The sequence below is a fragment of the Brevundimonas pishanensis genome, from assembly GCF_022750635.1.
Taxonomy (GTDB): Bacteria; Pseudomonadota; Alphaproteobacteria; order Caulobacterales; family Caulobacteraceae; genus Brevundimonas; species Brevundimonas pishanensis.
The window spans coordinates 1-115343 of record NZ_JAJKBG010000007.1; the positions used below are offsets into that span (position 1 = coordinate 1).

The window sequence follows — 115343 nt, forward strand, 5'->3', positions numbered from 1 at the left end:
GACCTCAGGAGACTAACCTAATTCGCTCGAATGGAAGCCGTTTTTACACAGCCTCAGTCGGTAGGTGACGGCACAGGTGAAGCGATTGAGTTGCGGACCGCATCACCCCATATTCTTGGTCTGGCCTGCCTATGATCCTCAGGCCACGTCTGGAGCGAAGAATTGCGTATCGAAGTGAACGGGCAGGGGCGTGACACGTCTGCCGCCACCATTCTGGGCCTCATCGAAGAGCTGTCGCTGGACCCGCGCAAGGTTGCGGTCGAGCGCAATCTGGAGATCGTACCGCGTTCGCTGCATGCCACCACCGAGCTGGCCGACGGCGACAAGATCGAGCTGGTCCAGTTCGTCGGCGGCGGCTGAGCCAGATCAAATCCCGTATCGCGGCTTTAATGCGGGACGGGTTGCGGCTAACTGTTCCTCATGACCGAATCCGCACCTCGCACCGATAGCTGGACCGTCGCTGGTCGCACCTTCAACTCCCGCCTGATCGTGGGCACGGGCAAATACCGTGACTATGAGCAGAACGCCGCCGCTGTGGTGGCCTCGGGCGCGGAAATGGTGACGGTGGCCGTGCGCCGCGTGAACCTGACGGACCCAGGCCAGCCGGTCCTGACCGACTATATCGATCCCAAGAAATACACCTATCTGCCCAACACGGCGGGCTGCTTTACCGCAGAAGATGCTATGCGCACCCTGCGTCTGGCCCGCGAGGCCGGTGGCTGGACGTTGGTGAAGCTGGAAGTCCTGTCGGAACAGAAGCACCTGTATCCGGACATGGAAGAGACCCTGCGGGCGCTGAAGCTGCTGACCGCCGAAGGCTTCGAGGTCATGGTCTATTGCACCGACGACCCCGTCTATGCCCGCAAGCTGGAAGATGCAGGCGCAGTCGCCATCATGCCGCTGGGCGCGCCGATTGGCTCGGGGCTGGGTATCCAGAACCCCATCAACATCCGCATGATCGTGGAGCAGTCCAAGGTCCCGGTGCTGGTGGATGCTGGTGTGGGCACGGCTTCGGATGCGGCGGTGGCGATGGAGCTGGGCTGCGACGGCGTGCTGATGAACACCGCCATCGCCGAAGCCCGCGATCCGGTTTTGATGGCCAGCGCCATGAAGCACGCGGTCATTGCGGGGCGCGAATCTTACCTCGCTGGCCGGATGAAGAAGCGCATGTTCGCCGATCCGTCCTCGCCGCTGGCGGGCCTGATCTAAGGCAAGAAAAAGGGCCGGAGAGCAGATCGCTTTCCGGCCCTTCTTGTATCTGGGATCGGCTTATTTGACCGCTTCGATCATCTTCTCGACCTCGGCGGGGTCGATGCTGGCGCTGGTCTTGCCGTTGACGAAGAAGGTCGGCGTGCCGCGCAGGCGCAAGGTTGCGCCGATGGTGTGAATGTCCGCGATCTGGCGAACAGCCTCCGGCGAGGTCATGAACTGGTTGGCCTTGGCCATTTCCACGCCAGCCTGTTTCAGGATGTCGTTCACGGCGTCTTCGTCCAGAGCGCGCTCGGCCATCAGGGCATCGTGGACGGCCAGATATTTGCCTTGATCATGCGCCGCCAGCGCTGCGCGGGCGGCATAGTTGGACGTGACCGTCGAGCCATTGTCGAGAATCGGCCATTCCTTGAAGATGAAGCGCACCTCGGGGTGGCGGTCCATCATGGCGCGGTACGGTGCGGCCACGGCCTTACAGCCAGGGCAGCGATAGTCGAAGAACTGGATCACCGTGACCTTGGCGTCTGCCGGACCGAACATGGGATCGCGGGTATCGGCTTCCAGCAGGCGAGGATTGGCGGCGACGGCCTGATCAATCGACGAGGTTGCGCTCTGGTCTTCCAGCGACTGTCGCGCTTCCAGCATCTCATCGAGAATCTGCGGGTTCTGCAAAAGGTAGCCGCGCACATCTGCGCGCGGTCCAACGCCCAGATAAGGTAGACCGGCCAAGACCAGAGCTGCCGCCGAAATGGCGACAGCCGCCCCCGCCAATAGCGAAGAAGGTGCACCGGACGACGAGCGGTGTTTACCGTTCTGTTCGGGCACGGCGGTGTTGTTTGCGGGCGGAGGCATGTCGGTCATAAAGTCTGGTACTCGTCTGGGACGGGAGTGTTAGTTGGTGCCGGGCGGCTGGACCTGCTGGCCGCGACGCTGCTGGTTACGGCGCTCGGCGGCGGCAATGTCGTCTTCAGACGCGCCGGACGCCAGAACGATGTCGGTCGCACGGCGCCATTCGATGCTGTTGCGGTCCAGCATATCGCGGGCGCGCAGGGCGAACTCGTTGGCCTGACGCGGTTGGCGTAGCGCGAACCAGTATTCTGCCGAGGCCAGACGGGCTTCACCCTCTTTGCCCTGATTGGCATAGGCCTGACTGAGCAGACGCCAAGCCATCGAGTTATCGTCCTCGCGGGCGAGGGCGAACTTCAGCTCTGTCTCCGCCTTGGCAGTGTTCTCGGGCGTACCGCTTTCAAGCAGGGCGTGGGCGAGGTTGATGCGGAGAAGTGGCGCTTCAGGCAGTAGCTGTACGGCGCGCGAATGGGCTTCAAGCGCCTCGGCCGGACGGCCTTCTTCGAAGATGATCTGGCCCTTCAACTCCCACAGATAGGCGTTCTCCGGCTGCTCGGCCAACAGCGCGTCTACAGCCTCCAAGGCCTTGTGGGTCTGGCCGTCGCGATACCAGGCGATGGCGCGAGCATAGCGGGCAGGGAACGAGGTATCCGAGGTAGGATATTCAAGCAGCGTCGTGTTCGGGTGCTGCATAAATCCGCGAATCTTGGCGATCACCAGCGCGTGCTGGGCAATACGCTCCTCGCTGTCACGCTTATCGTAGTTGGACGCGCGCTCAACCGGACCGCGCAAAGCACTGATGCGCTGGGATGACAGCGGGTGGCTGCGGAAATAGGGGAAGCGGCGGGCGTCGGAGAAAACTTCCTGCGAGCGGAAGTTCTCGAAGAACTCGACCAGACCGCGACCGGATTCGCCTGCACGCTCCAGTGCGCGTGCACCGGTGATGTCGGCTTCGCCTTCCTGCGACTGCATGTAACGCAGCGCGCCCAGTGTGCCGAAATACTGGCTTGATGCGATCAGCGCCGCGCCTGCATCGGGTGCACCAGCAAGTGCAGCCAGAGCGCCCAGCGCCATGGTCATGATCATCGGCTGCATGCCCGCATTCTGGGCACCGTCGCGCAGGGTGTGACGATTTTTGATGTGACCGGCTTCGTGCGCAATCACGCCCAGAAGCTGGTTCGGATTCTTGGTTTCAAGAATAAGGCCGGTGTTCAGGCCCATAACCCGCCCGCGTGTAGCCCACGCATTCAGGCTGTCATCGTTGACGAGCAGGATTTCGACTTCGTCAGGGTCCAACCCCATGGCCGTGATCGTCGGCGCGGACCATTGGTGAATGATCCCTTCGATCTCTGTATCGCGGATCAGACTTTGTGCGGATGCGGGGAGGGCGGCGGCCATCAGCGCAGCCGCCGCCGTCCCTGCTACCAGCAGACGGGGAAGAACAGTGGAAAACCGGATCATGGTGAACTCCAGAGCAACGGCCTCCCTACTGTCTTCACGTCAAATCATGGCCGATCAACGGCGCCACCAGCCGCGCTTCGGCTTTTCAGGCGGAGCGACGATCTGGTTTGGATCGTTGGCGATAATGTCTCCGACTGCAAGCGGAGCCTCCTCCACCGCGTCAACAAGGACGGGAGCGGGGGCCTCGACCACAGCCGGAGCGACCTCGGCAACAGGAGCCGCAACAGGTTCCGGACGCACTTCTTCGTGGCGGACTTCCTCGATAGCCTGTTCGACAGCAAAGGCCTGAGCGGGCGTCACGTCCAGTTTGGCCGGTACGGCCTCTTCGGCGTCACGGGCGCGCTCGGTTGCCTTCTCGACGATCCGGTCATCGGGGATGACAGCGACGAACGGCGGCTGGTCGTCCGATGAAGCCTCGACCGGGGCGGCGTCTTCCAGAGCCGGTTCGGCGCTTCGGGTCTTGCGACGGACGCGGCGGCGTTTCGGTGCTTCGTCGATCGTAGCTTCGACAGCGACAGTCTCTGCCGGAGCCGCAGCTTCCGCTTGATCATCCGCTTCGATCACAGTTGCGATCGGCAGATCGGGGTTACCTTCGACCGGCAGGCCTTCGTTGCTGGCGCGATCCTCGGCCTTGATGTCCGAAGGCGTTTCTTCCTGATCGCGGTTGCGACCACGGCCACGACCACGACGACGGCGCGAACGACGGCCTTCGCCCTCGATCTTCACTTCGTCCAGCGAGGCGACTTCGTTCTCGACACCTTCGACGGCTACCGCTTCTGCAACCGGACGCGGGGCGCGTTCCGGACGCTCGGGGCGTTCCGGGTTCAGCGGGTCGAACCAGACGTAAGGGTCATTGAGCGACGGCGTGCGGCCGCGCACCCAGGTGTAGACGTCGCGATCACCTTCTTCACGCGAACGACGACCGCCTCGGCGGCCACGGCGACGACGGCCGCCACGGCCTTCTTCGTCTTCGTCGTCGGTCGGGGCAGCGGCTTCGACTTCTTCTTCACGGCGACCACCACGGCGGCGGCGACGGCGGCGGCCACCACGGCCATCCTCGTCACGTTCGGCGCGTTCAGCGTCTTCACCATCTTCGTCGCTGTCGTCGTCCGAAGCGTCAGAGGCGACGTCGTCATCGTCCTCTTCTTCCTCTTCGTCGAAGATGGCGTGATCGTCGATGCCGTCATCCAGAACCGACAGGTCGAACTGGTCCTGCGGAGCGGTGAACTCTTCGTTGGTCTCGGTACGCTCGATATGGTGCTCACCTTGAGCCAGCGAGTCGTCGATCTGAACGATGACCTTGAGGCCACGCATCTGTTCCAGACGCTGCAGATAGTCGCGCTTGTGGTTCAGGATGTAGATGGCCACAGCGGTCGAGACGCGCAGGGTAATGCAACCGGCACCATTACGGCCCGCTTCGATCTCTACGGCACGCAGGGTGGTCAGCGAAGCGGACTCTGCCGACCGCACGCGGCCGGTGCCCTGGCAGCAGGAGCAAGCCTCGGTCGCGCCTTCGATGACGCCGAGGCGGCGACGCTGGCGGCTGATTTCCATCAAGCCGAAGGGCGAGATGCGACCCATTTGGATGCGGGCGCGATCTTGAGCCAGTGCGTCCTTCAAAACCTTTTCGACAGCGCGGTTGTTCTTCGATTCATCCATGTCGATGAAGTCGATGACAACCAGACCGGCCAAGTCGCGCAGACGCAGTTGGCGGGCGGCTTCGACGGCGGCTTCGATGTTGGTTTTGACGGCGGTTTGCTCGACGTTCCGCTCTTTGGTCGAGCGACCCGAGTTCACGTCGATGGCCACCAGAGCTTCGGTCTGGTTGATCACCAGATAGCCGCCCGACTTCAGCGGAACGACCGGCTGGTGAATCTGAGTCAGCACTTCCTCGATGCCGTTCGAGGCGAACAGCGGGCGGGTGCCTTGGTACAGATGAATCTTTTTGGCCTGCGATGGCATCAGCACGCGCATGAAGTCGCGCGCCTGCAGGAAGCCTTCGATGCCTTCGACCTGAATGCCGTCGAAGTCCTTGTCGTACATGTCGCGCACGGCGCGACGGACTAGGTTCTCTTCTTCGTAGATGACAGCCGGTGCGGTCGATTTCAGCGTCGTCTCGCGGATGGTCGACCACAGACGCAACAGATATTCATAGTCGCGCTTGATCTCGGCACGGGTGCGCTTTGCGCCCGCCGTGCGGATGATCAGGCCCATGCCTTCCGGCACCTTCAGCGCGGCAGCGGCAGCTTTGAGGCGGCGACGGTCCGAGGTGTTGGTGATTTTGCGGCTGATGCCGCCACCCTTGCCGGTGTTCGGCATGAGCACGCAGTAACGACCGGCCAGCGACAGCCAGGTGGTCAGGGCAGCACCCTTGGCACCGCGCTCGTCTTTCACGACCTGGATCAGCAGGACCTGACGGCGCTTGATGACGTCTTGAATCTTGTAGCGACGCATCAGGCGGCGCTTCAGACGTTCCTCGTCGGCCAGACGGCCTTCGGAATCGCCTTCGTCGTCGCGGTCCAGATCTTCGTCTTCATCCTCGTCGCCCGCTTCGGCCATGATGGCTTCGCGGTCGGCGACCGGGATTTGATAATAGTCAGGGTGAATCTCGTTGAAGGCGAGGAAACCGTGACGGTTGCCACCATACTCAACGAAAGCCGCCTGAAGGCTCGGCTCTACGCGCGTAACCTTGGCTAGATAGATATTGCCGCGGAGTTGACGACGACCGCGGGATTCGAAATCGAATTCCTCAACTTGACGGCCGTCCACGATTGCGACGCGCGTTTCTTCCGCGTGCGCCGCATCGATCAGCATAGTCTTGGACATGTAGTGTCTCTCTCAGGCGCGCCAGCCCGTGCCCCGCGAGGTTCCTCGCATGGATGAACCCCGTCAGCAGGGGAGCGGCTCGCCAAATGTGGATGGGGCCACGCGCACACATCGTCGCCTCGCGGATCGCGAGGTCGGCATTCGATTGCCGGACGGTGACGCAGGCGTATTGGCCCATGGGTTCTGTCGGTCCGGGGTCTGGTCGCGCCAACATTAAAGAGGCTGCGGTCCAAACCCGCTTGATCCTAGGGCAGGGAGCTGTTGCCAACCCACCGTCGGAATAGGGTGAAATAAACTAGCAGCCGCGAGGAGGGCGTGCCCGACGCCGCACAGGGGCGTAGGCGCGATCGGTCGCGGTCCATGAACAATAGGCGCCATTCTGACAAAATGCAAAAACATTGCGCGAAAGGATATCTTTACGAAATCCTTAACAGTCAGAGGCTAGCTAGAAACCCTAGAATAAGAAGGAGTCCGTCTGGGCGATGCGCGTTCTGTGGCGTGAGGGTCTTACGCGTTGGGGGCTGCGAGAGTGGTCACTGACCGCATTAGCGGTCGTGGTCATGCTTTCGGCAGTGCTGATGGCTGGCCTCGGACTTGCGCGTGGATCGGACATACAGATCAAGTCGGTTCGCTTTGGCGGCGATGCGCAACGCACGCGCGTCGTTATCGACCTGTCGCGTGAAACCCGCGGGCGCGTACTTCTGGACGGCACGACCGGTCGTGTCAGCGTGGCTCTGGCAGATATCGACCCCGGTCGCGGTCTGTCGGGCAATGGCTCGGGACTGGTTAGCGCCTATCAGCTTGAAAATGGTGCAGGCGGTACGCGCGTCAATCTGGATCTGGCACGTGGAGCGACCATCGAGCGCCGCTTCCTGCTGCCGCCGGGTGATGGTGTTGCCAACTATCGCTATGTGATTGACCTCAAGGCGACGGGCGCTGCCGAGGCTCCGGTGATGGCCTCGCGCCGCCCGCAGCCGCGTGCCGAAAAGCCGCTCATTGTAATCGATGCCGGTCACGGTGGCCGCGACCCTGGTGCACGCGGCGACGACGTTTGGGAGAAGACGGTCACGCTGGCGGCTGCCCGCGAGTTGAAGACAGCGCTTGAGCGCACCGGTCGCTACCGTGTGCGCCTGACCCGCGATGCCGATGTCTATGTCGTGCACAGCCGCCGCGTGCAGATTGCGCGTGATGCTGGCGCGGACCTGTTTATTTCCCTGCACGCCGACGCAGGAACCGATCCGGCTTTGCGCGGTGCATCGGTCTATACCTTGTCGGAGCAGGGCGCTGGCCGCGCTGTTCGCGAGTTCACGGCAAACGACGACTGGCAGCGCAATCTGCGTCTGCCAGGGCGTGATGCTTCGGTTGACCGTATCCTGCTCGACATGACCCAGCGCGCGACCCAAAACCGTTCGGCGCAGTTCGCCCGCGTGCTGCTGACCCATCTCGAAGCTGACAGCCACCCGATGCTGCGCCAAAGCCACCGCGCTGCGGGATTGGCCGTTCTGCTGGCTCCGGATGTGCCGGCCGTGTTGCTGGAGATGGGTTTCATCACCAATCCGGAAGACGGCCGTGTCCTTACCGACGAGCGTTCGCGTCGTCGTCTGATGCGCACGGTGGCCGAGGGTATCGACCGCTATTTCCGTGAACCCTCCGCTCAGGTCCGCGTCGCCGGAACGGGCGGGCAGGGCTAAGGCCCTTGCAGATAAACAAAGGCCCCCGTGCGAACGGGGGCCTTTTTCGTATCCGGTCCGGACCGTTTAGCGCTCGCGGTTGAAGGCGGGCTTGGGCTTGGAGAACTCGTTCATGACGTCGGCCAGATCGATGAACTCGTCGGCTTGGCGGCGTAGATCGTCGCTGATTTGCGGCGGCTGGCTCTTGGTGGTGGACACGACCGTTACGCGCACGCCCTTGGCCTGTACGGCCTGAACTAAGCGTTTGAAGTCACCGTCGCCCGAGAAGAGAACAACTTCGTCGAGGTGAGGGGCAAGCTCGAGCATGTCGACGGCGATCTCGACGTCCATATTGCCCTTGGTGCGGGTGTGGCCCTGTGCATCGGTAAAGCGGCGTACCGGCTTGGTCATGACGGTAAAGCCGTTGTAGTCCAGCCAGTCCACAAGGGGGCGAACCGGTGAGAACTCTTCGCCTTCCACGATGGCAGTATAGTAATAAGAGCGGATCAGGCGGCCATCACGGCCGAAGAACTCCGACAGCTTGCGAAAATCGAGATCAACGTTAAGCGAGCGCGCCGCCGAATAGAGGTTGGCACCGTCGATAAAAAGCGCAATGCGGTTGGGGGACGTCATCAATATAGATCCTGATAAAAAGGCATTTTGGTTTGAGTGCGCAAAATCCACCCCTGTCGGGTGAAATCGATCTTGCAGATGCAGTCATCGTCGCACTGGGCGCGAATGACAAGGGGCAGTTTGCCACGTGCCAGCAAGGCTTGGAGCGCGCGCTGGAGCAGTTGGAAGCCAGCGGATGCCGTATCATCGCCCGCTCGGACTGGTGGGAATCCGCCGCCTGGCCCAACCCCAGTGATCCGCCCTTTATCAATGGCGTGATCGTTATCGAAACCGAACACAGCCCAAAGGCGCTGATGGCTCTCCTTTCGCGAATCGAGGACCGACTAGGGCGGGTGCGTTCGGTCCGGAACGCTCCGCGCACTTTGGATCTGGATTTGATTGCCTATGGTCGGGTGACCGACGACCTGGACGGCCTGTATCTGCCGCATCCCAGGGCGGAAGAGCGCCTGTTTGTCATGGGGCCCCTTGCGCAGATCGCCCCGCACTGGCGGCATCCGCTCAGCCACAAGACGGCTCAAGCGCTTGCGGCCAGCGCGACCGTCGGGCGGGATGCAAAGCCGGTGATTTAAGACGAAAGCCGCGAATATCTCGCTGTTTTCCTGCCGAAAGCGGGTCGGTTGCCGTTGCACAACTGGCCTCGCTTCTATATTTTGTGTGGTTCTCCCTGTCGCCCGAGGAATTTCATGGCCCGCGTCACTGTCGAAGATTGCATCGAAAAGGTGCCGAACCGCTTTGGTCTGGTTCTGCTGGCTGGTCACCGTGCGCGTAACATCGCCAACGGTGCTGCGCTGACCATCGACCGCGACAATGACAAGAACCCTGTCGTTGCCCTGCGCGAACTGGCTGACGAAACCGTCAAGCCGGACGAACTGTACGAAAACATCATCACCACCCTGCAGCGCGTCGACGAACGCACTGAGGCCGAGGATGAAGCCGAAGTCGTGGCGCTGCTGGCCGAGCCGCAGCACATGAACATGGCTGAAGCCGAACTGATCCGTGCGCTGCAAAGCGACCGTGACGGTGGCCAGGAGGAACGCTACTGACGGCACAGCCTGTCACTGGCGTCACTATTATTCCGGCGCGTCCTTCGGCGGAAACGCCGTCGGCTGAGCCTACCGAGAAATCGGTTTCAACGGCGTCGTCCCCATCAGGGGCGGCGCCGTTGGCGTCTGCGGCATCTGGTCCCGGTGGCCGCCGCACCCCTGTGATGCGTCAGTTTGAGTTGATCGACGCCGTAAAGGCCTATGATCCAACTGCCGATGAGGCCTTGCTCAACAAGGCCTATGTTTATGCGATGAAGATGCACGGCTCGCAGTTGCGGGCCTCTGGCGATCCGTATTTCGCGCACCCGATCCAGGTGGCCGGTATTCTGACCGACTACAAATTGGATACGGCGACCATCGTGACGGCGCTGCTGCATGATGTGGTGGAGGACACCTCTGCCACGCGTGACGACATCGCCGCCATGTTCGGCGAAGAGATTGCTGTGCTGGTAGAGGGCGTGACCAAGCTGTCGCGTCTGGAGCTTCAGGCCGAGCATACGCGTCAGGCCGAGAACCTCCGCAAATTCATCCTCGCCATTTCGCGCGACGTGCGGGTGCTGCTGGTCAAGCTGGCGGACCGCCTGCACAACATGCGCACGCTCCAGTACGTAAAGCCTGAAAAGCGCGAGCGCATCAGCCGCGAAACGTTGGAAGTCTATGCGCCGCTTGGCCGCTCGATCGGTATCCACTCGATCGCGTCGGAGCTGGAAGAGCTGGCGTTCACGCACCTGAACTCCACAGCCCGCACGGCCATCGAGCGTCGCCTCGAAGCTTTGAAGCTGGAGCATGGCAGCGCCATCCAGACTGTCTCGAAAGAGATTGTGCGCGTCCTCGAAGAGCAGGACCTGTCCGCCTTCGTCAAAGGTCGCGAGAAGACCCCGTATTCGATCTGGCGCAAGCTGCAGCGCAAGACGGTGGGCTTCTCGTCGCTGTCCGACATCTATGGCTTCCGAGTGATCGTGGAGACAGAGGACGACTGTTATCGCGCACTGGGGATCATCCACCGCGCGTGGCCCATGGTGCCGGACCGCTTCAAGGACTTCATCTCGACGCCCAAGTCGAACAACTATCGCTCGTTGCATACGACCGTCGTTGGCCCCGGTGGCCTGAAGGTTGAAATGCAGATCCGCACCGAGGCGATGGACCGTGTCGCCGAAGACGGCGTGGCTGCGCACTGGCGCTATAAAAATGAATCCTACGGCTTCGACCGTGAAGCTATGGAAGCCGATGGTGGCCGTGACCCGCTGCTGAACCTGCGCCATCTGGTGCAGGTGATCGAGCACGGGGAGGGCGGCGAAGACTGGGTCGAGCACGCCAAGCTCGAGATGTATCTCGATCAGGTGTTCGTCTTTACGCCCAAGGGTACGCTGATCAGCCTGCCGCGCGGCGGTATGGCGCTGGACTTCGCCTATGCAGTGCATACCGAGGTCGGCGATACCGCCGTCGGTGTGAAGATCAATGGTGAACTCAAGCCTATGCGCACGGCCCTGCAAAACGGGGACGTCGTAGAGATCATTCGCGGCTCCAAGGCCGAGGTGCCGACCGACTGGCGCAGCCTGACCGTGACGGGCCGCGCCCGTTCGGCCATCCGTCGCCATATCCGCACCTCCGAGCGCGAAGAGTTCATCAAGCTGGGCCGAGCGTCGCTGGAGCAAACTCTGGCCCATGCGGGCAAGTCGCTTAAGGACGTGACGCTCAAGTCGGCGCTAGAAACCCTCACGGTCGCCAGCGAGGACGACCTGTTCGACGCCGTCGGACGCGGGCGTATTCCGGTGACACGTGTCGCGGAAATCCTGTTCCCCGCCCTGAAGGACCAACTGCAGTCCCATGGTCAGCGCAAGAGGATCGAGGCGTCCTCGGCCCGTCTGTTTGTGCGCGGCTCGGGCCTGACGCCGGGGGTCAGTATCCACTTTGGTGAGTGCTGCTGTCCGGTTCCGGGTGACCGCATTGTCGGCATCCATGAACCCGACGTTGGCCTGACGGTCCACACCATCGACTGCCAATCGCTGGCGGACTACGCCGACGACGACAGCGTATGGCGCGACATGCAGTGGACACCGCAAGCGGAACGCGAAGGCATCGGTGCCGTCCGGTTGGCGGCAACCATGCGCAATGCACCGGGCGTTCTTGGGCAGGTGGCCACGATCATCGGCGAGGCAGGGGGCAATATCCTCAACCTGTCGCTGGCCCACCGACAGTATGACTTCTTCGACGTCACGCTGGACGTAGAAGTGAAGGACGCCCGCCACGCGACCATGATTCTGGCTGCATTGAGAGCCAACCCGTCGGTAGATACGGTTGACCGCGTTCGCGGCTGATCAGGCCAGAGGACCAAATCATGGATGACGAACAGCGCCGCGCGGCCAATGCTGCCCAACTGGCATCACCGTCCTATCGCATGGCGGCGATGGACCCTGATTTCCTGTTGGGCGATTCAATGCGCGGCGTGCGTTTCCAGATGGAATACGCCAAGGCCGAGGAAGCCCTGAAGGCATGGGGCGTCCGCTCGACCATTGTGGTGTTTGGGAGCGCGCGGGTGGCTGTCGCGCATCGATGGTACGAAGGCGCGCGGGCCTTTGGCCGTCTGGCGTCTGAGCGCGGAGGTGCCATCCGTAATACAGTCGGACAGCCTCGTGATAACGTCATCGCCACGGGCGGCGGCCCCGGCATTATGGAAGCGGCCAACCGCGGGGCGGCCGAGGCGGGCGCACCCTCCATCGGCTTTAACATCACCCTGCCGCACGAGCAGGTTCCAAACCCCTACAGCACGCCCGAACTGACCTTCCGGTTCCATTACTTCGCCATGCGCAAGATGCATCTGGCCATGCGGGCCAATGCGCTGGTGGTGTTCCCGGGCGGGTTCGGGACTTTGGACGAACTGTTTGAAATCCTGACGCTTCGTCAGACGGGTAAGGCACCGCCTATACCGATCGTACTGTTTGACGAAGGTTATTGGCGCAGCATCATCAACTTCGAGGCGCTCGCCGAGCACGGAATGATCAAGCCTGACGATATGGGTTTATTCTCGTTCGCTGACGATGCCCAGACAGTCTGGGACAAGCTGCTGGAAGGTGGCCTGGCTCCCGGCGAGAATATAGATTGATCCCTTGGCCCTTGAGGGGCAGGGCCGGCAAGGCTAAGGACCGCGTTCATGAACACTGAAGACGTCCTCAACGAGTTCCGCGAAGCCGGCGCCCTGCGCGAAGGCCATTTTGTTCTTTCCTCGGGTCTGCACAGCCCCGTTTTCCTCCAGAAGAACCTCGTGTTCATGGACGGCGAACGCTGCGAGCGTCTGTGCAAGGCACTGGCCGAAAAGATCGTTGCCACGGTTGGGCCTGTTGACGCGGCGATCTCGCCTGCGGTCGGCGGCATTATTCCTGGCTATGAAACCGCCAAACACTTGAAAGTCCGCTCGATGTACGTCGAGCGCGTGGACGGCGAGTTCAAGCTGCGTCGCGGCTTCTCGGTAGAGCCGGGCGAGAAGGTCGTCATGGTCGAGGACATCGTCACGACGGGCCTGTCGTCGCGTGAATGTATCGAAGCCATCAAGAAGGCGGGAGGCGACGTGATCGCTGCGGCCTGCGTCGTTGACCGCTCGGGCGGCAAGGCAGACGTTGGTGTGCCGTTGATTGCCTTGGCTACGCTCGACGTTCCGGCCTATCCTGCGGACGCGCTGCCGCCGGAACTGGCGGCATTGCCAGTTGAAGATCCGGGCAGCCGTCGTCTGTCCAAGTAAGGAAGTACCCGATGACCCGTCACGTTCGCCTTGGCGTCAATATCGACCACGTCGCCACGGTTCGTAACGCGCGTGGCGGGGCACATCCCGATCCCGCGCGAGCGGCCGAACAGGCGCTCGCGGCGGGGGCTGACGGAATTACTGCGCACCTGCGCGAAGACCGTCGCCACATCACCGATGCCGACATCGATGTGTTGAGCGCGCTTTGCCGGCGTGCCAACCGTCCGTTGAACCTCGAAATGGCCGTGACGGACGAGATGCTGGCTATCGCTCTGCGTCACAAGCCGCACGCGGCCTGTCTGGTGCCGGAACGCCGCGAAGAAGTGACAACCGAGGGCGGCCTTGCTGTTGCGGGCCACGAGGCGCGTATCCAGCCGGTCGTAAAGGCGCTGGCCGATGCGGGTATCCGCGTTTCCCTGTTTATCGAACCGTCCGAAGAACAGGTTGCTTCGGCCGCGGCCGTCGGTGCTCAGGTGGTCGAGTTCCATACCGGCCGATATTGCCACCTGTCCGGAGCGGACCGCGCGGTGGAGTTTGATCGGTTGAAGGCGGCTGCTACTCAGGCCCATGGGCTGGGGCTGGAAGTCCACGCCGGCCACGGATTGGACTATGCGACGGCCGCGACCATTCTGGATATTCCCGAGATTGTCGAACTGAACATCGGCCATTTCCTGATCGGGGAGGCGGTGTTTGTGGGATTGGACGCTGCGATCCGCCGCATGCGTGCCGCTATGGATGCGGCTCTGCTGGGGAACGGCGCGTGATTATCGGCATCGGCTCCGATCTGTGCGACATCCGCCGGATCGAGGAGACGCTGGAGCGGTTTGGCGACCGTTTCAAGAAGCGGTGCTTTACACCGATCGAGATCGCCCGTTCGGACCGCAAGCCTGATCCATCGTGGAGCTATGCAAAGCGTTTTGCCGCAAAGGAAGCCTGCGCTAAGGCGCTGGGGACGGGCATAAGGTCCGACGTTTACTGGCGCGACATGGGGGTGGTGAACCTGCCGTCCGGTAAGCCGACGCTTCAGTTGACGGGCAATGCCGCCGAGCATTTGCAGCGCCTCACGCCCCAAGGCCACACGGCGCACATCCATCTGACGATGACCGATGAATACCCGTATTCTCAAGCATTCGTAATCATCGAAGCCTTGCCCGCCGCCTGATCAGAGATTAGGCGGATATAAACCTCGCACGGTGCGGGGATTCGAGCAGACCATGAGCGACGACACCAAGGCTGAGTTTGGTGAAGCGGACGCGGCATTCGATACGCCAGCCCGCCAACCCGTTTGGAGTGACGAAGGAGATGCCCCTTTCGATCTGGGGGATGATCCGGAAGCCCTTGAAAGCGAAAAGCCGATAACTGCGCCGCGGCGCCGAAAGAAGGCCAAACCTGTGACCGAGAAAAAGTCCGCGGCGAACGAGACCGTCGAAATCATCAAGACGATTGTCTTCGCTCTGTTGATTGCACTGGTCGTTCGCGTCCTGTTGTTCCAGCCCTTCACCATTCCGTCGGCCTCGATGGAGCCGAACCTGTACGAGGGCGACTATATCGTCGTGTCCAAGTGGTCTTACGGCTATTCCAAGCATTCGATCCCGTTCAGCCCGCCGCTGTTTGAGGGTCGTGTCTTTGGCAAGGCTCCGGCGCGTGGCGACATCGCCGTGTTCAAGCTGCCGCGTGACACCAAGGTTGACTACATCAAGCGCGTGATCGGCCTTCCGGGTGACAAGGTGCAGATGCGTGGCGGCAAGCTGTTCATCAATGACCAGCCTGTTGACGACGTCGTGGTCACCCAGGCCGAGATGAACGACCTGTTCGGCACCCGTTCGCTGGCCAAGGTCCGCGAAACCATTCCAGGCGGCAAGACCTTCATGACGCAGGACTTCGGTCCAAACTTCGAACTGGACAATACGCCCGTCTTCGAAGTCCCGACCGGCCACTACTTCATGATGGGTGACAACCGCGACAACTCGATCGACAGCCGCGTTGAAATGTCGATGGGCGTTGGCATGGTTCCGGAAGAGAACCTCGTCGGTAAGGCGCAGGTTATTCTGGTGTCGTGGTCGCCGGGTGCGAGCCTGTTCAATCCGGTCAGCTGGTTCTCCAAGCTGCGTCCGAGCCGCTTCTTCCAAAAGTTGAGCTAATGGCCCCCAACATCAACCAGAGGGCTGTCGCGATTCAAAAGCTGATGGCCAATCTGGGCTATGAGTTTTCCAACCGCGACCTGCTGGAGCGGGCGTTGACCCATTCCAGCGTCAGCGACGGCTCCTTCTCGGGGCCGGGCGATAACGAACGCCTCGAGTTCCTCGGTGACCGCGTGCTGGGTCTGCTGGTCGCGGACATGCTGGTGCGCGACTTCCCCGAGGCCGATGAGGGTAAGCTTTCCGCGCGCCTGCATTCGCTGGTCGACAAGAGCGCCTGCGCCCGTGTCGGCGAAGCGCTGGGTATCGGTCCTGCTCTTCGACTTTCCGCCGGTGAAACCAAGACCGGTGGCCGCAGAAAGGCCGGAGTTATAGCCGATGCTGTAGAGGCTATTCTGGCGGCTGTTTATCGCGACGGCGGTCTGGATGCCGCCCGGGGCGTTTTCGAACGCGCATGGGCGAAGGAACTGGCTTCCCCGCCGGAACCGGCAATCGTGAACCCCAAGTCGGCGCTTCAGGAATGGGCGCAAGGACAGGGTCGCCCCTTGCCAACCTATACCATTAAGGAGCGTAGTGGCTCCGACCATGCCCCGACCTTCAAGGTCGAGGTTGTCGTTCAGGGCTATGAACCGGCTCTGGCGACAGGACATTCAAGACAGGAAGCCGAGAAGGCCGCTGCTGTCGCACTTATGAAACGTGAAGGCGTAATTTGACCGAGACTGAAAACACCCCCGTCCAGACCGAACAGCAGCGCGCAGGCTTTGCCGCCATCATTGGCGCGCCCAATGCTGGCAAGTCCACGCTGGTAAACCGGCTGACGGGATCCAAGGTTTCGATCGTTACCCAGAAGGTTCAAACAACGCGCTTCCCCGTGCGCGGCATTGCCATGCACGACGCTGCCCAGATCGTTCTGGTCGACACCCCCGGCGTGTTCAACCCGCGCCGCCGCCTCGACCGCGCCATGGTCGCATCGGCGTGGGCCGGTGCCGAAGACGCTGATGTCGTGGTTCACCTTGTTGACGCTCAGGCACACCTTGGTGCCCAAAGCCGTGACGGCACGCCGGCAGACCGCAAGTCGGCCGAAGACACCGAAACGATCATCAAGAATCTGAACAAGATGGGCCAGAAGGTTATTCTGGCGCTGAACAAAATCGACGGAATGCGTCGCGACACCCTGCTGGCGCTGTCGCACAAGCTTTTCGAAACGGGTGCCTATTCGGAGGTCTTCATGATCTCGGCGGAATCGGGCGACGGCGTGGACGACCTGAAAGCTCGTCTCGCGTCCGCCATGCCGCAAGGCCCGTGGCTATACCCTGAAGATCAGGCTGCGGACGTTCCTGCCCGCGTTCTGGCCGCAGAAATTACCCGCGAGAAGGTCTATCTGCGCGTCCACGAAGAGCTCCCGTATTCGGCAGCTGTCGAGACGACCAGCTTTGAAGATCGTCCTGACGGTTCGGCCCGCATCGAGCAGACCATCTATGTTGAACGTGAAAGCCAGCGCCCGATCGTTTTGGGCAAGGGCGGCCAGACCCTGAAATGGATCGGCCAGAAGTCGCGCGAAGAACTGGAAGTGCTGTTCGATCGCAAAATCCACCTGTTCGTGACGGTCAAGGTTGATCCGAAATGGCAGGACACCAAGGCCATGTACTCGCAGTTCGGCCTCGAATTCGACGTTTAAGAGTTCAGTGTTTCAAGTTCCCCAAAAGGCAAGCCGTCGGCCCTGGTTGCTGATCGGTATTGCTACGGCGGCACTGCTGGGCGGGGGTATCACTCTCGCCCGGTTGCACGCCGACAAGACCCCAGAGGCGACGCACGTTTCGGCGGATGCCAACCCGCTTCTGGAGCGGCCCGAACTCGCCGTCGTCAAGCAACTGCCACAGTTGAAAGAGCGGCTCGACCGTATGGCCGCGAACAAGCAGTTCACAGGCGCGGTTCTGGTGGCCGAGGGCAACAAGGTACTGTTCCGTCAGACCTATGGCATGGCCAATTACGAGCAGAAGACACCGTTTGAACTGGATACGCGATTCCGTCTGGCTTCTGTATCGAAACAGTTCACCGGCGTTGCCATTCTGAAGCTTCAGGATGAGGGCAAGCTGTCGGTCAATGATCCCGTGTGCAACTGGATCCAGCCGTGCCCACCCCGCTGGGCCGATGTGCGTATCCACCACCTCATCAGCCACACCTCGGGCATTCCCGATCTGATGGCACAGGCCAATTGGGGAACTGTGCGGGTCACGCCGCATACGCCCGAACAGCTTCTGGCCAATGCCGCGCGCTACGGGCTCCAGTTCCAGCCGGGCGAGAAGGTTCGCTACAACAACGTCGGCTTCAACCTGGCGGCCTATATTGTCTCGCGCGCCAGCGGGATGTCCTTCGAGGATTATATCGAGCGCGAGTTCTTTGCCCCGTTGGGAATGAAGGACACCGGCTCTGATGTCCATGCCAACACGCCCAACCTGGCGATGGGCTACGGCCTGTTTCCGCAGGGCCTGACCCCGCAACCTCTGGCCAACGTCAGTGTGGTTCAGGGGGCAGGGGCCCTATATTCGACCATGGACGACCTGTTGATGTGGAACCTCGCGCTCCACAACGGTCTGATCCTCAAGCCTGAGTCCTATGCCGATCTGATCCGCGACCACTCGCCCGCCGATACGCCGAGCGAACGCGGGCGTCCGCATCGAGCCTATGGCTATGGCATCTTTATGAACTCGCTAGGCGAGCGCGTTTCGCCTTCATTCAGCGAGCCCCAGATTTACCACACGGGCTCGTGGTCGGGTTTCCGCAATCTTGTCACCTATGAGCCGACGCGCAAGATCACGGTGGTCGTTCTCTCGAACAACTACCACCTGCGTGATCAGGTGCTGTTGATCAGCCAGCAGGGGATGGCCGAAGCGCTGGGCAAGCCGTTTCCGACGGCGCTTTCCCGCTAAAACAACAAAGGCCGGATGGGCGAACCATCCGGCCTTTTTATCATCGTGAGGGTGGGGGACTTCCTCAGGCGGGCAGCATGCTGCCGGTCTCGATGAAACGTTGGTGCCACGACAGGGCTTCAGTCAGCATGTGCGGCGATTGCAGGCCGTAAGACGACGTCAGGGCGCGATCGTAATAGTCCTGCAACATGTCGCGATACATTGGGTGGGCGCAGTTGTTGATGATCACCTTGGCGCGCTGCTTCGGCGATAGTCCGCGCAGATCGGCCAGACCCTGCTCGGTCACGATGACCTGCACGTCCTGCGTGATGTGGTCGACGTTGGACGCCATGGGCACGATGGCCGAGATCTTGCCACCCTTGGCCGTCGACGGGGTGACGAAGCACGAGATGTAGGCGTTGCGGGCAAAGTCGCCCGAGCCACCGATGCCGTTCTGGATGCGCGAACCCATAACCTGCGTCGAGTTGACGTTGCCATAGATGTCGGCCTCGATCAGGCCATTCATTGCAATACAGCCCAGACGGCGGATCAGTTCAGGGTGGTTCGAGATTTCCTGCGGACGCAGGATGATGCGCCCACGGAACTGCTCCATGCGGCTGTTGAGGTCCGCAGCGGCTTCCGGCGACAGGGAGAATGCAGTCGCCGAGGCAACCGTCAGCTTGCCCGAGTCCAGCATGTCCAGCATGCCGTCTTGCAGCACTTCGGTATAGGCGGCCATACGCTCGAACGGGCCGTCGTTGAGGCCTGCCAGCACTGCATTGGCGACGTTACCCACGCCCGACTGCAACGGCAGCAGCGAAGCGGGTAGGCGGCCTTGCTTCACTTCGTTCTTCAGGAACTCGATCAGGTGGCCGGCGATGGCGCGGGCGTTGTCGTCTGGTGCGGCGAACGGCAGGTTGCGGTCCGGTGCGTCGGTCTCGACGATGGCCTTGATCTTGGCGGGGTCGACTTTGAAGGTCGGCTGACCAATCAATTGGTCGGCTTTGACCAGCGGGATCGGCACGCGGTTTGGCGGCAGGGCCGTCCCGTAATAGATGTCGTGCATGCCTTCGAGCGCCGGGTTCTGCCAGCGGTTGACCTCGAGGATGATGTTTTCGGCGCGGTCCAGCCACGTCTTGTTGTTGCCGACCGACGAGGACGGGACCAGATCGCCGTCTTCGGTGATGCCAGCCACCTCGACCAGAGCGGTGTCCAGGGGGCCAAGGAAACCCTGCCATGCAACCGGAGCCACCTGCGACAAGTGCATGTCCAGGTATTCCATCTTGCCCGAGTTGATCTTCTCGCGGGCAATCGGGTCGGAATTATACGGCAGGCGGAATTCGATACCGTCGGCAGCAGCCAGTTCGCCGTCCAGTTCAGGGCCGGTCGATGCGCCGGTCCAGACGCTGATGCGCATCGGATCGCCGGCTTCGCGCAGTTCTGTCATACGGGTAGCGAGCGCGGAGGGAACAGCCTTGGGATAGCCCGAACCGGTGAAACCGCTCATGCCAACATTGGCACCGTTGGGGATAAGCGCTGCGGCGTCCTCGGCGGACATAACCTTGGATTTCAGCGCCTGATTACGGATGACAGACATACTCGACCCTATAGATGCGCCCCCGTTAACTCAGAGCGCTGTGTATGGCTTAAAGGTGGCAAGTGCCGGATTCCAATGCGCCTTTGGTCGTAACCGCAGAGCCATGCTCGGTGACCTTCGGCAAATAAGCATCCAGTTTCCGTCTTGGTCATGAAGGTGTAGTGTCCAAACCATGAACATTCTCGCCTTGCTCATGATCGCTGCGGCTTTGCAATCCCCGTCCGACGGACCCGATATTGCTGGCGCGGACGCTTTGCTGGATCGCTTCCATCAGGCGGCCTCGCGGGCTGATGGCGAAACCTATTTCGGCTTGTTCACGCCGACGGGCCGCTTTGTCGGCACCGACGAGAGCGAGCAATGGAACGTTGAGGAGTTTCGCGCCTATGCCGAGCCTTACTTCTCTCAAGGACGCGGCTGGACCTATATGCCACAGACGCGCGAAGTACGTTTGGCACCTGTGGCATGCCAATGCGTGGCGACGTTTGATGAAGTGCTCAGCAACGACAGCTATGGTCTGGTGCGGGGCTCAGGCACGCTGATCCGGGGCGAGGATGGCTGGAAGATCGAGCATTATGTGCTCAGCTTCATCGTTCCCAATGACAAGGCGCGTGAAGTCGTCGCCGTTATAAAAGCCAAATAAGTTGGAATTTCAGGACGAAGCCTTTGTGCTGTCGGCACGCGCCCACGGCGATACCGGCATGGTGGTCGAACTGCTGACCGAACAGCATGGTCGTCGCGCTGCCTATGTGGCGGGCGGCGCGTCGCGCCGGATCAAGCCGTTTTTGCAACCGGGGGCCAAGGTCTTGGCCGAGTTCCGGTCGCGCACGTCGGACCAGTTGGGATCGGCCCGGCTGGAACCGATGGGCGAGGGGCCTGCCTCCCTGTTTGATGATCCGGTGGCCCTGACCGGACTGAGTGCCGCCGCCGCCGTCGCGGGCGGAGCCTTGCCGGAGCGCGAGCCTTTTCCGGGGGCCTTCTATGCGTTCGACGCCTTGATGTCGGCTTTCGGGATTGCCGACATCTGGCCGGCAATTTTCGTGCGCTATGAAATGGGGCTGCTGGAGTCGCTGGGATTCGGTTTGGACCTCAGCCGTTGCGCCTCAACGGGCGACACTGATGATCTGGTCTGGGTCAGCCCGCGCACGGGCCGTGCTGTCAGTCGCAAGGCAGGCGAGCCCTATGCCAATAAATTATTGACCCTGCCGCCGTTCCTGTTGGGGGCGCAGGCGGGACTGGACGACGGTGACGTGCGCGACGGTTTGACCCTGACGGGGCATTTCCTTGAGCAGTACGTCTTTCATCCGATGAATAAGCCGCTTCCTCCGGCGCGGTTCTGGATGATCGACAAGCTGGAAGCGGCCCAGAGGCTTTAGTCCATGCTGGCGCGATCCGTGCGCCAGTCGAACAGGCTCTCCAGCACCTGAATGGCCTTGCCGCGCGGGCTTTCCAGCCTGGGATCACGGTGCAGGACCAGACGCGCATCGTCGGCGGCGGCCAACAACAGGTGGCGGTGCTTGATCGGGTCGGTAAAACGATAGGCGGGGAAGCCGCTCTGCTTCAGGCCCAGCGGATCACCACCGCCACGCAGTCGGAAGTCCTCTTCGGCGATCAGGAAGCCGTCCTCGCTGTTGCGCAGGATTTCCAGACGCTTGGTGGCTATCTCACCGAGTTCGCCGTTCTCGCCCGCGCCGTAGAGCAGGATGCACGAAGACGCCTTGGCCCCGCGCCCGACGCGGCCGCGAAGCTGGTGTAGTTGCGCCAGACCGAAGCGGTCTGCGTGTTCGATCACCATGATGGACGCATTGGGTACATCCACGCCGACCTCGACCACGGTCGTCGCCACCAGAACCGGCAGTTCGCCCGCGGCGAAGCGGTTCATAACCGCCTCGCGCTCGGCACCGTTCATCTGTCCGTGCGCCAAACCGACCTCGGTGCCGAGGAATTTGCGCAGGGCTTCGGCGCGGTCTTCGGCGGCGGCAAGGTCGATAGCCTCGGACTCGGCCACCAGAGGGCAGATCCAATAGGCCTGCGCGCCTGCCTCCACAGCCGCTTTCAGCCGCTGGGCCACTTCCTTGATGCGGGCCAGCGGCACGACGGCGGTCGTGACGGGCGTGCGGCCCGGTGGCTTTTCGTTCAAGCGGCTGACGTCCAGTTCGCCGTACTGCGTCAGTTCCAGCGTGCGCGGGATGGGCGTGGCCGACATGGACAGCAGGTGGACGCCCTTGCGGCCCTTGTCCTGAAGCTGCTGGCGTTGGCGGACGCCAAAGCGGTGCTGTTCGTCGATGACGGCCAGAGCGAGGTTGTCGAACTCCACCGCATCCTGAAACAGGGCGTGGGTGCCGATGGCGACCTGAACCTCGCCCGCAGCAATGGCGGCGGCCTTTTTGCGTTTGACGGCAGGCGTGTCGCGTCCGGTCAGCAGGATGGACGTGATGCCCGCCTCGGCCAGCATGGGACCGAGCTTTTCATAGTGCTGGCGCGCGAGGATTTCGGTCGGGGCCATCAGGGCCGACTGGAAGCCGCTGGAGGCCGCATCGGCCAGAACCACGGCGGCCACAGCGGTCTTGCCCGAGCCCACATCGCCTTGCAGCAGGCGGGCCATTTGCTCGCCGGACTTCAGGTCGTGGCGGATTTCCTCGATGGCGCGGGCCTGTGCGCCCGTCAGTTTAAAGGGCAGGGCGTCCAGCAGGCGGTGCGAGGCCTCGCCCGCGCGGATGACCGGCGCAGGCGTCGCCTGACGCGTGGCCTTGCGACGCGCCAGCGCCATCTGGTGCGCCAGCAGTTCGTCATAGGCCAGACGCTGACGGGCAGGGGCATCGGGCAGCAGGTCGGCTTCGTTCTGGGGCCCATGAACGGTTTGCAGCGCCGTTTGCCAATCCGGCCATTTGCGCTGTTTGATCCACGCCTCGTCCTGCCATTCCTCCAGCGCGGGGGCCAAGGCGACCGAGGCCATGCACAGCTTGCGAAGCTGGCGCGAGGTCAGGCCTTGCGTCGCCGGATAGGTCGGCTCGGCGACAGGAATTTCGTCGGCCTTTTCAGGCGGCAGGATGTAGTCGGGGTGCGAAATCTGCACCTCGTTGTTGAACCGCTCTACCTTGCCGGTGACGATCCTCTGCGAGCCCGCGGGGGCCAGCCCCTCGATATGGCGCGGCGATCCTGCAAACCAGATCAGATGCACAAAGCCCGTACCATCAAAGGCACGGACCTTGATCGGGGCACCGTGGCGGTGCGGCATGATCAGCTTTTCAATGGTGACATTGAAAATGCCGATCTCGCCCTCGACCGCGTCGGCAGCCGTGGCGCGGCGGCGCTGGATCACGCCGTTGGGCGGATAGAAGGCGAGGTCGCGCACGGTCGGCCCTGCCAGTTTCTGGATCAGGGGTGCCATACGCGGGCCCACGCCCTTCAGGGTCGTGACGTCCGCAAACAGGGGGAAGAGAATCTCTGGCCGCATCACAATCACCATAGCCTGACCAAGAGAACTGGCGAAGCGGTCTCGGGAAGGCTATCTGACAGGCCAACCTTTTAGTTCGCGTCATTGGCAAGGATAAAGCGTGTCTGATCTGACCTTCCGCCCCGAGAGTGAAAAGCACGAGACGGACCGCAATGTGCGTCTGGGCCGGATCGCTTACCGCGCATGGCGCCGTGGCTTCCGTGAAGCCGACATGGTGCTGGGCCCGTTTGCGGACCAGATTGCCCCGACGCTGGACGATGCCGAACTGGCGATCTTCGAGGACCTGCTCGATGTCGAGGACCAGTATCTGTACGGCTGGATCATCGAACGCGATCCAACTCCGCCCGAGCATCAAGGTCCGGTGATGGACAAGATCCGCGCCTTCATGCGCGCCCACGTTTCGGCTGAAGTGTTCAAGGGTATCGGTTAATGGTGAAGGCCGGACTGGAGCGTATCGACGCCACCCTCGGTGGTGCGCCCGAGGGGCTGGATGCCCTGATCGTTGCCGAGAAAATAAAGGCGGCGGGTGGTGCGGCCCTGATGGTCGCTCGCGATTTCCAACGGTCCGGCAATTTTATTCAAGCCTTCAACTTCTACGCAAAAGATATTGAAGTCCTTGAATATCCTTCGTGGGACTGTCTGCCTTATGACCGTCTAAGCCCGACGGCTTCGATCTCGGCCCAGCGGATGGCGACCCTGACGCGGCTGGCCACCCGCGACCCGAATGATCCGACGCCCCTGCTGGTGGTGGCGACGGTCGCGGCGGCGGCGCAGCGGGTGCCGCCGCGCCATGCGGTGACCGTTGGCGGCTTTGACGCCAAGGTGGGGCAGGACCTCGATACCGGCGCGCTGGAAGCCTATGTAACGGCGAACGGCTACCGTCGCGCTTCTACGGTTCACGAGCGCGGCGAGTATGCGATCCGTGGCGGGGTGGTGGATGTCTTTCCCCCCGGTTTCGACGAGCCGGTCCGTCTAGACATGTTCGGCACCGAGTTGGAGTCGATCCGCGCCTTCGATCCCGAGACCCAACGCACCACGCGCCAGTTGAAGTCGATTTCGCTGTGGCCCGTGTCGGAAATCCTGATCGACCGCGACACCATTTCGCGTTTCCGCACAGGCTATCTGAACCTGTTCGGCGCACCGGGCGACGAGCCGATGTATGCCGCCGTCAGCGAGGGCGCGCGGCGTCAGGGAGTCGAGCATTGGTTGCCGCTGTTCTACGACCACCTCGACACGCTTTTCGAGTACTTCCCCGACGACGCTCCCGTTTTTCTTGATCATCTGGCAGAGGAAGCACGTGTAGAGCGCTGGAATCTAACGGAAGATGCCTATGAGGCGCGACGCGAGGCGGCCAAGTCCAAGGGCGGGCAAGCCTATCGTTCGGTGGCTCCGCAGCTTCTGTATCTTGATGCCGAGGCGTGGAATGGCGCACTGGCGGGCCGTGCGGTCCGACGCCTGAACCCGCTGTCCACCGGATCGGGCGAGGATGCCGGTGGGCGGCTGGGGCGCAGCTTCTCGGCGGAACGTGCGCAAGACAGCGTGAACCTGTTCGCGGCCGTGGCCAAACACGCCGAAACCATGATGGGCGAGGGCAAGCGCGTTCTGTTCGCCTCGTGGTCGGAAGGCTCGGCGGAACGTCTGGCGGCCATGCTGGGCGACCACGGCCTGTCGCACGTGCTTCAGGTGCGCGACTGGGACGATGTGCTGGCGGCCCCCGAGGGCATCTATCTGCGGGCCGTGCTGCCGATTGAGCACGGGTTTGTCACCGACACGCTGGCGGTTGTTTCCGAAAGCGACATTCTGGGCGATCGTCTGGCGCGGCCCAAGCGCAAGCGCCGTGCGTCCAACTTCCTCGCCGAGGCGTCCGCGCTAACGGCGGGCGATCTGGTGGTTCACCTTGATCACGGTATCGGTCGTTATGAGGGACTGCGGACCCTGAGCATTCAAGACGCGCCGCACGACTGTCTTGAACTCTTGTATGCGGGTGAGAGCAAACTTTATCTACCCGTTGAAAACATTGACCTTCTGACCCGCTACGGCACCGACGCCGAGGGCGTGCAGCTGGACCGTCTTGGCGGTGCCGGTTGGCAGGCGCGCAAGGCGAAGGCGAAAGAGCGTCTGAAGGCCATGGCCGAGGGGCTGATTGCTCTGGCGGCCAAACGCGCGCTCAAGGTGGGTGATGCGATCACCCCGCCTTCTGGCCTGTTCGACGAGTTCTGTGCCCGCTTCCCCTATGAGGAAACCGACGACCAGTTGAACGCCATCGGCGATGTGCTCGAGGACCTCGGCAAGGGTACGCCGATGGACCGCCTGATCTGTGGCGACGTCGGCTTTGGCAAGACCGAGGTGGCGTTGCGGGCGGCTTTCGTTGTGGCCATGAGCGGCCAGCAGGTGGCGATTGTTTGCCCGACGACCCTTTTGGCCCGTCAGCACTTCAAGACCTTCTCCGAGCGTTTTGCGGGCTGGCCCGTCACGGTGCGCCATCTGTCGCGCATGGTCACGGCTAAACAGGCGAATGAAACGCGCGCCGGCCTGAAAGACGGCACGGTCGAGATCGTGGTTGGTACCCACGCTGTGCTGGCCGAGCAGGTCGGGTTCAAGAACCTTGGCCTCGTGATTGTGGACGAAGAGCAGCACTTCGGCGTCAAGCATAAGGAGAAGCTGAAGTCCCTGCGGGCCGATGTTCACTTGCTGACGCTGACGGCGACACCGATCCCGCGCACCCTGCAAATGGCGCTGTCGGGCATCCGCGAGATGTCCATCATCGCCACCCCGCCGGTCGACCGTCTTGCTGTGCGAACCTATGTGACGCCGTGGGATCCTGTGCTGATCCGCGAAGCCCTGCTGCGCGAGAAATATCGCGGCGGTCAGGCCTATTACGTCGCGCCGCGCCTGAAGGACCTGCCGGACATCGAGAAATTCCTGCGTGAGCAGGTGCCCGAGATCAAATTCGTGGTTGGCCACGGCCAGATGAGCCCGACCCAGTTGGAGGAGGTGATGAGCGCCTTCTACGACGGGGAGTATGACGTGCTGGTTTCGACCACCATCGTCGAGAGCGGTATAGATATTCCGACGGCCAACACTCTGGTCGTACACCGTGCGGACATGTTCGGTCTGGCGCAGCTGCATCAAATTCGTGGTCGCATCGGCCGCTCGAAAGCCCGCGCCTTTGCGTATCTGACGACTGATCCAAAGAAGCCGTTGAGCCTGTCGTCGGAGCGCCGTCTGCAGGTGCTGCAATCGTTGGACAATCTGGGAGCCGGCTTCCAGTTGGCCAGCCACGATCTGGATCAGCGGGGCGGCGGCAATCTGCTGGGCGACGAACAGTCGGGTCACATCCGCGAAGTGGGTGTCGAGCTGTATCAGCAGATGCTGGAAGATGCCGTGGCCGAACTGCGAGAAGCGGGTGAACAGGTCGCCGACCGTGGCTGGTCTCCGTCTATCAACGTCGGTGCTTCTGTCCTGATTCCAGAGACTTACATTCCGGACCTGAACTTGCGTCTGAGCCTGTATCGTCGTCTATCGGACGCCGAGCGGATGGAAGATCGTGAGGCGATGGCCGCCGAACTGATCGACCGCTTCGGTCCGTTGCCGGAAGAGGCGCAGCAACTTCTTCGTATCGTGGGGATCAAGGCCAACTGCCGTCAGGCTTGCATCGAGAAGATCGATGTCGGGCCCAAGGGGGCGGTTTTGACGCTGCGCAACAACGTCTTCCCGAACCCTATGGGCTTGGTCGGACTGATCCAGAAGAACCACCTGACGTGGAAGATCAGGCCCGATCAGAAGATCGTTGTGAAGGGCGAATGGCCGACGGCGGAAGATCGCCTGAAGGTCGCCGAGCGCATCACTACCGATCTGGCGCGGGTAGCCAGCGCGGGCTGATCGATAGCCCGCGCCACTCCATCAACCTTTGCGCATGTCTCGGACCATGGCGCTGAATAGATCGACGTAGTCGTCGGTCCAGGGCTTCACCCCGCCTGGGGTCCATTCGGACCAGCGACCGTCCTTCTTGAAGGCGTCGAGGGCCTCTGGAGTGCGGGCGATGATCAGCGCTTCGGTTGTCGCGTCGATCATGTCGTGTCCTTCCCGAGGGCGACTGTAGCCTTGATGCAGGTAGGACATGCCAGCTGCCTCGGCAGCGGCCATGGCGGGGCGGGTGATGTCCAAATGGCGGTTGGACAAGTGCAGCACCAGCACCCCGTCCTGCGTCAGCATGTCGGCATATCCCGAGATGGCTTCCTTGGTCAGGAGGTGTGTGGGGATTGCGTCGGACGAGAAGGCGTCGATCAGCAGATAGTCAAAGCTATGGGCGGGCTCTTTCTTCAGCGTCAGTCGCGCGTCGCCATAGACCGTCCTGACGTCGTTCGTCGCGCAGTTCTTGAAATAGGAGAAGTAGCGCGGGTCGCGGGAGATGCGGTCCACCATGGGATCGATCTCGAAATAGGTGAAGGTGTCGGTCGGGCGCATATAGCTAAGCATGGTGCCCGTACCCTGACCGACGAGGCCCACGTTCAGGGCAGGCTTGGCGGACTGTCTAATGGTTATCGACTGACCCAGCGGGGTTGTACGCGCATAGTAAAGCGTTGGAATACATCTGCCATCGGGATGCTGGATCTGCGCACCGTGCAGGGTGGTGCCGTGCATCATGGTGTGGACGTTACCGCCGAGGTCCCTCTCGAACGACGTTGCCACTCGAAGGATGCCGAAGAAGCTCCGGTCGGTAACCAGAGACTCCTTGCCGCCGCTGACAAGGAAGCTGGCCATCAAGCCCACCGTCATTAGGGCAAGGAACGGCAGCACCCGGTTGCGCACAAGGAACGCACATATGCCGGAGATCAGCAGGGCGATAACCATGGCGCGGCGAAGGCCGGTCTGCCCCAGCGTGGTCACCAGATCGGGCAGGAAGCGCAGCAGATGGAAGCTGATGGGCAGCAGGACAGCCACGACGAGACTGGTGAAGAACATGGCCGTGTCGCGTCGGGTATAAGGTGACGGATCGTTGCTGCGGGCAAGCAACGCCAGCAGCAAGATGATCGGATATTCCAACACGGTCTTGAAGATGACGGGGGCCAACAGGGCCGTGAAAGCGCCCCCGACCACGCCGCCGATGGACATCAGCAGATAGAACTCTGTCAGACGGTCCGGCGCAGGACGGCGAGCCGCCATCTGCTGGTGGCACATCAGTGTGGTGAAGAAGAAGGCCCCCAGATGCAGGCAGAACTGGAACAGCCAGTCTGTGCCTGACAGCTTCAGGGTAATAACAATCGCGATGATCATCGCCGCCTGCACCAAAAGCGTGACGGGCAGGGGGATCAGCGGCCTGTTCTGAAAGGCGATGACGAACGTCAGCAGATAGAGCGCCAGCGGTATGACCCACAGGAACGGCGCGGACGCCACGTCCGTCGTGATGTGGGTGGTGACGCCCAGCATCAGACTGGACGGTGCCGCTGCCAGCGCGATCAACACCAGCTTGCGGCTCCACGGGATGGATTCACTACGCGGAGCGACAGTCGCGCTTTCGCCTGCGCTGTTTCTGGCTCCCCACATGCGGGCCAACAGCAGCAGGATCAGCGCGACGAATATGCCGTATCCAATGCCCCATGTGATGCGTTGGCTGGACAGAGGGGCCAGCGGCTCGATCAGCACCGGATAGGATAGAAGGGCGAGGAAGCTGCCCAGATTGGAGGCCGCATACAGCACATAAGGGTTCTGCCCGCCCGGCTTTCCGGCCTGAACCTTGGCGAACCACGCCTGCAGCAGCGGAGCCGTCGCTGACAGTATGGCAAAGGGGGCACCGATAGAAATAACCAGCGTACCCAACAGCCACAGCACCGGCGCAGATGGATCGGGATCCCCCCACAGGCCACGCACCTGCAAGGGCAGGAATAGTGCCGCGACCAAAAGCAGGCCGATATGCACAAGAGCCTGCATCCTCAAGGTAGGGATGCGCTGTAGAAGGTGAGCGTAGAGATAGCCTGCCAGCAGCGCTGTCTGGAAGAACACCATCGCGGTGTTCCAGACCGCAGGCGAGCCGCCGAGCAATGGTAGGACCATCTTGGTCACCATCGGCTGGACGACAAAAACCAGACTGGCCGAGGTAAAGATGGCGACGGCAAAAAGCGCCGGTGTTAAAAACTGAATCGACTGACTTTTACGCTTACCGGATTCCAGGCTGCTGTCGGTCACTGTGCGTCCCCTTGAATACCCGGCGGGGCATTCATCCCGGCGCTAAGTTTAATGCTTCAAAAAAGGTGATAGCAATGTTTTCCGAAACGGTTGTGGATTTGGCGCAGGCAGTTCTGACCAAGTCGGGAGACGCAGGCGTCATGGTCGCCACGGCTGAAAGCTGCACCGGCGGTCTGGTGGCGGCTGCGCTGACAGAGATCGCAGGGTCTTCCAGTGTGGTGGACCGGGGCTTTGTCACCTATTCCAATCGCGCAAAAATGCAGATGCTGGGCGTTCCCGAGCAGGCGCTGGCCGACCACGGAGCAGTCTCCGAAGAGACGGCCCGCGCCATGGCTTCCGGTGCTGTCGAGCATTCCGACGCTTCGGTGGCTGTCGCGATCACTGGTATTGCGGGTCCCGGCGGCGGGTCGGTCGAGAAGCCCGTGGGGCTGGTGCATTTTGCGGCTGCCCGCGCGGACGGTCGTGTTCTGCACATCGAGCGCCAGTTCGGCGATCTGGGCCGCGAGAAGGTACGCGAAGCGGCCTTGGTTCAGGCTCTTGAACTGCTGTCACAAGCTCTGAACGCCTGATGGCTCCGGTCGTTATCGACGCACGGGGTCACAAATGTCCCGTGCCCAGCCTGAAGCTGCGCAAGGCCATGGAGCATGCGCCCGCTGGGCAGGTGATGGAACTGCTGGCGACCGACCCAATGGCGCGTATCGACGTGCCTTTCCTGATGCAGGAAACGGGCGGGCGGGTGATCGATATTTTAGAAGAAGAAGGCGTGCTTCGTCTTACGATCGAGACTGGCGGCGGGCGTCCAGATTGATCACGCGGCCGTCGTCAGGCTCGGCCTCGGCTACTTCGGGCTCAGGCCGGAATGCCAGTTCCAGCTCGGTGGCCAATGCACCGCCGTAGAAGATCGCGTTGACGTTCCACGACAGCCAGATCAGCAGGACGACTACGGCACCCACAGAGCCATAGGTCGCGCCCAGATGGACGATCTGCTCCACATAGATGGCGCACAGCCACGAGAACAGGCCGGACATCGCCGTTGCAACCAGACCGCCGATGATGGCTGCGGGCCACATAACGGGGGTGCGGTGGCTCATGGCATAGCGGTACAGCATCGTCAGGCCCAGCCACAGGCCGGCAGCCGTCCAGAGGCTGTCGAAGGGCATCATCATACGGCTGACCGGTTCGGTCGCGTAGGCATGCTCGATCAGACGCCAGGTCACGATGGTGCCCGACACAACCGTGAACAGGAAGAATGCGGCCAGCGCGACGAGGAAAGCCAGCATGTTGAACTTGAAAAAGCCGTGCGGCTCCTTCTCGTCGTGGATCAGGTTAAGGCCGGCCAACAGTGCCTTGAAACCACGGTGCGCGGCATAACCACCGATGGCCAGAGCAATCGCGCTTTGAGTGGAAACCGCGCGGAATGATCCGGCGGACAGACGTTCGACTTCTGCCAAGAACAGCGTCCGCGCGGCTGCAGGAACCGTTTCGGCCATCGCGGCCACTTGTTCGCTGACATTCCCGATGGACAGCACGGCCTTGTAGAAGCCGATCAGGATGGCGATAGCCGGAAACATTGCCAGCAGGGCAAAGAACGTCACACCGCCTGTATAGAGCATTACGTCACGGCCCCACGCACGGCCAAAGGCACGCGCGCACAGTCTTGCGATAGCGAACAGCGAGAACTGGCTGATCAGCTTGGCAATACCGTTGGTGCGAGAGGAAACCTGCGCGGAGGACGTCGCGATGTCGTTATGCAGCATCAGGCCGATTTAAAGACTTTCGCTCGTGAGGGAAAGATAGCCGTCCGTAGACCTCCATTTTATAGCCCAGCTTAGCCATATTTTAGTCTAAGGTCGCGTATCGGGACGGGACAGGGCTGGCGCTTAGCGACTCGCCGAAACCCATCGCAGTTGGATCGTTACGTATGCAGGCCGCTAAACTCACCGATATCTCTGTACGAGTTATGCTGGTGGCATCACGGCTTGCGCGTTTCGCTCCATTGCAGGCAGGACTGGACGAATCGGGTTGCAACACCTTGTGGGTTGCAGACATCGAACAGGCCGTCATGGCTCTGGAGACCTATCCCTTCGATGTCGCGGTGGTTGATCTGGATGATCCGGCCATTGTTGTAGGGATCGACAGAATCCGCAGCGTCATGCCTGACCGCCATTTGCCAGTTATGGGCGTCGGGCAGGCCGAGATTCACGGCATAGACCTGAGAATGAGCGAGATGCCGCATCCGACGCAGGCGCTGGTTCGCCTTGAGCACCTGATGCGCGCGGCGGTTGCCGAAGAAGAGTTCCTGCTGCGGTGCCAGACGTTTGCCGAGCACGATGCGACTTTGCGTCGTGTCGAGGACGACCACCAGCCTGTGACGGTCCTGGCAATCGGTGCTCCCGACGAGCGTTTCCTCGCCTTAAGCAACAGCCTTAATGCGGCGGGTGTCGAGGTTGTGGCCGCACCCACGCCCTATACGGCTTTTGATTATCTGCACGAACGGTCATTCGATGCGGCGCTGCTGTGGGGTGGAGAGAACCGGTCGGTGGCCATGTCTATCGCCTCGGGCATGAAGCGAAACACGCGCCTGTATCATATCCCGCTGGTGCTTTATCTGAAGCCCGGCGACGATGTGAACCTGAACGACCTTTATCTGCGTGGCTTTGCAGATGTGGTGGAGACCCATGTGGGCGAAGCCGACACGGCCGAGCGGGTCATGGCGATGGCGCACAACTATCGCCGCCGTGTCTCCATCCGCCGCGCGCTGGATAGTGTGCGGGTGTCCCATCTGACGGACGGGGTGACGGGGCTGTTTCTGGCAGAGCCGTTCGCCTCGCATTTGCGCCGGGTTTATGCCGCCAGCGTAAAGCGCCGCCGTAGCTTGTCGCTATGCGTATTGCGTGTTGCCAAGTCCGATGCGCTTTCAGCCATTAACCGTGGAGGTTGGGTCGATCGGGCCTTGCCGCAGGTGGGGGCTATGATCTCGCGTTTGGTGAGGGTGGAGGACACCGCAGCCTCGCTGTCGCCGGACAGCTTCGCGATTATGATGCCGGCGACGTCTGCACGCGCGGCGCGGGCTGCCGCAGAACGGATCGCGGCTGTGATCGCCTGCACGGCCTTCGAGGCCGGTGAAGATCGCTCGCCGTTTGTCTTTGATTTCGATATCGGCGTGGCTGAAATTACCGAGGGCGAAGGCCCGATCCAGCTGCTGGAACGGGCCGTTGCGGATTCCAAGCGATCGGACGCTGCGGCTTAAGCCGGCATTTCGATAGAGCAGACGGCTTGGGCGGCCAGACCTTCATTTCGGCCCGTAAAACCGAGGCCTTCGGTGGTGGTGGCCTTTACGCTGACGGCACCCAGATCCAGACCCAGAATGTCGGCAATCCGCTGACGCATGGCGGCGCGGTGGGGTTTGATCTTGGGGCGCTCCGCGATCAGCGTCACGTCCACGTTGATGATCACGCCGCCCTTGGCCTTGGCCAGTTCATAGGCGTGGGCGAGGAAGGCATCGGACGATGCGCCTTTCCAGCGGTCGTCCGTCGGCGGGAAGTGGTCGCCGATGTCGCCCTCGGCGATAGCGCCCAGAATGGCGTCGGTCAGGGCGTGCAGACCGGCGTCGGCGTCCGAGTGACCCAGCAGAGTGTGAGTGTGGGGGACTTGGACACCGCATAGCCATGTGCCCGAGCCATCGCCCTCGACCCAGCGGTGAACGTCATAGCCCATGCCCACGCGGGTCACGCGGCGGGAGGTGTCAGGGATCAGGCGTTCAGCCATGGCGAAGTCCTCGGGGTAGGTCAGTTTGAATAGGTCGGCCTCTCCGGCCACCAGACGTACGCGGCCACCGTGGGCGGCAACGACAGAAGACTCATCGGTTGGTGTGTCGGGGCCGGTCCATGCGGCATAGGCGGCGCGGATGGTGGAGGGGCGGAAGGCTTGGGGCGTCTGCGCGCGATAAAGGTTCTCGCGGTCCACGACTTCGCCCATCAGCTTGTCCGCATCTCCGCGACGAAGGCTGTCGGCGACGGGCAGGGCAGGCAATGCGCCCTCGGCGTCGGACAGGGCGTCCAGCAGGGCGTGAATGGTGTGGGCCTTCAGGAAAGGGCGGGCGGCGTCGTGGATCATCACGGGGCGATCATCGTCGAGCGCAGCAAGGCCTGCCTGGACGGAATCAGCACGCGTGGCTCCGCCCGTCACCGACACCCAACCGGACAAGCCATCCAGCGCCTCGCGGGCGCGATCCTCGGCACCGTCGGCCAGCACGATCACCAGCGGTGATGCGCCTGCATCCAGCAGGGCCTCTGCCGACCAGCGGATGAGCGGCTTGCCGCCGACAGTGCGCCATTGCTTGTCCCCGCCTGCGCGAGAACCCGATCCGGCGGCGACGATAATCGCAGAGAAGGTCATGGATCGCCTTCTAAGCGCCAGTTTCATGGTTGACGAGGGGGCATTGTTTCGGCGCTAAGGGCGGCATGAGTTCAGGATTGCAAATCGGGGACGTTCAAATCCCCGGAAAAGTGCTGATGGCACCGATGACGGGGATCACCGATCTGCCGTTTCGTGTGCTCGCCTCGCGCTTGGGTGCCAGCTATGTGGCGACCGAAATGGTGGCCGCCGCAGAGCTAGCCCGTGCACGCCCCGATGTGGTGCGTCGTGCTGCCGTGGGTGGTGGTCTGCCGCTTACGGTGATCCAACTGGTGGGGGGCGATCCGGAGAAGATGGCCCACGGTGCCAAGATGGCCGAGCAGGCTGGTGCCGACATCATCGACCTGAACTTTGGTTGTCCGGCCAAGGAAGTGACGGGCGCGGCCTGTGGCTCGGCCCTAATGCGCACGCCCGATCTGGCCTGTCGTTTGATGGAGGCGGCGGTCAATGCCGTCAGCCGTCCGGTGACGGTGAAGATGCGACTGGGCTGGGACGAGAACAGTTTGAACGCCGCTGTTCTCGCCAAGAAGGCCGAGGAAATCGGCGTGAAGGCCGTGACGGTTCACGGTCGCACCCGCAAGCAGTTCTACACCGGTGTCGCCGACTGGGATGCGATCGCCGAGGTCAAGCAGGCCGTCTCCATTCCGGTGGTTGTCAATGGCGACATCATCACCGCCGAACAGGCACGCGAGGCTCTGGATAAATCCGGTGCCGATGCCCTGATGCTGGGACGGGGTGTCTATGGGCGCCCATGGCTGGCGTCGCATCTTGAACGCGCTCTTCAAGATGGCACCCAACTGGCCGAACCTGACCGCGAAGAACGATTCGCCATCGTCATCGAACACATGCGGTCGTCAGCCGAGTTCTACAAACTCCCGCTAGGCCTCAAGATGTTCCGCAAGCATCTGGGTTGGTACATCGAGCAGGCACCGTGGCCGGAAGACCCGCAAGAACGCCGTCAGGCCAAGGCCCGGCTGTGCCGTCTAGACAGTCTGGAGGAGGTCGAAGCCGCACTTCGCGCGCTTTGGCTCGGCTAACTGGCACAATAACGCAACTATGCTGTTGAACATTTGCCACAGTTAGTCGAAGCTGGAACCTGATGACCCAACCGCGTGTGGAACAGGACGAGACTCCGTCGACAGGGCACCCCTTCAAGGGGCGGTTCTGGATGGATCGTCCTCGCGCGGTTTTCGGTGTCGGCTACGCGGTGGCCTTTATCGTTACGGCCTTGGCGATCTGGATCGTGGCTGTGGCTCCGGGCGCGGCGGGCGAGGGGCGTGCCACCGCGGCGCGTATCATCCTTTATGCATTGCTGGCCAACCTTGCCTTGATCGGGATTTTGGCCGCGGGCGTGGGGCGTCAGGTCTTTGCACTGTTCAAGGAACGTCACGAAGCGGGCGCGCGACTGCACCTGCGCTTTGTGATGCTGTTCTCGTTTGTGTCGGTGGTTCCAGCGGTTCTGATCGCGCTGGTGTTCGGCGTGCTGGTCAACCGCGGCGTGGACCAGTGGTTTAGTGACAACGTCAGTTCCTCGGTCGAGAACGGCGCCCTGATCGGTCGCGCCTATGTGGCCGATGTCGGTGCGGGCCTGGAACGCGATCTGGAGACGATGTCGACAGAGCTGGGCGGGGTCCGTTCGGTGTTCGACAACCGTATTCAGTTCAGCCGTGCACTGGCCCAGATCGGCGACTTCTTCGGCTATCCCGCACTCTATATTCTCAACGATAAGGGCGAGGTTTTGGCCAGCGGTGAACAGCCGGATGCGCCCCCCTATGTCGCGCCGCCTCAGGATGCCTTTGCAACGCTGGCTATCGGCGAGCAGGTTCCGGCCGCGGTCACCGAAAATCCCGATACGATCCGCGTCCTTTATCCGCTGCCTGACTATGGCAACGCCTATCTTTATGTGGTGCGCCCTCTGGCTCCCGGCCTGATCGAGCGCATGCGGACGGGCGAGGAATCCATTCTGGCGTATCGTCAGGCGGACGAGAGCCGCGCCCAGATACAGGCGACATTCGCACTGGCCTATCTGGAAACGGCGCTGCTCATTCTGGTCGGTGCGGTGTGGTTGGCTATGTCTGCGGCAAACGCGATCTCGCGCCCGATCGGTCGACTGATCGACGCCGCCGAGCGTGTTTCGGGGGGGGATCTGGAGGCGCGTGTCGATGCGTCCGACGCGCCCGCAGAAATGGTCGTGCTGTCCGAAGCGTTCAACCGCATGACACACGACATCCAGAGCCAGCAGGTCGCCCTGCGTTCGGCCAGTGTCGAGGCACAAACCCGTTCGCGCTTTATCGAAACGGTGCTGTCGGGCGTGAGCGCGGGTGTGATCGGTCTGGACCGATATGGCCGCATCTCGGCCATCAACGATAGTGCGCGCGAGCTGTTGGCCATCACGCTCGATGACGTGCAGGGCCAGCGTCTGGGCGAGGTTTCGCCAGAACTGAGCGAGCTGTCCGAGCGGGGCGAGGCCCATATCGAAGAAGACATCGACGTCACCCGCGACGGCGAGACGCGGCGCCTGCGGGTGCGCATCGAAGGCGGACAGGGCGGCGAGATGGTCCTGACGTTCGACGACATCACCCGTCTGGTCACGGCCCAGCGTAATGCAGCTTGGCGTGACGTAGCCCGCCGCATCGCGCACGAGATCAAGAACCCGCTGACCCCGATCCAGCTTTCGGCAGAGCGTTTGCGTCGCCGCTACCGCGCCAAGGTCGAGGACGACGTCGAGGTGTTCGACCGCTGCACCGAGACCATCATCCGTCAGGTTGGTGATATCGGCCGCATGGTGGACGAGTTCTCGTCCTTCGCTCGTATGCCGGCGCCGCGCTTCACCGAGGAACGCGCTGACGAAATGCTGCGCGAGGCGGTGTTTGCCCAGCGCGTTGCGGCGGCGGATATCGGCGTGGACCTGTTCGAGCCGGTGCCCGAGATTATTCTGGACTGCGATGGCCGGATGGTGCGTCAGGCCCTGATCAATATTCTAAAGAATGCTGGCGAGGCCGTTTCGGCCCGCAAGGCGACGGGTGTCGAGACGGCGGTACCGGGTATCGGTGCGCGTCTTGACGTTTCTTCCGGCTATGCCCGATTCATCATCGAGGATGACGGGATCGGCTTGCCGGAGAAGGATCGTGACCGTTTGACCGAGCCCTATGTGACCACCCGTGAAAAGGGGACGGGTCTGGGCTTGGCCATTGTGAAACGTATCTGTGAAGACCACGGCGGGGAACTGCGACTGGGCGATGCAGAGGGCCTTTCGGGCGCTCGCGTCACCATGGTTTTTCCCCTTCGTCAGAACATGAAAGCTGCCCAACGGCCATCTTCGGGTGGTAAGGGAAGTGACATCGAGCGAGAGGCCCCATGAAGAATAACGGCGCCGACATTCTTGTCGTTGATGATGAGAGCGACATCCGCGAACTGGTTTCCGGTCTGCTGGAGGACGAGGGTCACCACGTCCGTACCGCGTCCAATGCCGAAGAGGCACTGGCGGCGGTCAAGGCACGTAAACCCTCGCTGGCTGTGCTGGATATCTGGATGCAGGGCGGAGGCATGGATGGCCTCGAACTGCTGGACGTCATCAAGGGCCTTGATGAAGACCTGCCGGTTGTCATGATCTCGGGTCACGGCAACATCGAAACTGCCGTCAGCGCGTTGAAGCGCGGTGCCTATGACTTTATCGAGAAGCCGTTCAAGTCGGACCGTCTGGTCGTCGTCGTTGATCGTGCGCTTGAAGCCGCTTCGCTGAAGCGCGAGAACCGCCGTCTGCGGGCGCAGGCCATGACCCCGTCGGGCCTGATCGGGAAGTCGGTTGCGGCCCAGAACCTGCGCAACACCATTGCCAAGGTCGCTCCGGCCAATAGCCGCGTTCTGATTTCCGGCCCGCCGGGGTCGGGCAAGGAGTTGGTCGCGCGCCAAATTCACGACAATAGCCCCCGCGCCAAGGGTGAGTTTGTAGTCATCTCGGCTGCGGGCATGACGCCGGAACGCCTCGATCTGGAACTGTTCGGTGAAGAAGGCAGCGACGGCCGTCCCGCCAAGATCGGCGTGTTCGAGCGGGCCCATAATGGCACCCTCTATCTGGACGACGTGGCCGACATGCCGCGCGAGAGCCAGAGCCGCGTCCTTCGTGTTCTGGTCGATCAACGCTTCCGCCGCGTCGGTGGTGATCAGGACGTCCAAGTCGACGTGCGGGTCATCACCTCGACGGCCAAGGATCTGAAGGTCGAGATCGCAGAGGGGCGTTTCCGCGAAGACCTGTTCCACCGTCTCAACGTGGTGCCTATCCGCGTCCCGCCGCTGTCGGAACGTCGCGAGGATATCGCCGAGTTGGTAGAGTATTTCGTGGACACCCTGTCGTCCTCGCAGGGCCTACCGCGCCGTCAACTGGGCGAGGATGCGATTGCCGTGCTTCAGGTGCATCCGTGGCCGGGCAATGTGCGTCAGCTTCGCAATAACATCGAACGTCTGCTGATCCTTGCGACGGGTGATCCTGCCGAGCCGATCAGCGCCGACATGCTTCCGCAGGAAGTGGCGTCGAACAATTCCAGCAGCTTTGGCAATGAGCGCATCATTGCGCTGCCGCTGCGCGAAGCCCGCGAAGTGTTCGAGCGTGACTACCTGGCGGCTCAAATCATGCGCTTTGGCGGCAATATCTCGCGCACCGCGGCCTTCATCGGTATGGAACGCTCTGCACTACACAGAAAACTGAAATCGCTGGGCGTTTCGCCGTCTCGCGGTGGTGATGATCAAGAAGGAGAGGGCGCCTGATGTCGAGGGTCGCCTACGTAAACGGGACATACCGTCCGCATTCGCAAGCCGTTGTCCACATCGAGGACCGTGGCTTCCAGTTTGCCGATGGCGTCTATGAAGTCTGGTCGGTGTTCGACGGCAAGCTGGCCGACTACGAAGGCCACATGGAACGTCTGGGCCGCAGCCTAACGGAGCTGCGCATCGAAATTCCGATGACCTCGCAAGCTCTGGGCGTCGTTCTGCGCGAGACCATCCGTCGTAACCGCGTGCGTAACGGTATCGTCTATCTCCAGATCACCCGCGGCACCGCGCCGCGCGACCATGCCTTCCCGAAGGGTGTGGCTCCGAGCGTGATCGTGACGTCCAAGTCGATCAATCTTCCGGCGGGCGAGGAAAAGGCGGCCAAGGGCGCAGCGGGCATCACTCATCCGGACATCCGCTGGGGCCGTTGCGATATCAAGACGGTCGGCCTTCTGCCGAACGCCTTGGCCAAACAAGCTGCCCGCGAAAAGGGTGCCTATGAGGCTATCCTGTTCGACGAGATGGGTATGGTCACCGAGGGCTCCTCGACCAATGCGTGGATCGTGGACGAGAACGGCAAGCTGCGCACCCGCGACACCCAGGCCAACATCCTGCGCGGCATTACCCGGGCCGCCATCATGAAGTTGGTGAAGGAAGAAGGCATCGAACTGGACGAACGCCCGTTTAGCGTCGAGGAAGCCAAGAAAGCCAAGGAACTGTTCGTGACTGCGGCGTCCAGCTTCGTGATGCCACTGGTTTCACTGGATGGCGACAAGATCGGTGACGGCAAGCCCGGCCCAATCGCGACGCGCCTGCGCGCCGTGTACCTTGAACAAGCGATCCGCAACGCCATTTAAGTCATTGCGACCCTGGGTCGTGCGCGTTTAAGCTGTGACGCGGGCTGAAAAGGCCTGTGTCCGCTTTGCGGGCTCAGAAATAACCAAGAACAGGATAAACCTGCCATGTCGCAAGACAAACGCCAGAACCTTCAAGACACTTTCCTGAACAGCGTCCGTAAGACCAAAACTCCGCTGACCATCTTTCTGGTCAATGGCGTAAAGCTTCAGGGCATCGTCACCTGGTTCGACAACTTCTGTGTGCTTCTCCGTCGCGATGGCCAGTCGCAACTGGTTTATAAACATGCCATCTCGACCATTATGCCTGCCGGTCCGGTGCAGATGTTCGAGCCCGAAACCGAAGAAGAGTGATTGTCCTCTAAACTCGTAGACCATTCCGTCCCGCTTATCCGGGCGATCGTAGTTCACCCCGACAGGGGTTCCGACAACTCGCGTCACGCCATCGACCGTCTCGAAGAGGCGGTCGGGTTGGCGCGTGCGCTGGACCTTGATGTACGCGCCGAGGAAATCGTGCGCGTTCGCTCCATCACGCCTGCCACCCTGTTTGGGTCAGGCAAGGTCGAGGAGCTTGAGGCTCTGGTGCTTGCCGCCGAGGCCGAGGCTGTCGTGGTGGACGACCAGTTGACGCCCGTTCAGCAGCGCAACCTTGAAAAGGCTTGGGACGTGAAGGTCATCGACCGCACGGGCCTGATCCTTGAAATCTTTGGCCGTCGTGCGCGCACCAAGGAAGGCCGTCTTCAGGTCGAACTGGCGCGTCTTGACTATGAACGCTCGCGTCTGGTCCGCACGTGGACCCACCTTGAGCGCCAGCGCGGCGGCACCGGCTCGACCGGCGGTCCGGGGGAAACCCAGATCGAAATCGACCGCCGCCTGATCGCCGACAAGATCGTCAAGCTGAAGGGCGAACTGGAAGAGGTGCGCCGCACCCGTGGCCTGCATCGCAAGGCCCGCAAGCGTGTGCCTTTCCCAGCTGTGGCGCTGGTGGGCTACACCAACGCGGGTAAATCGACCCTGTTCAACCGCATGACGGGGTCCGAAGTGTTCGCCAAGGATCTGCTGTTCGCGACGCTGGATACAACCCAGCGCACGATCAAACTGCCGCAGGGCCGCCCCGCCATCATCGCCGATACTGTGGGCTTCATCTCCGACCTTCCCCACGAACTGGTCGAGAGCTTCCGCGCCACGCTGGAAGAGGTGGGCGAGGCCGACCTCATCCTGCATGTGCGCGATATCGCGCCGCCGGACACCGAGGCCCAGCGCAAGGACGTCGAAGAGGTTCTGAACCAGATTCCGACGCCGGAGGGTCGTACCCGCCGCATTCTTGAAGTCTGGAACAAGATCGACCTTCTGGACGACGAGGCCAAGGAAGCCATCTTGGGTCAGTCGGAACGTCTGGCCAAGGAAGGCAAGGCAGTCGCCGTCTCGGCATGGACAGGCGAGGGCATCGAGACCCTCCGCGACGTTATCGCCGGATTGATCGACGATGACCCCGAGAGCGTCATCCTGATCCCGTCGTCGCGTGGCGATGTGCTGGCGTGGCTGTATGAAAACGGCCGCGTGACCGATCGTCATACCGAGGAGGATGGCACGATCCGCGTGACCGTTCGCTTGCACCCTGCGGCGCTTGGCCGTTTTGAACGTTCCTATCCCGACATCCTGAGTTGATATGCACCTGATCGAAACCGCGCTGTTCCTTCTGCTGGCCGTTGTGCTGTCGGGATGGGTGTCGCGGATTACCCGCCTGCCGCTCCCGCTCGTTCAAATCGCGCTGGGCGCAGGCGTGGTGCTGATCACGGGCGAAAGCGTCGATCTGCGGCCGGAGATTTTCTTCCTGCTGTTCTTGCCGCCGCTGCTGTTTGTGGACGCCTGGCGGATACCCAAGACCGCGCTTTACAAGGATCGGGCAGTGATCCTCGAACTGGCCTTGGGGCTAGTGGTGTTCACGGTGCTGGGGCTCGGTTTCTTTATCAACTGGATGATACCGGCGATGCCGTTGGCAGTAGCATTTGCCCTTGCGGCGATCCTGTCACCCACTGACCCTATTGCCGTTTCGGCCATCGCCGGTCGCAGCGGTATGCCCAAGCGCCTGATGCACATTCTGGAGGGCGAAAGCCTTCTGAATGACGCTACGGGCCTCACCTGCATGCGCATCGCGGTGATTGCGGCGACAACCGGTGCCTTCTCCCTGACCAGCGCCGTGGGGACCTTTGCGTGGCTGGCACTGGCCGGTCTGGCGGTCGGCGTAGTGGTCAGCCTGTCTATCAATCTGGCCAAAGGCTTCATCAGCCGTCGCTGGGGCGAGGATGTAGGCGGCCAAATCCTCATCAGCCTGCTGATCCCGTTCGCGGCCTATCTCGCGGCTGAAGCCATTCACGCGTCGGGCATTCTGGCCGCCGTTTCGGCTGGTATCACTATGAGCATCACCGAGCGCCGCGGTACCGCTATGGCCGCCACGCGCATCCGTCGCGCAGTGGTGTGGGACACGGTTCAGTTTACGGCTAACGGCCTGATCTTCGTTATTTTGGGCGAGCAACTGCCCTCGATCATGGCCCGTGCCGCCGAGGTGATCCGCACGACCGAGCGCACCGAGATCTGGTGGCTCGGCATCTATGTGTTCGCCATTGTCGGCGTTTTGGCCGCACTGCGGTTTCTGTGGGTGTGGGCGACGCTGAAACTGACATTGTTCAGTGGCAAGCTGTCGGGCGGAAAGCGCCCGCGTCTGCGTTGGCGTCTGGTGGCGGTTATGGCCCTGTCGGGGGTTCGCGGGGCGATTACGCTGGCCGGTATTCTGACATTGCCGTTCTTCGTGGCCGACGGTGGACTGCTGCCGGCACGTAACCTCGCCATCTTCCTCGCTGCGGGCGTCATCATCGTCTCGCTGGTTCTAGCCAGTGTGGCCTTGCCTATCTTGCTCAAGGGCGTGGAGCTTCCCCCGGATACGCATGTCCAAAGTGCCGAGGAACGCGCCCGTCGCGCGGCAGCGGCAGCGGCTATCCGTGCACTGGAAGAGTCCGAGCGTGCGCTGGACGTTGCCGCCGTGCATGCCCGCGCCGACGAGCATGCCGAGGTGGTCGCCCGCCTGATGGAGGACTATCGCCAGCAGATCGACCTGCATTCCGGCACTGCGCCCGATCAGACCGAGCGTAACAAGAAGTTGGACGCCATCGAGCGCGACCTGCGCATCCTGTGCTTCAAGGCGCAGCGCGAAGAGATGATCAAGCTGGCCCGCACGCACTTGTTGGACGAGGAAACCGCCAAGAAGTTGATCCGCGAGATCGACCTTGAGGAAATCCGTTTCGCCTAATCCGCGAGACAGCCCGTGAACTGGCAGCCTTAGCTAGGCTGCCAGCGCAGTAGAGGCGTATCGCCTTTAAGGTAGAGCGGGTGCTTGGGACTGCCGTCGCCATTGGTGCCAAAGCACCAGAGGTCGATGCCGTCAGCAGTGAGGGCTTCGACCAGCGCCTTACCTGCGGGGACCAGCGCCTTGTTCAGCTTGCCGTGGCACAGGACGACGCGGGCCGCGCCCTTGGCCTGTTCGCGGATGGCGGGCAGGTTGGCGGGCGAGCACGCGACAACGCCTTCTTCCAGCAGCATCTTGGGGTGGGTGGCGCGATAGTCGCCGACATTGGCCTTCACCATGGCGTCAAAGCCTTCGCGCTGGGCAAAGGTCCATTCGCGGGCGCAGGTCGGGTCGTTGACCATGGCGTCGGCGGTCGACGGGTTCATGCCGATGAATAGGATGTACCGCTCGGGGAAGGTGTCGCCGATCCAGCGGCGCATCAGGGTGCGGTGACGGCCATCCTCGCTGAACACTGCGTCACCCTTTACGCCAGCCATCAGGTTCAGGCGCACCTTGCCGCCCGGATCATGTTCGGTCGGATCGCGCGGGATCAGGTCCAACTGGTCGGCCAGTCTCTTACTCATGCTTTTTCAACAGCCTTGGCGGCGTCCCACAGGGCGTCCATTTCGGCGAGGTCGGACTGTTCCGGCGTGCGGCCGTCCTTCTTCAACTCGGCCTCGATGAACTCGAAGCGGCGCACGAACTTCGCATTGGCACCGCGCAGGGCGTCTTCGGGTTCAATCTCCAGCTTGCGGGCGAGATTGGCCATAACGAACAGCAGGTCACCCAGCTCTTCCTTGGCCTTTTCCTTGTCGCCAGCCTTCAGCTCGACGCGCAGTTCCTCGACCTCTTCGGCCATCTTGTCGAAGACCTCGTCAACCGACGGCCAGTCGAAGCCGACGCGGCCCGCACGCTTGGTCAGCTTGGCCGCGCGGGTGAGGGCGGGCAGGCCGACGGGAACATCGTCCAAGACGCCTGTCTGGGATTTGGCGACGCGCTCCGCGGCCTTGATGTCTTCCCAGCGGGCCTTTTGGGCGACGCCCGTTGGCTTGGCCTCTTCGGTGCCGAATACGTGCGGGTGGCGCCGGACCAGCTTGTCGGCCATGGCCTCGGCCACGTCTTCCAGTTTGAAATGGCCGGCTTCTTCGGCCATGCGAGAGTGGAACACCACTTGGAACAGCAAGTCACCCAGTTCGACACGAAGCTCGTCCATGTCGTTCCGCTCGATGGCGTCGGCGACTTCGTAAGCTTCTTCGATGGTGTAGGGGGCGATGGTCTGGAAGGTCTGCTCCACATCCCATGGGCAGCCGCCATTCGGGTCGCGCAGGCGGACCATGATCTCTTTCAGGCGGTCGACGGGATGGGTCATTCAAACAGTTCCGGCATCTTTGAGCGCCAGCTCGGCGCGTATCTGGTCATGGCGGGTGGCCGTTAGCGGATATTTCCGCATGGCCAGCGCGGCTGCAGCCATTAGCACTGCGGGCACGGCGATAAACAGGATTTGCAACATCAGGATGGCGAAGTTGCCGTTTTCAGCGGGCGTCTGTGTGGGCTTGAAGCCGACCAGTTGTAGGATGGCATAGGGAATAAGCGCGAAGACGTGGCCCAGCTTGGTAGTGACGGCGAGAATAGAGAACATCAGGCCCGTCAGATCCTCGCCCGTTTCCAGCCGTACCTCGTCGCCGGCATCGGCCATCATCGCCCGAAGCAGGAAGAGGGCGGCGGCATAGGGCAGACCCGCCATGAACATGGCCGCCGCGGTGATGGTGAAGTTGCCACCGGGGACAAGGCAGGCTCCGCCATAGAAGCCCGCAAAGACGATAGACGAGACGGCCAGCGTCTTGTGCTTCCCGACCCGAGTGGCCAGCCATGCCCAGAACGGTGCCCCCACAAGACCTGCCATGAAATACAGCAGCATGAAGATGGAGGCACTGGCGTGGTCATAGCCCTTCACCTGACCGAAGAAGAAGAACACCATCGATCCGGTGATACCCGGCGCGATGCCGAGGAACAGGTCGGCCAACAGCAGCTTGCGTACGGTCTTGAGCTTGAACAGGCCCAGCCACGTCCTCACCCCGCCATGCGGCTTTGCGGTGGCCAGCGGAGGTTCCGGCGCGGCGAAATAGGCGATGGCCAGTGTGACGGGCAGGGCGACGATGATGCCCCATCCCATCCACTTTACCCCGTCGGCATAGGTGCCAAATCCGCCGCGAACCACGATGGTCGGCAGGATAAGGATCAGGATCACGCCGATGATATTGAAGAACTGCCAGAAGCCGTACACACGGCTGCGCTGGTTGTATTCGGGGGCCAGAACAGCCGCCCAGCCCATCTGGCCCAGCGTCCCCATGGAAAAGCCGAGATAGAGAAACAGCAGCCAACCGAACAGATAGACGGGACCGTCCCCCGGCTTGGCCATGACAAACATCATCAGCGCCGCGACCATCAGGATCGGGGCCGAGGCCAGCATCCATGGACGGTATCGGCCCATGGGTGTGCGGGTGCGGTCCATGGCCCAGCCGATGAAGGGATCAAAGCCGATGTCGATCAGACGAACGATCATGAATACCGCCGCAACGACGCCAAGCTCCAGCCCGATGTGGGTGGCGTAAAACTCGGGCAGGGTGACGGGCAGGGCGACCCCGAAAGCCGCCAAAGGCAGACACGGCCCCGAGAAGGCTGCCAGGACGGCGTTGGAACGTCGGGGGCTGGTCGTCATGGCATACGCTCGAACGTTGAATCACCAGTGGCCACCATTGCGCGATCGTGATCGCAAGGCGAGGGTTCAGATGACTTTGGCTCGCTGAACGGGGTTGCGATTGCGGGCGCAATGGGGCCTTTTGGTCAAATGTCTTTGCGATTCAAGTGGCGTGCTGTTGCTGGCGCGATCATGGGACTGGGAGTGGCCGTAGCGGTCGGGGCCAGTCCTGCGTCGGCGCGAACCTCTCAGGCCGAGGTCTGTGATGCGGACGCGGGCCCCTACGTTGCCGCGGCCCAGGCCAACGGGATCAACCTCTACGCCTTGGAGTGGGCACCGTTCGGGCCTGCGGAAATGGGTTGGGAAACCTATGCGCCGCTGATCCAGAAAGAGCTGGGCACCCACTGCGACCCGTCATCACCGGGGTTCGCTGAAAAGCTGGCGGTGTTCCAGACGCTGCACAACCTGCCCGCCACAGGCCAGATGGACGCGGGAACCTTCACCGTGTTCCGCGGGCTTTGGCAGGAACGTCGTCCGTTTATTCTGGCGCGCATCCGCGGCGAATGTCCGTCCCCGCCGCCTATCGCCGAACTGGCCTATCTGACTGCGGGCGAAGAACACGCCGAGCGCATGACCCGCATGGCGCGTCGCGACGTGCTGGAAGCGTACCGCGCCATGGTCGCCACTGCACGTGCCGAGGTGCCCGAACTGGCCCAGCAGCCCGAACTGCTGCAAATCTTCTCCTCCTTCCGTGAGCCGGAGGCCGATGCGGCCCGTTGCGCGCGTGACGGCAACTGTGACGGGGTGCGCCGCGCGGCATGCTCTGCCCACCGGACAGGCACTGCGCTGGATATCTATGTCGGGCATTTGCTGGGTTATGGCGTGGACTCCACCCACACCCACAACAGGCGTTATATGAGCCAGACCGCCGCCTATCGCTGGATGGTGCGTAATGCCGAACGCTTTGGCTTTGTGCCCTATGCCTTCGAGCCCTGGCACTGGGAATGGGTCGGCCCGCCACAAGGGTATGCTCAATGAAGCCATCGCGCGTCCGATCGCTGACACCGAACGAGGTCGAGCTGGCCCGCGAGGTGTTTGGTGACGCGCTGAGGCTGGAAACCGTGCGGATACTGCGCACGCCATGGCCGTTCACGCGGGCTTTTGTGCCGGGGCGGTGGTTCTGGCGCGAATGGATCCTGTGGCCGTCCGAACGCTACGAGAGTGACATGGCCGTCGCGCCCATGCCGGTGCAGGCGACCTTCATCCACGAGATGGTCCACGTCTGGCAGGCCCAGCAGGGCGTGAACCTGTTGTTCGGCAAGCTGAAGGCGGGCGATAGCGTCGAATCCTATCGTTATGAGGTCAGCGACCACTGCCATTGGGACGGGCTGAACATCGAACAGCAGGCCATGGTGGTCGAGCATCGCTTCCGCCTGTCGCGCGGCTTGCGCGTACCTGCGGACCTCGATTTCTATGATCGGGTTTGTCCTTTAGTCGCAAACCAGCGGAATATTTGACGCGGGCGGTTGCAGAATCCGGCGTAGAGATTAAATCCGATACCGACGCTGTTACTAAATGCGTCGCGAGGTTTGTATCGGAGTAGGTTGTTGCCCAAGATTCTTGTTCTTTACCACTCGACCTATGGTCACATCGAAGCCATGGCCAAGGCCGTTGCCGAAGGGGCCGCTTCGGTCGAGGGTGCTGTTGTAGACATCAAGCGCGTACCGGAAACTGTGCCGGAAGAAGTCGCCAAGGCCGCCTTCTACAAGATGGATCAGGAAGCCCCGATTGCCGAGGTTTCGGACCTGCCGAACTATGACGCCATCATCATCGGTGCGGGCACCCGTTTCGGTACCGCAGCATCGCAGATGCGCGCTTTCCTTGACCAAACCGGTGGCCTGTGGGCTTCGGGTGCTCTGCTGGGCAAGGTCGGTGGTGCGTTCACCGCATCGGCGACCCAGCATGGCGGTCAGGAAACCACCTTTGCCGGTCTGCACAACTACTTCCTGCACCACGGCATGGTCGTGGCGGGTCTGCCGTATGCCTATACGGATCAGATGAACATGGACGAGATCGTGGGCGGTTCGCCGTACGGCGCGACGACCCTGACCAAGGGCGATGGCTCGCGTATGCCGAGCGAGATCGATCTCGGCGGCGCGCGTTATCAAGGTAAGCACATCGCGGAAATCGCGAAGAAACTGCACGGGTAAAATGATGACCCAGCCTGCTATTTTCTTTGGGCATGGTTCGCCCATGAACGCTCTAGGGGGAGAGTTCGCCGACGGCTGGAAGGTCGTGGGCGAGGCACTCGGCAAGCCCAAGGGCGTGGTCATGGTGTCTGCGCACTGGGAAACACGTGGGCTGGGTGTCACGGCTATGGAGCGGCCGGAGACCATCCACGACTTCGGTGGTTTTCCGCCCGCGCTGCACGCCATGCAGTATCCGGCACCGGGTTCGCCTGAACTGGCGGCGCGTGTGGCTGCACTGACAGGTGCCGTGATGACGGACCATTGGGGTCTGGATCACGGTGCGTGGTCGGTACTGGCCCACGTCTGGCCTGACGCCGATGTTCCGGTGGTGCAGTTGTCGCTCAACCGCGATCTGGACGCGCGGGGCCATTATGAACTTGCCAAGAAACTGCGCCCGTTGCGGGACGAGGGCTACATCATCGCTGGCTCGGGCGACTTCGTTCACAATCTGCGCACGTGGAAGCGAGAGGGCGGCGAGGCCTATGATTGGGCCAGCGACTTTAACGAGGCGGTGAAGGCGGCCTTTGTGCGGGCCGACCATGACGCGCTGATTAACTGGGTCGATTTGGCCGAGAACGCTCAACTGTCGGTGCCGACGGACGAGCACTATCTGCCGCTGCTTTACGTCGCAGCCCAGCAGGACGTGGGCGAGAGCTTGTCGTTCTTCAACGATGAAGTGGTGGGCGGGTCAATCTCGATGACAGGCGTGCGGATCGGCTGATGCCGACGCTGAAATGAAAAGGTGCGGATCGCATGGTCCGCACCTTCTATTTTGCCCTTACCGGCGACGGTCGAGTGCGAAGCTGCCCGATCCGGCGACCGACAGGTAGAGGAAGACGAAGCAGTAAAGCGCGGCCAGTTCACCGCCGTTCAATAGCGGGTATAGCCCCTTTGGCGCGTGGGCGATGAAGTAGGCGGCGGCCATGAACCCTGACAGGATAAACGCCACCGGTCGGGTGAACAGGCCGAGGATCATCAGCAGACCGCCCACCAGTTCTATCGGACCCGACCAGCCGATGAGGGTGTTCAGATCGATCGGCGCAGGCTTGGGGGCGGGGAAGCCGACGATCTTTTGCAGGCCGTGCTGGATCAGCAGGATGCCGGAAACCACGCGAAGGGCACCCAGCGAAAGACCATGCCAGTCAATATTGGTTCTTGCCATTCGAACAGGCTCCAAAATCAACGAAGGCCGCCAGTTAAGGGCGGCCTTTCTTGAGAGTTATCAGGCAGCTTCAGCCAGTTTTTGAAGCGAGACATAGTCGGTCTTGCCGCTGCCGAGGACCGGGATCTCATCCACCTTGATGATCTTCTTGGGGACCACCAGCTCCGGCGCGCCATTGGCTTTCGCCCATGCGCTGAGTTCCGAGGTTTCGGCACCGTCACGCTCGGTGATCAGGACCAGCTTCTCGCCCTTGCGGTTGTCGGGGATAGCCACCACAGCATGCCGGTTATCCGGCCATACAGCACCCGCCATGCCCTCGACCGCCGTCAGGGACACCATCTCGCCGCCGATCTTGGCAAAGCGTTTGGCGCGGCCACGGATGGTCACAAAGCCCTCTGCGTCAACATCGACGATATCGCCGGTGTCGAGCCAGCCGTTCTCGACCGGTTCCCACTGCAGCGGCTCGCCATTGGTGACGTAACCGGACATGACGTTCGGACCCTTGATGACCAGACGGCCGCCGGCATCCACGCCCTCTACCGGCTCGAGGCGGTAATCGATGCCCGGCAGCAGTTGGCCCACCGTGCCCGGATGGTTTTCACCCGGCTTGTTCACCGCGATGACCGGCGCAGCTTCAGACGCGCCATAGCCTTCGAGCAGTTCGACATTGCCGAACTTCGCTTCGAACAGGGCGCGGGTCTCGTCGCGAACCTTTTCGGCACCGCCAACGGCGAACTTCACGGTGGCGAAGTCACCCGGTTCGGCCACGCGGGCATACTGGTTCAGGAAGGTGTCGGTCGCGAACAGAAGGGTCGCGCCCACCTGCGGCAGCAGGTCGGTAATCTGTTTGGCGTGCAGCGGCGAGGGGTATTGGAAGCCCTTCAGGCCTTCCAGCAACGGCAGGATAGCACCTGCCGTCAGCCCGAAGCAGTGGAAGGTCGGCAGCGGGTTGAACATGACCCATGACGGATCAAGGGCGATGTGGGTGCCGACCTGACGCGCATTGGCGATCAGGTTCTTCTGGCTCAGCACAACGCCCTTGGGAACGCCGAAGCTGCCCGAGGTGAACAGCACCACGCCCGGATCATCGGGCTGGGTCTTTACGGCAAAACGTTTCGGAGCGAGACCCGCCGACAGGCCGTAAAGCTTGTCCTGGAAGCCGATGGTCTTGCGTACGTCGTCCAGCCAGACGACGTCTGCCACCGTACCAATAGCCTCGATCAGTTTGTCGAGCGCGGCCTGTTCGATGAAGCGTTTGGCAGTCAGGACTTTTTTGACGCCGGAGGCCTTGATGGCGGCCTTCACATTGGCTTCGCCCGCAGTGAAGTTCAGCATCACCGGAACGCGGCCATGCGCATGCAGGCCAAAGAAGGTCACGACCGTACCCATCGACGAGGGCAGAAGGATCGCGACGCGCTCGCCCTTGTCGGTCATACCGGCAATCTTGCGGCCCAGCACGAAGGCTGCGCGGATCAAACCGGTGTAGGTCAGGGGATTACGGTCCTGATCCTCGAGGATTTCCTTGTCGCCATATTTAGCGCGCGCGTCGATCAGGGCGTCGATAAGCGAGCTGTTATACAGCTTCGGATCCAGCGATTGCCGCAAGGCGTTCCTCCTTGGAGAGCCTGCTTGCTCTCTCGGTCTATCAGGGCGGACCTCATTAAAGATGCGGGTCCCGTTTGGAAAGACTCTGAAATGATCCGTGAGGATTGCAACGTTTTTTCGAGCTTTCGATCCAACGTAACGCAAGGTGAGGGAGGGTTTGCCTTGCCTATTGAGCCACAAACGACGAAATAGCCCCTCATGGTCACCCTGATCGACACCCTGAAGACGTCGCCGGCACAACTGCGGCATCCGGAAAAGCAGAATCGTCCCGAGACGGTGGTTCTGAAGAAACCCGACTGGCTGCGCGTGAAAGCACCCGGTTCGGGGCAGTATAACGCGACCAAGGAAATCGTGCGGTCAAAGGGACTGGTCACGGTTTGCGAGGAAGCGGCCTGCCCGAACATCGGCGAGTGCTGGAGCCAGAAACACGCCACCCTGATGATCATGGGTGATACCTGCACGCGCGCCTGCGCCTTCTGCAACGTCAAGACGGGCCTGCCGCAACCGCTCGATCCGGAAGAACCGGGCAAGGTCGGTCTGGCTGTCCAGCAGATGGGTCTGAACCACGTGGTCATCACCTCGGTGGACCGCGATGACGTTCAGGACGGCGGTGCGGCTCACTTCGCCGAAGTGGTGCGCCAGATTCGCCTTCAGGCACCGAACACGACCATTGAAATTCTAACGCCGGACTTCCTGCGCAAGGATGGTGCGGCCGAAGTGATGATCGACGCCAAGCCGGACGTCTTTAATCACAACCTCGAAACCGTTCCGCGCCTTTATCTGAAGATCCGTCCGGGCGCCCGCTACTTCCACTCTCTGCGCCTGTTGCAGATGGTCAAGGAACGCGACCCGAACCAGTTCACCAAGTCGGGTATCATGGTCGGCCTTGGCGAGACCAAGGAAGAGGTCATGCAGGTGATGGACGACATGCGTTCGGCGGGTGTCGACTTCATTACCATCGGCCAATATCTGCAGCCGACCCGCAAGCACGCCGCGATCGACCGCTTCGTCACGCCGGAAGAGTTCAAGGCGTATGAGGCGATTGCTCGTGCCAAGGGCTTCCTGATGGTGTCGTCGTCGCCGCTGACCCGCTCGTCGCACCACGCGGGTGACGACTTCGCCCGCCTGAAGGCGGCCCGCGAAGCTCAACTGCGCCGCTAAGACTATTATGGCTATCCATCGCCTCACGCGCGTATTGCCGTATGCGCCCGATCAGCTTGCAGCACTGGTTGCGGATATCGAAACCTATCCGCAATTCGTGCCGTGGATCACCTCCATGCGCGTGTGGAACACACGTGAAGAGGCTGAGGGCGTGACGGTGCGTGATGCCGAGGCGGGCGTGGGCTTTTCCTTCCTGACGGAAAAGTTCGCCACCTGGGTGCGCCATGACAGGATTGCCCCCAAGGTCGAGGTCGGCCTCCTGCGCGGGCCGTTCAAACACCTCAAGAACCGTTGGGAGTTCTTCCCTCACGAAGACGGCACCCGGCTTGAGTTCATGATCGACTTCGCGTTCAAATCGAGGATGCTCGACATGATGCTGCATGCGAACTTCGATCTGGCGGTTCGCAAGCTCATCGAATGCTTCGAGAGCGAGGCCGCGCGGAGATACGGGACGAAATGACTTTCGACTTTGACGCGACCGTAGTCGGGGCTGGTGCTGTTGGGCTGGCGTGCGGACGGGCGTTGTCGAAGCGGGGTCTGACTGTTCTGGTGCTCGAGAAGGAAGACTTCATCGGGCAGGGTGTCTCGTCACGAAATTCCGAAGTCATTCATGCGGGGCTCTATTACCCCACGGGCTCGCTTAAGGCGCAGGTCTGCGTCGAGGGGCGTCGGCTGCTGTATGATTTCCTCGAAAGCCACAAGGTCGACTACTGGAAGTGCGGCAAGCTGGTCGTCGCAACCGACGAGGCCGAAATCCCGCGCATCGAGGCCATTCTGGAGCAAGGGCGCATCAATGGCGTCGAAGGTCTGGAAGAGCTTACGGGCGAACAGGCGAGGGCGCTGGAGCCTCAGTTGAACGCCGTCTCGGCCATTCTTTCTCCCGAAAGCGGTGTCTTCGACAGCCACGGCTACATGCTGGCCCTGCAAGGCGAGATTGAAGCTATGGGCGGTTCGGTCGTGACGTCTGCACCATTTGAAGGCGCAGAGCCTCTGGCAGGCGGTGGTTTCAGCATCCGCGTGGGCGGTGAGGGGGCAACGACCGTGACCTCGCGCCTTTTGGTCACGGCGGCGGGTCTGTCGGCTCAGGCTGTGGCGGGGGCGATCGATGGCTATCCGGCCGGCGATATTCCGCAGGGGCATTTCGGCAAAGGCGTCTATTTCCGCCTGTCGGGTCCGGCACCGTTTAATCGGCTGATCTATCCGCCACCCATTCCGGGGGCACTAGGGACGCACTACCGCAAGGATTTGGGCGGGCAGGGCGTGTTCGGCCCCGATCTGGTTTACGTCGAGGCCGAGGACTATTCCGTCGATCCGGCAAAGGCCGCCGAATTTGCCGACTATATCCGGCGTTTCTGGCCGGGCGTGCGAGCCGAGGCTCTTTCAGCGGATTATGCGGGGATACGTCCCAAGCTGCACGGGGCGGGCCAAGCCCAGCCTGATTTCCAGCTAAACGGGCAGGAGGCGCACGGCATTGAAGGGCTGATGGCCTTGTTCGGGATCGAGAGCCCTGGCCTGACCAGTTCCATGGCCATCGGCGAAGCCGTGGCCACGAAACTGGTCGGAGACACACGCGCCTAGTCGAACAGCGAAAGCGGTACGACCGCGATCGAGAATGGGCGGACCGGAGTGTCGGTTGTGCGCTTGTTTAGCTGGCTGTTGCCGATGATCAGTGCGTTCTGGCCCAAAGCGGCCGTCGCGGGCCATTCCAGTACGGGCGATGTCACCCGTTTGTGCACGCGAGCCGTTGTCAGGTCCGCAGACAGGTTCAGCGCGACAATCTCCTGATGGGGCTGGCGGACTATGTAGAGCCGCTGACCCGCTAGTATCAGGCCGTCCCCGCCATCGATGGCACCACCTTCGACCTCGATCCTGGTGATTTCGCGGGTTGCGATGTCTATCCGGTACAACTCGCCGCGCTGCATGTGGGTGACGACCAGGAAGCGGCCGTCCGCAGTCACCGCAATGCCGTTCAAATTGGCCCCTTCGCCATAACGGATAACGCTTGAAGACAGATCGAGCCACGGCTCGAGCGCACCGCTGCGGGGATTGTCGGCCAAGGCCCGCCAAAGCACGGGGCGGCGTGTGTCGGTGAAATAGGCCGCTGTGTCGCCTACGGCGACGTCGTTGATCAGGGTGTTTCCGGCCGGCGTAGAGAACCGGGCCAGCACCTCTCCCGAATCAACCTGCACCACATAGGCTGAGCCTGTGGCTCCGCCAGCGACCCATGCGCGGCCATGGTGGTCGACTTTCAGACCGAGGGCTTTGACACCTGTTAGTGCGGCATGGGCGGGATCCACCAGAGTACCGACCAGACGAGCGGTCCCGTCCTGAGGATTGACCCTGACCATGGTGCCGGTGGTGGCGGAGTTAACATAGACATGTCCGTCCACTGGCGAGATGGCGACGCCCTCGGGATAGTTTATTTCAGGCGGAAGCGGGATTTTACGGGCGGTTTCTTGCGCGAGCGCCGGGTGTGCTATGCACAGGGTCGCCACAGCTGTCGCAGCCAGTTTCCAACGGGACACCATCGCTTTCCTCCATAATATTTATAGCTTGTAAATATACGGTACCAGCGTTCTGTCGGCTGTCCAGCCACATGCTGCTGTATTGCGAAAACGATGACTTGAAATTGTCCGAAGCATCATGCATAAGCGCGGCCTCGTGTGGCGGTCCGGTTTTCGTGGCCGCCGCTATTGTTTTTCGCGCCTTCCGGCGCACCGACTTAGAGATTGAGACGGACATGGCCGTTCCGAAGCGCAAAGTATCCCCGTCCCGTCGTAACATGCGCCGTGCGCATGACGCTCTGGGCACCAACTCGTACACCGAGGACAAAGACACCGGCGAGCTGCGTCGTTCGCACCACATCGACCTGAAGACCGGCATGTACCGCGGTCGTCAAGTCCTGACCCAAGCTGAAGACTAAGATCTTCTCTTAGGGTTATCCGGTCTTCGGGCCGGATTATAGACCTTCGGAACGGCACGCGATCGCATCGCGTGCCGTTTTCGTGCGTTATGGACCCAAGGTACGGAGTGGGACATGACCGAACATACCAAACGGCTATTGATCGTTGCCCTTGGATTTCTTGCGTTAGGGCAGGTTCCTGCCTTGGCGCAGGAGGTGGCCAGGCCTGATGGGTATGGACCGCTCCGCATAGGTATGACGCAGGAGCAGGTTGATGCCGCGTTAGGGGCGGCACCACCGCACGAGTACCCTGACGAGATCGAGCGGTGTCTTTACTATCGACCTGCCAATGCACCGGAATCGCTGCTGGTGATGGTCGAGGACGGGATGCTCACTCGTATTACCATTATGGGTGAGCCAGACGTCACGACTGTCGATGGCATCAAGTTCGGCGATGAAATCGAGCAGCTAAAAGCCCGCTTCAGCGGTAAGGCCTATTGGAAGCCCCATGCCTATGCGCCTCCGCCTGCGGGTTATCTGACATTCTGGATGGACGGCGTTAAGCGCGGTGACGAGTTCTACGATGCCCAGGGCGCTCTAGGCACGGTGGTGGAGGCCGACGACGAGGGCAGGGTTGCCTATATCCATGTTGGCCCCCCCCGCATCCAGTATATCGAAGGCTGCTCCTGACCGCTGAATCGTGAAATCCTCGGTCATGGTTGGCGATTCGTGGTCGCATGGTCTAAACGGGCGCCAATCGTTTCTCTTCTGCGCCTCTGGGATGCCTTATGACCGATATTGCTGACATCGTTGCCCGCCAGATTCTCGACAGCCGTGGCAATCCGACGGTCGAAGTAGATGTAATCCTGGAAGACGGCTCGTTCGGCCGCGCCGCTGTGCCGTCGGGTGCCTCGACCGGCGCTCACGAAGCTGTCGAACTGCGTGACGGTGACAAGGACGTCTATCTGGGCAAGGGCGTCCAGAAGGCTGTCGACGCCGTCAACGGCGAAATCTTTGACGCTCTGTCGGGCTTTGACGCCGAAGACCAGCGCCGCATCGACGAAGCTCTGATCGAGCTGGACGGCACTGAGAACAAGGCTCGCCTCGGCGCGAACGCCATCCTCGGCGTTTCGTTGGCTGTGGCCAAGGCTTCGGCGATCTCGACCAACCTGCCGCTGCACCGCTACATCGGTGGCGTTTCGGCCCGCATCCTGCCGACCCCGATGATGAACATCATCAACGGCGGTGCGCACGCCGATAACCCGATCGACATTCAAGAGTTCATGATCATGCCGACCGGCGCTGCGTCCTTCTCGGACGGCCTGCGCATGGGCGCTGAAATCTTCCACGCTCTGAAGAAGCAACTGAAAGACGCCGGTCACAACACCAACGTTGGCGACGAAGGCGGCTTTGCTCCGAACCTCGGTTCGGGTGAAGAAGCCCTGAGCTTCATCACCAAGGCCGGTCAGGCTGCTGGCTATCTGGCTGGCGAAGACTTCCATCTGGCCCTCGACGTCGCTTCGACGGAATTCTTCAAGGCTGGCAAGTACGACCTCGCTGGCGAAGGCAAGAAGTTCGACGCCGACGGCATGGTTTCCTACCTCGCCGATCTGGTCGAGCGTTTCCCGATCGTCTCGATCGAAGACGGTTGCGCCGAAGACGACTTTGAAGGCTGGAAGCTGCTGACCGAGCGTCTGGGCGACCGCGTTCAACTGGTTGGCGACGATCTGTTCGTGACCAATCCGGCCCGTCTGGCTGCTGGCATTGGCGAAGGTCTGGCCAACTCGATCCTGATCAAGGTCAATCAAATCGGCACCCTGTCGGAAACGCTGGACGCCGTGGATATGGCGCACCGCGCCGGCTACACCGCCGTCATGTCGCACCGCTCGGGCGAGACCGAAGACTCGACCATCGCGGATCTGGCGGTTGCCACCAACTGCGGTCAGATCAAGACCGGCTCGCTGGCCCGTTCGGACCGGGTCGCCAAATACAATCAACTGCTTCGTCTCGAAGAAATGCTGGGCGACAACGCGGTTTACTACGGCGATGGTATGCTGCTGCGTTAAGCTTTGCCAATCCTAGCTTTGCAGAGAGGAAATCCTCTTCGAATTGCAAAGAATTTCAAAAACTCCGTCGCCGGTTCGCTGGCGGCGGAGTTTTTAATTGTTGGCTAACCATTTTCAGGCACGGGTTGGATTCGTGCCCACGCTCAGAAGGAGCGGCGTTAGTGATTGAGCAGATGAAGCCGTATCTACCGTCAGTTCTGATCTTGTTTGCTGTGCTGTACTTTGGTGTGCACGGTCTGACGGGCGAGCGCGGTCTGCTGAGCAGCAAGGCGCGCGCGGAACTGCTGGAAAAGCGACAAGCCGAACTGGCTCATCTGGAAGACGAAAAACAGGACCTCGAAGTTCGCGTTCGCTATCTGCGCACCGGCAGTTTGTCGCGTGATCTGTTGGAAGAGCGCGCACGCGCCGTGATCGGATTTGCCGATCCTCGCGACTATGTGGTGCGTTTGGACGCCGCTACTGCGCACAACCGTAACGAGACTCGCGCAGGCTAAACTCGTGTTACAACACGAAACTGCGCTTTGCTAACCCGGAACCAAGGCTGCTAAAGCCCTTTTCATCGTAATGAAAAGAGTCCCCGTAACAGGGGCGTAACCGGGAGATGCCGGATGGCGAAAGCCACGGTTCAGAAGTCTTCGCCCGACGCGGGCGGTAACAAGATTCCGAACACGCCACAGGCTTCGAAAGAAGATCTGCTGCGTTACTATCGCGAGATGGTCCTGATCCGCCGCTTTGAAGAGCGTGCCGGTCAACTGTACGGCATGGGACTGATCGGTGGCTTCTGCCACCTGTATATCGGTCAGGAGGCCGTTGCGGTTGGCGTGCAGGAAAGCGTCAAGCAAGGCCACGACAAGATCATCACGGGCTACCGCGATCACGGCCACATGCTGGCTGCGGGCATGGACCCGAACGCTGTCATGGCCGAACTAACCGGCCGCGCTGGTGGTTCTTCCAAGGGCAAGGGCGGTTCGATGCACATGTTCGACGTGCCGACCGGCTTCTATGGCGGTCACGGCATCGTGGGCGCGCAGGTGGCTCTGGGCACCGGACTGGCCTTCGCTGGCAAGTACCGTGGCGATGACTCGGTCAGCTTCATCTACTTCGGTGATGGGGCTTCGAACCAGGGTCAGGTCTACGAGAGCTTCAATATGGCCCAGCTGTGGAAGCTGCCGGCCATCTACATCATTGAGAACAACCAGTACGCCATGGGCACGAGCATCGAGCGTTCGTCGTCCACGACCGAACTGTACATGCGCGGTGCCTCGTTCGGCATTCCGGGCGAGCAGGTCGACGGCATGGACGTTCTGGCCGTGCGTGACGCCACCGCCCGTGCGGTCGAGCGCGCCCGCAACGGCGAGGGCCCGTACATCCTCGAGGTGAAGACCTACCGTTACCGCGGTCACTCGATGTCCGATCCGGCCAAATACCGCACCAAGGAAGAGGTGGACGAGGTCAAGAAGACCCGCGACCCGATCGACCACATCAAGGTGCTGCTGGCTGAAGCCAAGGTCACCGAAGAAGAACTGAAGGCTGTCGACAACGAGGTGAAAGCCATCGTCGCCGAAGCCGTCCAATTTGCACAAGAGAGCCCGGAGCCTGACGCTTCGGAACTCTACACTGACGTTTACGTGGAGGCCTGATCCGTGACCGACATTCTGATGCCGGCGCTGTCGCCCACCATGGAAGAAGGCACGCTGACCAAATGGCACATCAAGGCGGGTGACGTTGTCTCCGCTGGCCAGGTCATCGCCGAGATTGAAACCGATAAAGCCACGATGGAAGTCGAGGCCGTGGACGAGGGCGAAGTGCTCGAAATCCTCGTTGCCGAAGGCTCTGAAGGCGTGAAGGTGAACACTCCGATCGCCCGTCTGGCTGGCGAAGACGCTGCGCCAGCGCCGAAGAAGGCTGAAGAGGCTCCTGCCGAGCCTATGACGCAGACCGAAGCCGAAGCTCCGGCCGCGGCCAAGGCTGCGGCGGCTCCAGCTGCCCGCCCGAGCGCTGATCTGCGCGATCCGGAAATTCCGGCCGACGCGAAGCTGGTCAAGACCACCATCCGCGACGCTCTGCGTGACGCGATGGCCGAAGAAATGCGCCGCGACGAGGCTGTGTTCCTGATGGGTGAGGAAGTCGCCCAGTATCAGGGTGCCTATAAGGTCAGCCGCGACCTGTTGCAGGAGTTCGGCCCGCAGCGCGTGGTGGACACCCCGATTACCGAGCACGGCTTTGCCGGTCTGGGCGTCGGTGCGGCCATGGCGGGTCTGAAGCCCATCGTCGAGTTCATGACGTGGAACTTTGGCATGCAGGCCATCGACCACATCATCAACTCGGCAGCCAAGACCCTCTACATGTCGGGCGGCCAGATCCGTTGCCCCATCGTGTTCCGTGGCCCGAACGGTGCCGCCAGCCGGGTGGCAGCACAGCACAGCCAAGACTACTCGGCTTGGTACGCCCAGATTCCGGGCCTTAAGGTCATCGCGCCGTACGACGCGGCCGATGCCAAGGGTCTGATGAAGGCGGCCATCCGCGATCCGAACCCGGTCGTCTTCCTCGAACACGAGATGATGTACGGCCTCGAGTTCGACGTGCCGGACGTCGAGGATTACGTCGTGCCGATCGGCAAGGCTAAGGTCCGTCGTGAAGGCACCGACGTTACCATCACGGCGCATAGCCGCATGGTCGGCTTTGCTCTGCAAGCGGCTGAAAAGCTGGCTGAAGAGGGCATCTCGGCCGAGGTTGTCGACCTGCGTACCCTGCGTCCGCTGGATCACGAAACCATCGTTGAGAGCGTCAAGAAGACCAACCGTCTGGTCTCGGCCGAAGAGGGCTGGGGTTCGATGGGTGTGGGTGCCGAAGTGGTCGCCCGCGTGATCGAGCACGCCTTCGACTATCTGGATGCTCCGCCGCTGCGTGTGCACCAGGAAGACGTGCCGCTGCCGTACGCCGCAAACCTTGAAGCCCTGTCGCTGCCGGGCGTCGACAAGATTGTAGCCGCTGTGAAGCAGGTGATGGCATGAGCGCCGAATTCGAACTGACCGTTCCCGACAGCGTCGCCGCCGACGAGAACGCCATCGAACTGCTGCGTATGTGGTGGTCGAAGGAAGAGCCCGTCATGTCGGTGAAGCCTGCCTTCCACGACCCGATCAAGTTCGGCGAACTGCTGGCCTATGCCGCGCGCCACATGGCCCATGGCTATGCTGTGCGTCACGGCCACAATGAGACGGCGGCCTATCACCGCATTCTCGAAGGCCTGAGCAACGTCATCAAGGCGGATAACGTCCGCACGGTGGCAGAGCCTGTATCGCCGGAAGGGGGTAACGCCTGATGACCGATATCCTGATGCCCGCCCTGTCTCCGACGATGGAGGAGGGCGTTCTGGCCAAATGGCACATCAAGGTTGGTGACGTTGTCTCCGCCGGTGATGTCATTGCAGAGATCGAAACCGACAAGGCCACGATGGAAGTCGAGGCCGTGGACGAGGGCGAAGTGCTCGAAATCCTCGTCGCCGAAGGTTCGGAAGGCGTGAAGGTGAATACGCCTATCGCCCGTCTGGCTGGCGACGATGCCGCTCCGGCTCCGAAGAAGGCCGAGGCTGCTCCGGCTGCCGAAGCCCCCAAGGAAGCGCCTAAGGCCGAAGCTCCTAAGGCAGAAACCAAAGCTGCTCCGGCTCCGGTCGCCCCATCGGGCGAGCGCATCTTCGCTTCGCCGCTGGCACGCCGTCTGGCCGCCATGGCTGGCCTCGACCTGAAAGCCATCAAGGGCACCGGCCCGCATGGCCGTATCGTCAAGCGCGACGTCGAGGCTGCTCAAGCTTCGGGCGGTGCAACCGCTTCGGCTCCGGCCGCTGCCGCCGCTGCACCGGCTGCCGCAAAGGCTACGACTTCGCTGGCCCAACTGGGCATCCCGGACGGCACCTACGACCTCGTCCCGCTGGACGGCATGCGCAAGGCGATTGCCCGCCGTCTGGTCGACAGCGTCAACAACGTCCCGCACTTCCCGCTGTTCATCGACGTCGAACTGGACGCCCTGATGGAAGCCCGCGCCCAGCTCAACAAGATGCTGGAGCCGCGCGGCATCAAGGTGTCGGTCAACGACTTCGTCATCAAGGCCGCTGCTATGGCCCTGAAGGCCGTGCCGGAAGCCAACGCTTCCTACACGCCGGAAGGCATCGCCATGCACCACAATGCCGACGTGTCGATGGCTGTGGCGATCGACGGCGGCTTGATCACCCCGATCATCCGCAAGGCCGAGACCAAGGGGCTGGCCCAGATCGCGACCGAGTCCAAGGATCTGGCCAAGCGCGCCCGTGAGCGCAAGCTGAAGCCGGAAGAGTTCCAAGGCGGCACCTTCTCGGTGTCCAACCTCGGCATGTTCGGCATCAAGCAGTTCACCTCGATCATCAATGAGCCGCAGGGCTGCATTATGAGCGTGGGTGCAGGCGAGCAGCGTCCGGTCGTCAAGGACGGCCAACTGGCTGTGGCCACGGTCATGACCGTCACCCTGACGTGCGATCACCGCGTGGTTGATGGTGCGGTCGGTGCCCGCTTCCTGCAGGCCTTCAAGCCGCTGCTTGAAAACCCGCTGTCGATGCTGGCCTAAGGACCAAGCGCATGAGTGATTTTGATCTCGTAGTGATCGGTTCGGGCCCCGGCGGTTACGTCGCGGCCATCCGCGCCAGCCAACTGGGCCTGAAGGTCGCTATCGTCGAGCGTGAAAACCTCGGCGGTATCTGCCTGAACTGGGGCTGTATCCCGACCAAGGCCCTGCTGAAGTCGGGCGAGAAGTTCGAGAGCCTGTCGCACCTGAAGGAATACGGCCTGTCCGCCTCGGGCGCGTCGTTCGACTTCGACGCCATCATCCAGCGTTCGCGCGGCGTGGCCAAACAGCTCAATCAGGGCGTTGGCTTCCTGATGAAGAAGAACAAGATCGAGGTCATCGAAGGCACCGCTAAGCTCGAAAAGGGCAGTGCGGCTCCCAAGGTGGTCGTGACCCTGAACAAGGGCGGCGAGAAGGTTCTGAACGCCAAGAACGTGATGCTGGCCGTGGGCGCTCGCGCCCGCGCACTGCCGCAGATCGGTCTGGAAGCGGACGGCGACAAGATCTGGGCTTATCGCGACGCGCTGGCACCGAAGACGCTGCCCAAGACCTTCGTGGTCATCGGCTCGGGCGCCATCGGCATCGAGTTCGCCAGCTTCTATCGCGCTCTGGGCGCTGAAGTGACCGTGGTGGAAGCCATTGATCGCATCATGCCGGTCGAGGACGAAGAAGTGTCCAAGGCCGCCCAAAAGGGCTTCGAGAAGCGCGGCATCAAGTTCAAGACCGGTGCCAAGGTCACGAAGGTCACCAAGAGCGCCAAGGGCGTGTTGGTGGCTATCGAGGTCGGCGGCAAGGCCGAGACGCTGGAGGCCGAGGTCTGCATCTCGGCGGTCGGCATCACGGCCAACACCGACGGCATTGGCCTGGAGGCGCTGGGCGTCGAGCTGGACCGCGGTCACATCAAGACCGACAGCCACTGCCAGACCAATGTGAAGGGTCTCTATGCCATCGGCGACTGCGCCGGTGCGCCGTGGCTGGCCCACAAGGCCTCGCACGAGGGCATCCACGCGGCAGAACACATCGCGGGCTTCGCAACCCCGAACGTGAACTCGCCCATCGCTGGCTGCACCTATGCCCAGCCTCAGGTCGCGTCGGTTGGCGTGACAGAGCAGGGTGCCCGCGAAGCCAAGCGTGAGGTCAAGATAGGCCGCTTCCCGTTCCGCGTGAACGGCAAGGCCATCGCTTCGGGTGAAACCGAGGGCTTCGTAAAGGTTATCTTCGACGCCAAGACGGGTGCCCTGATCGGTGCTCACATGATCGGCCACGAAGTTACCGAGATGATTCAGGGCTACGTCACCGCCATCACGATGGAAGCGACCGAAGAGGACATCCACGGCATCGTCTATCCGCACCCGACCATGTCGGAAGCCATGCACGAAGCCGCCCTCGACGCCTACGGCCGCGTGATCCACATCTGATCGCAAGCGGTATCGCTAAAACGGCAAAAGGCCCCGAGGAAACTTGGGGCCTTTTTGTTGTCTCGCGCTGGAGGGGCAGAGAAGGGCGCTTAGCGCTTCTTGCCCAGTTCGGCGGCAATGTCCTTGGTCATGCGCCCGACCTTGCGGTGCGCCGTGACGATCTGGTCGCGCGTCACGCCCCACTTCTTCATCCAGTACTCAACCGACTGACGCTCGGTCAGATCGATGCGGTCCTTATCGATGAACCCGCGCTTATCTTTTAGGCCCGCCATTGGTGACTCCATGATTGAGTGCAGAGTTGGAGTAAGCACAATGAGTTGTCGTGTCGATGATCGTGCTGGTTTTTGATGTCTTACCGCCAAATAACATTGTTGTTAATTTATCACTCAAGGAAAAGTCGTGATGGAACCGGCGCGCAGGGTATTGTGATGCCGATAGCCACATGAATAATATTGCACTCTGGGGGGCGTTATTGCCGCATAGGGAATGTTAGGGGAGTGCTAAGGCCATGCCGCGTTTGTGTATCAACTATGATCTAAACAAAACTGGAAAAGACTATAATGGTCTTATTAATGAACTTAATAAACTTGGTGCTTCTAGAGCGATGAGGTCAACTTGGCTTCTGGATACAACGCTTACAGAAGATCAAGTTTATAATCGTTTGTCTCCGTATCTCGACGGCGATGACTTCTATATGTCAATTGTGATAACTCAAAAGCCATATTGGACTCGGTTATTTTCAACTGGTGCCGAATGGATAAAGGCACGCTGGCGCGCATAAGGAGCCACTTGCGTCTGACAGGTTAGGACTATTAGATTCCCTAAAACCTGCCTAAAAGGAGCAAAGCTCCTTTTGCAGTGCGGAATTCTATATGCGTGTCGCGTCTGATGTCCTGGGCCTGATTGGCAATACCCCCTTGGTGCGGCTTAAGGCTGCGTCGGAGGCGACGGGGTGTGACATCTATGGCAAGGCCGAGTTTCTGAATGCGGGGCAGTCGATCAAGGATCGGGCTGCCCTCAGCATTATCCTGAAAGCGCGGGCCAGCGGGGCGTTGAAGCCCGGCGGGACGATTGTGGAAGGCACGGCGGGCAATACCGGCATTGGCTTGGCCATGGTCGGGGCGGCGCTGGGCCATCCGGTCGTGATCGTGATGCCGCGCACCCAGACCGAGGAAAAGAAGCGGGCGGTGCGTTTGCATGGTGCCAAGCTGATCGAGGTCGATCCGGCTCCGTTCAGCAGCCCCAACCACTTCGTCCATTTCTCGCGCCGACTGGCAGAAGAACTGAATGAAACCGAACCGCACGGTGCATTCTATGCGGACCAGTTCGACAACCTGTCGAACCGTCTGGCGCACTATGAAGGCACCGGCCCCGAAATCTGGGAACAGACGGGCGGCAAGGTGGACGGCTTTATCTGTGCCGTCGGTTCGGGCGGCACGCTGGTTGGCACTACGACCTATCTGAAAGAGAAGAACCCTGACCTGAAGATCGGCCTGTCTGATGTTCCGGGGGCGGCGCTGTATTCCTTCTTCAAGGATGGCGTGCTGAAAGGCGAGGGCAGCTCGATCGCCGAGGGCATCGGGGTGAACCGCATCACTGGCAACCTGACGGGGCTGGATGCGGTGGATTACGCCTATCAAATCCAAGATGCAGAGTTCCTGCCCATCCTGTTCAAGCTGGTGAGCGAAGAGGGCCTGTGCCTCGGCGCGTCCAGCGGTGTGAACATCGCCGGTGCCATCCGCATGGCCAAGGAAATGGGACCGGGCCACACCATCGTGACGGTGCTGTGCGACCCCGGCCAACGCTATGCCAGCAAGCTGTATGATCCGGCGTTCCTGCGTAGCCGCAACCTGCCCATCGCTGAGTGGATGAACTGACTATGAGCAAAGACAGCCCGATGGACAGCCGCATTCCGCCGCTGAACTCCCTCAAGGCGTTCGAGGCGGCAGCGCGTCGGTTGAACATCACTCGCGCCGCAGAAGAACTGTCGGTTACGCCCGGTGCCATCAGCCAGCAGATCCGCATTCTGGAACAGCACGCGGGCGCGCCGCTGTTTTACCGCGAGGGGCGCCAGATCGCCCTGACCGAACTGGGGGCCGAGCTTTATCCGCTGCTGCGTGACGGGTTCGACTATTTGAAACGGGCAGGGGACCTGCTGTATCGGCCGGACCGCCGCTTTGCGCTGTCGGTGTCGGTGCCGCCGTCGTTTGCGTCCAAATGGCTGACCCAGCGCATTGCACGCTTTGCTGCCGCCAACCCCGAGGTCGAGCTGTGGCTGTCGGCGGATATGCGATTGGCCGACGTGGCGGGCGGGCGCGTGGATGTGGCGGTGCGCTATGGTCGCGGGCCATATGCGGGCGTGCGATCGGAGCGCCTGATCGGGGCGGATGTGATCCCTGTGTGCGCGCCGCAGTTGCTGCTAGGCGAAAAGGCGCTGAGGAAGCCTTCGGACCTCAAGAACCACGTGCTGATCCACCTGCGCCCCAGCGAGCTGGAAGAAAGCCGCCCCGACTGGGCGATGTGGATGAAGACGCACAAGGTCAAGGATGTGGACCCGTCACTGGGCAATCGCGTGGACCAGACGGCGCTGGCCATCGACGCCGCCATCCACGGGCAGGGCGTGGCGCTGGCCCCCTATGCCTTCGTGGTGGATGATCTGGCGTCTGGTCGCCTCGTTGCGCCGTTTGCCGACGGCGCTCTAACGACCGACATGGCCTACCACGTCCTCACCCGCCGCAGCAGCGTCTCTGAGCCCGCGCGCCTGTTGGTGAAGTGGCTAAGAGAAGAAGCGCAGGCGGCGGAGCAAATCGTGGATGATTTGTGATCACTGCGAGAGCCTCCTTCTCTAGTTATATTGAAATTCCAGGATAGGATTTCAGTATGAAATATCAGGAGGTATCTCGTGGTTACTCGAACGGGTTATTTGTACCGCCAAGGTGGAGGCATTAGCGAGTTCATGGAACTCGAAGTGTCTGAGGGTGATGATATAGTTGCGTTGGCGCTAGCACGGCTTCCAAACGATTGCGGTTGGTCTGAAGAGGATCGACGCTTTGCCGCGTGGGTATCAGCAGCACCGCCCCCTAAGCCTAAAGCCTATTTTCGATAGAGGGGATGGTCACGTCAAAAGATCCCTAGTTGCCGCTTCCACATCGGCCTGACGCATCAGGCTTTCTCCCACAAGGATGGCTTTGGAGTTGGCGGCGGCGACGCGGGCGACGTCTTCGGGGGTGAAGATACCGCTTTCGGCCACCAGCAGGGCGCGGGGCGGGGCCAGCAGGGCCAGTGTCTCGGTGTTGGCCAGATCGACCTCGAAGGTACGCAGCGAGCGGTTGTTGATGCCCATCAGCGCATTGTCGCGGTCGCCCACCAGCTTGCTGGCGCGGGCCATTTCATCCGCGTCGTGGGTTTCGATCAGGGCGTCCATGCCGAAGCGGTCGGCCTCGGCTAACAGGTCGGTGGCGAGGGCGTCGTCGATCATGTCCATGATGATCAGGATGCAGTCGGCCCCAAGGGCGCGGCTCTCGGCCACCTGCCAAGGATCGACAAGGAAGTCCTTGCGCAGGCAGGGCAGTGCCACGGCATTGCGGGCGGCCACAAGATAGCTGTCGTCGCCCTGGAAGCTGGGACCATCGGTCAAAACGGACAGACAGGTCGCGCCGCCGCGCTCATAGGCCTGTGCCAGTTCCGGCGGGTTGAAAGCGGGGCGGATCAGGCCCTTGGACGGGCTGGCCTTTTTGATCTCGGCGATCAGGGCGGGGCGGCCCGTTTTGGCAGCGGTCGCGGCCAGCGCATTGCGGAAGCCGCGCGGGGTGGATGCCGCCTTGGCATTGGCTTCGAGGGCATCGAGCGTGATGGCGGCCTTGCGGGCGGCGACTTCCTCGCGCTTGTAGTCCGCGATGCGGTTCAGAATGTCGCTCATGCTTCGATCTCGATAGGCGTGTTGGAGGCGCGAACGAGGGCGTCCAGCGCGGCCTGTGCGCGGCCGTCGTCGATAACGGCGGCGGCCAGTTCGGCACCGGCCTTCAGGTCCGGCACCACGTCCGACACCACAAGGGCGGCGGCGGCGTTCAGCAGTACGATGTCGCGGTACGCCCCCTTGGCACCGCCCAGCAGGGCGCGAAGGGCGGCGGCGTTTTCCTCGGCGTCACCGCCGCGAATGTCGGCCAAAGTGGCGTGGGCAAGGCCAGCGTCTTCAGGCGTGACGGTGAAGCGGGTGACTTGGCCGTCTTTCCATTCGGCCACCTCGGTCGGGCCGGTCGTGGTCAGTTCGTCCAGACCCTGACCGTTGACGGTCCAAGCGCGCTTTGCACCCAGACGGCCCAGCACCTCGACCAGCGGTTCCAGCAGGTTCGGATCATAGACGCCCATGACCTGACGGTTGGCACCCGCCGGATTGCACAGCGGGCCGAGCAGGTTGAAGGCCGTGCGGAAGCCGAGCTCTGCACGCACAGGGCCGACATGGCGCATGGCGCGGTGATAGGTCGGCGCAAACAGGAATGCGATGCCTGCGTCGTTCAGTGCCACAGCCTGTTGGTCAGGCGTGGCATCAAGGTTCACGCCCAGCGCGGCTAAAACGTCCGACGAGCCGGACTTGCTGCTCATGGCGCGGTTGCCGTGCTTGGCGACCTTCAGGCCAGCGCCAGCCAGCACGAAGCTGGCAGCGGTGGAGATGTTGTAGGTATGCGCGCCGTCGCCGCCGGTGCCGCAGGTATCGACCACATCCTTATACGGGTGGTCGAGCTTGAGTGCGGCGGCACGCATGGCGCGGGCGAAGGCGGTGATTTCCTCGACCGTCTCGCCACGCAGGCGCAGGGCGGTAACGGCGGCGGCGACCTGTGCGGGCGTCGGTTCGCCCCGCAGGCAGGCGGCGAAGAAGTCTTGGGCCTCATCGCTGGACAGCACCTGTCCGGCGACCAGCTTGGCCAGAAGCGGTTTGAAACTGTCCATGGCCTCAGACCATCGCCGTGCGTTTGATGTTCGCAAAGTCGAGGAAGTTGGCGATCAGGTCGTGGCCGTTTTCCGTCGCAATGGATTCCGGGTGGAACTGAACACCGTGGATCGGTCTCGTCTTGTGCGACAGGCCCATGATCTCGCCGTCCTCGGTCCATGCGGTGACTTCGAGGCAGTCGGGCAGGGTTTCGCGCTTGACCGCCAGCGAGTGATAGCGCGTGGCCGTAAACGGCTGGGGCAGGCCCTTGAACACGCCGCCGCCCTCGTGGTGGATCAGCGAGGTCTTGCCGTGCATCAGCGCCTTGGCACGCACGACCTGACCGCCAAAGGCCTGACCGATTGACTGGTGGCCGAGGCAGACGCCGAAGATCGGCATGTCTTCCGGCGCTTGGGCCAGAATGGGTAGGCAGATGCCTGCCTGATCCGGATCACATGGACCCGGCGAAAGCAGGATGGCTTCGGGTTTCAGCGCCAGCGCTTCTTCCACCGTCAGGTCATCGTTGCGGATGACGTGCGTCTGAGCACCCAACTGCGCCAGATAGTGGACGAGGTTGTAGGTGAAGCTGTCGTAGTTATCGACGACGAGGATCATGGGAAGGCTTTTCGATACGGGAGGTCGGCGCACGCTGTTCTGTTCAGCTTTAGCCGTGGAATGGGTGGAAGCAAGCGGTCGTTAAACATTCCGCGCGATGATCGAGCATCGCCATCGGAAGAAGTCCGCTGTGAAAATCATTGAAGCCATCCACGACGCGCGTCGTTTGCTCGAAGAATCGAGCATGGACACGCCCTCCAAACCACCCATGCTGGTCGCTGCAGCCTTTGCAGCCGCTATGGGATTATTGCTGATCGGAACGGTGAATGCCGGTCCAGATCGCAGGGACCAAACCGACATCACCAGAACTCCTTAAGCGGCGACGTCGTTAGATCCCGCCGCGCCCTTGGTCGTGACCGAGGGTTGCGCGTGGGTTGTTGCGTTGAATCGCCATGCCTCTTCGGCGGCCTTCATCGGGGCGCGGGCTTTCGCCTGCGTCTCGGCGTATTCGGCTGCCGGATCGCTGTCGGCGACAACACCGGCACCGGCCTGTACGAAGATGCGGTTGTCGGTGAACATGGCGGTACGAAGGACGATACAGATGTCCGCCTCGCCATTGGCCGAGATGTAGCCGACGCCGCCGCCGTAGCCTACGCCGCGCTTTTCGGTTTCCAGCTCGTCGATGATCTCCATCGCACGCACCTTGGGCGCGCCCGACAGGGTACCGGCGGGAAGGGCGGCCAGCAGGGTGTCCACCGCATCCAGCTTGGGATCAGCCTGACCGTTCACGTTGGAAACGATGTGCATGACCTGCGAATAGCGCTCGACGACGAAGCTCTCCGTCACCTCGACCGTGCCGGGAGCCGAGACACGGCCCACATCGTTACGGCCAAGATCCAGCAGCATCAGATGCTCGGCCAGTTCCTTGGGGTCGGCCAGCAGTTCGGCCTCTAGCTGCTTGTCCAATTCCGGCGTGGCACCGCGCGGGCGGGTACCGGCCAGGGGACGGATGGTGACGCGACCATCCTTCAGACGCACAAGGATTTCAGGGCTGGAGCCGGCAAGCTGGAAGCCCGCATAGTCCAGATAGAAGAGATAAGGGGACGGGTTGCCGCGACGCAGGGCACGGTAAAATGCGAACGGGTCTTGATTCCACGGGGCCGAGAAGCGGTGCGCGAGGACGACCTGAAAGATGTCGCCAGCGGTGATGTAGTCCTTGGCCTTGGCGACCATGGCGGCATAGCCATCACCGTCAACCGGAGACTTGAACTCGGGCGCGGGGATGAACTCCGGCTCGCGCTGGATCGGCATGGGGCTGCGCAGTCGATCCTCGAACTCTTCGATGCGGTAGACGGCAGCGGCATACGCAGCTTCGGGATCGGTGGCCGTGTCGGCATAGGCCGCAGCGACCAGCACGATCTCGTGCTTCACCGAGTCAAAGATAGCAATCAGACCCGGGCGGGCCAAAACAGCATCCGGAAGGTTCAGCGGATCGGGGTTGGCCGGACCCAGCGGTTCCAGCAGGCGTACCATGTCATAGCCGAACACACCGAACAGACCCGCAGCCATCGGCGGCAGATCGTCGGGCAGATCAAACTTGCTGGCCGCGATCAGCGCCCGCAGCGATTGCAGCGCGGGCAGCTCTTCGGGCGTGAATGTATCGGAGAGGATGGCATCGCCACGGGCGATTTCTGCCTGACCATCGCGGCAGCGCCAGACCGTGTCCGGCGAGAGGGTGACGATCGAATAGCGACCGTTCACCGCGCCACCTTCTACAGATTCCAGAAGGCTGGCGTAGGGACGACCGTGGGCGACCTTGAGATAGGCCGAGACGGGCGTCTCCAGATCATTGATCAGGCGACGGACCAGCAGCTGGGTCTTCCCGGCTGCCAGTCCCTCTACGAACGCGGTACGCTCTACCTGTGTCATTACTGGGCGGGGGCAGGTGCCGCACCTGCTGCCGGAGCAGCAGGCGTCGCAGGTGCATCAATACCCAGGGCGCGATAGGCTTCGCCCAGATCGCTCTTGGCCTTGATCTTGGCAGCGGCCGCGCGAAGGGCGGTCTCGACCGCTTCATTGGCCCAGGCCTCGCTCATCTGCTGGCTGATCGGAGCGACCAGACGGGCAGCGTTGGCGGCGTTGGCCGGATGGATGGCGTTGACCTTACCGACGACGAAGCCTTGGTCGCCGGCGTTGGAGAACGGCTGACCCTTGGCAGTCGAGAACAGACCACGCAGAGCGGTGACGCCATTGGCTTCCTGCGAAGCGCGGTCAGACGCCACATTGGTACGGACCTGAACGGTCGCGTTGACCGATGCAGCCACAGCGGTGATGTCTTCACCGGCGCGCAGGCGGCCGCTCAGTTCATCAGCTTTCTGGGTCAGCAGGCGGGAGTTCTCGCGCTGGGTCCAGGCTTGGGCAAGCATCGGGCGCAGTTCGGCTAGTTCCGGCAGCTTCGATTCACGCACTTCATCGACGCGCAGGGCGAAATACTCGCCCTCGGAGGCGGTGATGACGTCGGACTCGCCACCCTTGGTCAGGGCATAGGCGGTTTCGAGGATTGCCGGCGGCAGGTTGTACGGCTGTCCGTTCGGCAGTTGGCCCTGACGGGTGAACGGCGGCAGTTGGGCGATACGGGCACCCGATGCCTTGGCGGCGTCGGCAATCGACTTGCCCTGGGTGCGGGCATCTTCGAACGCCTTGACGCGGTCATAGGCGATCTTCTTGCCAGCTTCGACCTGCAGTTCGCGGGTCAGTTCCGGACGGGCTTGCTCGAAGGTGATGGCTTGGCCCGGCTGGATGGCCGAAACCTGTGCCACCGTATAGCCAACGGTGCCCTGGATCGGGTCGGTGACGCCAGCAGCGGCCAGACCGAACACGGCTTCGGCAATCTTGGCATCGCCTAGCGCAGTGCGCGGGGTGTTGTTGTACGGAGCCGGTTGAACGCGAACGCCAGCGGCGACTTCCGTAGCCGGCTTACCGGCACGCAGCTCGCCAGCGACCTTACGGGCAGCTTCGAGGGTCGGGACAGTCAGCAGGACGAAGCTGCGCTTCTCCGGCTGGGCCATGGTGTCCTTACGGAACTCGAAGCGTTCGCGCAGTTGCGCTTCGGTGATCGCAGGCTTGGCGTCGTTCGGACCAGGCGTGAACAGCACCAGCGACACCTGACGGAATTCCGGCATACGGAGCTGGGCTTCGTTTTCCTTCATGAAGGCGGTCAGTTGAGCATCGGTCGGAGCCTTGGCGGTACCAGCCATAGCTTGGGTGACGTTGAACCATGCGCCGTCGCGGGTCTCGGTGGATGCAGCGGCCATCAGTGCCGAATAGGCCTTCGGAAGACGAACGCCGGCAGCCAGCGCGCTACCGAAGTGCTGGAAGGTGTACTGGTCGCGCAGTTCCTGCTCCAACATCTCCGGCGTCATGTTCTGTTGAGACAGCGCCTGTTGGTACTGCGCTTCATCAAAACGGCCGGTGATCTGGTTGAAGAAGCCCGGAATTTTGCGGATTTCGGCGACGATCAAGTCCTTGCCCGGACGGATGCCTGCGTTCCATGCCCAGGCCGAGAAGCCCATGCGCATGGTTTGGCTCTCGAGGAACTGGTTCACATAGCCTTGGGCGGCCAGTTCCTCGAAGGTGGCGTTCTTGCCGGATTGTTCGCTGATGTTGGCGCGAACGCGTTCCATGTCGGCGCGGAAGCGGGCAGCATTCACGCTGCGCTCACCGGCGGACACGACATGGCGCGGGCCCAAGTTGGCAAAGATGTCAGACTGAGCGCCAACTACGACGAAGCTCAGAATAATAAGGGCGAAGAGGCCCACAGCCCATTTCGACTTAGAGAAGTTGCGGAACAGGGTAATCATGATGTCGGGAAACCTGTCGGAAACCAGCGTCAGAAGGGCGCTAGACTGCCGTATAGGGTTAGTCGCTAGGGGGCTGCAAGCGGCCAGACCGTATAATTGGGTGCGGGGTTCTGTCTGCGGCGTGAACAACCGCACATTTATACGGGCTGCGCGAAAAAGCCGCTCTGTCCAGCCCGCCACTGGCTTGGCGCGGGGCAGGGGGTGTGGCTTAAAGAGGCCATGACCGAATCTCTGAAGCTGATCGCTGGCAACTGGAAGATGAATGGTGTGGGGGAGAGCCTTGAAGAGGCTGCTGCCCTGCGCGTCGCTCTGGATGCCGAAGCCGCAAATTGCCGCGTCGCCCTTTGCCCGCCGGCTACTCTGATTGATCGTATGGCCGCAACACTGGGTGGCTCGGCCATCGAAGTGGGCGGTCAGGACTGCCACGCGGCTGCTAGCGGTGCGTTCACCGGTTCGGTGTCGGCCGAGATGGTTGCCGATGCGGGAGCCAATCTCGTCATTCTGGGCCACTCCGAGCGCCGCGCCGGTTTTGGTGAAACCGACGCCGATGTGGCCGCCAAGGTCGATGCTGCCCTGTCGGCTGGTCTGGAGCCGATTATCTGCGTGGGCGAAACGCTGGAACAGCGCGATGCCGGTCAGGCTGTTGCTGTTGTCAGCGAGCAAGTCATGCAGTCGCTGCCGCAGTCGCTGTCGTGCAAGCCGTTCGCTGTGGCCTACGAGCCTGTCTGGGCCATTGGTACGGGTCTGACCCCGACGCTTGAACAGATCGAAGAAGTACACGTGGCCGTGCGCGCCGCCATCGTGGCCCGTCTGGGTGCCGGTGGCGAGAAGGCTCCGATCCTGTACGGCGGCTCGGTAAAGCCGTCGAACGCCAAGGAAATCCTGAACGTGAAGGAAGTCGGCGGCGCACTCGTCGGTGGCGCTTCGCTCAAGGCCGAAGACTTCCTCGGCATCATTCGCGCCGTCTAATATAGCGGCGGGGTTTGCTCCCCGCCGCTATCAATGTTAGAGGCCGCCTCTTGATCGGCGCACTCACGCGCCCACATGAATGTCACCATGCTTCAGACCATCCTGCTCGTCGTAATGTTCATTATCTCGGTCGCACTGACCGGGGTGATTCTGCTGCAACGCTCCGAGGGCGGTGCCCTGGGTATGGGCGGCGGCAATTCCGGTTTCATGACCGCACGCGGCGCAGGTAACCTGCTGACCCGCACCACGGCCATTCTGGGCGGGGCCTTCTTCATTTGTGCTATCGCCCTGACCATCGCCGGCAACATGGAGCGCGGCTCGCGCTCGGTTATCGATGCCGATGCTGTTGGCTCGATTGCTATCGGCGAACCGGCCCAGCCGCAGGCCGAGCAACCTGCCGCTCCGGCACCGGCTCGACCGTCGACTATGTCGCTGGATGATCTGGAAGCCAGCCTTCCGGCAGCCGCCGCACCGGCCCAACCGGCACCGGCAGCTCCGGCCCAGTAAGAAACTGGAAAAACTCGACTTTAAGAGAGGCGCTCTGGCAACGGAGCGCCTCTTTTTTGTTGTGAACAAGCCGATGGTCTAACTCTTTTCGGCTGACGCGCGCGGCGAAATGGGTTAGGGTTCCCGCCCATGCCTAGATATGTGTTCATCACTGGCGGCGTGGTTTCCTCCCTTGGTAAAGGCCTCGCTTCCGCCGCTCTTGGCGCGCTTCTTCAAGCGCGCGGTTACAAGGTTCGACTGCGCAAGCTCGACCCCTATCTGAACGTCGACCCCGGTACGATGTCGCCCTACCAGCATGGTGAGGTGTTCGTGACCGACGACGGCGCAGAGACGGACCTCGATCTGGGCCATTACGAACGTTTCACCGGTGTTTCGGCCGCCAAGTCCGACAACATCACCACCGGCCGCATCTACTCGACGATCATCGAGAAAGAGCGCCGGGGCGATTACCTCGGTGCGACGGTGCAGGTCATTCCGCACGTCACCGACCAGATCAAACAGTTCGTCCTCAATCCGGCCAAAACGGATGAGGGCGAGGACGTGGACTTCGTGCTGGTAGAGATCGGCGGCACCGTCGGCGATATCGAAGGCCTGCCGTTCTTCGAGGCCATCCGCCAACTGGGTCAGGACTTGCCGCGCGGTCAGTCGTGCTTTGTGCACCTGACGCTGCTGCCCTTCATCAAGACCGCTGGCGAGATGAAGACCAAGCCGACGCAGCACTCGGTCAAGGAACTGCGCTCCATCGGTATTCAGCCGGACATCCTGCTGTGCCGCTGCGAGGCTGAAATCCCCGCCGACGAAAAGCGCAAGATCGCCCAGTTCTGTAATGTCCGTCCGGACAGCGTCATTCAGGCGATGGACTCGGCAGACATCTACGCTGTGCCGCTGGACTATCACCGCGAGGGTCTGGACACGCAGGTGCTGGCGCACTTCGGCGTAAACGACGCGCCCGAACCGGAACTGGCAGGCTGGGAAGAAATCGTCCGCCGCCGCCTTCAGCCGGAAGGCGAAGTGAACATTGCGGTCGTCGGCAAATATACCGTCCTCAAGGACGCCTATAAGTCGCTGATCGAAGCCCTGATGCACGGTGGCGTGGCCAACCGCGTCAAGGTGAACATCGACTGGGTCGAGGCGGATACCTTTGAAGGTGATCCGCAGGCCTGTGCTGACCGTCTGCAAAACGCGCACGCCATTCTGGTCCCGGGCGGCTTTGGCGAACGCGGCGCAGAGGGCAAAATCCAGGCGGCCCGCTATGCGCGCGAGAACAAGATCCCGTATTTCGGCATCTGCTTCGGCATGCAGATGGCGGTCATCGAGGCTGCACGCAATCTGGCAGGCTACACCAAGGCGACGTCGACCGAGTTCGGTCCGGCGGACGAGCCCGTGGTCGGCCTGATGACCCAGTGGTCACAAGGTAACCAGCGCGTGCTGCGTCAGCAGGGCGGCGATCTGGGCGGCACCATGCGTCTGGGTGCCTATGATTCGACGCTGGCAGATGATTCGCTGATCGCGCGCATCTATGGAACCACCCACATCAGTGAGCGCCACCGTCATCGCTATGAAGTGAACATCAATTATCGCGAAGCTATCGAGGAAAAGGGCGGGCTTTATTTTGCCGGTCTGTCTCCGGATGGTGTGCTGCCGGAAACGGTCGAACGTCGCGATCACCCTTGGTTTATCGGGGTTCAGTACCACCCCGAGTACAAGAGCCGCCCCTTCAAGCCGCATCCCCTGTTCGCCAGTTTCGTGCAGGCCGCGATTGTGCAGAGCCGTCTCGTCTAATGCGTGAGCCGTTTCCCGTATCGTAACGTTTTTAAGATGGCATACGGGTTGCGGCACTCGCGGTGTTGTGTTTCATATCCACACACTCGCGAGGAGGAGAGGATGGTGGGGGCTGTTCTCTATTTTCTGCATCGCAACGCACGGATGGTAATCCTGTCGGTGTGCGGCGCGGGAACAATATTGGTATGCAGCCTGGTGCTGCATATCCTCAGAAACCTGCATAGCGCCTAGGCGCTGGGCAGCTGGAGGGGGGAGTTTCGGTCGTTGTCGCAAGACACCCGATTCACCGAATCCAGTGGCTGGGCCACTCGCTTGGGGGAGTGAGTGGCCCAGCCAGATTTTTCTCCCGTTCATTTCGATACGCCCGTCCAAGCCGCTGCCGTTCAGGCCGCGGTTTTTTGCCATTTGGCCCTTATTCCTCAGGTGGCTCCACACGTTAGCGCGCCGGGCGACGCGCATCTCGCCAAGATATTCACACAGACGAGAGTGAGTATTGACGTTACGGAAATTATGGCTACGGTTTTATCTCGAGAACGCCGTCATAAGAGCGGCATCACGGGAGGGATTATGAAGAACCACATGATGATGTCGGTGTGTGCGGGTGCCTTGTCGCTTGCAGCAGCCGCGACGCCCGCTCTTGCGCAACAGAGCGCATCGGCACCCCAGCAAACCGAAGAGGCGACACAAGTCGGCGAAGTTGTCGTTACGGCCACCCGCCGCGCGACCCGTCTGCAGGATGTGCCACTTTCGATCACGGCCTTCTCCCAGCAGGAGCTGACCAAGAAGGGGATCGTGGGCTACGAGGGGCTGGCCCGCGAAACGCCGGGCGTCGTGCTGAACAAGCCGACTGCCAACTTCAACAATTTCACTGCACGCGGCATCGCCACCAACGGCTATAACGCCAACCTGCAAAGCTCGGTAGCCATCTATATCGATGAGCTGCCGATCTCGACCATCGGCAACACGACCGTCATCGACCCGACCTTGTTCGACGTCGAGCGCGTGGAGTTCCTGCGCGGCCCGCAAGGCACGCTGTTCGGTTCGGGTTCGCTGGCCGGTGCGCTGCGTATCCTGACCAAGGCTCCGGAACTGGACGGCTATAGCGCCGGCGTTTTGGTCGACTACGGCATGACCGGCGCAGACAGCTTCCGCCAGCGTTACAACGCCATGGTCAATGTGCCGCTGATCGAGGACGAGCTTGCGCTGCGCGTCGTGGCCTTCCACCGCGACGAAGAGGGTTACACCGACAACCTCGGCACCGGCGAGACCAACTCCAACACCCTCATCAACTCGGGTATCCGCGGCTCGATGCTGTGGAAGCCGAGCGAGCGCTTCTCGCTGCGCGGCACCCTGTCATACGAGGAATCCGAACCCAAGGATTCGAGCCTGGTCGACCCGTCCCTGGGCCGCAACAAGCGCGTATCTGACCGTCCGGACATCTTCTCGGGCGTGCTGACGACCGGCAACGTCACCGCCGAGTACCAGTTTAACGGGGCCAAGCTGACCAGCTCCTCGACGCTGTCGCAGTTCGACCAGAAATTCTACCTCGACCTGGCCGGCACCTTCGGTGGCGCGATTGCCTTTGCTCTGGATGCCGATGCTTATCAGCGCACTTTTGTGCAGGAAATGCGTCTGGCCTCGGATGCCGGTGGCAAGTTCGACTGGGTCGTTGGTGGTTTCTATCTGAAGCGCCGTCTGGACGTGGACTACTTCTACCGCTCCAGCCCCGAGTTCCTTGCTGCGCGAGGCATCACCGGTCTGCCGGACGAATACTACCAGCGTATGTACACGCACATAGACTCGCACGAGTTGGCTGCGTTCGGCGAGCTGACCTATCGCTTCAACGACAAGTTCTGGCTGACCGGCGGCATGCGCTATGGCGAGGTGTCGGCACAGGGCTTTACCGAGGCTGGCGGCTATAACAGCAACTATCTGGTCAATGCGCTGTATGGCATTTCCGGCCCGCTGACGATCACGCCCATCGAAGAGGCGACCGGCCTGAAGGCCGAAGGCTCCAAGCCGTCGTTCAAGATCAGCGTAACGTGGAAGCCGCACACCGACCTGACCACCTATGCGACCGTTTCGACCGGTTTCCGTACCCCGATCGTCAACGCTTACGGCGGACGTCCCAGCCTGGTGAATCCGGATGATCTGATCATTCCGGACGGCGCGGAATCGGACGATCTGACCAACTTCGAAATCGGTCTGAAGGGCCGCTTCTTCGATGGTCTGGTGTACGCCAACCTTGCTGCCTACTATATCGACTGGTCGAACATTCAGGTGCAGGCCAACCGCGTTTCGGACTCGGTGCAGTTCGCCACCAACATTGGCAAGGCCGAGAGCAAGGGTCTGGAATTCGAAGTCCGCACCTTCCCGCTGGAAGGTCTGTCGCTGGGTCTGACCGGCTCGATCGGCAGCTCCAAGGTGACCGAACTGTCGCCGGAAGAGGCCGCCATTTCGGGCGCTGTTCTGGGCGCGCAACTGTCGAGCCCGAAATTCCAGGGCGCGTTCAACGTCGACTACCGCTTTGCTCTGCCGAACGAGATGGAAGGCAATGTCTCGATGGTGGTCCAGCACGTCGGCTCGTATCCGGGCCTGTTCCCGAACGTTCCGGGCCAGCCGGGCGTGGTTCAGTCGACCTATGGCCACACCGACGAGTACCAGAATGTGAACGCCAGCTTTGCCGTGGCGAAGAACGACCTGACGGTCGGCTTCTACGTGGAAAACCTGTTCGATGATCACTCCGTGACCTACGTCCACCCCGAGGCCTTCCTCGCCAGCCGCTTCGGCACCATGCGTCCGCGCACCTTCGGCGTCCGCGTCGGCTACGAGTTCTGATCATGGGCTACGTCGCAACGCCACCGCTGGCAGGGGCTGAGCCTGCACCGCGTAAAGGGGCCTACTTGGTTCTGGGCATCCTTTGCTTTGTCTATGTCTTGAACTTTCTAGACCGGCAGCTTCTGTCGATCCTTGCAAAGCCCATTCAGGACGAACTGGGCGTTACCGATGGTCAGCTGGGTTTGATCAGCGGTCTGTATTTCGCCCTGTTCTATTGCACCATCTCCATTCCGGTCGGCTGGCTCGCCGACCGGACCAACCGGGTCAAGGTTCTAGCCTTTGCCTGTGGTCTGTGGAGTTTGGCGACGGTGGCGTGCGGCGTGGCATCCAGCTATCCGCAACTTGTATTGGCCCGCATGACAGTGGGCGTGGGCGAGGCCGGCGGGGTTCCGCCGTCCTACGCCATCATTACCGACTATTTCCCGCCGTCGATGCGTGGTCGCGCGCTGGCGCTATTCAACCTTGGTCCGCCCATCGGGCAGGCGCTGGGCGTGGCGTTTGGTGCCTCTATTGCGGCGGCCTATGACTGGCGTCTGGCGTTCATCTTCCTTGGTGTGGTCGGCATTGTGGCCGCCATTGCGGTATTCCTCATCGTCAAGGAGCCGGAGCGCGGCGGACTTGATCCCAAGCCGGTCTCGGCAGAGGCCGAGGCGCAGGATGTCGAGGACGGCAAGTTCTGGGCGACCTGCAAGATGTTCGTCACCAAGCCGAACCTGATGCTGGCCTCGTTCGGTAGCGGCGCAAACCAGTTCATCACCTATGGCACGCTGAACTTCGCCACCCTGTTCCTGATGCGCGAAAAGGGCATGACGCTGGAGCAGGTGGCGGTGTTCTACGCCATCGTTGTCGGTATCTCGATCTGCGCGGGCATGTATCTGTCGGGCCGTCTGCTGGACAAGCTGAAGGCGACGTCCAAGGCTGCCTATGGCTATCTGCCGGGCATTGCCCTGCTGCTGGCCATCCCGTGCTTCATCGGCTTTGTCTGGGCCGAGACGTGGCAGGTTTCGCTGTCCTTCCTCGCCCTGCCTCTGTGCCTCAACTACTTCTATCTGACGCCTTCGGTGGCGTTGGTTCAGGAAGAGGTCAAGCCGCGCCAGCGTGTGCTGTCGGGCGCTATCCTGCTGCTGATCATGAACCTGATCGGTCTAGGATTTGGTCCGACCTATCTGGGCCTGGCCAGCGACTTTTTCGCACGCAGCAACCCCGAGACCTCGCTGCAAATGGCCTTCTATACGCTGACGCCGTTCTACGTGCTGTCGTCGGCCATCTTCCTGATCCTCGCCCGCCGTCTGAGCCGTGAACAGAAGGAGCGTGCATGATGGACCATCGCAAGATGTCTAACCGCGTGCTTCTGGCTCTCATGGGCAGCGCAATCCTTGCGACTTCCGCGCATGGGGGCGTCGTGGTGCGGGCTCCGGCTGGTGCAGTCGAGGGGCAGGTCAGCGAGGGCGTCGTTTCGTTCAAGGGACTGCCCTATGCGCAACCGCCTGTGGGTGATGGGCGCTGGCGTGCGCCTCAGCCCATCGCGCCGTGGGACGGAGTGCGTGACGCCAGCCAGTTCGGCGCGGCGTGTATCCAGCCCATCTCCCGTCCGGGCAGCATCTATGCCTCGCCGCTGGAAAAGATCGACGAGGACTGCCTGTTCCTGAACATCTGGGCACCGGAAAAGGCTGAAAAGGCCCCGGTGATTGTCTGGATCCACGGCGGCAGTCTGGTAACCGGCGCAGGCCATGAGGCCATGTATGACGGCAACACGCTGGCGAGCCGGGATGCGGTGGTCGTGACGATCAACTATCGCCTCGGTGTGCTGGGTTATATGGCCCATCCGGAACTGAGCGCCGAGAACCCGCAGAACATATCTGGCAACTATGGCCTGCTGGATCAGGTACGGGCGCTGGAATGGGTGCGTGACAATATCGCGGCCTTCGGCGGCGATCCGGAAAACGTGACCATTGCCGGTGAATCCGCCGGTGCGCTCAGCGTCATGTATCTGATGGCGACCCCGAAGGCGCGGGGCCTGTTCCACAAGGCCATTCTGCAAAGCGCCTATATGATTTCGACCCCCGAACTCCGCGGCAGCACCCACGGCGAGCTGCCCGCAGAAGAGGGCGGGCGTCTGCTTGGCGAGAAACTGGGGCGCGATCTCGCAGGTCTGCGGGCAATGGATGCCAATGAGCTGACGCTCGCGGCCATTGCCAATGCCTTCGGACCATGGGGCGCGGTCGATGGTGAAATCCTGACGCGGCAACTGGTCGATACGTTTGATCGCGGCGAACAGGCCCAGGTGCCGGTTCTCGCGGGCTATAACGAAGGCGAAATCCGCACCTTGCGCTTCCTAGCACCCCTGCCGCCCAAAAGCGCCGACGACTACGAGAAGGCCATTCGTGCGCGATATGGTGATCTGGCAGACGAGTTCCTTCGCCTGAATCCGTCAGCGGACATGGCCGAAAGCGTCCAGACCTCCGTGCGGGATATGCTTTACGGCTGGACGGCACACCGGCTGGTGAAAAAGCAGACCGCTACCGGCCAGCAGGGCTTCCTCTATTATTTCGATCACGCCTATCCATCGGCGACCGCTGCGGGGCTGGAAGCCTTCCATGCGGCGGAAATCCCCTATGTGTTTGGCACCTTTGACCGAACGCCGGTGATGTGGCCGCGCCCCAAGGTGACGGTTGCAGAAGGCCGGATCAGCGAGGCTCTGGGCGACTACTGGCTCAGCTTTGCCCGCTCGGGGGAGCCTGCGTCCAACAACGGTCCGCAGTGGCCCGCCTATGGCACCGACAAAAGCTATCTGCTGATCGGTGACGAGTTGAGCGTCGGGAGGGATCAAGCCCCCGGCATGTACGAGTTGAATGAGGAGGTGGTCTGCCGCCGTATCCAGCAGGGGGGAATTCCCTGGAACTGGAACGTCGGGCTTTGGGCACCGGAGGGAGTAAACGGTTCATGCAAATGATTGACGGGGATGTGCAGTCCTTTCCCCTGACGCTGAACCAGTTTCTGGATCATGCCGCCAAATGGTGCCCGAAGTCCGAGGTGGTGACCGCCCTTGACGACGGCTCGATTACGCGCGTGACCTATAGTGACCTGCGTACGCGTAGTTTGAGAGTATCTGCCTTGCTGAAATCCTTCGGGGTCGAGCAGGGTACCCGTGTCGCGACACTGGCGTGGAACACGCAAGGCCACGTCGAGGCGTGGTTCGCGATCATGGGCATGGGGGGCATCTGCCATACGCTGAACCCGCGTCTGACGGCGGAACAGCTGTCGCAGATGTTGCATCAGTCCGAGGCACGCATCGTCTTCGTCAGTCCCGATCTTGTGCCATTGGCGCGCAAGATTTCGGCCCTGTCGCCGCAGCTTGTCGATGTACTGGTGCTGGATGTGGTCGGGTTCGAAGGGGAAACGGGCTCGACCACCATCCAGGCTCTAGAGCCTTTGCTGGCGGGGCAGGGGGCCGACGTTATGTGGGGGCAGTTCCCGGAGACGGCACCTTGTGGCCTGTGCTTCACCTCCGGCACGACCGGAGCGCCTAAAGGCGTCACCTATACCCACCGCTCCAGCTATCTGCACACGCTCAGAATTCTACAGGCAGAGGTCATGGCCATTACTGGACGTGACAGGGTTCTTGCGGCGGTGCCCATGTTCCATGCCAATGCGTGGGGCCTCCCGTTTGCGACGGCGGCGGTCGGCGCGGGGCTGATCCTTCCCGGACGCAATCTGGACGGCGCAAGTCTGGCCAAGCTGATTGCCGCTGAAGGTGTGACCATCGGCGTTGGTGTTCCGACAGTCTGGCTGGGGTTGCTAGAATATGTCGAAGCCAGCGGCATCGAACTTCCGTCGCTGGAGCGGATCATCATGGGCGGGGCTTCGCTGGCTCCCGCCTTGATGGAGCGGATCGAGAGCCGACTAGGTGTCACGATCCAGACCAGTTGGGGCATGACCGAGTTGTCGCCGTCCGGCACGGTGGCTCCTCCCTATATCGCGGACCGTTCCGCAGCCTTGTCCGGTCGTCCGGCGGTTGGTGTCGATCTGTTGCTGACTGACGAGAACGACGTGCCACTGGCCCAACAACGCGGGGCCGAAGGACATTTGAAGGTCAGGGGTGCCGCTGTGGTCGAACGCTATTTCGGTCAGTCCGACAAGGCGACCAACGATGCAGGCTGGTTCGCGACCGGCGATCTGGCGCGCATTGACGATGATGGCAATCTCACCATCACCGGACGGGCCAAAGACTTGATCAAGTCCGGTGGCGAATGGATCAATCCTGCCGAAATCGAGGCCATCGTCGGGGCGCTTCCGGGCGTATCGCTTGCGGCGGTTATCGGACGATCCGACCCCAAATGGGGCGAGCGTCCCATCCTGCTGGTCGAAACTGCGGTGGATGCGGTGTCTGACGATGACGAGCTTTTGGCGGCGCTGCGCGGCCATGTCGCGTCGTGGTGGATACCGGATGCCGTTGTACGCCTAGAAAAAATGCCACTAGCGGCAACCGGCAAGATAGATAAGCTTCGACTGAGAGCAGAGTTCGGTAAGGCGTGATCTCGCGCCAGTAGATCAGCAACCCCCAAGAGTGACCTTTGACCACGACGACCAAGACAAGACGAAAACCGACCAAAGCCGAACAGCGCGCCGAGATGACCGAACAGATCCTCGACGCGGCAGAGGAGCTGTTTTCGCGTCATGGCCTCTACGGTGTCACGCTCAAGGACGTCGCGGGCAAGGTCGGGGTGCACCACACGCTGCTGAACTACTATTTCGAGGACAAGAAGCGCCTGTTTGACGCGGTTTTCGCCCGTCGCGCCACCGTCACAGCCGAGCGCCGTATGACGGCCCTGGCGAACTATGAAGCGGAGGCCGCAGGCAAGCCGACTGTCGAGGGGGCTCTGCGCGCCTTCCTTGATACCGACCTTGATCTGTACATCGAGGGCGGGGAGGGCTGGCGCAACTATGCCGCTCTCGGTGCGCAGGTGGCCAACACGCCCGAATGGGGGGCCGAGATGATGGACCAGCATTTTGATCCGGTGGTTCTGCGCCTGATCAATCTGCTGAAACAGGCTCTGCCGGACTGTGCGGAAGAAGACATCTTCTGGGGCTACCACTTCGTCACGGGCGCGCTGATGCTGACGCTGGCGCGGACGGGGCGTATCGACAAGCTTTCGGGGGGCAAGTGCCGCTCGGACGATTTCATCGCCGTCAAAGAGCGGATGGCCAGTTTCATGGCCGCAGGCTTCCTCGATATCTGCGCGAGACGCGCCAAGACCTAATCCGTGGGGACTAGGAGGCCGACGTACCAGCGTTCTCCATCTTCACTCACACAATAATGAATATCTAAAGGGGCGGGACATGTTGCTTCAGGGACGTATTGCCATTGTAACCGGCGCAGGCGGCGGATTGGGTCGTTGCCATGCGCTTTATCTGGCTAGTCAGGGGGCAAAGGTCGTTGTGAACGACCTGACGCTGGCCGCCGCGCAGGCGGTTGCGGACGAAATCGTTGCGGCTGGCGGCGAGGCGATGGCCGCTGCGGGCTCGGTTTCGGACGTGGATCAGGTTCAGGCCATGGTCGACGCAACGATGCAGCAGTGGGGGCGCATCGACATTCTGGTGAACAATGCGGGCATCCTGCGCGACAAGAGCTTCGCCAAGATGACCATGGACGATTTCCGTCTGGTGGTGGACGTGCACCTGATGGGCGCAGCGATCTGCTGCAAGGCAGTATGGGAGATCATGCGGACGCAGAACTATGGCCGCATCGTCATGACGACGTCATCCTCGGGTCTGTACGGCAATTTCGGTCAGGCCAACTACGGGGCGGCCAAGATGGCGCTGGCCGGCTTGATGCAGACGCTAGCCATCGAAGGCGAGAAATACGGCATTCGCGTCAACAGCCTCGCACCGACTGCGGCCACCCAGATGACCAGCGGCGTGCTGTCGGATGACTCGCTCAAGGCTTTGAATCCGGCCTTGGTGAGCCCGGGTCTGCTGGCGCTTGTGCAAGACGATGCGCCCACGCGCGCTATCCTGTGCGCCGGTGCAGGTAACTTTGCCACTGCGCACATCACCCTGACCGAGGGGGTCTATCTGGGCGATGATGAACAAGCTGGACAAAAGCTCATTGCCAACTGGGACAAGGCATCGGATCGTAGCCGCGAGCGCGTGCCGGAGTTTGGATTCCAGCAGGCGGCTCAAGAACTGGCTGCGGCGGGTGCCGCCGGCCCTGTCACGGTGCGATAAATCATGAGAAATGCAGTCATCGTTTCAACCGCCCGCACGCCGATTGGCCGTGCCTATCGTGGCGCGTTCAACGACACACCTTCGCCGACGCTGGCGGCCCACGCGCTTCGCGAGGCGGCCAACCGTGCCGGTCTGGAAGGCGGCGAGATCGAAGACGTCCTTCTGGGCTGTGCCATGCCTCAGGGCGTTCAGCACACGATTGCCCGCAATGCGGTTCTGGCCGCCGGCTTCCCCGTAACGGTTGCGGGTATGACGCTGGACCGTCAGTGCGCGTCCGGCCTCATGGCTATTGCCACCGCCGCCAAGCAGATCATCACCGACCAGATGCAGATCGCCATCGGTGGCGGCGTGGAATCCATCTCGCTGGTCCAGACCGCAGAGATGCGCGTCCAGACCGATCCGAGAGTGCTCGAGAAGGCACCTGACGCCTACATCTCGATGCTGAACACCGCCGAGATCGTCGCCCAACGCTATGCCATCTCGCGGGAGGAGTGCGACGAGTACGGCCTCCTGTCACAGCAGCGGACCGCTGCGGCCTATGCAGCCGGTGCCTATGCCGACGAGTTGGCACCGATGGCCTCGCGCATGAAGGTCGTGGACAAGGCTACAGGCGAAGTGTCCTACAAGGATGTGACGCTTGACCGTGACGAAGGCTTCCGCCCTGAAACCACACTGGAAGGACTTCAAGGTCTGCGTGAAGTGATCCCGGGCGGGATCGTGACGGCAGGCAACGCCAGCCAGCTCTCCGATGGCGCTTCGGCCTGTGTGCTGATGGAAGCCAAGGAAGCCGAACGACGCGGTTTGCAGCCCCTCGGTCGCTACGTCGGGATGGCTGTAGCCGGTGTGGGCCCCGAGGAAATGGGCATCGGTCCCATCGCCGCTGTACCACGTCTGTTGGAGCGTCATGGCCTGACGGTCGACGACATCGACCTGTGGGAGCTGAACGAAGCCTTCGCGGTACAGGTACTGTACTGCCAGAAGTATCTCGGCATTCCGATCGACAAGATGAACGTCAATGGTGGCGCGATCTCTATCGGTCACCCGTATGGCATGTCCGGCTCGCGTATGGTGGGCCACGTCCTGTTCGAAGGTCGTCGACGTAAGGCACGTTATGCGGTCGTCACCATGTGCATCGGTGGCGGCATGGGTGCCGCGGGTCTGTTCGAGATCCTGTAACCTTACGACTATGAGGGTAGGGGGCGCAGTCGATTGTCGGCTGCGCCCCTTGTTATGTCTCGGGCCCGCTTCTCAGCTCGCTGAGCCATGCGCTGAGCAGGTCATGGCGGATCGGGCCGTCCGACATGGTGACGCGGCTATCGGGTTTATGCGGCTGCACCTCGGAGGGCGAATAGCCGTACCGATCGCGGAAAATCCGGCTGAAGTGGCTGGATGAGGAAAAGCCGTAGCTTGAGGCGATTTCCCCGATAGAACGGCTTCCGTCTGTTCTTAGGCGAAGGGCTTCGCGCGCGTAATGCAGGCGGCGATCCTGGATATAACGGCCAACGCCTCCGCGGCTGCCTGCGTCGAAGGCCCGATACAGCGTGGCGCGCGAGATCCCGATGGCACTGGCCATCGTGTCGATCTCGATGTCGATTGCGCCGCTAGAGAGCCACTGCTCGATATATTGAACGGCGGACTGTCGCACGGTTCGCTGGAGGGATGCCTGCTCTTCCGGTGCGAAAGCGCTTTCGACGCCTACTACACGGCCCGTAAGGCTGAGCAACGCCTGAATGGCGGCATCCAGCACATCTGCCGAAAGATGAGGCAGGTCATTGACGATGGCCCGCATGTGAGCCCGTACAAGGCGCGCTCCAGCGACGGACGGTGAAATCGCCGTCCCATGCATTTCCCTAGTGAGAAGTGCGGGTGGAGCCAGATTGCGCGGGATTTTGAGGCTGAGCACGTCAAGCGAGTCCAGACGCGACGCAGCGGGTCTGCCCATGTCACGGATCTGGAGGGCATGGGGTTCGGCCCTCACGGTCCGACCATCGGCATCACCGACGAGCGCGGCGGCATTGATCAGCAGGTTCAAGCCGTCGACGCCTGACCGACGCAACAGGGCTTTATCCCGCGACAGCGTTTGTCGCACCGAGCGACCTTCGCCAATCGCGCCAAATGGGCTCATCACACTGATGGACGTGTTGAAGAAGTTAGCGCGATCTTCGTCGCTTACACCGCTGACGTCATAGATATCGGCCATCCCCAGCACGTAGCGCTCGAAGGCGTCGGGCAGGTCCTGGGCTGATACGTCCCAAGTCATCAACTCTAATCGGGGCACTGGAAACACCTACGGTTACGCTGGAATAGCTGATATCGGCGCAGCAAACCGTCGATACTCGATCCGGCTTTGCAGTAACCGATTTTTGTACCCGGTGCGCGGGTCTATTGTCCCTCAGACTGCAATGTCGTGTGGACAGGCACGCCGTTCTTGATGGCCAGCGTCACAGGCGTGCGCTCGGCCACATCCGCCAGACGCGCCAACTGCGTTTCGTCCAGATCGCCCTGCGGAACCAGAATACGGTCGATGCGCGGGGAGCCGTCCGACCCCTTGTATTCAAGTTTCACATCGAGCGATTGCAGGGGCCAGCCCTTCTTTTCCGCATACATCTTGAGCGTGATCGCCGTGCACGCCCCCAGTGCCGATATCAGCAGGTCGAATGGTGCCGGACCATCATTGGCTCCGCCCAGACGCGATGGTTCGTCTGCAATCAGGACATGTTCCAACTCTGCACCGGACCGTATTTCCGTACGGTAGGGTGTGTTGCCGATTTTGGCGTGGGCGATGGCCATGCGCTGCGTTCCCGGGTTTGGATTGGCTAAGGTTGAGCCCACTGTTACGCCACAGTGTGCCATCCGTTCCAGTGTCGCAGCGTTCGGTCGGGTTTGCCGCTACGGTGATCCATGCTTACGGGCCGGACGTAATGGCTGGGACATTTAGGGAGCAGATCAATGAACTATGTCGTCGCCTTCGTCACAACGCTGGCCGTTTTTGCCGTGATCGACACCACCTGGCTCGGCATTATGGGAGATCGCCTGTACAGGCCGCTGATCGGTTCGATGCTGGCGGACAATTTCCGGTTGGTCCCGGCAATCGTCTTCTACGCCCTGTACGCCGCAGGCCTGACGCTGTTTGCGGTCGCGCCGGGTCTGGCCGAAGGCGGCTGGAAGAAGGCGTTGATCTGGGGCGGCCTGTTCGGTCTGTTTGCCTATGGCACCTATGACCTCACCAATCTGGCGACGCTGAAGACGTGGAGCGTGAAGCTGGCGGTCATCGACATGGCGTGGGGCATGACCGTCAGTGCCGGCTCGTCCGCTATCGCCTGCGCACTCGCCGGCCGCTTGCTGCGATTATTCTAGGAGGCAGGCGGGCGGGGGAAAAAGCGACTGGTACGCGCAGCATATCGGGCAAACGCCTCGGGCCGCGTGCGCTGCATATGGGCTTCGACCAGCGGTACTCCCGACACCGAATTCAGCAGCCAATAGATGTACACGGGCGGGATTAGCGCGAGCCAACCCCAGTGCCAGTCTCCGCCCATATTGATCGCGAAGATCGGCCAGGCACACCATCCTAGCCATTCAAAGAAGTAGTTCGGATGCCGTGACCATGCCCACAGTCCGGCATCGCAAATCTTGCCCTTGTTTGCGGGGTTGGATTTGAACCGCGAAAGCTGTCGATCAGCTGTGCTCTCTCCAACGATTGCGAGGACGAACACCAACGTTGCGGCGACATCCTGTACGCCTAATCCGGGAGCTGGATTGCGAGCTGCGGCTAGTATTCCCAGGACCAGAACGGACGCTGCGCCGGCTTGCAGCATCAAAAAGCCGAACATTTTCGGGCCGAAGCTATCTGCCCATTCCTCGCGCAGGCGGGCGTAGCGAGCATCTTCGCCCTCACTTGCGGCGCGTTGCGCAATATGGGAGCCCAGACGGATACCCCATGCCGCAATGAGCGCGGCGACAAGCCACTGTCGGGGCGACGGATTTCCGCCCCCCAATGGATAAAGGGCGACGAGCACGCCCGCCGCGCCCAGACCGAAAGACCAGAAGGCATCGGCCCAGCCGCCTTGTCCCGTGCGTTGCTGGGTTACGAATGCAGCCGTCATAACGACGGCCAACACAGCAGCCGCTGCCCCCCAAAGAAGCAGCAGGCCGGTCACAGCTTCACAAACGGCTGCATCAGACGGCCCAACCAGCCGTCCAGCTGGATTTCGCCATCCAGCGCCACGACGCACAGACACGGAATGTCAGACACCACGCGAGGCTGGTGCAGGGTATCTTCGTCCGCCTCTTCAAGATCGCCTACGCCAAAGGTTGCAGTCTCGGTGGCGTATGCCCCTTGCAACACGCAGGTCAGTTCAACACCACAGTGGGTGTGACGCGGCGTCGAACGACCCGGATCGATCTTGAGCAGGATCACTCGACAGTTGCCATCACGCGGAGCGTGGACTTCGCGGGCACGAACGCCGGGACCGAGCCATCGCCACGGCCCGAGCGCGTAACGGCGCAAGGGTTCCGGCAGCTCGGGCATGTCGTTGAGGGCAGGGCGAACGTCGCACACACCTGTATCGGTCTCGATGCGGGCCATGGCGTCTGCGAGTGCGCCATTCGACAGGGGAGAGGGCTCACTGTCTTCCAGCAGGCTTCCGCCGACCGACATTAGGGTGTGCACCCATTCATCATTGGCAGGGCGAAGGGCCAGGTGCGCGGCGACGACCACGGCCTCGGGGGCCGAGAGACTTCCGGCTGCATAGGCTAGAAGGCGCTCTTCGGAGGGATTATGTGCGAGGTTCATTGCGATGCCTCCTTCTGGATTTCCAGAAGGGCGCGTAATTTGATTACAGCGTTTCTTATACGGGATTTGACGGTACCGAGCGGCAGGTCGAGCTGCTGCGCGATGGCGGAATGGGGATGGTCGGCGAAATAGGCCAGTTTCAGAATTTCCACCTGATCGGGTTTTAGCTGGGCCAGCGCCTGACGCACGCGGCGTGCTTCATCAGAGGCGACCAGAATATCGTCCGGACGCTCGACGTCCTCGTCGACGAAGGTGATTTCAGGCAACTGTGCTGCACGCCCGTCGCGGCGCATCATGTCCAGCCTGCGATTGCGGGCGATGGTGAAAATCCATGTCGAGGCGCGGGCCTTCCGCGCGTCGAACAGATCAGCCTTTCGCCAAACCGTTAGCAGGGTGTCCTGTGCGAAGTCTTCGGCAGCGGCGGCGGTCGCACCCGACTTCATCAGCCAAGCCTTCAGGCGGGGCGCGAAATACTGGAACAGGCTGGCAAAGGCCTCGCGATCACGGCGCAGCGCCACAGCTTCGATCAGGCGGTCGTACAAGAGGGGATCCGAGGCGTCGGACTTCATCCCGGAGCTCTTTTTTGAAGGCGTGATGGCGGATAGCTGGTCATGCATACAGCCTAGTACGTTTCCTACAAAACTCTGGATCACCGATGATCCAAGATTACGGCCAAGGCGTAGATGTCGGGACTGCCTCATTGACTACCGCGTACCACTGGAGACTGCATGACATCCCTTCCAGCCCCGACCACCCCGGCCCCGTTGAAGATTGCGGTCGTGGGTTCCGGCATTGCCGCTTTGTCGGCGGGGTGGCTTTTGGCGTCGCGGCATCAGGTCACGATCTACGAAAAGGCAGAGCGTCTTGGCGGGCACACCAACACGGTGATGGCCTCGACGCCGCAAGGAACCGTGCCGGTCGATACAGGCTTCATCTGCTTCAACGACGCGACCTATCCCAACCTGATTGCCCTGTTTGAGCATCTTGGGGTGGAGGCGCGCGAAACAGACATGTCCTTCGCAGTGTCGTTGAACGAGGGCCGGTTTGAATATGCTGCGCCCGGTTTGTTCGCCCAGAAACGCAACGTCATGCGCCCGCGTTTCTGGAAGATGCTGACCGAGATCATGCGCTTTTATCGTCAGGCACCCGTTGATCTTGCTGGCCTGTCCGATCCCGATCTGACGCTGGGCCAGTACCTGAAGGATCGCGGGTTCAGCGAAGCCTTCCGTGATGACCACCTGTTGCCGATGGCAGCGGCGATCTGGTCGTCACCAGCGCATACGCTGATGGACTATCCGGCGAAATCCTTCATCAGGTTCTGCGAAAACCACGGCCTGTTGAAGCTGGTCGGGCGCCCGCTGTGGCGCACGGTGCAAGGCGGCAGCCGCACCTATGTCGAGCACATGGCCCGTTCGCTGTCGGATGTGCGTCTGAACTGCGGGGTGACATCCGTGCGTCGTGTAGACGGCGGCGTCGTGGTTCGCGATAGCCAGGGCGGCATGGACTGGTTCGATCACGTGGTGATCGGCAGTCATGCGGATCAGGCGCTCGCGATGCTGACCGAGCCGACCGCTGAGGAGCGCGACCTGCTGGGAGCCTTCAGTTACAGCCGCAACCTTACGGTGCTGCATACTGACGAAACCCTGATGCCTCACCGCAAAAGAGCGTGGGCAAGCTGGAACTATATCGGTGCCGACGGTGGTCTATGCGTCACCTATTGGATGAACAAACTTCAGGGACTGGAAGGCCAGAACCTGTTCGTCACGCTCAACCCTCCGCGTCCCCCGCGCCCGGATACCTTGCTGCGGAGCGAGGTTTACGAGCATCCGGTATTCAATCCCGCCGCCATCAGTGCCCAGAAGCAACTCTGGAGCTTGCAAGGGCAGGGGGGCGTCTGGTTCTGCGGTGCGCATTTCGGCGCAGGTTTCCACGAAGACGGCATCCAGTCGGGACTGGCTGTTGCAGAACAACTGGGCGGCGTGCGTCGACCGTGGGCCGTCGAGAACGAAAGCGGCCGTATCCACGTGCGGCCCGTGCCCTCTATGGAAAACGCGGCGTGAAGTCGGCGCTGTACATCGGTGGCGTGACCCATAGACGGTTGCGACCCCGCGAACACAGGCTGGCCTATCGCGTGTTTTGGCTGCTGCTGGATTTGTCGGAACTGGACGAGCTTGACCGTCAACTTCTCCTGTTTTCGCGCAACCGGTTCAACCTCCTGTCCTTCCATGACCAGGACTACGCCATAAAGGGCAGGGGTGAGATCAGGGAGCAGCTGGACAACTGGCTGTCACGCGCCGCGATTGATCTCGAGGGTGGAGATATCCGGCTTTTGACGATGCCCCGGGTGCTAGGCTTCGTGTTCAATCCGATCAGCCTTTATTATTGCCATCACGCCGACGGACGCTTGATGGCGATGGCCTATGAGGTGACCAGCACCTTCGGTGTTCGCCATGCCTATGTCATTCCGGTTCCTCATGAAGATCAGGCTCTAGGCGTGATCCGCCAGGGTGCCGCCAAGGCTCTCTATGTCTCGCCCTTCATGGGGATGGAGATGGACTACGTCTTCCGCGGGCACGTCCCCGCAGAACGTTTGGACATGATCATCGACGGGATTGATGCCGAAGGCGTGCTGATCAACGCCGCCATGTCTGCCGATCGCAGTACCCTGACCGACGGTTCCATCCTGCGAGCGGTGCTGGCTATTCCATTCCTGACGCTCAAGGTCGTAGCGGCCATCCATTGGGAGGCGCTGAAACTATGGGTGAAGCGCATACCGCTCACCCAGCAGCCGCCCCCCGCAGCAGACCCTGTTACCGCCCAGAACGCCCCTCGCAACACGCGCCTTCATTGAGGATCAATGCCATGACCACGACACTTGATTCCGGTGTGATGCCAACGACCGGAGGGTTTTCGGTCTTCAATCTGTTCCTACGACTGCTGTCGGCAAATTGGACGTGGGGGCAGTTGACGCTGATCCGTCCGGACGGCGAGAGCCACGTGCTGAACGGGTCGACTGCAGGGCATTCGGCGGTTCTGCATATCCGCAACTATCGCTGCGCCATGCGCGTGCTGAAGAGCGGGGACATCGGTTTTGCCGAGGCCTATGTGGCGGGCGAGTGGGACAGCCCCGACCTGCCGGTCCTGCTCGAGACGTTGGTCAACAACTATGACCACATCCGCCGCCTGTTCGATGGCAATCCGCTGATGAATGTCATCAACCGGATCGGGCACCGCCTGAACCGCAACAGCCGCCGTGGGTCGCGGCGCAACATCCATGCCCATTATGACCTCGGCAACGCCTTCTATTCGGCATGGCTGGACGGTTCGATGACCTATTCATCGGCTCGGTTCGACAGTCCTTCCCAAGATCTGGAGGCGGCGCAGTCGGTGAAATACGCCTCCTTGGTGCGGATGATGGACCTGCGACAGGGGCAGTCGGTGCTTGAGATCGGCTGTGGCTGGGGCGGCTTTGCTGAGTTTGCGGCGCGCGAAGTGCAGGCCAAGGTCACCGGCGTTACCATTTCGCGTGAACAGTATGACTACGCCCGACAGCGCATCTTCGAGGCGGGCCTTGCCGAGCGCGTTGATATCCAACTTTGCGACTATCGCGATGTCCGTGGCCAGTTCGATAGCGTGGCCTCCATCGAGATGTTCGAGGCTGTCGGGCGCGAATACTGGCCGACGTACTTCAACAAGGTCCATGATGTCCTGAAACCTGAAGGGCGCGCCGGACTGCAGATCATCACCATTCAGGATGAACTGTTTGAGGAATATGACGCGCGCACCGACTTCATCCAGAAGTACGTCTTCCCCGGCGGATCGCTACCGTCCGAAGGGGTCTTGGCTCCGGTCATCACAGCGGCAGGGCTGAACACTGCCGGTGTCGAGCGGTTCGGGCTTGATTACGCCCGCACGCTGTCCGAATGGGCCAAGCGTTTTGATGCGGCGTGGGCCTTGATCGGTCGTGACGGTACCGGATTTGACAGCCGGTTCCGCCGGCTGTGGCTGTTCTATCTGGCCTATTGCGAAGCCGGCTTCCGGTCGCGCCGGACGGATGTGATCCAGATGGCTCTGAATCGCGCCTGATCAGGTGCGATAGCGTGCGGGCTGGATCGCGTACTTCTTGAGTTTGTCGTAGAGGGTTTTGCGAGGGATCTGTAGCCGGGCCATGGTTTCGGTGATGCTGCCGCCGGTGGCGTCCAGCGTATCGCTGAGGATGCTGGCTTCAAACCGCGCAACCCGCTCGACCAGACCGCCTGTATCCGTTTGCGCAGTTGAGGTCTGTTGCTCGAGTCCCAGCGCGAAACGCTGGGCGTAGTGTGATAGTTCGCGGATGTTGCCCGGCCAGTCATGTTCCATCAGGTGTGCGCGGACGGCATCGGTGATCTGGGGCAAGTCTCCCTGCGGGCGGCTGGGCACGCGGGCCAGCAGACTGGCGAAAATCAGCGGGATATCCTCTCGCCGCTCCCGCAACGGTGGAACCCGCAGCCGGACGACATTCAGGCGGTAATAGAGGTCCTCACGGACGCGTCCCTCCGCGACGGCCTGTTGCAGATCGCCACTGGCCGACGCCAGAACGCGCAAATCCACATGGCGCGGTTGGTGGGCCCCGATGGGGTGGATCTCCCGCTCTTCCAGCACCCGCAAAAGCTTCACCTGAGCGGGCATGGGCATGGTCTCGACCGCATCAAGGAAGAGCGAGCCGTTGTGCGCCCGCTCGACATGGCCGATGCGGTGGCGGGTTGCCCCTGCAAAGGCTCCCATTTCGTGGCCGAACAACTCGCTTTCGATCAGGCCTTCGGGCAAGGCGCCACAGTTTACCGCTACGAAGGGATGCGGGCGTCGCCGACCGCCGCTGTGCAGGGCGCGCGCGACCGCTTCCTTGCCGGTGCCTGTCTCGCCCTCGATCAGTACGTCCATTCGGGCGTCTGCGATCTGGGCGATGGTGGCCCGCAAGTTTCGGATCGCCGCACTCTCGCCCAGCAGCGGGAGTTCCACGTCGGCAGCGGCCGCAAGAGCCGTCAGGCGGCGGTTGTCTAGCACAAGCGCGCGTTTTTCGAGGGCGCGGTTCAGGCTCTCGAAGAGCCGCTCGAACGCGAAGGGCTTGGTGACAAAGTCATAGGCACCTTCACGCATAGCGGCGACGGCGTCCGCGACATCTCCGTGTCCGGTGATCAGGATTACGGGCAGCGCCGGATCAAGCGTTTGTAGCCGCGTTAGCACCTGACGACCGTCCAAAACAGGCATCCGCAGATCGCTGACCACCACACCGGCATAGTCCACGCCTATCTCCGCAAGAGCGGTCTCGGCGCGCGCGTGGGCGGCGACCTTCAGACCAGCGACCTCCATCCGCTCGGCCAGCGCGGTACGAAAATCGTCGTCGTCCTCGATGAGGGTGACGTGCTCCAATCGGGTGAAACCTGTCGGCGTAGTGTTCATGCTTTTGTGGCGCGTTTGAGCGTGATCGAGAAGCGGGCCCCGTTCGGGGTCGGGACGTGGTTCAACTCTCCGCCAAAGCCCGCCACGATGTCGCGACAGATGACGAGGCCCAGCCCCAGTCCGTTTTCCTTGCTGGTGACGAACGGGGTGAACAACTGGCTGGCGACGGCGGGATCAAGGCCCGCGCCATTATCGGTGATCGTCAGGACTACTTTATCGGGCGTTGAAGTCGCGCAAAGCGAGATGGCCGGATCGACCGCCTGGCCCAAAGCTTCGAGCGCATTCTGGATCAGGTTGACGATGACCTGTTCCAGCCGGAACCGGTCGCCGACAACCATGAATGCCTCCGCCGTGTCGCGGTTCAGATGTACGCCGGACTGCCTCAGCGCACCAACCAGCAGTAGCAGCGCCCCGTCGATGGCTTCATTGAGGTCAATCGCGCGCAGTTGCGGCTCTGACTTGCGTGAGAACGCCAACAGCTCATGCGTGATGGCCCCGATACGCGAGGTCAGGCCCGATATTCGGTCCAGCGCCGTGACAGCCTTGGCGGGAAGCCCTTGATCCACATAGGCGGTGGCGGTTTCCGCTTGCGTACGAATGGCGGCGACCGGCTGGTTGATCTCGTGCGCGACGCCAGCGGCGATCTGACCAAGGGCGGCCAGTTTGCTGGCCTGAACCAGTTCGTGTCGCAGAGCTTCACGGCTGGCTTCGGCGCGGATGCGCTCCTCTATTTCCGCATTCAGGGCCTGATTGGCTGTGCTGAGGTCGCGGGTGCGCTCTTCGATCCGGTGTTCAAGCTCAATCCGGTTTTGCTCGGCTGCGCGCTGCTGGGCCACCAAGCGCTGACGTCGACGAAGCGCGGCGGCCGCTATGCCGAAGACCAGCGTGGCTAGAAGTGCCGCCATCACGCGGGCATTGGTTACGCCGGCCTCGACCTGACCGCGCTGGGGCATCAACAGATGGACGGTCCAACCGGGCGACGTCGTGGGAGCGCTGGCATGGACCCAGTTTTGCGCCGTACCATCAACCTGGGCCGAGACTTTGCGGGTTCGGGGGCTGTCGGGTGTGGTGAAGGGCAGGGGCGTCAGGGCGTCCTTCCCCAACGTCTGGTCGGCCAGAGTTAGCTGCCGCATGCGGGCGTCCATCGGGCGAAGTGTATGGAACCGCCACTGTGGCTCGCTGGTGATCAGAACCACGCCGCCAGGATCGACGACGAATGCCGGTTCCCCCGCCTTTTTCCATTCGGCCTCGAGAGCGTCGAACTCGACCTTCACGACTGTGACGCCCAGAACGACTCCTTGGGTGTCGACGACGCGATGAGCGAGAAACAGGCCGGGTTTGCGCGAGACGGTGCCTAGAGCAAAAAACTCCGCATAGCCGGATTTCAAGGCTTGGATAAAGTACGGCCGGAAGCTGTAGTCCGCACCGACGAAGCTGACGGGCGTGTTCCAATTGCTAGCGGCCAAGGTCACGCCATCTGCCGCAACCGTATAGATGGCCGAGGTGCGGGTTTGGTTAGAGAGTGCCTCAAGGCGCTGGTTGAGCGCGGTGGCGCGGTCTCCGGATCGCGTCTTGAGCATGGCGATCACGTCGGGGTCGGTGGCCATGGCCGGTGCTAAAGCGCGGTACTTTTCCATCTCGCTGCGCAGAACCGAGGCGTGCAGAGCCGCCGATGCGTCGGCTTGCCGAGCCAGTTCGGAATAGGCGGCCCTCCGCGCCTGCTCCCCCCACAGCCAGCCTGCGGCCACAGCCACCAGCAGCCACGCTAGAATCATCGCTACCCAGATGTGGCGGGACAGCAAGATGGGCAGGGCAGTGCGCATAAGGGTCATGGACGAACTATGCGAGAATTCGCACAACGACGCCATTTAGATGTGCGAAAATCCGCACAAATATCGGTGATTTGAGTGCTGACCTGAGTTTTTATTGTTTTTTATTAGAGACTTAAGTCTCTGCTTAATACGTTTTGTGGCCGTATAGAGGCCGCTCATAATCGTGGACGAGCGCGGCGCAGACCACGCCGAGGAAAGTTCGCGAGTCATCGCACCAGGAGGCTACCCGCTTGATCCCCGTCGCGTCAGATCACGTCGCCGTTCGTCGGCCGTTTTACCGCCACCTGTATTTTCAGGTGCTTCTGGCCATCGCGGCCGGTGCCCTGATCGGTCACTTCTGGCCGAACTTCGGCGAGAGCCTGAAGCCACTGGGCGATGCCTTCATCAAATTGGTGAAGATGGTCATCGCTCCAGTGATCTTCCTGACCATCGTGACCGGCATCGCGGGCATGCGGGATCTGGGCAGTGTGGGCCGCGTGGCCGCCAAGGCGTTTGGCTACTTCCTCGTCTTCTCGACACTCGCGCTCATCATTGGCCTGATTACGGCCAATGTGATCCAGCCGGGACGCGGCCTGAACATTGATCCGGCTACCCTGAATGCGGGGGCGGTGGCCCAATATGCGCAAGCCGCGCACGACAGCACGATCACCGGCTTCCTGATCAACATCATCCCAGACACCCTGATCAGCGGCTTTGTGAAGGGCGACATCCTTCAGGTGTTGTTCGTGTCGATCCTGTTCGGCATTGCACTGGCTGTATCGGGTGAGCACGGCAAACCGGTCCTCAGCCTGTTCGAGAACATCAGCGTCGCCGTTTTCAAACTGGTTGCCATTCTCATGAAGGCCGCGCCGATCGGTGCGTTTGGTGCCTTTGCCTTCACCATCGGGGCCTACGGCATCAGGTCGGTCGCCAATCTCGCGGCCCTGATCGGGACCTTCTACCTGACATCCATCCTGTTCGTGGTGGTGATCCTAGGTCTGGTCGGTTTGGTCAATGGATTCAATATCTTCAAGCTGATCCGTTACCTAAAGGAAGAACTTCTTCTGGTTCTTGGCACGTCGTCGTCGGAAGCGGCCTTGCCCAGCTTGATGCAGAAGATGGAACGCGCCGGTGCCGAAAAGTCGGTGGTCGGTCTGGTCGTCCCGACGGGCTATTCATTCAATCTGGACGGCACCAATATCTACATGACCATGGCGGCCCTGTTCATCGCTCAGGCGTTGAACATCGACCTCAGCCTCGGTGACCAGATCGCGCTTCTGCTGGTGGCGATGCTGTCGTCCAAGGGGGCAGCGGGCATTACGGGTGCAGGCTTCATTACTCTGGCCGCGACCTTGTCGGTTGTGCCCAGTGTACCGGTGGCCGGCATGGCGCTGATCCTCGGCATCGACCGCTTCATGAGCGAGTGCCGCGCACTGACCAACTTCATCGGCAATGCGGTCGCGACCATCGTCGTCGCCCGCTGGGAAAAGCGCCTGGATCAGGACGCACTGACCGCCGCGCTCAACGGACAACCGCAACCTTTGGCCGCCCAGCCCGATCCGTCGGCTGGCCCGGGGGATGATCTGGCGCTGACGGACGACTGATCGCGCCCACAACACAGAACAATGGACCGCCCGAAAAGGGCGGCATGGGAGAGGAAAATGAAGATTCAATCGAAGATGCTGCTGCTGACCACGGCGTCGGCTGTTCTGATGGCCGGAGCCAGCCACGCGCAGGAAGCCGAGCCAACCAAGGTGGAAGACATCGTTGTTGTGGGCACCAACATCCGCGGTGCCCGCACGACAGCAGCCTTGCCAGTGGTGGTGGCTGACCGCGAGCAGATCGAGGCGACGGGCGCGACGACGGGCGACGAGCTGCTGCGTACCATTCCGCAGATGGGCGATGTGCTGTTTGACAGCGCCAACAACCCGCAGACCTCGAACTCGGCGCGCGGCGATGTGAACTCGGTGAACCTGCGCTCCCTGGGCGTCGGTAACACTCTAGTGCTGCTGAACGGCCGTCGTCTGGTCCAGCACCCAACCAGTCAGGGCACGTCGGACACCGGCACGGTTCCGGTGCTCAGCTATAACTCCAACGCGCTTCCGGTCTCGGGGCTGGAGCGGATGGAAGTCCTGCTGGACGGCGCGGCGGCAATCTATGGTGCCGATGCGGTGGCAGGCGTGGTCAATACGGTCCTGCGCAGCGATATCGACGGCGTGACCGTCAGCACCCGTTACGGCGGTGCCGAGGGCACGCAGATGCGCGACCTCGAAGCCAATGTTTTCGCGGGCAAGACCTACGATCGCGGCAACATCTCGCTGTTTGCCAACTATGCCTCGCGCACAGCGCTGTGGGCCTCGGATCAGGACTTCACCAACACCGACGACCTGCGCGGTATGTTTACCGACTATCCGGACTTCGCTGGCGTTCAGGCGCTTGACGGGCGTTCGTCGCATACCCCGTGGGCACGTCTGTCGGTGGGTAGCCGTGCAGTTATTCGCTCGAACGGTGTGGCGCTGACCAACTCGGCGGGTGCCTTCCGCTATCAGCCGACCAGCTTTGGCTGTGGTCTGAACGTGGGCGGAGACGTGTGTATCTCCAGCGGCAACCACAACTTCAACACCACCAACCGCGAGATGCGCTACGACACGCGTCACGAGACGACGGTGCGTCCCTCGGTCGAGCGTTACAACGTCTTCGCTACGGGCCGCTATGAGTTCGAGAACGGCGTTGAGGCCTTCGGTGAAGTCGGCTTCTATGGCGCGCACAGCCGCGCGGTCCAGCCACCGGTCGTCAACCTGAACCAGATCTGGATTCCGGCCAGCAACTATTTCAACCCGTTCGGCCCGACGCGCTTTGCCGATGGCACGCTGAACCCGAACCGCTTGCCGGGTCTGACCAATGTTCCGGCGGCGGGTCTTCCGGTGCTGATGACCAACTACCGCTTTGTCGACACCGGCATGCAGGTGGTAAAAGTCGATAACTATCAGGCCCGACTGCTGGGTGGCCTGCGCGGTGAATGGCGCGGCTTCGACTGGGAAACGGCGCTGGTCTATTCCGAGGCCGAGGCCGAGGACATCTCGCCCAACATCAACATGACGGCTTTGCAGCGCCAGTTGGCCCTGTCGACGCCGGACGCCTACAACCCGTTCAACGGCGGTTGCGTGGCAACCACCAGCTTCGGTGATTGCACGCCCAGTTCGCAGGCCGCCATCGACGCCATCGTGTTCGACATGCGCCGTGTCTCGCGCACCACTCTGACCATGGCCGACTTCAAGCTATCGCGCGGTGACATTTACAACCTGCCTGCAGGTCCGGTGGGTATGGCCTTTGGCCTCGAAGCCCGCCGCGAGACGCAAGCCGACGACCGTGATGAAAACCTCGACGGCACCTTCACCTTCACCGACATGGTGACGGGCGAAACCAACCTGTCCAACGTTTCCGCCGTCAGCCCCAACCCAGACACCAAGGGCAGCCGCGAGGTCTTCTCCACCTATGTGGAGTTCGCCGTTCCAGTCGTCTCGCCAGAGATGAATATCCCGCTGGTCTATCAGCTGGATGTGCAGTTGGCGGGTCGTTACGAGCACTATTCGGACTTCGGCTCGGTCGCCAAGCCCAAGATCGCGGCGGCTTGGGATGTGATCCCCGGCGTGCGCGTTCGCGGGTCCTATTCCGAAGGTTTCCGCGCGCCGAACCTCGAACAGACCAACGCCACCCAGTATGCGCGTCTGGCCAGCGGCGTGGACTATGTGCGCTGTGAGGCCGATCTACGTGCCGGCCGTATCGCCAACTTCGCGGCCTGTTCGCAGAACACCTCGGGGGCGTCCTTGCTGGTCGCTGGTAACCCCGATCTGGAGCCGGAAGAGAGCACCAACAGCTCCTATGGTCTAGTCCTGCAACCGAGCTTCATTCCGGAACAGTTCGGCCAGTTCACCTTCACCATCGACAAGTGGAAGATCGAGCAAGAGAAGATCGTCGGACTGCTGGGCGCACAAACCGCGCTGGCGCTCGACTATTTGAACCGTGTGAACGGCGGCTCAAACGAACTGGTGAACCGCCGCGCCGCAACGCCGGAAGACATCTTGCTGTTCGAAGGCACCGGCCTGACGCCCGTGGGTGAAGTCGTTTCGATCAACGACCGCTTCATCAACCTTCAGCCGCAAACCGTCAGCGGCCTGGATCTGGGCATGAACTGGTCTCTGCGCCGGACCAAGTACGGCACCTTCATTGTCAACGTGAATGCCAGCAAGCTGGACGAGTTCACGCGTGATCCGGGCGAAATCGTCAATGCACTGTTTGCCGCGCGCGAGGCGGGTACCATCAATGCGGGAACGACCCTGCCGGACTCGGCGCAACTTATCGGCCAGAATGGCCGCCCGGAATGGCGCGTGAACGCCAGCCTGACGTGGCGCAAGGGTCCGTGGCGTGCGGGTGTCTCCAGTCAGTTCGTCGACGGCTTCGTTCAGCCCGATCTGCTGGGCTCCTCGACCAATCCATGGGAAGTCGACAGCCGCCAGACCGTCAACGCCTATGTCGACTACGAATTCCCCGCCGAGACCCGCGTCCGGTTGGGCGTGCGTGATCTGACCGATCAAGGCCCGCCGCTGGCCGATGGTGGCTATCGCGGTGCTGTTCACAGCCCGTGGGGTCGTTACTGGTACGTCAGCGCGACCAAGTCGTTCTGATCGATCAGAGAGGAAGCAGTATGAACCGCCTTTGCGCAACTGCACTTTCGGGCATCATGATGCTGGCGGCGGCTCCGGCTATCGCCCAGCAGGCGGGGGACAGCACCCCCGCCGCCGCAACCTGCCCGGACTATCTGCCGAGCGGAACGCGATGCTTCAAAGGGCAGGGGCCTAAGGGCGGCTATTACTGGACCGCTATTCCTGCGGACTGGAACGGCTCGCTGGTGGTTCATGCCCACGGTGGGCCGCGCACCGCCACGCCTCAAGCCGACGATCCGCTGGAGGACCTTGAGCGGTTCTCCATGACGGTGCGCGAAGGCTATGCATGGACGGGATCGACCTATCGCCGCGGCGGCTATGGCGTGCGCATGGCCGCCGAGGACACCAATGACGTGCGTCAGGTGTTCTGGGACGCCTTCGGGCGCCCCAAGCGCACCATCCTGCATGGACAAAGCTGGGGCGGAAACGTCGCGGCCAAGGCGGCGGAACTGTATGCTCGCGATGCCGAGGGGCAAGTTGTCTGGGACGGCGTCGTGCTGAGCAGCGGCGTGCTGGCAGGCGGTACGAAAGCCTACACTTTCCGCGCCGATTTGCGAGCGGTGTATCAGTACTATTGCCAGAACCATCCGGCGGCGAACGAGCCTCAATATCCGCTGTGGCAGGGGCTGGGCGAGGACAATCGACTGACCCGCGCCCAGTTGGAAGATCGGGTAAAGACCTGCACCGGCGTTGGCTTGCCCGAGGCCCGGCGCACGGCCGAGCAAAAGAGCAAACTTGCCAATATCCTGAACGTGGTGGGTATCAGCGAGAACCAGTTGGTGGGCCACCTCGCGTGGGGGACCTTCCTGTTCCGCGATCTGGTGCAGCGCCGTCTGGACGGCTTGAACCCGTTTGACAACAGCCAGACTGTGTATGCGGGCTCTGACGACGATCAGGCTTTGAACGCAGGCGTTCAGAGGTTCTCGGCAGACCCTGCGGCGGTTGCGCGTCTGGCCTATGACGCGGACCTGTCGGGGATGATCGTGGCACCGACCGTGACCATCCACGGCAAATACGATCCGACGGCCTTCGTCTGGCATCAGGCGGCCTATCGTGATCGCGTCGAGGCTGCGGGACGTGGTGATCTGTTGGTGCAGACCTACACCGACGAAAGCGCCCATAGCCTGTTGAGCGCGCCGCAGTATGTGGCGGTGTTTCAGGCCTTGAGCGCATGGCTGGACGGTGGGGCCAAACCCACGCCGGAAAGTATCGCAGCGAGCTGTGAGCTTGCTTCTCCGCGCTATCGCAAACCCTACTGTCGCTTCGATACGGATTACCGACCCGAAGTGCCTAACCCCTAAGAAAAAGGCCGGACGTTTAATGCGTCCGGCCTTTTGATTTAGCGGCGACCGCTCGTTGACAGGTGATTGCCGAGGAACAGGCTGTTGATGAGCAGTCGCTCGGTCCCCAGCCAGTATTTGCGGTGCGCCGGGTCATCCGCGAAAAGCACGACGTTGCCGGAGCCAACCGGATTGACCTGAGCCCAGACCGTGCCGGATGCCGCTTTGCGCAGGCTCTCGGGCAGATAGCCGTTCACCTGCGGATTGGCGTCGATATGGATGACGTTGGCGAAGGGGTCGGCAACCGGAGTGAGGGTGACGTCAGTCTCCTTGTTCACGAACAAGTCGCGGCGCGTCAGACCGAAGGCCAGCGGGTGACTGATGTCCGCATCAGCAGACAGGGCATTGCCCGAGGTGCGCTGCTCACCCTGAACCGACTGGCGGTCGGCATAGTCACGGCGGTCGGGCGCGGAGCGTTCGCGTTCCTCACGCTCGGCTTGTGGTGCAAGACCATTGGCCTGCGCCCAGCGGGCGGCGGTACCAAACGCCACAAGCGAACCTCCACGGCGGACCCATGCCTTCAAGGCATCGATGGCTGGCTGGCCGAGGTTTTCGTAGCGCCCCCCCGACAGGACGATGCTGTCATAGTTGTCGAGCGAGACGCGACCCAACTGTTGTGGGTCAAGGCGGGTTGCGGGGTATTTGAGCCGCTCACTGAGGGCAAACCACGTCGAGCCGATCTCGGTCGCATTGACACCCTCGCCCGCCACCAGGGCGATGCGTGGTGCGCGAACGATCTTCACATTGTCGCTGCCCAGATCGACGCCCGACACGCTTTGTCCGGTCGACAGAGCGTGGGCGACGACGCCGGCATCGCGGGAAGCTTTGTCGACGGCCTGACGCAATGCGGCGGCATCGAGGGACTGACCGTTGGCGGTGATGACCAGAGAGCCGCGCTGGAACTCGGTCTGGCCGCCTTGGGTACGGCTGGTGAAAGGCTCGAACGCACTGCGGACGCGCACGCCTTGTTGTAGCAGTGACGACAGAACCTGCGGCGCATTCAGGTCGCGCCAGTCGATGGCATAGGCATAGGCGTTGTCAGGCCCGCTGATGCCGCCACGGGCGGCGGGCAGGGCCGTAACCGCGCCACCATAAGCGGGCACACGGCGAAGGCCTGACGAGCCCAGATTATAGGCCAGCGCCACCGAATAGGAGGTGCTGCCGTACACGCCACCATTAGTCGGCGGGGTCTTGTCGAAGATCGAATGGATCAGGCGGAACTGGGGTTGGGCCGACGGGACGACATAGGCCGTGCCCGGCTCATAGGTACGGCCATCCTGCGTGATGCGCTCGTTCAGGGGGTAGACCTGAATGCGGTGGGCCAGCAGCAGGTCCAGCGTCTGGCCTGTCAGGCCCGCATTGGCCGCGTCGCCGAAGACATAGGCCTGTGACGCATTGCGGCGACCTTGCTCGATCGCCGAGCGGAAGAAGTCGCGCTGGAACTGAAGCAGGCCCGCACGCTCGGCCACGGCACCGCGCACGGTGGCAAGACCCACATTGGCTTGGTTGCGCACGGTGAAGGGGAAGGTCAGCGGACCATTGGCTGTGTCCTGAACCAGACCGCGAGACGAGGCCTGTTCGACCGTTACACCAATGCCGCCGTGGAAGTCGGGATAGGTGGAGCCATAGACGGGCGAGAAGTTATCGAAGACCTCGCGCGTGTAATAGAGCGAGCCGATGCCATCCAGCGCCTGTGCGTGATATTTGGCCAGCGTCACATTCCACTCATACGCCGCCTTGGGCAGCAGGGGGCTTTCCATGCTGCTGGGCGAGGGTTTGAAATAGTAGGTGCTGCCTGCGCCCATTTCGTGAAAGTCGATCTGGAAGTTCGGCTTCCAGCGGTGGAAGGCTTCCAGCTTGGCGCGGGTCTCGCGTTGGGTGACGGCCAGCCAGTCGCGGTTCAGGTCGGTGAAATAGTGGTTGGTCCGACCAGCGGGCCAAGCCTCCACGTGTTCCTTGTCCTGCGGATCAGACGATGGCGGATTGCTGTGCCATGCGTTGTGCCAGTTGGTGGCGCGGTCGCGGCCATCGGGGTTCTGGGACGGGTCGATGACGATGACCGCCTTATCCAGCCAGTCCAGAACCTCTGGCGAGCGGCTGGCGGCCAGATAATAGGCGGTCAGGAGCGCCGCTTCACCGCTGGAGGTTTCGTTGCCGTGGACGCTGTAGAATAGGCCCACGACGACGGGCTGATCAGGGCTGAGGGCACCACCGTTGGGATTGGCGACTTCGGCGTGGGCTCGCTGGATTTGGTCGATGCGAGCCTGATTGGCCGCCGAGCTGATGACCACCGACGACAGGGTACGGTTCTCGTAGCTGCGGCCAATTTCCTCGAACGATACGCGATCGGAAAGGCGAGCCAGTTCGCGCAGATAGGCGATGATCTGATCGTGGCGCGTGAAGTGAGTGCCGACCGGATAGCCGAGGAAGGCTTCGGGTGTCGGGATGGCCGGATCAAAATCTGCTACCGCAGCCTGCGGGAAATAATAGTCCAGCGACTGGGCGAGGACGGGAGCCGGAGCCGCGATCACGGCGGCTCCGAACAGCACCGCAGCGGCGGCACGTCTGGCGGTTTTCGTGGCGTTTTTCACGCTTGTTTCTCGTTTCTCGGATGCAGGGCTGGATTAGAAGGCGACGTCGAAACCGACGCGGAAATAGCGACCACGCAGGTCGTACTGTCCAAAGTCATAGGGCGCGCGAACACCGGGGAAGGAGGCGTCATGCGGCGGTGCCTCGTCTAGCAGGTTCTCGACTTTGGCGTACAGGCGGACACTTTGCGTCGCGGCCCAGCCGAGATAGGCGTCGAACTGGTGATAGCTGTCGACGTGGGCCTGACCGGCCACCACCGTCGCCTGGTCATAGCCGCTGGTGTAGTACCAGGTAAGGTTGGCATCGAAGGCCTTGCGGCTCCACGCGACACGGCTGGTGGCCTTGTGCGCGGGCAGGGTGGCCCCGCGATTGGTTCCTGCATAGTTCAGGATCGGGCCGCCGACCGTGTTCGGACGCTCATACTTCAGCACATGGGTGTAGGCGCTGCTGAACACGAAGAAGCCCGCGTCGCCCGCATCCCAGCGATGGTTGAAGTCGATATCGATGCCCGACGTCTCCAGCGAGGTCAGGTTCTGATAGCGGTTGTAGACCGCCTGTAGCTTGCCACGGCCGTCGCGGATGACGTCGGCGGGATCGTTGGCTTGAACGACGGTGGCGATGTTGTTGGTGCCGACCAGATTATCCAGCTTGATGTTGTACCAGTCAAAGCTGAGCGCGGTGTTGCGCGCCGGGGTGAAGACGAGGCCCAGATTGATGGACTTGGTTTCTTCCGGCTCCAGATCGGTATTGCCGACCGTGAAGAAGGTCGGGCTTTGGCGCGAGTTCGGCAGGTCTGGATCATAGGGATCCAGCACCGTGCCGTAGGAGATCATCGTCGAGGCGGAGTTCTCGGACAGCGAAGGCGCGCGGAAGCCCTTCGAGGCCGAGGCGCGGAACAGGAACTTCTCGAACGGCTTCCAGCGCAGGCCGACCTTGGGCGAGAAGGCAGAGCCGAAATCGCTGTATTCGTCGGCGCGGCCTGCGATCTGGACGTCGAAGGTCGAGGTCACCGGAATGTTGAACTCGGCATAGGCCGCGAGGACGTCGCGTTCACCATCGACGGCTGCAATCGCGGGACGGACCTGAAGCCCCGCATCGATCTCCTTTGGATTGCGCGAAACGAGGCTTTCGTGGCGGAACTCGACGCCCGCGGCATAGCCGACCGGACCAGCGGGGAGGTTGAACAACTCGCCCGTAATCTTGAAGTCGGCACCGTAGAGCTTGGAGTCGGCAGGGCGAAGCGTGGCCAACCGGATGCTGTCCAGAACCGCCTGCGACGTGGCCGACGGATTGTGCAGGTTCAGCGACCCGTCCGCGAGGGCGTCGGCCAGTGTCCAGCGGTTGGCAAAGCCACCCGACACAGTTTCACGCTCGCGGCTGGCCGAGGCAAAGGCGGCAAACTCCCAGTCGAAATGCTCGTTCGTGCCGCGCAGACCCGCCAGAGCGCGATAGCTGGTCGACTTGTTGGTCTTCAGCGTGCGGCCCAGATCGAAGAATGTGTATTCGATCGGCGTGGCGACGCCGTACGGGTTGTACGGGTTCGTGGCGGGCAATAGGTTCGACACCGGCTCGGCCAGACCCGTGGTGGCGTTCAGGGCAAATCGGCCGCCTTCCAGCGTGAAGAAGGGGCTTGAGCCAAACAGGGACGCGCCTTCGACATAGGAATACAGCACCTCGCCGAAGGCCTCGATGTTCGGGGTCAGGCGGGCGGTGCCATAGACATAGCCCTGATAGCGGTCGGTCGACGGAATAAGGGTGGTGTGCTCGGCAAGATTGATCGCGCAGGTGTCGCCTTGCAGACCGTCAATCGGGGTGCTGGACGTCAGCACCATACCCTCCGGGCATTGGCCGTTCGGGTTCAGGAAGGGCACCGACCTGCCATCGACGAGGAAGCGCGCGCCCTTGGCCGACCAGCCGTTCCAGCGCCCGCCGGGCAGGTCGGTATAGATGCCCGATGCCGTCAGATCGCGTTCGTTTTGGTCCAGACGCTCGCGGGTATAGCCTTCCAGCGAGACGAGCATGTTGAAGCCGTCGTCCTCCAGATTGCCGTAACCGGCGACCAGTTTTGCGGTGCTGGTTTCCAGCCCGCCTTGGTCGGCGACGCCATAGCTGGCCCCGAACTCCAGACCCTCGAAATTCTGACGGGTGATGATGTTGGTCACGCCAGCGACGGCGTCAGAGCCATAGACTGCCGAGGCACCGTCCTTGAGGACTTCTAAACGTTGTACGGCCACCATCGGCAGTGCGTTCAGGTTGACGAAGGTGTCCGACAGTCCGCCGCCGGGGAAGCCATAGTTTGCAACGCGGCGGCCGTTGAGCAGGACCAGCGTGTTCTTCTGCGACAGGCCTCGAAGGCCAATACCCGCCGCGCCCGATGACCAGCCGCTGTTCTGGGTTTCATTCGAGCCGTTGCCCGTGTTGGCCGAGATGGAGCGCAGCAGATCCGAGGTCGTCGATTTGCCAGATGATTGGATTTCTTCGCGGCCCAGGACCTGAACCGGATTAAATCCCTCAGTGTTCGCACTGCGGATATTCGAGCCCGTCACAACCACGTCCGAGACGCTGGTCGGCTCTTGTTGGATGTCCTCTGGAGAGGGCGAGGTCGGGGTGTCTGAAGCCGCAAAGGCAAGGCATGGCGTGCTGGCCATGATAAGGACTGCCAAGGCTGCATGGGTCGCACGCGTCATTTTTGATGCACCGCAATAATAGATAATGAGGCGCGTTTAAGGCACGTATTGCGAAGTTATCTAAGTTAGATTTTCTAAAAATAAGGGCAGTTTTGATGAGCGAAGTTCGCCCGAATTGAAAAGAGGCGCACCGTTCCATGTGCGCCCCTGATCGTGAGCATCCCTGTGTAGGGAAGGTGGTGAGATCGCCGCGTACTCAGCCCATTTCCTCGGGCCAGTACAGCCGCATCGGGTTGTCGACCAGTAACTTGCGCTGCAGCTCGGGCGTGACGGCAATGCGCGGGATCACATCCACCAGATGCCCGTCATCGGGGATATTGTCCTGCATGTTCGGATGCGGCCAGTCTGTGCCCCACAGCACCCTGTCAGGATATTGTTCGACCAAGGGGCGCACGACCTCGACGAAATCGTCCCACGGCGCGGCTTGAGACGACAGCCGGTCGGGGCAGGTGACCTTGGTCCAGATATCTGCGCGGCTATCCATCAGATGTTTGAAGGCGGTGATTTCAGCCCCATCGGGACCCTGGCTCATCGAAGGGCGGCCCATGTGGTCGATAACGATGGGGGTCGGGATTGCAGCCAGAAAAGGCAGCATCTCGTCCAGAATGTCGGCCTCGAAATAGACCACGACATGCCAGCCCAGCGGCACGATACGCTCCGCCAGTTGGAGGAATTTGTCTTTCGGCGCGTCATCGACCAGCCGCTTCAGGAAGTTGAAGCGCACACCGCGAATACCGGCCTCATGCAGGGCTTCCAATTCGGCGAAGCTGATGTCCGGATCAACCACGGCGACGCCCCGCGCCTTTCCGTCAGAAGCAGTGATGGCGTTCAAGGTCGCGGCATTGTCGGTGCCATGGCAGCTGGCCTGCACGATCACATTACGCGAGAAGCCGAGAAGGTCGCGAAGAGCGAACAGGTCTTCGGGGCCAGCATCTTCCGGCATGTATTTCGCCTTGGCGCTGAAGGGGAAGCGGTCCATCGGGCCAAAGACGTGGCAGTGCGCGTCCACTGCGCCGGCCGGTGGTTGGTAGCGCGGCTTGGACGGCGATTGATGCCAGCTGACAATGCGGGCTGCGGTGGTATCGCTCACGAGTAAATCACTCCATCCATCAGTTTGCGCGCTGTGCGCAGCATGGCGGCACTTAGCACGGCACCGCTATCGTCCAGTTCCATGACGCAGGTGGTCTCGCCCGTCGGGTGTTCGATCGACAAGGTCTTTCGCAGGCCGTCGGGGATGTCTGCCACCTCCGATGCGGGCGTCCCCTTGATCAGGCAGGCGGTCGCTACGCTGACAGCGCCAAGCACGCCGATAGAGGCGTGCGCGCGCTTGGGAATAAAGCTGCGGACGGTGACTGCGCCGCCGTCTCGCGGGGGGGCGACCAACATCATCTTGGGCACGGATTTATCCGTGACGTCGTCGAGGTTCATCATAGGTCCCGCTTTCAAGCGGATGGCCTCGATGCGGGCCTTTAGGGCCTCGTTGGTATCCAGTTCCTCGCGGGTCTCGTATCCCGAGGCACCGACATCCGCCGCCTTGAACACGATGCACGGCATGCCGTTGTCGATCAGGGTGACGCGCACGCCCTCGATCTCGTCCACGGCTCGGCCCGAGGGCAAAAGCGCTCCACACGTCGATCCGGCAGTGTCCAGAAATTGGAGCGGGACAGGCGCTGCCGATCCCGGAACGCCGTCTATGCGCGCTTCGCCATCATAGCGGACCTGACCGTCCGGCGTCTGGACCGTCGCCACCGCAATCTGGCCTGTGTTGACCATGTGAATGCTGACACGCGTCTCGTCGCCGTCCGCCGCCTTCAGTCCCCGCTCGATGGCAAAGGGCCCGACGCCGGCAAGGATGTTGCCGCAGTTTTGCTGATCCGAGACGATCGGTTGATCCACGAAGACCTGAAGGAAGAGATAGTCGACATCGACGCCTTCCTTTGTGGAGGGTGAAATCACCGCCACCTTGGACGTCAGAGGATCAGCGCCGCCCATGCCGTCAATCTGGCGCTTGTCGGGCGAGCCCATGATCCGCAGCAGAAAGGCATCGCGTTCCTCGGCGTTGAAGGGCAGGTCCTCGCGCAGGAAATAGGCCCCCTTGGATGTGCCACCGCGCATCCACATCACACGGGCTTCAGACATACTTCAGGCCCATCTCGGCGAGCTTTTCACGCATGGAATAGATGTCGAGGCCCAGTTCGCCAGCGGCCAGCCGTTTGCGCTTGCTCTCTTCAAGAGCTTCGCGTGCGTGAGCTTTTTCGAGAACGTCAGCAGCGGAGGCGCAGGGGACGACGCAGACGCCGTCGTCATCGGCGATGACCACGTCGCCGGGGTTGACGTGGGCACCGGCGCACACGATTGGGACGTTTACTGAGCCCAGGGTCGCCTTGATGGTGCCTTGGGCGTGGACGGCCTTGGACCACACCGGAAAGTCCATCTGCTTCAGATCGCGCAGGTCCCGCACGCCGGCATCAATGATGAGGCCACGGCAACCGCGAGCCTGCGCCGAGGTGGCCAGCAGGTCTCCGAAATAGCCGTCCGAGCACTGGCTGGTCGGAGCCAGCACCAAGACATCGCCTTCACGAAGTTGCTCGATGGCGACGTGGATCATCCAGTTGTCACCCGGAGGAGCCGAAATGGTCACGGCCGAGCCTGCGATACGGGCACCGGGATAGATCGGCCGCATATGCGGTGCCAACAGGCCGGTGCGGCCCTGCGCTTCGTGAACCGTCGCGACGCCGCATTGGGCAAGGCCATCGATCACCTCGAGTGCGGGGCGTTGAATATTCTGGACGACGATACCGGCCATGGTTCCCTCAAGCGTAGCGGTTTTTCACATGATGGATTTTTTTGTTCGACGAACGCCAATGGAAATGGTGGGATAGGTATTCATTTCTACTAAGTCATGCCGATGAATCCGCTTGATCTGAATATTCGTCATCTTCGCGCAGTGGCGGCCATTGCCCGCTCGGGCAGCATCACCTCGGCCAGCCGCGTGGTGAATCTGACCCAGCCGGCCATCACACAGGGGATTGCCAAGATCGAGCGCCAACTGGGTGTTCCGTTGTTCGAGCGCAGGCCCGCAGGAATGGAGCCGACCGAGGCGGCACTGATGCTGGTGCCCCGTATCGAGGCCGCTCTGCGGTTGATGGATGCCCCGCATGCGACAGCGGCGCAGATCAGCGCCTTCCTCGCGGTTGCGCGGAGCGGCGGATATGCTGCCGCCGCTGTGGCAACGGGATTGTCGGAGCCGTCATTGCATCGGGCCGTCGGGGACTTGTCGCTGGTGATCGGGCAGAGCCTTGTCGAGCGCAGGGGCAAGGGCATTGTGTTGACCTCGCGCGGCATTCAGGTCGCGCGGGGATTTCGACTGGCTGAAGCGGAGCTGAGATCGGCCCTTGCGGAACTGGCCATGCTGCAGGGGCGCGAGGTCGGGAAAATCGTGGTTGGAGCGATGCCACTTTCGCGCGCACGCCTTTTGCCATCGGCGGTTGCGGAGTTTCACCGGCGCTATCCGGGAACGGCGATTGCAGTTGTCGAAGGCTCGCACACTGAGCTGGTTGGTCCGCTCAGGGACGGCGAAATCGATGTGATCGTGGGCGCTCTGCGAACGGCGCGCGGTGATGATGGACTGATCAGTTATCCGCTGTTCGAGGATCGTCCGGTGGTTATCGGTCGGGCGGGTCATCCTCTCGCAAGGGCGGTACTAACGCCGCAGGCCATGGCGGCTTATCCGTGGATCACTGCGGGGAGGGGGACGCCCTTACGTGCGCAGTGGGAGGCAATGTTCGAGGCCGTCGGAGTTCCTGCGCCGGACGTGCCGATCGAATGCGGTGCTGTGATCATGATCCGGCAAATCTTGCGCGAGAGCGATTTTCTGACTCTGTTGTCGCCGGATCAGGTGGCAGTGGAACTGGAGGCTGAATGGCTGGCCAAGATAGCCGATGCGCCGGGGGATGTGGCGCGGACAATAGGGTTCACCACCCGAGCGGACTGGCGTCCGACGCCTTTGCAGAAACAGTTTCTAGACGTGCTGCAAGCGCAGGCTTTGGAAATTGCTTCTGGAGTATAATTAGCAATATCTAATGGTGCCTTGGACATTCCGATTGGTCCAAAAACGATGATTTGCCATAACTATGTTGTATGGCAAAGTTATCGGGCATAGCGGTTATCGGATTTGGCGAAGCGGGGCGCACTTTTGCCTCTGCCGGTGGCTGGGAACAGCGCGCCGCTGTCTATGACCGCCTGACCGACATGCCCGAAACGGCTGCTGCGAAACAGGCCGAATATGTGGCTTGCCATGTGTCCGGCTGCGCCGCTCTGTCACAAGCCGTCGAGGGCGCTGAAACCGTTATCTCGCTGGTCACGGCCGATCAGGCGCTCGGCGTCGCGCAGGCGACGGCAGACGTGATCGCGCGGGGTAGCCTCTATCTCGATTTCAACAGTGTCGCACCCTCGACCAAGCAGACGGGGGCCGCCGCAATCGACGCGGCGGGTGGACACTATGTGGACGTGGCGGTGATGTCGCCGGTCCAGCCCGCCGCCCTGCGTGTCCCACTTCTGCTGAGCGGGACAAAGGCTGCGCAGGCGGCAGAGCGTCTGTCGGATCTTGGCTTTTCCAATGTGCGGATTGTCGAGGGGCCAATCGGCCGCGCCTCGTCGATCAAGATGATCCGCTCTGTCATGGTGAAGGGTCTCGAGGCCCTGACGGCAGAGTGCGTGCTGGCGGCATCCAAGGCCGGTGTCCTCGATGAAGTTCTTAGCTCGCTGGACGCCAGCTGGAGCGAAGCCAGCTGGGCAGAGCGCGCCCACTACAACCTTGACCGGATGATGATCCACGGCAGCCGACGAGCCGCCGAGATGGCGGAGGTCGTCCGGACACTTGAGGATTTGGGAACCGGAGCGGCGATGAGCTCCGGCACCGTCAAACGACAGGCCGAGGTCGGGGCGCTGGGGCTGAAACAGCCCCCTGAGAGCCTCGAAGAGAAGATCGCCTCGGTGTTGCTCAGAGGGGAGCGAAACAAGTGAGTTTGATTATCGACTGCCACGGTCACTATACGACCGCGCCCGAGGCCCACACGGCTTGGCGTGAGGCACAGATTGCGGCGTTCAAGGCGGGGGAGCCTGCGCCTGAATATCCCGATATCTCGGATGACGATATCCGCGAGACAATCGAGAAGAACCAGCTTCGACTGCTGCGCGAGCGCGGTGCCGATCTGACGATCTTCTCGCCGCGGGCTTCGACCATGGCGCACCATGTCGGCGACGAGGCGGTCAGCATGGAGTGGTCGCGTCGTTGCAACGACCTGATCGCACGGGTTGTCGGCCTGTATCCGGAAACCTTTGTCGGTGTCTGCATGCTGCCCCAGTCGCCGATGGCTGATCTGGCGGGTTCGATTGCCGAGCTGGAGCGTTGCGTGACCGAGCTGGGCTTTGTGGGTTGCAACCTCAATCCGGATCCCGGTGGTGGTCACTTCAAACACCCGCCGCTGACCGATCCCTATTGGTACCCGCTGTACGAAAAGATGGTCGAGCTGGACGTGCCAGCCATGATCCACGTCTCGGGCAGCTGTAACCATGCCATGCACGCGACGGGGGCCTATTATAGGTGCTGTCAATCTAACGCTAAAGGTGCTCCACTTTGATGGCTACAAGCCATTGGTGGAGCAGGCGTTTTATGAAGCCACTATCGTTTAAGCGTCATCGGTTTCCGGCGGCGGTGATCCGTCATGCCGTGTGGTTGTACTTTCGCTTTAATCTTAGCTTCCGCGACGTCGAGGAAATGATGGCGCAACGCGGAATTGACGTCAGCTACGAAACGATCCGGTGCTGGACGATCAAGTTTGGGCCTCTGATTGCACGGCGGCTAAAGAAGCGGAGAGTGCCACCGACAGGCCGTTGGCATCTCGATGAGATGGTTTGCAAGATCGGCGGCCGACGCATGTATCTGTGGCGTGCGGTCGACGACGAAGGCGAGGTTTTAGATGTCATCGTCCAGCGTCGACGGGATATAGGGGCGGCTTTGAAGCTGCTCAAACGACTTCTTCGCAACCAGCCTGTCGAGCCTGAAAGCATAACAACGGACCGACTGGCATCGTACGGTGCGGCGCTCGATCAGCTGGAACTACGGCACCTTCATCGTCCCGGTCGGCTTCGAGATAACAACCGTGTCGAGAACTCGCACCTGCCGATCCGGCGACGGGAGAGGCAGCAGCAGAGGTTCAAATCCCAAGCCTCAGCACAAAGATTTCTCACTACCCACGCAGCGATCTACAACACCTTCAACATCCAGCGCCATCTGATCAGCAGATCCACACTTCGTCGTTTTCGCGTCGATGCGGATACCGCATGGGCGGCCGCTACCGCCTGAGAATGAGCAGGGTCGGGGGCTTTCGGCTGCGCTCAGTTACCCTGACAGCACCCCGCGAGGTGCTGGAGGCCTGGCGGCATGACTACAACGAGCGGCGACCGCACTCGAAGCTCGGCTGGCTGACGCCGCAGGGCCTACGCACAAGCCCTTACTGGAAACGCCGGGCGGCCTGCTGCGCTAGTTGAGGGCTGCGCAGGCCGCCCTATTGCCAACCCAACCAATCTCTACTCAAATCAACCTCGGACTCTCGTTATGGCTGGATGAGAAACGGGGGTCACGTCATGCGACAACCAAACTCCTCACTTGGTGTATCTTTAGAGCGTAGCTAGTTCTCGGTTACCGATGTGCCGGCCATAGGCTGTGCTGATTGCCTTCTTGTTTTCCAAGGCTTCAATAATACTGTCAGCAAAATTTGTGTCGTAAAGCTGGGATAGGTTGTTAATGCCCCCCGGTGTGAAGACATTTATTTCGAGCAACTTGTCTCCAACAATGTCGAGCCCGACGAGGAACATGCCATCCTGAATAAGTTTGGGTCGGACCGTTTCAGCGATATCCAGCATGGTCCCGCTGACATCTACCGGTGCGGGACCGCCGCCAACATGAATGTTGGATCGAATATCCCCTTTAGCTGGCACGCGGCGGAACGCAGCGTATTTCCTGTCGCGGATGAGCGGGCGGCCGTTCATCAGGAAGAACCTGACATCGCCTTCTCCAGCTTCGGGAATGAAGGCCTGAGCAATCAGGTAGCCTTCTTCGCTCACAGCCTCGAATATCTGGTTCAGATTCTGGTCTTTAGGCGAGGAAATCTTGAAGACGTTCTTTCCGCCTGATCCTTGCAGGGGTTTGACGATGACGCCCTTTTTCTGGCCCTGAATGAAAGCTTTAATTTCATCGATGTTCTTCGAAATAAGCGTTGGAGGCCGGACCGAAGCCGGAAAATCCTGAAAATAGAGTTTGTTCTGTGCGTGAGCGAGCCCGTCGGGATC

At 61.8% G+C, this 115343-nt stretch carries 102 protein-coding genes and 2 pseudogenes (1 of these 104 running past the window's edge); 70 read left to right on the forward strand and 34 right to left on the reverse strand.

Annotated features, from left to right (window positions below; all coding sequences use genetic code 11):
• Nucleotides 1-162: 162 nt before the first annotated feature.
• Both thiS and LOX95_RS12565 read left to right on the forward strand, forming a co-directional pair.
• Nucleotides 163-360: a sulfur carrier protein ThiS gene (gene thiS / locus LOX95_RS12560; RefSeq protein WP_242915147.1), complete on the forward strand. Its 198-nt coding sequence runs from the start codon at nucleotides 163-165 to the stop codon at nucleotides 358-360.
• Between the two features lie 60 nt (nucleotides 361-420).
• Entirely contained in the window at nucleotides 421-1209 is a 789-nt protein-coding gene (locus LOX95_RS12565) for a thiazole synthase (RefSeq protein ID WP_242915149.1), read from the forward strand.
• 60 nt (nucleotides 1210-1269) lie between these two features.
• Here LOX95_RS12565 and LOX95_RS12570 read toward each other — a convergent pair whose 3' ends face one another.
• The 3 genes from LOX95_RS12570 to LOX95_RS12580 are packed head-to-tail and all read right to left on the reverse strand — an operon-like array spanning nucleotide 1270 to nucleotide 6342.
• Nucleotides 1270-2070 (reverse strand): thioredoxin domain-containing protein, encoded by an 801-nt coding sequence (locus tag LOX95_RS12570; RefSeq protein WP_242915151.1) that lies wholly within the window; start codon nucleotides 2068-2070, stop codon nucleotides 1270-1272.
• A 30-nt stretch (nucleotides 2071-2100) separates the two neighbouring features.
• Complete coding sequence (locus tag LOX95_RS12575; protein ID WP_242915153.1) at nucleotides 2101-3516, reverse strand: M48 family metalloprotease; 1416 nt, start codon at nucleotides 3514-3516, stop codon at nucleotides 2101-2103.
• Between the two features lie 54 nt (nucleotides 3517-3570).
• The gene (locus LOX95_RS12580; protein WP_242915155.1) at nucleotides 3571-6342 is read right to left on the reverse strand and encodes an Rne/Rng family ribonuclease; all 2772 of its coding nucleotides are present in this window, start codon (nucleotides 6340-6342) and stop codon (nucleotides 3571-3573) included.
• Nucleotides 6343-6824: 482 nt separating this feature from the next.
• On the opposite strand from LOX95_RS12580, the gene LOX95_RS12585 reads away from it, so the two are divergent.
• Nucleotides 6825-8033: an N-acetylmuramoyl-L-alanine amidase family protein gene (locus LOX95_RS12585; RefSeq protein ID WP_242915157.1), complete on the forward strand. Its 1209-nt coding sequence runs from the start codon at nucleotides 6825-6827 to the stop codon at nucleotides 8031-8033.
• Between the two features lie 66 nt (nucleotides 8034-8099).
• Here the strand turns inward: LOX95_RS12585 and LOX95_RS12590 are convergent, their stop codons facing one another.
• On the reverse strand, nucleotides 8100-8645 hold the full coding sequence (locus LOX95_RS12590; protein ID WP_242915159.1) for a LabA-like NYN domain-containing protein: 546 nt from the start codon (nucleotides 8643-8645) through the stop codon (nucleotides 8100-8102).
• 32 nt (nucleotides 8646-8677) lie between these two features.
• On the opposite strand from LOX95_RS12590, the gene folK reads away from it, so the two are divergent.
• The 11 genes from folK (at nucleotide 8678) to LOX95_RS12645 (ending at nucleotide 18492) form a co-directional block, all read left to right on the forward strand.
• Nucleotides 8678-9214 carry a 2-amino-4-hydroxy-6-hydroxymethyldihydropteridine diphosphokinase gene (gene folK, locus LOX95_RS12595; protein ID WP_242915161.1) on the forward strand — a complete coding sequence of 179 codons (537 nt, stop codon included), beginning with the start codon at nucleotides 8678-8680 and terminating at the stop codon, nucleotides 9212-9214.
• Nucleotides 9215-9328: 114 nt separating this feature from the next.
• Nucleotides 9329-9688, forward strand: a complete 360-nt coding sequence (rpoZ, locus tag LOX95_RS12600; protein ID WP_242915163.1) for a DNA-directed RNA polymerase subunit omega — start codon at nucleotides 9329-9331, stop codon at nucleotides 9686-9688.
• A 164-nt stretch (nucleotides 9689-9852) separates the two neighbouring features.
• The gene (locus LOX95_RS12605; protein ID WP_242915165.1) at nucleotides 9853-12006 is read left to right on the forward strand and encodes a RelA/SpoT family protein; all 2154 of its coding nucleotides are present in this window, start codon (nucleotides 9853-9855) and stop codon (nucleotides 12004-12006) included.
• A gap of 20 nt (nucleotides 12007-12026) precedes the next feature.
• The gene (locus LOX95_RS12610) at nucleotides 12027-12791 is read left to right on the forward strand and encodes an LOG family protein (RefSeq protein ID WP_242915167.1); all 765 of its coding nucleotides are present in this window, start codon (nucleotides 12027-12029) and stop codon (nucleotides 12789-12791) included.
• A gap of 48 nt (nucleotides 12792-12839) precedes the next feature.
• Entirely contained in the window at nucleotides 12840-13424 is a 585-nt protein-coding gene (gene pyrE / locus LOX95_RS12615; protein ID WP_242915169.1) for an orotate phosphoribosyltransferase, read from the forward strand.
• A gap of 11 nt (nucleotides 13425-13435) precedes the next feature.
• Nucleotides 13436-14188 carry a pyridoxine 5'-phosphate synthase gene (locus tag LOX95_RS12620; RefSeq protein WP_242915171.1) on the forward strand — a complete coding sequence of 251 codons (753 nt, stop codon included), beginning with the start codon at nucleotides 13436-13438 and terminating at the stop codon, nucleotides 14186-14188.
• Nucleotides 14185-14586, forward strand: coding sequence for a holo-ACP synthase (gene acpS, locus LOX95_RS12625; RefSeq protein WP_242915173.1), 402 nt, complete (start codon nucleotides 14185-14187; stop codon nucleotides 14584-14586). Before LOX95_RS12620 ends, acpS begins: the two co-directional genes overlap by 4 nt.
• A 52-nt stretch (nucleotides 14587-14638) precedes the next feature.
• Nucleotides 14639-15565, forward strand: a complete 927-nt coding sequence (gene lepB, locus LOX95_RS12630; RefSeq protein ID WP_242915175.1) for a signal peptidase I — start codon at nucleotides 14639-14641, stop codon at nucleotides 15563-15565.
• An 11-nt stretch (nucleotides 15566-15576) separates the two neighbouring features.
• Nucleotides 15577-16275: a ribonuclease III gene (gene rnc, locus LOX95_RS12635; protein WP_242915334.1), complete on the forward strand. Its 699-nt coding sequence runs from the start codon at nucleotides 15577-15579 to the stop codon at nucleotides 16273-16275.
• On the forward strand, nucleotides 16272-17240 hold the full coding sequence (gene era / locus LOX95_RS12640) for a GTPase Era (RefSeq protein ID WP_242915177.1): 969 nt from the start codon (nucleotides 16272-16274) through the stop codon (nucleotides 17238-17240). Before rnc ends, era begins: the two co-directional genes overlap by 4 nt.
• A 46-nt stretch (nucleotides 17241-17286) precedes the next feature.
• Complete coding sequence (locus LOX95_RS12645; RefSeq protein WP_242915179.1) at nucleotides 17287-18492, forward strand: serine hydrolase domain-containing protein; 1206 nt, start codon at nucleotides 17287-17289, stop codon at nucleotides 18490-18492.
• A 64-nt stretch (nucleotides 18493-18556) separates the two neighbouring features.
• Here LOX95_RS12645 and scpC read toward each other — a convergent pair whose 3' ends face one another.
• The gene (scpC, locus tag LOX95_RS12650) at nucleotides 18557-20068 is read right to left on the reverse strand and encodes a succinyl-CoA:acetate CoA-transferase ScpC (RefSeq protein WP_242915180.1); all 1512 of its coding nucleotides are present in this window, start codon (nucleotides 20066-20068) and stop codon (nucleotides 18557-18559) included.
• Nucleotides 20069-20240: 172 nt separating this feature from the next.
• Between scpC and LOX95_RS12655 the strand changes: the two genes are divergently transcribed.
• Both LOX95_RS12655 and recO read left to right on the forward strand, forming a co-directional pair.
• Nucleotides 20241-20708 (forward strand): nuclear transport factor 2 family protein, encoded by a 468-nt coding sequence (locus LOX95_RS12655; protein WP_242915181.1) that lies wholly within the window; start codon nucleotides 20241-20243, stop codon nucleotides 20706-20708.
• 1 nt (nucleotide 20709) lies between these two features.
• On the forward strand, nucleotides 20710-21441 hold the full coding sequence (gene recO, locus LOX95_RS12660; protein ID WP_242915182.1) for a DNA repair protein RecO: 732 nt from the start codon (nucleotides 20710-20712) through the stop codon (nucleotides 21439-21441).
• Here the strand turns inward: recO and recG are convergent.
• Nucleotides 21438-23522, reverse strand: a complete 2085-nt coding sequence (gene recG / locus LOX95_RS12665; RefSeq protein ID WP_242915184.1) for an ATP-dependent DNA helicase RecG — start codon at nucleotides 23520-23522, stop codon at nucleotides 21438-21440. The genes recO and recG overlap by 4 nt on opposite strands.
• A gap of 100 nt (nucleotides 23523-23622) precedes the next feature.
• Between recG and LOX95_RS12670 the strand changes: the two genes are divergently transcribed.
• Both LOX95_RS12670 and mfd read left to right on the forward strand, forming a co-directional pair.
• Nucleotides 23623-23952 carry an FAD assembly factor SdhE gene (locus LOX95_RS12670; protein WP_242915186.1) on the forward strand — a complete coding sequence of 110 codons (330 nt, stop codon included), beginning with the start codon at nucleotides 23623-23625 and terminating at the stop codon, nucleotides 23950-23952.
• A complete protein-coding gene (gene mfd, locus LOX95_RS12675; protein ID WP_242915188.1) occupies nucleotides 23952-27404 on the forward strand; it encodes a transcription-repair coupling factor in 3453 nt (1150 codons plus the stop codon). Before LOX95_RS12670 ends, mfd begins: the two co-directional genes overlap by 1 nt.
• Nucleotides 27405-27425: 21 nt before the next feature.
• Here the strand turns inward: mfd and LOX95_RS12680 are convergent, their stop codons facing one another.
• On the reverse strand, nucleotides 27426-29708 hold the full coding sequence (locus LOX95_RS12680; RefSeq protein WP_242915190.1) for a fused MFS/spermidine synthase: 2283 nt from the start codon (nucleotides 29706-29708) through the stop codon (nucleotides 27426-27428).
• 74 nt (nucleotides 29709-29782) lie between these two features.
• Here LOX95_RS12680 and LOX95_RS12685 point away from each other — a divergent pair, with 74 nt between their 5' ends.
• The gene (locus LOX95_RS12685; protein ID WP_242915192.1) at nucleotides 29783-30277 is read left to right on the forward strand and encodes a CinA family protein; all 495 of its coding nucleotides are present in this window, start codon (nucleotides 29783-29785) and stop codon (nucleotides 30275-30277) included.
• Nucleotides 30277-30516, forward strand: a complete 240-nt coding sequence (locus LOX95_RS12690; protein ID WP_242915195.1) for a sulfurtransferase TusA family protein — start codon at nucleotides 30277-30279, stop codon at nucleotides 30514-30516. Before LOX95_RS12685 ends, LOX95_RS12690 begins: the two co-directional genes overlap by 1 nt.
• On the opposite strand, the gene LOX95_RS12695 is transcribed toward LOX95_RS12690, so the two are convergent.
• Nucleotides 30482-31465, reverse strand: coding sequence for a YihY/virulence factor BrkB family protein (locus LOX95_RS12695; protein ID WP_242915197.1), 984 nt, complete (start codon nucleotides 31463-31465; stop codon nucleotides 30482-30484). The two genes, LOX95_RS12690 and LOX95_RS12695, sit on opposite strands and share 35 nt — an antisense overlap.
• A 203-nt stretch (nucleotides 31466-31668) precedes the next feature.
• Between LOX95_RS12695 and LOX95_RS12700 the strand changes: the two genes are divergently transcribed.
• On the forward strand, nucleotides 31669-32958 hold the full coding sequence (locus LOX95_RS12700; protein WP_242915336.1) for a diguanylate cyclase domain-containing protein: 1290 nt from the start codon (nucleotides 31669-31671) through the stop codon (nucleotides 32956-32958).
• Here the strand turns inward: LOX95_RS12700 and LOX95_RS12705 are convergent.
• Nucleotides 32955-34106, reverse strand: coding sequence for a bifunctional 2-C-methyl-D-erythritol 4-phosphate cytidylyltransferase/2-C-methyl-D-erythritol 2,4-cyclodiphosphate synthase (locus LOX95_RS12705; RefSeq protein ID WP_242915199.1), 1152 nt, complete (start codon nucleotides 34104-34106; stop codon nucleotides 32955-32957). The genes LOX95_RS12700 and LOX95_RS12705 overlap by 4 nt on opposite strands.
• Nucleotides 34107-34171: 65 nt before the next feature.
• Between LOX95_RS12705 and dusB the strand changes: the two genes are divergently transcribed.
• From dusB to LOX95_RS12740, 7 genes are all read left to right on the forward strand, one after another.
• Nucleotides 34172-35161, forward strand: a complete 990-nt coding sequence (dusB, locus tag LOX95_RS12710) for a tRNA dihydrouridine synthase DusB (protein WP_242915201.1) — start codon at nucleotides 34172-34174, stop codon at nucleotides 35159-35161.
• 62 nt (nucleotides 35162-35223) lie between these two features.
• Nucleotides 35224-37485 (forward strand): sensor histidine kinase NtrY-like, encoded by a 2262-nt coding sequence (locus LOX95_RS12715; RefSeq protein WP_242915203.1) that lies wholly within the window; start codon nucleotides 35224-35226, stop codon nucleotides 37483-37485.
• Nucleotides 37482-38888: a nitrogen assimilation response regulator NtrX gene (gene ntrX, locus LOX95_RS12720; protein ID WP_242915205.1), complete on the forward strand. Its 1407-nt coding sequence runs from the start codon at nucleotides 37482-37484 to the stop codon at nucleotides 38886-38888. Before LOX95_RS12715 ends, ntrX begins: the two co-directional genes overlap by 4 nt.
• Nucleotides 38888-39748 (forward strand): D-amino-acid transaminase, encoded by an 861-nt coding sequence (locus tag LOX95_RS12725; RefSeq protein WP_242915207.1) that lies wholly within the window; start codon nucleotides 38888-38890, stop codon nucleotides 39746-39748. The genes ntrX and LOX95_RS12725 overlap by 1 nt, the downstream gene beginning before the upstream one ends.
• Before the next feature lie 105 nt (nucleotides 39749-39853).
• Nucleotides 39854-40099: an RNA chaperone Hfq gene (hfq, locus tag LOX95_RS12730; RefSeq protein ID WP_242915209.1), complete on the forward strand. Its 246-nt coding sequence runs from the start codon at nucleotides 39854-39856 to the stop codon at nucleotides 40097-40099.
• A complete protein-coding gene (gene hflX / locus LOX95_RS12735; protein WP_242915211.1) occupies nucleotides 40100-41413 on the forward strand; it encodes a GTPase HflX in 1314 nt (437 codons plus the stop codon).
• A gap of 1 nt (nucleotide 41414) precedes the next feature.
• On the forward strand, nucleotides 41415-43052 hold the full coding sequence (locus tag LOX95_RS12740; protein WP_242915213.1) for a Na+/H+ antiporter: 1638 nt from the start codon (nucleotides 41415-41417) through the stop codon (nucleotides 43050-43052).
• Between the two features lie 29 nt (nucleotides 43053-43081).
• Here LOX95_RS12740 and LOX95_RS12745 read toward each other — a convergent pair whose 3' ends face one another.
• The 3 genes from LOX95_RS12745 to LOX95_RS12755 are packed head-to-tail and all read right to left on the reverse strand — an operon-like array spanning nucleotide 43082 to nucleotide 45807.
• Entirely contained in the window at nucleotides 43082-43672 is a 591-nt protein-coding gene (locus tag LOX95_RS12745; RefSeq protein WP_242915215.1) for a DUF1643 domain-containing protein, read from the reverse strand.
• Nucleotides 43669-44457: a nucleoside triphosphate pyrophosphohydrolase gene (gene mazG / locus LOX95_RS12750; RefSeq protein WP_242915217.1), complete on the reverse strand. Its 789-nt coding sequence runs from the start codon at nucleotides 44455-44457 to the stop codon at nucleotides 43669-43671. Before mazG ends, LOX95_RS12745 begins: the two co-directional genes overlap by 4 nt.
• Nucleotides 44458-45807 (reverse strand): MFS transporter, encoded by a 1350-nt coding sequence (locus tag LOX95_RS12755; RefSeq protein WP_242915219.1) that lies wholly within the window; start codon nucleotides 45805-45807, stop codon nucleotides 44458-44460.
• A 129-nt stretch (nucleotides 45808-45936) separates the two neighbouring features.
• Here LOX95_RS12755 and LOX95_RS12760 point away from each other — a divergent pair, with 129 nt between their 5' ends.
• The 4 genes from LOX95_RS12760 to ygiD all read left to right on the forward strand — a co-directional run bounded on the left by LOX95_RS12760 (nucleotide 45937) and on the right by ygiD (nucleotide 48756).
• Nucleotides 45937-46824 (forward strand): D-alanyl-D-alanine carboxypeptidase family protein, encoded by an 888-nt coding sequence (locus LOX95_RS12760; protein ID WP_242915221.1) that lies wholly within the window; start codon nucleotides 45937-45939, stop codon nucleotides 46822-46824.
• On the forward strand, nucleotides 46821-47303 hold the full coding sequence (locus LOX95_RS12765; RefSeq protein ID WP_242915223.1) for a hypothetical protein: 483 nt from the start codon (nucleotides 46821-46823) through the stop codon (nucleotides 47301-47303). Before LOX95_RS12760 ends, LOX95_RS12765 begins: the two co-directional genes overlap by 4 nt.
• A gap of 90 nt (nucleotides 47304-47393) precedes the next feature.
• Nucleotides 47394-47996 carry an NAD(P)H:quinone oxidoreductase gene (gene wrbA, locus LOX95_RS12770; protein WP_242915224.1) on the forward strand — a complete coding sequence of 201 codons (603 nt, stop codon included), beginning with the start codon at nucleotides 47394-47396 and terminating at the stop codon, nucleotides 47994-47996.
• A gap of 4 nt (nucleotides 47997-48000) precedes the next feature.
• A complete protein-coding gene (gene ygiD / locus LOX95_RS12775; protein ID WP_242915338.1) occupies nucleotides 48001-48756 on the forward strand; it encodes a 4,5-DOPA-extradiol-dioxygenase in 756 nt (251 codons plus the stop codon).
• A 57-nt stretch (nucleotides 48757-48813) separates the two neighbouring features.
• Here the strand turns inward: ygiD and LOX95_RS12780 are convergent, their stop codons facing one another.
• The gene (locus LOX95_RS12780) at nucleotides 48814-49197 is read right to left on the reverse strand and encodes a DoxX family protein (RefSeq protein ID WP_242915226.1); all 384 of its coding nucleotides are present in this window, start codon (nucleotides 49195-49197) and stop codon (nucleotides 48814-48816) included.
• A gap of 60 nt (nucleotides 49198-49257) precedes the next feature.
• Nucleotides 49258-50802: an AMP-binding protein gene (locus LOX95_RS12785; RefSeq protein WP_242915228.1), complete on the reverse strand. Its 1545-nt coding sequence runs from the start codon at nucleotides 50800-50802 to the stop codon at nucleotides 49258-49260.
• A gap of 198 nt (nucleotides 50803-51000) precedes the next feature.
• Here LOX95_RS12785 and lipA point away from each other — a divergent pair, with 198 nt between their 5' ends.
• From lipA to LOX95_RS12800, 3 genes are read left to right on the forward strand one after another with little or no spacing between them, the layout of a single operon-like run.
• Nucleotides 51001-51963, forward strand: coding sequence for a lipoyl synthase (gene lipA, locus LOX95_RS12790; RefSeq protein ID WP_242915230.1), 963 nt, complete (start codon nucleotides 51001-51003; stop codon nucleotides 51961-51963).
• Nucleotides 51964-51970: 7 nt separating this feature from the next.
• Nucleotides 51971-52423: a type II toxin-antitoxin system RatA family toxin gene (locus tag LOX95_RS12795; RefSeq protein ID WP_242915232.1), complete on the forward strand. Its 453-nt coding sequence runs from the start codon at nucleotides 51971-51973 to the stop codon at nucleotides 52421-52423.
• On the forward strand, nucleotides 52420-53541 hold the full coding sequence (locus tag LOX95_RS12800) for an NAD(P)/FAD-dependent oxidoreductase (RefSeq protein WP_242915234.1): 1122 nt from the start codon (nucleotides 52420-52422) through the stop codon (nucleotides 53539-53541). Before LOX95_RS12795 ends, LOX95_RS12800 begins: the two co-directional genes overlap by 4 nt.
• Here LOX95_RS12800 and LOX95_RS12805 read toward each other — a convergent pair.
• Nucleotides 53538-54491, reverse strand: a complete 954-nt coding sequence (locus LOX95_RS12805) for an SMP-30/gluconolactonase/LRE family protein (RefSeq protein ID WP_242915236.1) — start codon at nucleotides 54489-54491, stop codon at nucleotides 53538-53540. The genes LOX95_RS12800 and LOX95_RS12805 overlap by 4 nt on opposite strands.
• A 212-nt stretch (nucleotides 54492-54703) precedes the next feature.
• Here LOX95_RS12805 and rpmF point away from each other — a divergent pair, with 212 nt between their 5' ends.
• From rpmF to lpdA, 9 genes are all read left to right on the forward strand, one after another.
• Complete coding sequence (gene rpmF, locus LOX95_RS12810; protein ID WP_242915238.1) at nucleotides 54704-54886, forward strand: 50S ribosomal protein L32; 183 nt, start codon at nucleotides 54704-54706, stop codon at nucleotides 54884-54886.
• 114 nt (nucleotides 54887-55000) lie between these two features.
• Nucleotides 55001-55555: a hypothetical protein gene (locus tag LOX95_RS12815; protein WP_242915240.1), complete on the forward strand. Its 555-nt coding sequence runs from the start codon at nucleotides 55001-55003 to the stop codon at nucleotides 55553-55555.
• 98 nt (nucleotides 55556-55653) lie between these two features.
• On the forward strand, nucleotides 55654-56931 hold the full coding sequence (gene eno, locus LOX95_RS12820; RefSeq protein ID WP_242915242.1) for a phosphopyruvate hydratase: 1278 nt from the start codon (nucleotides 55654-55656) through the stop codon (nucleotides 56929-56931).
• A 161-nt stretch (nucleotides 56932-57092) separates the two neighbouring features.
• Complete coding sequence (locus LOX95_RS12825; protein ID WP_242915244.1) at nucleotides 57093-57425, forward strand: FtsB family cell division protein; 333 nt, start codon at nucleotides 57093-57095, stop codon at nucleotides 57423-57425.
• A gap of 114 nt (nucleotides 57426-57539) precedes the next feature.
• Nucleotides 57540-58571 (forward strand): pyruvate dehydrogenase (acetyl-transferring) E1 component subunit alpha, encoded by a 1032-nt coding sequence (gene pdhA, locus LOX95_RS12830; protein ID WP_242915246.1) that lies wholly within the window; start codon nucleotides 57540-57542, stop codon nucleotides 58569-58571.
• 3 nt (nucleotides 58572-58574) lie between these two features.
• Nucleotides 58575-59945 carry a pyruvate dehydrogenase complex E1 component subunit beta gene (locus LOX95_RS12835; protein ID WP_242915248.1) on the forward strand — a complete coding sequence of 457 codons (1371 nt, stop codon included), beginning with the start codon at nucleotides 58575-58577 and terminating at the stop codon, nucleotides 59943-59945.
• A complete protein-coding gene (locus LOX95_RS12840) occupies nucleotides 59942-60253 on the forward strand; it encodes a DUF5076 domain-containing protein (RefSeq protein ID WP_242915250.1) in 312 nt (103 codons plus the stop codon). The genes LOX95_RS12835 and LOX95_RS12840 overlap by 4 nt, the downstream gene beginning before the upstream one ends.
• Nucleotides 60253-61527: a pyruvate dehydrogenase complex dihydrolipoamide acetyltransferase gene (locus LOX95_RS12845; RefSeq protein ID WP_242915251.1), complete on the forward strand. Its 1275-nt coding sequence runs from the start codon at nucleotides 60253-60255 to the stop codon at nucleotides 61525-61527. Before LOX95_RS12840 ends, LOX95_RS12845 begins: the two co-directional genes overlap by 1 nt.
• Before the next feature lie 11 nt (nucleotides 61528-61538).
• Nucleotides 61539-62942 carry a dihydrolipoyl dehydrogenase gene (gene lpdA, locus LOX95_RS12850; RefSeq protein WP_242915253.1) on the forward strand — a complete coding sequence of 468 codons (1404 nt, stop codon included), beginning with the start codon at nucleotides 61539-61541 and terminating at the stop codon, nucleotides 62940-62942.
• A gap of 89 nt (nucleotides 62943-63031) precedes the next feature.
• On the opposite strand, the gene LOX95_RS12855 is transcribed toward lpdA, so the two are convergent.
• Nucleotides 63032-63214, reverse strand: coding sequence for a DUF3606 domain-containing protein (locus LOX95_RS12855; RefSeq protein WP_167177844.1), 183 nt, complete (start codon nucleotides 63212-63214; stop codon nucleotides 63032-63034).
• 600 nt (nucleotides 63215-63814) lie between these two features.
• Between LOX95_RS12855 and LOX95_RS12860 the strand changes: the two genes are divergently transcribed.
• On the forward strand, nucleotides 63815-64819 hold the full coding sequence (locus tag LOX95_RS12860) for a cysteine synthase A (protein ID WP_242915255.1): 1005 nt from the start codon (nucleotides 63815-63817) through the stop codon (nucleotides 64817-64819).
• Nucleotides 64820-64821: 2 nt separating this feature from the next.
• Nucleotides 64822-65766, forward strand: coding sequence for a transcriptional regulator GcvA (gene gcvA / locus LOX95_RS12865; RefSeq protein WP_242915257.1), 945 nt, complete (start codon nucleotides 64822-64824; stop codon nucleotides 65764-65766).
• A 291-nt stretch (nucleotides 65767-66057) separates the two neighbouring features.
• Here gcvA and trpC read toward each other — a convergent pair whose 3' ends face one another.
• From trpC to LOX95_RS12880, 3 genes are read right to left on the reverse strand one after another with little or no spacing between them, the layout of a single operon-like run.
• On the reverse strand, nucleotides 66058-66861 hold the full coding sequence (gene trpC / locus LOX95_RS12870; protein WP_242915259.1) for an indole-3-glycerol phosphate synthase TrpC: 804 nt from the start codon (nucleotides 66859-66861) through the stop codon (nucleotides 66058-66060).
• The gene (trpD, locus tag LOX95_RS12875) at nucleotides 66858-67889 is read right to left on the reverse strand and encodes an anthranilate phosphoribosyltransferase (RefSeq protein WP_242915261.1); all 1032 of its coding nucleotides are present in this window, start codon (nucleotides 67887-67889) and stop codon (nucleotides 66858-66860) included. The genes trpC and trpD overlap by 4 nt, the downstream gene beginning before the upstream one ends.
• 4 nt (nucleotides 67890-67893) lie before the next feature.
• Nucleotides 67894-68484 (reverse strand): anthranilate synthase component II, encoded by a 591-nt coding sequence (locus LOX95_RS12880; protein WP_242915263.1) that lies wholly within the window; start codon nucleotides 68482-68484, stop codon nucleotides 67894-67896.
• A 130-nt stretch (nucleotides 68485-68614) separates the two neighbouring features.
• Here LOX95_RS12880 and LOX95_RS12885 point away from each other — a divergent pair, with 130 nt between their 5' ends.
• Nucleotides 68615-68800 carry a hypothetical protein gene (locus tag LOX95_RS12885; RefSeq protein WP_242915265.1) on the forward strand — a complete coding sequence of 62 codons (186 nt, stop codon included), beginning with the start codon at nucleotides 68615-68617 and terminating at the stop codon, nucleotides 68798-68800.
• Here LOX95_RS12885 and trpE read toward each other — a convergent pair.
• Together trpE and LOX95_RS12895 are read right to left on the reverse strand one after the other, a co-directional pair.
• Nucleotides 68797-70353 (reverse strand): anthranilate synthase component I, encoded by a 1557-nt coding sequence (trpE, locus tag LOX95_RS12890; RefSeq protein WP_242915267.1) that lies wholly within the window; start codon nucleotides 70351-70353, stop codon nucleotides 68797-68799. The genes LOX95_RS12885 and trpE overlap by 4 nt on opposite strands.
• Nucleotides 70353-72284, reverse strand: coding sequence for a peptidylprolyl isomerase (locus tag LOX95_RS12895; RefSeq protein WP_242915269.1), 1932 nt, complete (start codon nucleotides 72282-72284; stop codon nucleotides 70353-70355). Before LOX95_RS12895 ends, trpE begins: the two co-directional genes overlap by 1 nt.
• A gap of 219 nt (nucleotides 72285-72503) precedes the next feature.
• On the opposite strand from LOX95_RS12895, the gene tpiA reads away from it, so the two are divergent.
• The 10 genes from tpiA to LOX95_RS12945 all read left to right on the forward strand — a co-directional run bounded on the left by tpiA (nucleotide 72504) and on the right by LOX95_RS12945 (nucleotide 85784).
• Nucleotides 72504-73253, forward strand: coding sequence for a triose-phosphate isomerase (gene tpiA, locus LOX95_RS12900; protein ID WP_242915271.1), 750 nt, complete (start codon nucleotides 72504-72506; stop codon nucleotides 73251-73253).
• Nucleotides 73254-73328: 75 nt separating this feature from the next.
• Nucleotides 73329-73760, forward strand: coding sequence for a preprotein translocase subunit SecG (gene secG / locus LOX95_RS12905; RefSeq protein WP_242915273.1), 432 nt, complete (start codon nucleotides 73329-73331; stop codon nucleotides 73758-73760).
• Between the two features lie 129 nt (nucleotides 73761-73889).
• A complete protein-coding gene (pyrG, locus tag LOX95_RS12910; protein ID WP_242915276.1) occupies nucleotides 73890-75542 on the forward strand; it encodes a CTP synthase in 1653 nt (550 codons plus the stop codon).
• A gap of 567 nt (nucleotides 75543-76109) precedes the next feature.
• On the forward strand, nucleotides 76110-78380 hold the full coding sequence (locus LOX95_RS12915; RefSeq protein WP_242915277.1) for a TonB-dependent receptor: 2271 nt from the start codon (nucleotides 76110-76112) through the stop codon (nucleotides 78378-78380).
• Between the two features lie 2 nt (nucleotides 78381-78382).
• The gene (locus tag LOX95_RS12920) at nucleotides 78383-79699 is read left to right on the forward strand and encodes a spinster family MFS transporter (RefSeq protein WP_242915279.1); all 1317 of its coding nucleotides are present in this window, start codon (nucleotides 78383-78385) and stop codon (nucleotides 79697-79699) included.
• Nucleotides 79696-81333, forward strand: coding sequence for a carboxylesterase/lipase family protein (locus LOX95_RS12925; protein WP_242915281.1), 1638 nt, complete (start codon nucleotides 79696-79698; stop codon nucleotides 81331-81333). Before LOX95_RS12920 ends, LOX95_RS12925 begins: the two co-directional genes overlap by 4 nt.
• Nucleotides 81324-82916: an AMP-binding protein gene (locus tag LOX95_RS12930; protein ID WP_242915283.1), complete on the forward strand. Its 1593-nt coding sequence runs from the start codon at nucleotides 81324-81326 to the stop codon at nucleotides 82914-82916. The genes LOX95_RS12925 and LOX95_RS12930 overlap by 10 nt, the downstream gene beginning before the upstream one ends.
• A gap of 95 nt (nucleotides 82917-83011) precedes the next feature.
• Nucleotides 83012-83641, forward strand: a complete 630-nt coding sequence (locus tag LOX95_RS12935; RefSeq protein ID WP_242915285.1) for a TetR/AcrR family transcriptional regulator — start codon at nucleotides 83012-83014, stop codon at nucleotides 83639-83641.
• A gap of 79 nt (nucleotides 83642-83720) precedes the next feature.
• Complete coding sequence (locus LOX95_RS12940; RefSeq protein ID WP_242915287.1) at nucleotides 83721-84608, forward strand: SDR family NAD(P)-dependent oxidoreductase; 888 nt, start codon at nucleotides 83721-83723, stop codon at nucleotides 84606-84608.
• A 3-nt stretch (nucleotides 84609-84611) separates the two neighbouring features.
• Nucleotides 84612-85784 (forward strand): acetyl-CoA C-acyltransferase, encoded by a 1173-nt coding sequence (locus LOX95_RS12945; RefSeq protein WP_242915288.1) that lies wholly within the window; start codon nucleotides 84612-84614, stop codon nucleotides 85782-85784.
• 52 nt (nucleotides 85785-85836) lie between these two features.
• Here LOX95_RS12945 and LOX95_RS12950 read toward each other — a convergent pair whose 3' ends face one another.
• A complete protein-coding gene (locus LOX95_RS12950) occupies nucleotides 85837-86868 on the reverse strand; it encodes a helix-turn-helix transcriptional regulator (protein ID WP_242915290.1) in 1032 nt (343 codons plus the stop codon).
• A gap of 122 nt (nucleotides 86869-86990) precedes the next feature.
• Nucleotides 86991-87398, reverse strand: a complete 408-nt coding sequence (locus LOX95_RS12955) for an OsmC family protein (protein WP_242915292.1) — start codon at nucleotides 87396-87398, stop codon at nucleotides 86991-86993.
• A 159-nt stretch (nucleotides 87399-87557) separates the two neighbouring features.
• Here LOX95_RS12955 and LOX95_RS12960 point away from each other — a divergent pair, with 159 nt between their 5' ends.
• On the forward strand, nucleotides 87558-87965 hold the full coding sequence (locus tag LOX95_RS12960; protein WP_242915294.1) for a DUF2177 family protein: 408 nt from the start codon (nucleotides 87558-87560) through the stop codon (nucleotides 87963-87965).
• Here LOX95_RS12960 and LOX95_RS12965 read toward each other — a convergent pair.
• The 3 genes from LOX95_RS12965 to LOX95_RS12975 are packed head-to-tail and all read right to left on the reverse strand — an operon-like array spanning nucleotide 87962 to nucleotide 89969.
• On the reverse strand, nucleotides 87962-88765 hold the full coding sequence (locus LOX95_RS12965; RefSeq protein ID WP_242915296.1) for a DUF1295 domain-containing protein: 804 nt from the start codon (nucleotides 88763-88765) through the stop codon (nucleotides 87962-87964). The two genes, LOX95_RS12960 and LOX95_RS12965, sit on opposite strands and share 4 nt — an antisense overlap.
• Complete coding sequence (gene chrR, locus LOX95_RS12970; protein WP_242915298.1) at nucleotides 88762-89400, reverse strand: cadmium/peroxide/UV radiation responsive anti-sigma factor ChrR; 639 nt, start codon at nucleotides 89398-89400, stop codon at nucleotides 88762-88764. The genes LOX95_RS12965 and chrR overlap by 4 nt, the downstream gene beginning before the upstream one ends.
• Complete coding sequence (locus LOX95_RS12975; protein ID WP_242915300.1) at nucleotides 89397-89969, reverse strand: sigma-70 family RNA polymerase sigma factor; 573 nt, start codon at nucleotides 89967-89969, stop codon at nucleotides 89397-89399. The genes chrR and LOX95_RS12975 overlap by 4 nt, the downstream gene beginning before the upstream one ends.
• 159 nt (nucleotides 89970-90128) lie before the next feature.
• Here LOX95_RS12975 and LOX95_RS12980 point away from each other — a divergent pair, with 159 nt between their 5' ends.
• From LOX95_RS12980 to LOX95_RS12990, 3 genes are read left to right on the forward strand one after another with little or no spacing between them, the layout of a single operon-like run.
• Nucleotides 90129-91460, forward strand: coding sequence for an NAD(P)/FAD-dependent oxidoreductase (locus LOX95_RS12980; protein ID WP_242915302.1), 1332 nt, complete (start codon nucleotides 90129-90131; stop codon nucleotides 91458-91460).
• Complete coding sequence (locus LOX95_RS12985; protein ID WP_242915305.1) at nucleotides 91457-92251, forward strand: DUF1365 domain-containing protein; 795 nt, start codon at nucleotides 91457-91459, stop codon at nucleotides 92249-92251. Before LOX95_RS12980 ends, LOX95_RS12985 begins: the two co-directional genes overlap by 4 nt.
• A gap of 11 nt (nucleotides 92252-92262) precedes the next feature.
• On the forward strand, nucleotides 92263-93486 hold the full coding sequence (locus LOX95_RS12990) for an SAM-dependent methyltransferase (protein WP_242915307.1): 1224 nt from the start codon (nucleotides 92263-92265) through the stop codon (nucleotides 93484-93486).
• Here LOX95_RS12990 and LOX95_RS12995 read toward each other — a convergent pair whose 3' ends face one another.
• Nucleotides 93487-94839, reverse strand: coding sequence for a sigma-54-dependent transcriptional regulator (locus LOX95_RS12995; protein ID WP_242915308.1), 1353 nt, complete (start codon nucleotides 94837-94839; stop codon nucleotides 93487-93489).
• Nucleotides 94836-96671 carry a sensor histidine kinase gene (locus LOX95_RS13000; RefSeq protein WP_242915310.1) on the reverse strand — a complete coding sequence of 612 codons (1836 nt, stop codon included), beginning with the start codon at nucleotides 96669-96671 and terminating at the stop codon, nucleotides 94836-94838. The genes LOX95_RS12995 and LOX95_RS13000 overlap by 4 nt, the downstream gene beginning before the upstream one ends.
• Nucleotides 96672-96901: 230 nt before the next feature.
• On the opposite strand from LOX95_RS13000, the gene LOX95_RS13005 reads away from it, so the two are divergent.
• From LOX95_RS13005 to LOX95_RS13015, 3 genes are read left to right on the forward strand one after another with little or no spacing between them, the layout of a single operon-like run.
• Nucleotides 96902-98254 carry a dicarboxylate/amino acid:cation symporter gene (locus LOX95_RS13005; RefSeq protein ID WP_248287006.1) on the forward strand — a complete coding sequence of 451 codons (1353 nt, stop codon included), beginning with the start codon at nucleotides 96902-96904 and terminating at the stop codon, nucleotides 98252-98254.
• A 57-nt stretch (nucleotides 98255-98311) separates the two neighbouring features.
• Nucleotides 98312-101335 (forward strand): TonB-dependent receptor plug domain-containing protein, encoded by a 3024-nt coding sequence (locus LOX95_RS13010; protein WP_242915312.1) that lies wholly within the window; start codon nucleotides 98312-98314, stop codon nucleotides 101333-101335.
• A gap of 20 nt (nucleotides 101336-101355) precedes the next feature.
• Complete coding sequence (locus LOX95_RS13015) at nucleotides 101356-102675, forward strand: alpha/beta hydrolase (RefSeq protein ID WP_242915314.1); 1320 nt, start codon at nucleotides 101356-101358, stop codon at nucleotides 102673-102675.
• A gap of 38 nt (nucleotides 102676-102713) precedes the next feature.
• Here the strand turns inward: LOX95_RS13015 and LOX95_RS13020 are convergent, their stop codons facing one another.
• The 5 genes from LOX95_RS13020 to ligK form a co-directional block, all read right to left on the reverse strand.
• Nucleotides 102714-105305 (reverse strand): M14 family zinc carboxypeptidase, encoded by a 2592-nt coding sequence (locus LOX95_RS13020; protein ID WP_242915316.1) that lies wholly within the window; start codon nucleotides 105303-105305, stop codon nucleotides 102714-102716.
• A 33-nt stretch (nucleotides 105306-105338) separates the two neighbouring features.
• Complete coding sequence (locus tag LOX95_RS13025) at nucleotides 105339-107990, reverse strand: TonB-dependent receptor (protein ID WP_242915318.1); 2652 nt, start codon at nucleotides 107988-107990, stop codon at nucleotides 105339-105341.
• 196 nt (nucleotides 107991-108186) lie between these two features.
• Complete coding sequence (locus tag LOX95_RS13030) at nucleotides 108187-109080, reverse strand: amidohydrolase family protein (RefSeq protein WP_242915319.1); 894 nt, start codon at nucleotides 109078-109080, stop codon at nucleotides 108187-108189.
• A complete protein-coding gene (locus tag LOX95_RS13035) occupies nucleotides 109077-110129 on the reverse strand; it encodes a 4-oxalomesaconate tautomerase (protein ID WP_242915320.1) in 1053 nt (350 codons plus the stop codon). Before LOX95_RS13035 ends, LOX95_RS13030 begins: the two co-directional genes overlap by 4 nt.
• A complete protein-coding gene (ligK, locus tag LOX95_RS13040; RefSeq protein ID WP_242915322.1) occupies nucleotides 110122-110796 on the reverse strand; it encodes a 4-carboxy-4-hydroxy-2-oxoadipate aldolase/oxaloacetate decarboxylase in 675 nt (224 codons plus the stop codon). The genes LOX95_RS13035 and ligK overlap by 8 nt, the downstream gene beginning before the upstream one ends.
• A 102-nt stretch (nucleotides 110797-110898) precedes the next feature.
• On the opposite strand from ligK, the gene LOX95_RS13045 reads away from it, so the two are divergent.
• The 6 genes and pseudogenes from LOX95_RS13045 to LOX95_RS14355 all read left to right on the forward strand — a co-directional run.
• Nucleotides 110899-112059, forward strand: a complete 1161-nt coding sequence (locus tag LOX95_RS13045; RefSeq protein ID WP_242915324.1) for a LysR family transcriptional regulator — start codon at nucleotides 110899-110901, stop codon at nucleotides 112057-112059.
• A 71-nt stretch (nucleotides 112060-112130) separates the two neighbouring features.
• A complete protein-coding gene (locus LOX95_RS13050; RefSeq protein ID WP_242915325.1) occupies nucleotides 112131-113015 on the forward strand; it encodes an NAD(P)-dependent oxidoreductase in 885 nt (294 codons plus the stop codon).
• The gene (locus LOX95_RS13055; protein WP_242915327.1) at nucleotides 113012-113632 is read left to right on the forward strand and encodes an amidohydrolase family protein; all 621 of its coding nucleotides are present in this window, start codon (nucleotides 113012-113014) and stop codon (nucleotides 113630-113632) included. Before LOX95_RS13050 ends, LOX95_RS13055 begins: the two co-directional genes overlap by 4 nt.
• Nucleotides 113633-113664: 32 nt before the next feature.
• Entirely contained in the window at nucleotides 113665-114357 is a 693-nt protein-coding gene (locus LOX95_RS13060; RefSeq protein ID WP_242915342.1) for an IS6 family transposase, read from the forward strand.
• 2 nt (nucleotides 114358-114359) lie between these two features.
• A pseudogene (locus tag LOX95_RS14350) lies at nucleotides 114360-114446 on the forward strand (hypothetical protein); the annotation flags it as partial.
• Nucleotides 114440-114621 (forward strand): annotated as a pseudogene (locus tag LOX95_RS14355) (hypothetical protein); the annotation flags it as partial. The pseudogenes LOX95_RS14350 and LOX95_RS14355, both read left to right, overlap by 7 nt.
• 50 nt (nucleotides 114622-114671) lie before the next feature.
• Here the strand turns inward: LOX95_RS14355 and LOX95_RS13070 are convergent.
• Nucleotides 114672-115343, reverse strand: the 3' portion of a protein-coding gene (locus LOX95_RS13070; RefSeq protein WP_242915329.1) for a glutathione synthetase. 375 nt of this gene lie beyond the right edge of the window; the window shows 672 of its 1047 coding nt (coding positions 376-1047); the start codon falls outside the window, past its right edge; its stop codon occupies nucleotides 114672-114674.

Coding starts and splice junctions, on each gene's coding strand:
- LOX95_RS12565 (WP_242915149.1), top strand. CDS start 421: ATGACCGAATCCGCACCTCGCACCGATAGCTGGACCGTCGCTGGTCGC.
- LOX95_RS12570 (WP_242915151.1), bottom strand. CDS start 2,070: ATGACCGACATGCCTCCGCCCGCAAACAACACCGCCGTGCCCGAACAG.
- LOX95_RS12575 (WP_242915153.1), bottom strand. CDS start 3,516: ATGATCCGGTTTTCCACTGTTCTTCCCCGTCTGCTGGTAGCAGGGACG.
- LOX95_RS12580 (WP_242915155.1), bottom strand. CDS start 6,342: ATGTCCAAGACTATGCTGATCGATGCGGCGCACGCGGAAGAAACGCGC.
- LOX95_RS12585 (WP_242915157.1), top strand. CDS start 6,825: ATGCGCGTTCTGTGGCGTGAGGGTCTTACGCGTTGGGGGCTGCGAGAG.
- LOX95_RS12590 (WP_242915159.1), bottom strand. CDS start 8,645: ATGACGTCCCCCAACCGCATTGCGCTTTTTATCGACGGTGCCAACCTC.
- rpoZ (WP_242915163.1), top strand. CDS start 9,329: ATGGCCCGCGTCACTGTCGAAGATTGCATCGAAAAGGTGCCGAACCGC.
- LOX95_RS12605 (WP_242915165.1), top strand. CDS start 9,853: ATGCGTCAGTTTGAGTTGATCGACGCCGTAAAGGCCTATGATCCAACT.
- LOX95_RS12610 (WP_242915167.1), top strand. CDS start 12,027: ATGGATGACGAACAGCGCCGCGCGGCCAATGCTGCCCAACTGGCATCA.
- pyrE (WP_242915169.1), top strand. CDS start 12,840: ATGAACACTGAAGACGTCCTCAACGAGTTCCGCGAAGCCGGCGCCCTG.
- LOX95_RS12620 (WP_242915171.1), top strand. CDS start 13,436: ATGACCCGTCACGTTCGCCTTGGCGTCAATATCGACCACGTCGCCACG.
- lepB (WP_242915175.1), top strand. CDS start 14,639: ATGAGCGACGACACCAAGGCTGAGTTTGGTGAAGCGGACGCGGCATTC.
- scpC (WP_242915180.1), bottom strand. CDS start 20,068: ATGTCTGTCATCCGTAATCAGGCGCTGAAATCCAAGGTTATGTCCGCC.
- LOX95_RS12655 (WP_242915181.1), top strand. CDS start 20,241: ATGAACATTCTCGCCTTGCTCATGATCGCTGCGGCTTTGCAATCCCCG.
- recG (WP_242915184.1), bottom strand. CDS start 23,522: ATGCGGCCAGAGATTCTCTTCCCCCTGTTTGCGGACGTCACGACCCTG.
- mfd (WP_242915188.1), top strand. CDS start 23,952: ATGGTGAAGGCCGGACTGGAGCGTATCGACGCCACCCTCGGTGGTGCG.
- LOX95_RS12685 (WP_242915192.1), top strand. CDS start 29,783: ATGTTTTCCGAAACGGTTGTGGATTTGGCGCAGGCAGTTCTGACCAAG.
- LOX95_RS12690 (WP_242915195.1), top strand. CDS start 30,277: ATGGCTCCGGTCGTTATCGACGCACGGGGTCACAAATGTCCCGTGCCC.
- LOX95_RS12695 (WP_242915197.1), bottom strand. CDS start 31,465: ATGCTGCATAACGACATCGCGACGTCCTCCGCGCAGGTTTCCTCTCGC.
- LOX95_RS12700 (WP_242915336.1), top strand. CDS start 31,669: ATGCTGGTGGCATCACGGCTTGCGCGTTTCGCTCCATTGCAGGCAGGA.
- LOX95_RS12705 (WP_242915199.1), bottom strand. CDS start 34,106: ATGACCTTCTCTGCGATTATCGTCGCCGCCGGATCGGGTTCTCGCGCA.
- dusB (WP_242915201.1), top strand. CDS start 34,172: ATGAGTTCAGGATTGCAAATCGGGGACGTTCAAATCCCCGGAAAAGTG.
- LOX95_RS12715 (WP_242915203.1), top strand. CDS start 35,224: ATGACCCAACCGCGTGTGGAACAGGACGAGACTCCGTCGACAGGGCAC.
- ntrX (WP_242915205.1), top strand. CDS start 37,482: ATGAAGAATAACGGCGCCGACATTCTTGTCGTTGATGATGAGAGCGAC.
- LOX95_RS12725 (WP_242915207.1), top strand. CDS start 38,888: ATGTCGAGGGTCGCCTACGTAAACGGGACATACCGTCCGCATTCGCAA.
- hfq (WP_242915209.1), top strand. CDS start 39,854: ATGTCGCAAGACAAACGCCAGAACCTTCAAGACACTTTCCTGAACAGC.
- LOX95_RS12740 (WP_242915213.1), top strand. CDS start 41,415: ATGCACCTGATCGAAACCGCGCTGTTCCTTCTGCTGGCCGTTGTGCTG.
- LOX95_RS12745 (WP_242915215.1), bottom strand. CDS start 43,672: ATGAGTAAGAGACTGGCCGACCAGTTGGACCTGATCCCGCGCGATCCG.
- mazG (WP_242915217.1), bottom strand. CDS start 44,457: ATGACCCATCCCGTCGACCGCCTGAAAGAGATCATGGTCCGCCTGCGC.
- LOX95_RS12755 (WP_242915219.1), bottom strand. CDS start 45,807: ATGACGACCAGCCCCCGACGTTCCAACGCCGTCCTGGCAGCCTTCTCG.
- LOX95_RS12760 (WP_242915221.1), top strand. CDS start 45,937: ATGTCTTTGCGATTCAAGTGGCGTGCTGTTGCTGGCGCGATCATGGGA.
- LOX95_RS12765 (WP_242915223.1), top strand. CDS start 46,821: ATGAAGCCATCGCGCGTCCGATCGCTGACACCGAACGAGGTCGAGCTG.
- ygiD (WP_242915338.1), top strand. CDS start 48,001: ATGACCCAGCCTGCTATTTTCTTTGGGCATGGTTCGCCCATGAACGCT.
- LOX95_RS12780 (WP_242915226.1), bottom strand. CDS start 49,197: ATGGCAAGAACCAATATTGACTGGCATGGTCTTTCGCTGGGTGCCCTT.
- lipA (WP_242915230.1), top strand. CDS start 51,001: ATGGTCACCCTGATCGACACCCTGAAGACGTCGCCGGCACAACTGCGG.
- LOX95_RS12795 (WP_242915232.1), top strand. CDS start 51,971: ATGGCTATCCATCGCCTCACGCGCGTATTGCCGTATGCGCCCGATCAG.
- LOX95_RS12800 (WP_242915234.1), top strand. CDS start 52,420: ATGACTTTCGACTTTGACGCGACCGTAGTCGGGGCTGGTGCTGTTGGG.
- LOX95_RS12805 (WP_242915236.1), bottom strand. CDS start 54,491: ATGGTGTCCCGTTGGAAACTGGCTGCGACAGCTGTGGCGACCCTGTGC.
- rpmF (WP_242915238.1), top strand. CDS start 54,704: ATGGCCGTTCCGAAGCGCAAAGTATCCCCGTCCCGTCGTAACATGCGC.
- LOX95_RS12815 (WP_242915240.1), top strand. CDS start 55,001: ATGACCGAACATACCAAACGGCTATTGATCGTTGCCCTTGGATTTCTT.
- eno (WP_242915242.1), top strand. CDS start 55,654: ATGACCGATATTGCTGACATCGTTGCCCGCCAGATTCTCGACAGCCGT.
- pdhA (WP_242915246.1), top strand. CDS start 57,540: ATGGCGAAAGCCACGGTTCAGAAGTCTTCGCCCGACGCGGGCGGTAAC.
- LOX95_RS12840 (WP_242915250.1), top strand. CDS start 59,942: ATGAGCGCCGAATTCGAACTGACCGTTCCCGACAGCGTCGCCGCCGAC.
- LOX95_RS12845 (WP_242915251.1), top strand. CDS start 60,253: ATGACCGATATCCTGATGCCCGCCCTGTCTCCGACGATGGAGGAGGGC.
- lpdA (WP_242915253.1), top strand. CDS start 61,539: ATGAGTGATTTTGATCTCGTAGTGATCGGTTCGGGCCCCGGCGGTTAC.
- LOX95_RS12855 (WP_167177844.1), bottom strand. CDS start 63,214: ATGGCGGGCCTAAAAGATAAGCGCGGGTTCATCGATAAGGACCGCATC.
- LOX95_RS12860 (WP_242915255.1), top strand. CDS start 63,815: ATGCGTGTCGCGTCTGATGTCCTGGGCCTGATTGGCAATACCCCCTTG.
- gcvA (WP_242915257.1), top strand. CDS start 64,822: ATGAGCAAAGACAGCCCGATGGACAGCCGCATTCCGCCGCTGAACTCC.
- trpC (WP_242915259.1), bottom strand. CDS start 66,861: ATGAGCGACATTCTGAACCGCATCGCGGACTACAAGCGCGAGGAAGTC.
- trpD (WP_242915261.1), bottom strand. CDS start 67,889: ATGGACAGTTTCAAACCGCTTCTGGCCAAGCTGGTCGCCGGACAGGTG.
- LOX95_RS12880 (WP_242915263.1), bottom strand. CDS start 68,484: ATGATCCTCGTCGTCGATAACTACGACAGCTTCACCTACAACCTCGTC.
- trpE (WP_242915267.1), bottom strand. CDS start 70,353: ATGACACAGGTAGAGCGTACCGCGTTCGTAGAGGGACTGGCAGCCGGG.
- LOX95_RS12895 (WP_242915269.1), bottom strand. CDS start 72,284: ATGATTACCCTGTTCCGCAACTTCTCTAAGTCGAAATGGGCTGTGGGC.
- tpiA (WP_242915271.1), top strand. CDS start 72,504: ATGACCGAATCTCTGAAGCTGATCGCTGGCAACTGGAAGATGAATGGT.
- secG (WP_242915273.1), top strand. CDS start 73,329: ATGAATGTCACCATGCTTCAGACCATCCTGCTCGTCGTAATGTTCATT.
- pyrG (WP_242915276.1), top strand. CDS start 73,890: ATGCCTAGATATGTGTTCATCACTGGCGGCGTGGTTTCCTCCCTTGGT.
- LOX95_RS12915 (WP_242915277.1), top strand. CDS start 76,110: ATGAAGAACCACATGATGATGTCGGTGTGTGCGGGTGCCTTGTCGCTT.
- LOX95_RS12920 (WP_242915279.1), top strand. CDS start 78,383: ATGGGCTACGTCGCAACGCCACCGCTGGCAGGGGCTGAGCCTGCACCG.
- LOX95_RS12925 (WP_242915281.1), top strand. CDS start 79,696: ATGATGGACCATCGCAAGATGTCTAACCGCGTGCTTCTGGCTCTCATG.
- LOX95_RS12930 (WP_242915283.1), top strand. CDS start 81,324: ATGCAAATGATTGACGGGGATGTGCAGTCCTTTCCCCTGACGCTGAAC.
- LOX95_RS12935 (WP_242915285.1), top strand. CDS start 83,012: ATGACCGAACAGATCCTCGACGCGGCAGAGGAGCTGTTTTCGCGTCAT.
- LOX95_RS12940 (WP_242915287.1), top strand. CDS start 83,721: ATGTTGCTTCAGGGACGTATTGCCATTGTAACCGGCGCAGGCGGCGGA.
- LOX95_RS12945 (WP_242915288.1), top strand. CDS start 84,612: ATGAGAAATGCAGTCATCGTTTCAACCGCCCGCACGCCGATTGGCCGT.
- LOX95_RS12950 (WP_242915290.1), bottom strand. CDS start 86,868: ATGACTTGGGACGTATCAGCCCAGGACCTGCCCGACGCCTTCGAGCGC.
- LOX95_RS12955 (WP_242915292.1), bottom strand. CDS start 87,398: ATGGCCATCGCCCACGCCAAAATCGGCAACACACCCTACCGTACGGAA.
- LOX95_RS12960 (WP_242915294.1), top strand. CDS start 87,558: ATGAACTATGTCGTCGCCTTCGTCACAACGCTGGCCGTTTTTGCCGTG.
- chrR (WP_242915298.1), bottom strand. CDS start 89,400: ATGAACCTCGCACATAATCCCTCCGAAGAGCGCCTTCTAGCCTATGCA.
- LOX95_RS12975 (WP_242915300.1), bottom strand. CDS start 89,969: ATGAAGTCCGACGCCTCGGATCCCCTCTTGTACGACCGCCTGATCGAA.
- LOX95_RS12980 (WP_242915302.1), top strand. CDS start 90,129: ATGACATCCCTTCCAGCCCCGACCACCCCGGCCCCGTTGAAGATTGCG.
- LOX95_RS12990 (WP_242915307.1), top strand. CDS start 92,263: ATGACCACGACACTTGATTCCGGTGTGATGCCAACGACCGGAGGGTTT.
- LOX95_RS12995 (WP_242915308.1), bottom strand. CDS start 94,839: ATGAACACTACGCCGACAGGTTTCACCCGATTGGAGCACGTCACCCTC.
- LOX95_RS13000 (WP_242915310.1), bottom strand. CDS start 96,671: ATGACCCTTATGCGCACTGCCCTGCCCATCTTGCTGTCCCGCCACATC.
- LOX95_RS13010 (WP_242915312.1), top strand. CDS start 98,312: ATGAAGATTCAATCGAAGATGCTGCTGCTGACCACGGCGTCGGCTGTT.
- LOX95_RS13015 (WP_242915314.1), top strand. CDS start 101,356: ATGAACCGCCTTTGCGCAACTGCACTTTCGGGCATCATGATGCTGGCG.
- LOX95_RS13025 (WP_242915318.1), bottom strand. CDS start 107,990: ATGACGCGTGCGACCCATGCAGCCTTGGCAGTCCTTATCATGGCCAGC.
- LOX95_RS13035 (WP_242915320.1), bottom strand. CDS start 110,129: ATGTCTGAAGCCCGTGTGATGTGGATGCGCGGTGGCACATCCAAGGGG.
- ligK (WP_242915322.1), bottom strand. CDS start 110,796: ATGGCCGGTATCGTCGTCCAGAATATTCAACGCCCCGCACTCGAGGTG.
- LOX95_RS13045 (WP_242915324.1), top strand. CDS start 110,899: ATGAATCCGCTTGATCTGAATATTCGTCATCTTCGCGCAGTGGCGGCC.
- LOX95_RS13050 (WP_242915325.1), top strand. CDS start 112,131: ATGGCAAAGTTATCGGGCATAGCGGTTATCGGATTTGGCGAAGCGGGG.
- LOX95_RS13060 (WP_242915342.1), top strand. CDS start 113,665: ATGAAGCCACTATCGTTTAAGCGTCATCGGTTTCCGGCGGCGGTGATC.